Annotated in this window: 90 protein-coding genes and 1 pseudogene (2 of these 91 running past the window's edge); 62 read left to right on the top strand and 29 right to left on the bottom strand. The window is 63.3% G+C overall.

The genetic code is table 11. The features are described 5' to 3' along the window. The 4 genes from msuE to GV818_RS17685 form a co-directional block, all read left to right on the top strand. Positions 1-141 carry the end of an FMN reductase gene (gene msuE / locus GV818_RS17700; protein WP_161759807.1) on the top strand. 423 nt of this gene lie to the left of the window's left edge, so the window shows 141 of its 564 coding nt (coding positions 424-564); the start codon falls outside the window, past its left edge; the stop codon is at positions 139-141. Positions 142-150: 9 nt separating this feature from the next. Next, positions 151-1,290 (top strand): FMNH2-dependent alkanesulfonate monooxygenase, encoded by a 1,140-nt coding sequence (gene ssuD, locus GV818_RS17695; protein WP_161759808.1) that lies wholly within the window; start codon positions 151-153, stop codon positions 1,288-1,290. Positions 1,291-1,427: 137 nt separating this feature from the next. Continuing rightward, complete coding sequence (locus GV818_RS17690) at positions 1,428-2,615, top strand: acyl-CoA dehydrogenase family protein (protein ID WP_161759809.1); 1,188 nt, start codon at positions 1,428-1,430, stop codon at positions 2,613-2,615. Positions 2,616-2,638: 23 nt separating this feature from the next. Beyond that, positions 2,639-3,739 (top strand): sigma-54 interaction domain-containing protein, encoded by a 1,101-nt coding sequence (locus GV818_RS17685; protein ID WP_161759810.1) that lies wholly within the window; start codon positions 2,639-2,641, stop codon positions 3,737-3,739. On the opposite strand, the gene GV818_RS17680 is transcribed toward GV818_RS17685, so the two are convergent. Continuing rightward, the gene (locus GV818_RS17680; RefSeq protein ID WP_161759811.1) at positions 3,736-4,101 is read right to left on the bottom strand and encodes an antibiotic biosynthesis monooxygenase; all 366 of its coding nucleotides are present in this window, start codon (positions 4,099-4,101) and stop codon (positions 3,736-3,738) included. The two genes, GV818_RS17685 and GV818_RS17680, sit on opposite strands and share 4 nt — an antisense overlap. 109 nt (positions 4,102-4,210) lie before the next feature. On the opposite strand from GV818_RS17680, the gene soxR reads away from it, so the two are divergent. The 5 genes from soxR to GV818_RS17655 all read left to right on the top strand — a co-directional run bounded on the left by soxR (position 4,211) and on the right by GV818_RS17655 (position 14,932). After that, positions 4,211-4,690 carry a redox-sensitive transcriptional activator SoxR gene (gene soxR, locus GV818_RS17675; RefSeq protein WP_161777105.1) on the top strand — a complete coding sequence of 160 codons (480 nt, stop codon included), beginning with the start codon at positions 4,211-4,213 and terminating at the stop codon, positions 4,688-4,690. A gap of 86 nt (positions 4,691-4,776) precedes the next feature. After that, positions 4,777-6,615, top strand: coding sequence for an AAA family ATPase (locus tag GV818_RS17670; RefSeq protein WP_161777104.1), 1,839 nt, complete (start codon positions 4,777-4,779; stop codon positions 6,613-6,615). Further along, entirely contained in the window at positions 6,612-7,256 is a 645-nt protein-coding gene (locus tag GV818_RS17665) for a 4Fe-4S single cluster domain-containing protein (protein WP_161759814.1), read from the top strand. Before GV818_RS17670 ends, GV818_RS17665 begins: the two co-directional genes overlap by 4 nt. 15 nt (positions 7,257-7,271) lie before the next feature. Then, positions 7,272-13,601: an AAA domain-containing protein gene (locus GV818_RS17660; protein ID WP_161777103.1), complete on the top strand. Its 6,330-nt coding sequence runs from the start codon at positions 7,272-7,274 to the stop codon at positions 13,599-13,601. Then, the gene (locus GV818_RS17655; RefSeq protein WP_161777102.1) at positions 13,598-14,932 is read left to right on the top strand and encodes a hypothetical protein; all 1,335 of its coding nucleotides are present in this window, start codon (positions 13,598-13,600) and stop codon (positions 14,930-14,932) included. The genes GV818_RS17660 and GV818_RS17655 overlap by 4 nt, the downstream gene beginning before the upstream one ends. A gap of 175 nt (positions 14,933-15,107) precedes the next feature. Here the strand turns inward: GV818_RS17655 and GV818_RS17650 are convergent, their stop codons facing one another. Then, on the bottom strand, positions 15,108-15,911 hold the full coding sequence (locus GV818_RS17650) for a transporter substrate-binding domain-containing protein (protein WP_161777101.1): 804 nt from the start codon (positions 15,909-15,911) through the stop codon (positions 15,108-15,110). Positions 15,912-16,252: 341 nt separating this feature from the next. Between GV818_RS17650 and GV818_RS17645 the strand changes: the two genes are divergently transcribed. From GV818_RS17645 to GV818_RS17600, 10 genes are all read left to right on the top strand, one after another. Further along, positions 16,253-17,371 carry a succinylglutamate desuccinylase/aspartoacylase family protein gene (locus tag GV818_RS17645; RefSeq protein ID WP_161777100.1) on the top strand — a complete coding sequence of 373 codons (1,119 nt, stop codon included), beginning with the start codon at positions 16,253-16,255 and terminating at the stop codon, positions 17,369-17,371. A 349-nt stretch (positions 17,372-17,720) separates the two neighbouring features. Continuing rightward, the gene (locus GV818_RS17640; RefSeq protein WP_161759819.1) at positions 17,721-18,944 is read left to right on the top strand and encodes a PepSY-associated TM helix domain-containing protein; all 1,224 of its coding nucleotides are present in this window, start codon (positions 17,721-17,723) and stop codon (positions 18,942-18,944) included. Then, positions 18,941-19,480 carry a thiamine pyrophosphate-binding protein gene (locus tag GV818_RS17635; protein WP_161759820.1) on the top strand — a complete coding sequence of 180 codons (540 nt, stop codon included), beginning with the start codon at positions 18,941-18,943 and terminating at the stop codon, positions 19,478-19,480. The genes GV818_RS17640 and GV818_RS17635 overlap by 4 nt, the downstream gene beginning before the upstream one ends. Then, positions 19,480-19,827: a hypothetical protein gene (locus GV818_RS17630; protein ID WP_161777099.1), complete on the top strand. Its 348-nt coding sequence runs from the start codon at positions 19,480-19,482 to the stop codon at positions 19,825-19,827. The genes GV818_RS17635 and GV818_RS17630 overlap by 1 nt, the downstream gene beginning before the upstream one ends. Continuing rightward, a complete protein-coding gene (locus tag GV818_RS17625; protein ID WP_161759822.1) occupies positions 19,824-20,396 on the top strand; it encodes a DUF6162 family protein in 573 nt (190 codons plus the stop codon). The genes GV818_RS17630 and GV818_RS17625 overlap by 4 nt, the downstream gene beginning before the upstream one ends. Before the next feature lie 35 nt (positions 20,397-20,431). After that, positions 20,432-21,361: a metal ABC transporter substrate-binding protein gene (locus GV818_RS17620; RefSeq protein ID WP_161777098.1), complete on the top strand. Its 930-nt coding sequence runs from the start codon at positions 20,432-20,434 to the stop codon at positions 21,359-21,361. After that, positions 21,358-22,113 carry a metal ABC transporter ATP-binding protein gene (locus GV818_RS17615; protein ID WP_161777097.1) on the top strand — a complete coding sequence of 252 codons (756 nt, stop codon included), beginning with the start codon at positions 21,358-21,360 and terminating at the stop codon, positions 22,111-22,113. The genes GV818_RS17620 and GV818_RS17615 overlap by 4 nt, the downstream gene beginning before the upstream one ends. Beyond that, positions 22,113-23,012, top strand: a complete 900-nt coding sequence (locus GV818_RS17610) for a metal ABC transporter permease (RefSeq protein ID WP_161759825.1) — start codon at positions 22,113-22,115, stop codon at positions 23,010-23,012. Before GV818_RS17615 ends, GV818_RS17610 begins: the two co-directional genes overlap by 1 nt. After that, positions 23,013-24,017, top strand: coding sequence for a metal ABC transporter solute-binding protein, Zn/Mn family (locus tag GV818_RS17605; RefSeq protein WP_161777096.1), 1,005 nt, complete (start codon positions 23,013-23,015; stop codon positions 24,015-24,017). Between the two features lie 125 nt (positions 24,018-24,142). Continuing rightward, complete coding sequence (locus GV818_RS17600) at positions 24,143-24,970, top strand: class I SAM-dependent methyltransferase (protein WP_161759827.1); 828 nt, start codon at positions 24,143-24,145, stop codon at positions 24,968-24,970. A gap of 172 nt (positions 24,971-25,142) precedes the next feature. Here the strand turns inward: GV818_RS17600 and GV818_RS17595 are convergent, their stop codons facing one another. The 4 genes from GV818_RS17595 to GV818_RS17580 all read right to left on the bottom strand — a co-directional run bounded on the left by GV818_RS17595 (position 25,143) and on the right by GV818_RS17580 (position 29,100). Continuing rightward, on the bottom strand, positions 25,143-25,367 hold the full coding sequence (locus GV818_RS17595; protein ID WP_161759828.1) for an MbtH family protein: 225 nt from the start codon (positions 25,365-25,367) through the stop codon (positions 25,143-25,145). An 82-nt stretch (positions 25,368-25,449) separates the two neighbouring features. Then, on the bottom strand, positions 25,450-26,862 hold the full coding sequence (locus GV818_RS17590) for an aspartate aminotransferase family protein (RefSeq protein WP_161759829.1): 1,413 nt from the start codon (positions 26,860-26,862) through the stop codon (positions 25,450-25,452). Between the two features lie 234 nt (positions 26,863-27,096). Next, positions 27,097-28,422 carry an ATP-binding protein gene (locus GV818_RS17585; protein ID WP_161759830.1) on the bottom strand — a complete coding sequence of 442 codons (1,326 nt, stop codon included), beginning with the start codon at positions 28,420-28,422 and terminating at the stop codon, positions 27,097-27,099. After that, positions 28,423-29,100 (bottom strand): response regulator, encoded by a 678-nt coding sequence (locus tag GV818_RS17580; RefSeq protein WP_161759831.1) that lies wholly within the window; start codon positions 29,098-29,100, stop codon positions 28,423-28,425. A 154-nt stretch (positions 29,101-29,254) separates the two neighbouring features. Here GV818_RS17580 and dsbD point away from each other — a divergent pair, with 154 nt between their 5' ends. Genes dsbD through dsbG form a run of 3 tightly spaced genes read left to right on the top strand, consistent with a single transcriptional unit; the run spans position 29,255 to position 32,609 of the window. Further along, positions 29,255-31,003: a protein-disulfide reductase DsbD gene (gene dsbD / locus GV818_RS17575; RefSeq protein WP_161759832.1), complete on the top strand. Its 1,749-nt coding sequence runs from the start codon at positions 29,255-29,257 to the stop codon at positions 31,001-31,003. Next, positions 31,003-31,866, top strand: coding sequence for a TlpA disulfide reductase family protein (locus GV818_RS17570; RefSeq protein ID WP_161759833.1), 864 nt, complete (start codon positions 31,003-31,005; stop codon positions 31,864-31,866). Before dsbD ends, GV818_RS17570 begins: the two co-directional genes overlap by 1 nt. Next, complete coding sequence (gene dsbG / locus GV818_RS17565; protein WP_161759834.1) at positions 31,842-32,609, top strand: thiol:disulfide interchange protein DsbG; 768 nt, start codon at positions 31,842-31,844, stop codon at positions 32,607-32,609. Before GV818_RS17570 ends, dsbG begins: the two co-directional genes overlap by 25 nt. A gap of 49 nt (positions 32,610-32,658) precedes the next feature. Here dsbG and GV818_RS17560 read toward each other — a convergent pair whose 3' ends face one another. After that, positions 32,659-33,477, bottom strand: a complete 819-nt coding sequence (locus GV818_RS17560; protein ID WP_161759835.1) for an alpha/beta fold hydrolase — start codon at positions 33,475-33,477, stop codon at positions 32,659-32,661. A gap of 670 nt (positions 33,478-34,147) precedes the next feature. Here GV818_RS17560 and GV818_RS17555 point away from each other — a divergent pair. From GV818_RS17555 to GV818_RS17535, 5 genes are all read left to right on the top strand, one after another. Further along, positions 34,148-34,678, top strand: a complete 531-nt coding sequence (locus GV818_RS17555; protein ID WP_161777095.1) for a fimbrial protein — start codon at positions 34,148-34,150, stop codon at positions 34,676-34,678. Positions 34,679-34,916: 238 nt separating this feature from the next. Continuing rightward, complete coding sequence (locus GV818_RS17550) at positions 34,917-35,678, top strand: fimbrial biogenesis chaperone (RefSeq protein WP_161777094.1); 762 nt, start codon at positions 34,917-34,919, stop codon at positions 35,676-35,678. 34 nt (positions 35,679-35,712) lie between these two features. Then, positions 35,713-38,307 carry a fimbria/pilus outer membrane usher protein gene (locus tag GV818_RS17545; protein ID WP_256679482.1) on the top strand — a complete coding sequence of 865 codons (2,595 nt, stop codon included), beginning with the start codon at positions 35,713-35,715 and terminating at the stop codon, positions 38,305-38,307. A gap of 74 nt (positions 38,308-38,381) precedes the next feature. Continuing rightward, positions 38,382-39,668, top strand: coding sequence for a fimbrial protein (locus GV818_RS17540; RefSeq protein WP_161777106.1), 1,287 nt, complete (start codon positions 38,382-38,384; stop codon positions 39,666-39,668). Then, the gene (locus tag GV818_RS17535; protein ID WP_161777092.1) at positions 39,658-40,404 is read left to right on the top strand and encodes a fimbrial biogenesis chaperone; all 747 of its coding nucleotides are present in this window, start codon (positions 39,658-39,660) and stop codon (positions 40,402-40,404) included. Before GV818_RS17540 ends, GV818_RS17535 begins: the two co-directional genes overlap by 11 nt. A gap of 249 nt (positions 40,405-40,653) precedes the next feature. Here GV818_RS17535 and GV818_RS17530 read toward each other — a convergent pair whose 3' ends face one another. The 7 genes from GV818_RS17530 to GV818_RS17500 form a co-directional block, all read right to left on the bottom strand. Then, positions 40,654-41,019, bottom strand: a complete 366-nt coding sequence (locus tag GV818_RS17530; RefSeq protein WP_161777091.1) for a DUF6124 family protein — start codon at positions 41,017-41,019, stop codon at positions 40,654-40,656. 407 nt (positions 41,020-41,426) lie between these two features. Further along, a complete protein-coding gene (locus GV818_RS17525; RefSeq protein WP_161777090.1) occupies positions 41,427-43,874 on the bottom strand; it encodes a TonB-dependent siderophore receptor in 2,448 nt (815 codons plus the stop codon). 89 nt (positions 43,875-43,963) lie between these two features. Next, positions 43,964-44,923, bottom strand: coding sequence for a FecR family protein (locus tag GV818_RS17520; protein WP_161777089.1), 960 nt, complete (start codon positions 44,921-44,923; stop codon positions 43,964-43,966). Then, a complete protein-coding gene (locus GV818_RS17515) occupies positions 44,920-45,426 on the bottom strand; it encodes a sigma-70 family RNA polymerase sigma factor (protein ID WP_161756910.1) in 507 nt (168 codons plus the stop codon). Before GV818_RS17515 ends, GV818_RS17520 begins: the two co-directional genes overlap by 4 nt. Before the next feature lie 113 nt (positions 45,427-45,539). Continuing rightward, the gene (locus tag GV818_RS17510) at positions 45,540-46,589 is read right to left on the bottom strand and encodes a hypothetical protein (RefSeq protein WP_161777088.1); all 1,050 of its coding nucleotides are present in this window, start codon (positions 46,587-46,589) and stop codon (positions 45,540-45,542) included. A gap of 119 nt (positions 46,590-46,708) precedes the next feature. Then, on the bottom strand, positions 46,709-47,575 hold the full coding sequence (locus tag GV818_RS17505) for a hypothetical protein (RefSeq protein ID WP_256679481.1): 867 nt from the start codon (positions 47,573-47,575) through the stop codon (positions 46,709-46,711). Between the two features lie 656 nt (positions 47,576-48,231). Then, on the bottom strand, positions 48,232-61,251 hold the full coding sequence (locus GV818_RS17500) for a non-ribosomal peptide synthetase (protein WP_161777087.1): 13,020 nt from the start codon (positions 61,249-61,251) through the stop codon (positions 48,232-48,234). Between the two features lie 373 nt (positions 61,252-61,624). On the opposite strand from GV818_RS17500, the gene GV818_RS17495 reads away from it, so the two are divergent. Next, positions 61,625-62,173, top strand: a complete 549-nt coding sequence (locus GV818_RS17495) for an RNA polymerase factor sigma-70 (protein ID WP_025127259.1) — start codon at positions 61,625-61,627, stop codon at positions 62,171-62,173. Between the two features lie 53 nt (positions 62,174-62,226). Here the strand turns inward: GV818_RS17495 and GV818_RS17490 are convergent, their stop codons facing one another. The 3 genes from GV818_RS17490 to GV818_RS17480 all read right to left on the bottom strand — a co-directional run bounded on the left by GV818_RS17490 (position 62,227) and on the right by GV818_RS17480 (position 64,195). Next, positions 62,227-62,586 carry a pyoverdine biosynthesis protein gene (locus tag GV818_RS17490; RefSeq protein ID WP_161756915.1) on the bottom strand — a complete coding sequence of 120 codons (360 nt, stop codon included), beginning with the start codon at positions 62,584-62,586 and terminating at the stop codon, positions 62,227-62,229. A 94-nt stretch (positions 62,587-62,680) separates the two neighbouring features. Next, on the bottom strand, positions 62,681-63,475 hold the full coding sequence (locus tag GV818_RS17485) for a substrate-binding periplasmic protein (protein WP_161756916.1): 795 nt from the start codon (positions 63,473-63,475) through the stop codon (positions 62,681-62,683). 96 nt (positions 63,476-63,571) lie between these two features. After that, complete coding sequence (locus tag GV818_RS17480) at positions 63,572-64,195, bottom strand: TetR/AcrR family transcriptional regulator (protein WP_161777086.1); 624 nt, start codon at positions 64,193-64,195, stop codon at positions 63,572-63,574. A 185-nt stretch (positions 64,196-64,380) separates the two neighbouring features. Here GV818_RS17480 and GV818_RS17475 point away from each other — a divergent pair, with 185 nt between their 5' ends. The 9 genes from GV818_RS17475 to GV818_RS17435 all read left to right on the top strand — a co-directional run bounded on the left by GV818_RS17475 (position 64,381) and on the right by GV818_RS17435 (position 74,751). Next, complete coding sequence (locus tag GV818_RS17475) at positions 64,381-66,171, top strand: acyclic terpene utilization AtuA family protein (RefSeq protein ID WP_161777085.1); 1,791 nt, start codon at positions 64,381-64,383, stop codon at positions 66,169-66,171. Between the two features lie 9 nt (positions 66,172-66,180). Then, positions 66,181-67,050, top strand: a complete 870-nt coding sequence (locus tag GV818_RS17470; protein ID WP_161777084.1) for an SDR family oxidoreductase — start codon at positions 66,181-66,183, stop codon at positions 67,048-67,050. 3 nt (positions 67,051-67,053) lie between these two features. Then, positions 67,054-68,670, top strand: a complete 1,617-nt coding sequence (gene atuC / locus GV818_RS17465; protein ID WP_161777083.1) for a geranyl-CoA carboxylase subunit beta — start codon at positions 67,054-67,056, stop codon at positions 68,668-68,670. Positions 68,671-68,795: 125 nt separating this feature from the next. Beyond that, the gene (gene atuD / locus GV818_RS17460; protein WP_161756921.1) at positions 68,796-69,953 is read left to right on the top strand and encodes a citronellyl-CoA dehydrogenase; all 1,158 of its coding nucleotides are present in this window, start codon (positions 68,796-68,798) and stop codon (positions 69,951-69,953) included. Then, positions 69,953-70,747, top strand: a complete 795-nt coding sequence (locus tag GV818_RS17455; protein WP_372242100.1) for an enoyl-CoA hydratase/isomerase family protein — start codon at positions 69,953-69,955, stop codon at positions 70,745-70,747. Before atuD ends, GV818_RS17455 begins: the two co-directional genes overlap by 1 nt. A 56-nt stretch (positions 70,748-70,803) precedes the next feature. Beyond that, complete coding sequence (locus GV818_RS17450) at positions 70,804-72,759, top strand: acetyl/propionyl/methylcrotonyl-CoA carboxylase subunit alpha (protein WP_161777081.1); 1,956 nt, start codon at positions 70,804-70,806, stop codon at positions 72,757-72,759. A gap of 74 nt (positions 72,760-72,833) precedes the next feature. Continuing rightward, positions 72,834-73,790 carry an Ldh family oxidoreductase gene (locus tag GV818_RS17445; protein WP_161756924.1) on the top strand — a complete coding sequence of 319 codons (957 nt, stop codon included), beginning with the start codon at positions 72,834-72,836 and terminating at the stop codon, positions 73,788-73,790. A 62-nt stretch (positions 73,791-73,852) separates the two neighbouring features. Then, a complete protein-coding gene (locus tag GV818_RS17440) occupies positions 73,853-74,392 on the top strand; it encodes an exonuclease domain-containing protein (RefSeq protein WP_161756925.1) in 540 nt (179 codons plus the stop codon). Between the two features lie 74 nt (positions 74,393-74,466). Next, positions 74,467-74,751 (top strand): pyrimidine/purine nucleoside phosphorylase, encoded by a 285-nt coding sequence (locus GV818_RS17435; RefSeq protein ID WP_161756926.1) that lies wholly within the window; start codon positions 74,467-74,469, stop codon positions 74,749-74,751. A gap of 93 nt (positions 74,752-74,844) precedes the next feature. Here GV818_RS17435 and GV818_RS17430 read toward each other — a convergent pair whose 3' ends face one another. Both GV818_RS17430 and GV818_RS17425 read right to left on the bottom strand, forming a co-directional pair. Next, positions 74,845-75,648 (bottom strand): MOSC domain-containing protein, encoded by an 804-nt coding sequence (locus GV818_RS17430; protein ID WP_161756927.1) that lies wholly within the window; start codon positions 75,646-75,648, stop codon positions 74,845-74,847. A 91-nt stretch (positions 75,649-75,739) separates the two neighbouring features. Beyond that, the gene (locus GV818_RS17425; RefSeq protein WP_161756928.1) at positions 75,740-76,675 is read right to left on the bottom strand and encodes a chemotaxis protein CheV; all 936 of its coding nucleotides are present in this window, start codon (positions 76,673-76,675) and stop codon (positions 75,740-75,742) included. A gap of 562 nt (positions 76,676-77,237) precedes the next feature. On the opposite strand from GV818_RS17425, the gene GV818_RS17420 reads away from it, so the two are divergent. The 3 genes from GV818_RS17420 to GV818_RS17410 all read left to right on the top strand — a co-directional run bounded on the left by GV818_RS17420 (position 77,238) and on the right by GV818_RS17410 (position 79,731). Beyond that, positions 77,238-77,675 (top strand): hypothetical protein, encoded by a 438-nt coding sequence (locus GV818_RS17420; protein WP_161756929.1) that lies wholly within the window; start codon positions 77,238-77,240, stop codon positions 77,673-77,675. A 506-nt stretch (positions 77,676-78,181) separates the two neighbouring features. Beyond that, positions 78,182-79,075, top strand: coding sequence for a sensor histidine kinase (locus tag GV818_RS17415; protein WP_161757114.1), 894 nt, complete (start codon positions 78,182-78,184; stop codon positions 79,073-79,075). Beyond that, positions 79,072-79,731, top strand: coding sequence for a response regulator (locus GV818_RS17410; RefSeq protein WP_161756930.1), 660 nt, complete (start codon positions 79,072-79,074; stop codon positions 79,729-79,731). Before GV818_RS17415 ends, GV818_RS17410 begins: the two co-directional genes overlap by 4 nt. A 2-nt stretch (positions 79,732-79,733) precedes the next feature. Here the strand turns inward: GV818_RS17410 and yegS are convergent, their stop codons facing one another. Further along, positions 79,734-80,633: a lipid kinase YegS gene (gene yegS / locus GV818_RS17405; RefSeq protein WP_161756931.1), complete on the bottom strand. Its 900-nt coding sequence runs from the start codon at positions 80,631-80,633 to the stop codon at positions 79,734-79,736. A 433-nt stretch (positions 80,634-81,066) separates the two neighbouring features. On the opposite strand from yegS, the gene GV818_RS17400 reads away from it, so the two are divergent. The 13 genes from GV818_RS17400 (at position 81,067) to GV818_RS17340 (ending at position 96,610) form a co-directional block, all read left to right on the top strand. Beyond that, a complete protein-coding gene (locus GV818_RS17400) occupies positions 81,067-82,503 on the top strand; it encodes an undecaprenyl-phosphate glucose phosphotransferase (protein WP_161756932.1) in 1,437 nt (478 codons plus the stop codon). Then, a complete protein-coding gene (locus GV818_RS17395) occupies positions 82,504-83,961 on the top strand; it encodes a mannose-1-phosphate guanylyltransferase/mannose-6-phosphate isomerase (protein ID WP_161756933.1) in 1,458 nt (485 codons plus the stop codon). It abuts the gene before it with no gap. Positions 83,962-84,028: 67 nt separating this feature from the next. After that, a complete protein-coding gene (locus GV818_RS17390; protein WP_161756934.1) occupies positions 84,029-84,805 on the top strand; it encodes a polysaccharide biosynthesis/export family protein in 777 nt (258 codons plus the stop codon). An 18-nt stretch (positions 84,806-84,823) separates the two neighbouring features. Then, entirely contained in the window at positions 84,824-86,818 is a 1,995-nt protein-coding gene (locus tag GV818_RS17385) for a GumC family protein (RefSeq protein ID WP_161777080.1), read from the top strand. After that, positions 86,818-88,008: a glycosyltransferase gene (locus GV818_RS17380; protein ID WP_161777079.1), complete on the top strand. Its 1,191-nt coding sequence runs from the start codon at positions 86,818-86,820 to the stop codon at positions 88,006-88,008. The genes GV818_RS17385 and GV818_RS17380 overlap by 1 nt, the downstream gene beginning before the upstream one ends. Then, entirely contained in the window at positions 87,998-89,302 is a 1,305-nt protein-coding gene (locus GV818_RS17375; protein WP_161777078.1) for a cellulase family glycosylhydrolase, read from the top strand. Before GV818_RS17380 ends, GV818_RS17375 begins: the two co-directional genes overlap by 11 nt. A 2-nt stretch (positions 89,303-89,304) precedes the next feature. Further along, positions 89,305-90,522 (top strand): glycosyltransferase family 4 protein, encoded by a 1,218-nt coding sequence (locus GV818_RS17370; protein WP_161756938.1) that lies wholly within the window; start codon positions 89,305-89,307, stop codon positions 90,520-90,522. After that, complete coding sequence (locus GV818_RS17365; protein WP_161756939.1) at positions 90,513-91,613, top strand: glycosyltransferase family 4 protein; 1,101 nt, start codon at positions 90,513-90,515, stop codon at positions 91,611-91,613. Before GV818_RS17370 ends, GV818_RS17365 begins: the two co-directional genes overlap by 10 nt. Continuing rightward, complete coding sequence (locus tag GV818_RS17360; RefSeq protein WP_161777077.1) at positions 91,613-93,031, top strand: O-antigen ligase family protein; 1,419 nt, start codon at positions 91,613-91,615, stop codon at positions 93,029-93,031. Before GV818_RS17365 ends, GV818_RS17360 begins: the two co-directional genes overlap by 1 nt. After that, positions 93,028-93,849: an acyltransferase gene (locus GV818_RS17355; RefSeq protein ID WP_161777076.1), complete on the top strand. Its 822-nt coding sequence runs from the start codon at positions 93,028-93,030 to the stop codon at positions 93,847-93,849. Before GV818_RS17360 ends, GV818_RS17355 begins: the two co-directional genes overlap by 4 nt. 9 nt (positions 93,850-93,858) lie before the next feature. Beyond that, positions 93,859-95,274: a lipid II flippase MurJ gene (locus GV818_RS17350; protein WP_161756942.1), complete on the top strand. Its 1,416-nt coding sequence runs from the start codon at positions 93,859-93,861 to the stop codon at positions 95,272-95,274. A 27-nt stretch (positions 95,275-95,301) separates the two neighbouring features. Continuing rightward, positions 95,302-96,228, top strand: coding sequence for a glycosyltransferase family 2 protein (locus tag GV818_RS17345; protein ID WP_161777075.1), 927 nt, complete (start codon positions 95,302-95,304; stop codon positions 96,226-96,228). Positions 96,229-96,355: 127 nt separating this feature from the next. After that, complete coding sequence (locus GV818_RS17340) at positions 96,356-96,610, top strand: hypothetical protein (RefSeq protein WP_161756944.1); 255 nt, start codon at positions 96,356-96,358, stop codon at positions 96,608-96,610. Between the two features lie 46 nt (positions 96,611-96,656). Here the strand turns inward: GV818_RS17340 and GV818_RS17335 are convergent, their stop codons facing one another. Continuing rightward, positions 96,657-97,844, bottom strand: coding sequence for a molybdopterin molybdotransferase MoeA (locus GV818_RS17335; RefSeq protein ID WP_178124968.1), 1,188 nt, complete (start codon positions 97,842-97,844; stop codon positions 96,657-96,659). Between the two features lie 22 nt (positions 97,845-97,866). After that, the gene (moaB, locus tag GV818_RS17330; RefSeq protein WP_161777073.1) at positions 97,867-98,406 is read right to left on the bottom strand and encodes a molybdenum cofactor biosynthesis protein B; all 540 of its coding nucleotides are present in this window, start codon (positions 98,404-98,406) and stop codon (positions 97,867-97,869) included. A gap of 275 nt (positions 98,407-98,681) precedes the next feature. Here moaB and GV818_RS17325 point away from each other — a divergent pair, with 275 nt between their 5' ends. After that, on the top strand, positions 98,682-98,903 hold the full coding sequence (locus GV818_RS17325; protein ID WP_161756947.1) for a YgdI/YgdR family lipoprotein: 222 nt from the start codon (positions 98,682-98,684) through the stop codon (positions 98,901-98,903). A 73-nt stretch (positions 98,904-98,976) separates the two neighbouring features. On the opposite strand, the gene GV818_RS17320 is transcribed toward GV818_RS17325, so the two are convergent. The 6 genes from GV818_RS17320 to GV818_RS17295 form a co-directional block, all read right to left on the bottom strand. Further along, positions 98,977-99,867 (bottom strand): pseudouridine synthase, encoded by an 891-nt coding sequence (locus GV818_RS17320; protein WP_161756948.1) that lies wholly within the window; start codon positions 99,865-99,867, stop codon positions 98,977-98,979. A gap of 79 nt (positions 99,868-99,946) precedes the next feature. After that, positions 99,947-100,267, bottom strand: coding sequence for a transcriptional regulator (locus tag GV818_RS17315; RefSeq protein ID WP_161756949.1), 321 nt, complete (start codon positions 100,265-100,267; stop codon positions 99,947-99,949). Positions 100,268-100,306: 39 nt separating this feature from the next. Next, positions 100,307-100,753 (bottom strand): S24 family peptidase, encoded by a 447-nt coding sequence (locus GV818_RS17310; protein WP_161756950.1) that lies wholly within the window; start codon positions 100,751-100,753, stop codon positions 100,307-100,309. 111 nt (positions 100,754-100,864) lie between these two features. Further along, complete coding sequence (locus GV818_RS17305) at positions 100,865-101,101, bottom strand: glutaredoxin family protein (protein ID WP_161756951.1); 237 nt, start codon at positions 101,099-101,101, stop codon at positions 100,865-100,867. A gap of 70 nt (positions 101,102-101,171) precedes the next feature. Then, complete coding sequence (locus tag GV818_RS17300) at positions 101,172-102,143, bottom strand: acyltransferase family protein (RefSeq protein WP_161777072.1); 972 nt, start codon at positions 102,141-102,143, stop codon at positions 101,172-101,174. Positions 102,144-102,180: 37 nt separating this feature from the next. After that, positions 102,181-103,275, bottom strand: a complete 1,095-nt coding sequence (locus GV818_RS17295; protein WP_161756953.1) for an acyltransferase family protein — start codon at positions 103,273-103,275, stop codon at positions 102,181-102,183. Positions 103,276-103,494: 219 nt separating this feature from the next. Between GV818_RS17295 and GV818_RS17290 the strand changes: the two genes are divergently transcribed. After that, a complete protein-coding gene (locus GV818_RS17290) occupies positions 103,495-105,450 on the top strand; it encodes a cation:proton antiporter (RefSeq protein ID WP_161756954.1) in 1,956 nt (651 codons plus the stop codon). Positions 105,451-105,512: 62 nt separating this feature from the next. On the opposite strand, the pseudogene GV818_RS17285 reads toward GV818_RS17290, so the two are convergent. Next, a pseudogene (locus tag GV818_RS17285) lies at positions 105,513-106,720 on the bottom strand (ammonium transporter). A gap of 337 nt (positions 106,721-107,057) precedes the next feature. Here GV818_RS17285 and GV818_RS17280 point away from each other — a divergent pair. From GV818_RS17280 to GV818_RS17250, 7 genes are all read left to right on the top strand, one after another. Next, positions 107,058-107,372 carry a DUF883 family protein gene (locus GV818_RS17280; protein WP_161756956.1) on the top strand — a complete coding sequence of 105 codons (315 nt, stop codon included), beginning with the start codon at positions 107,058-107,060 and terminating at the stop codon, positions 107,370-107,372. A gap of 1 nt (position 107,373) precedes the next feature. Then, positions 107,374-107,763: a phage holin family protein gene (locus tag GV818_RS17275; protein WP_161756957.1), complete on the top strand. Its 390-nt coding sequence runs from the start codon at positions 107,374-107,376 to the stop codon at positions 107,761-107,763. Then, a complete protein-coding gene (locus GV818_RS17270; RefSeq protein WP_161756958.1) occupies positions 107,760-108,101 on the top strand; it encodes a hypothetical protein in 342 nt (113 codons plus the stop codon). The genes GV818_RS17275 and GV818_RS17270 overlap by 4 nt, the downstream gene beginning before the upstream one ends. Positions 108,102-108,313: 212 nt before the next feature. After that, positions 108,314-109,477 (top strand): EAL domain-containing protein, encoded by a 1,164-nt coding sequence (locus GV818_RS17265; RefSeq protein WP_161777071.1) that lies wholly within the window; start codon positions 108,314-108,316, stop codon positions 109,475-109,477. A 1,126-nt stretch (positions 109,478-110,603) separates the two neighbouring features. Then, a complete protein-coding gene (locus GV818_RS17260) occupies positions 110,604-111,935 on the top strand; it encodes a deoxyguanosinetriphosphate triphosphohydrolase (RefSeq protein ID WP_161756960.1) in 1,332 nt (443 codons plus the stop codon). A 766-nt stretch (positions 111,936-112,701) separates the two neighbouring features. After that, on the top strand, positions 112,702-114,426 hold the full coding sequence (locus tag GV818_RS17255; protein WP_161777070.1) for a ShlB/FhaC/HecB family hemolysin secretion/activation protein: 1,725 nt from the start codon (positions 112,702-112,704) through the stop codon (positions 114,424-114,426). A gap of 101 nt (positions 114,427-114,527) precedes the next feature. Next, positions 114,528-115,343, top strand: partial view of a hemagglutinin repeat-containing protein gene (locus tag GV818_RS17250; protein ID WP_161777069.1) — the start only. It continues 4,143 nt past the right edge of the window; the window shows 816 of its 4,959 coding nt (coding positions 1-816); its start codon is at positions 114,528-114,530; the stop codon falls past the right edge of the window.

The raw sequence follows: 115,343 nt of genomic DNA, 5'->3' as shown, positions 1-115,343 counted from the left end.
ATTGGCGTGTACGCCACCGAAGCTGACTTCAACAACTACCAGATCACCAGTGAACTGCTGCGAGCCCGCATCCAGCTGGCCGCTGAACGGGCCGCGCCGCTGCTCGGTGCCCAGCCGAAAAACCTGCTGAAAATCGCCTAAGGACCTGTCATGGATGTGTTCTGGTTTCTTCCGACCCACGGCGACGGCCACTTCCTGGGCACCACCCAGGGTGCCCGTCCAGTCACCCTCAACTACCTCAAGCAAGTAGCCCAGGCTGCAGACAGCCTGGGCTACCACGGTGTGCTGATTCCCACCGGGCGCTCCTGCGAAGACTCCTGGGTCATCGCTTCGGCCCTGGTGCCGTTGACGGAACGCCTGCGCTATCTGGTGGCGATTCGTCCAGGCATCATCTCGCCCACCGTCTCGGCACGCATGGCCGCGACCCTGGACCGACTGTCCAACGGCCGCCTCCTGATCAACGTGGTCACCGGTGGCGACCCGGACGAAAACCGTGGCGACGGCAGCTTCCTCAGCCACAGCGAGCGCTACGAAGTCACCGACGAGTTCCTGCAGATCTGGCGCCGCGTGCTGCAAGGCGAAGCCGTGGACTTCGAGGGCAAGCACCTGCACGTACAGAATGCCAAGGCCCTGTACCCACCGGTGCAGAAGCCCTATCCACCGCTGTACTTCGGCGGCTCTTCCGAGGCGGCGCATGAACTGGCCGCCGACCAGGTGGACGTCTACCTGACCTGGGGCGAACCGCCGGCTGCAGTGGCACACAAACTGGCCGACGTCCGCGAGCGCGCCGCACGCAAGGGACGCACAGTGAAGTTCGGCATTCGCCTGCATGTGATCGTCCGCGAGACCGAGGACGAAGCCTGGAAAGCCGCGGACAAGCTGATCGAACACATCAGCGACGAAACCATCGCCGCGGCCCAGCAATCCTTCTCGCGCTTCGACTCCGAAGGCCAGCGGCGCATGGCCGCGTTGCATGACGGTCGCCGTGACAACCTGCAGATCGCCCCCAACCTCTGGGCCGGAGTCGGCCTGGTACGCGGAGGTGCCGGCACTGCGCTGGTAGGCAACCCGCAACAAGTGGCCGAGCGGATCAAGGAGTACGCGGACCTGGGGATCGAGAGCTTCATCTTCTCCGGCTACCCACACCTGGAAGAGGCCTATCGCTTCGCCGAACTGGTGTTCCCGTTGCTGCCGGAACCCTATGCCAGCCTCGCCGGCCGCGGCGTCACCAACCTGACCGGGCCGTTCGGCGAAATGATCGCCAACGACGTACTGCCCAACCGGCCTTGAGGCTTGCACCGCCCCAGGCAAGAGCCGGTTTGCCGGCGAAGACCATCTGCACCCTCTTCGCTGGCAAGCCAACCCCTGCAACGGCGCACATCCACCCTTCCCCGGCCACCTGCATGGCCCCGAACGAGGAACACCGCGTGACTGCCAAACCGCAAAGCGCCCTATTGACCCCTTTGCAAACCGCCCGGCAACTGGCCGCCGAGTTTGCCCTGAGCGCTGTCGAGCGCGATGAACGCGGCGGCACCCCCAAGGCCGAACGCGACGCCCTGCGCCACAGTGGCCTGCTGGCCCTGAGCATCCCCAGCCAGTTCGGCGGCCTCGGCGCGCCCTGGAGCGAAACCCTGAACATCGTCCGCGAGTTCGCCAGGGTCGACAGCTCTATCGCTCACGTCTTCGGTTTTCACCACCTGATGCTGGCCACCGTGCGCCTGTTCGCCAAACCCGAGCAATGGCAACCCTGGTTCGAACAGACCGCACGCAAGAACTGGTTCTGGGGCAACGCCCTCAACCCGCTGGATACTCGTACCGTGGTGAAGAACCTCGGCAGCTGGCGCGAGTTTTCCGGCAAGAAGAGCTTCTGCTCCGGCGCCACCGACTCACAAATGCTCATCGCCTCGGCAGTGGATGAACACAACGGCGGCAAGCTGCTGATCGCCGCCATCCCCAGCGGCCGCAGCGGCATCACCCTGCATAACGACTGGAACAACATCGGCCAGCGCCAGACCGACAGCGGCAGCGCAACCTTCGAACGAGTACGGGTCGAAGAATCGGAGCTGCTGCTGGACCCGGGTCCGCTGAGCACACCGTTCGCCTGCCTGCGGCCGCTGATCGCCCAGTTGACCTTCAGCCACATGTTCCTCGGGATCGCCGAAGGCGCCTTTGAGGAAGCCCGGCACTACACCCTCACGGAAACCCGGGCCTGGCATAAGTCCAGCGCCGAGGATGTGCGCCAGGACCCTTACGTACTCAGCCACTACGGTGAATTCTGGGTCGCCCTGGAAGGCATCCGCCTGCTGGTGGAGCGGGCCGCCAGGCTGCTGGACCAGGCTTGGGCCAAGGGCCCCAACCTCAGCGCCGAAGAACGCGGGCACCTGGCCACAGCCATCGCCACCGCCAAGGTCGCCGCCAGTCGCCAGGGCCTGGAGCTGTGCAGCCGCCTGTTCGAAGTCACCGGTGCGCGTTCGACCCACGCCTCGCTGCGCCTGGATCGCCACTGGCGCAACCTGCGGACCCAGACCCTGCACGACCCCTTGGACTACAAGCTCCATGAACTGGGCGACTGGGCACTGAACCAGAGCCTGCCGACGCCGACCTTTTATTCCTAGCCTTGTGTTCCCGGAGAGTGCCGATGCAGCTTCTGACCCTACCCGCCTCGCCTGCCCTGGCGACCTCGATCCGCGCCACCGCGCAGGTCTTCGAGGACCCGAAATCCCAGGCCCTGCTGGCGCACCTGCAGCAGGTCGCGCCGAGCGAAGCCAGCGTGCTGATCATCGGTGAAACCGGGACCGGCAAAGAGCTGGTGGCCCGCCACATCCACAACCTCAGCGCCCGACGTAACCGGCCGTTTGTGGCGGTGAACTGCGGCGCCTTCTCTGAATCCCTGGTGGAAGCCGAACTCTTCGGCCATGAAAAAGGCGCCTTCACCGGTGCCCTCAGCGCCAAGGCTGGCTGGTTCGAAGAAGCCGATGGCGGCACCCTGTTTCTCGATGAGATCGGCGATCTGCCCATGCCCATCCAGGTCAAGCTGTTGCGGGTCCTGCAAGAGCGGGAAGTGGTGCGCCTGGGCTCGCGCAAGAGCATTGCCATCGACGTACGGGTCTTGGCCGCCACCAACGTGCAGCTGGAAAAAGCCATCAACGCCGGGCACTTTCGCGAGGACCTGTATTACCGCCTGGATGTGGTCAGCCTGGAACTGAGCCCGCTGCGCGAACGCCCCGGCGACATCCTGCCACTGACCCGGCACTTCATCGAGGCCTACAGCCAACGCCTGGGCTACGGCAGCATCAGCATCAGCCAGGAGGCCGAATTCAAACTCAAGAACTACAGCTGGCCGGGCAACATTCGCGAGCTGGAGAACGTCATCCATCACACCCTGCTGATCTGCCGCAACGGCGTCATTGAACGGGACGACCTGCGCCTCTCGAACATGCGCATCGAGCGCAGCGACGACAGCCATCCAAGCCCCGACGACTCTGCTGAAGCGCTGCTGGAGCGGGCCTTTCAGAAACTCTTCGCGGAACAAGCCGGGGCCCTGCATGAAAAGGTCGAGGACGCCCTGCTGCGCGCGGCCTATCGCTTCAGCCACTACAACCAGGTGCACACCGCCAACCTGTTGGGCCTGAGCCGCAACGTCACCCGCACCCGGCTGATCAAGATCGGCGAACTGGCGGTGAACAAACGACGCCCGGCAGCGCTGCCAAACGAGCGCACCCTGCAACTGTCGATCTAGCCCAGCAGGTTGCAGTGCAAGGCATTGTCGTGACTGCGGGCAATGCTGCGCAGCACCTGGAACGAACCGAAGGTCACGGTCTTCGCCTGGTGGGCCAGGATCAGCTGCCAGAAATCCTGCTCACCGCTCTCAAAACTCTGGAAGGCCGCCTCGCCGGCCTCCCGAGATTGCCATTGCAGGTAGTTGAGCACCCGCCGGCCGTCATCGCTGGCCTGCACGCTGGCACTGAGAAAGCCGCCGTAGCCTTGGGCCAGGCGCTCGGTCTGCTCGGACAGCGCCGATACCAAGGCTTCCTGCTGGTGAGGTTCGATCTCGAATTCGATCAATTGGGTGAAGCTGCGGTTTTTCTCAAACGTTGCCATGGATAACTCCCCGCTGTCGTCAAACAGAATCTTGCGATTGAATGCGCTGCAGGGTAAAACCTCTAGTTAAGTCAAGGTCAAGTCTGTTTTTCACTTTGGGTAGCTGCTGATGATCGAACACGACGCTGTGTGCAAAGAACTCACCGTTGGCCAACTGTCGGCCCGCAGCGGCGTAGCCGTCACCGCACTGCACTTCTATGAAACCAAGGGGCTGATCAAGAGCAATCGCAATCAAGGCAATCAGCGGCGCTATCCGCGCTCGGTGCTGCGCCAAGTGGCCTTGATCAAAGTGGCCCAGCGCCTGGGCATTCCTCTGGCGGAAATTGGCCAGGCCCTGGCGACCCTGCCCGCAGGCCGGGTGCCCAGTGCTGCGGACTGGCGGCGCCTGTCGGAACAATGGAGCCGCGAACTGGACGAGCGCATCCGCCAACTGACCCTGCTGCGCGAGCGTCTGAACCTATGCATTGGCTGCGGCTGCCTGTCGATGGAGGGCTGCCCGTTGCGCAATCAGGACGACATCCTCGGAGAAGCCGGCCCAGGCGCGCGCTTGCTGGAGCCCGGTGAGTCCACTGTTACAGAAGAGTTCTAGCGGGTAAGAAAGCTCGCGGAGGATCGTAAGTAAAAACTTCCCTATGTTAATGTCGCGCCCTGCTTCCTACGACGAGCTCCGCTTCCATGCCAAGGACTGCCTCCTACGAAAAGCCCCGCTGGCTTCGCGACCTGCTGCGCTTTCTGCCCCTGAAAAGTCAGTTTGTTCTCTGCGGTAATGTCCGCGACCTGCAAGCCAGTGAAGTCGCCCCCGGGGTGATTACGCCCCAGCCTTTCAACCTCAATCTGCGTGACGAGCTACTGGCCGCCGGTTACAGCCACGTACTCAGTTGGGACCCACTCAAAGGTCTGTCCGTGCTCCAGCCCCCGGGCAGCGATCCGGCCCAGGCCGACAGCCTGCTGCGGGAGCTGGGCCTGACCCCGGTGGAAGGCGCCGCACCAGCAGGCCTCGACCTGCTGTCGGCGACCTTGCCGCGGCTGGTGGAGCGCCAGGGCGAACCGCTGGCGCTGATGGTCGATTTTGCCTCACGGCTGGTGGTCCGCAACGATGCCCTGAGCGCCGCCGAACACCAGCTGTTCACCCAGGCGCTGGTACTCTCCCATCAAGCTCGCAGCCGCCCCGCCGGAGAACAGCGAGCGCCCTTCTTCAACAGCATCCTCTGGGTGGTGGAAAAGGAAGGCGACCTGCCCGACTGGATGCTCATCGACAATCCACGGCTACGTCCCATCCCGGTGTCCAAGCCGGATCAGCAGGCCCGCCAGGCCCTGGCTCCGGCATTGCTACGGGGCTTGCCCGGCGCCCAGGAAGCCAGCGAGGAAGTGCGCGACAAGGCACTGCGCGCGTTCGTCGAAAACACCGAAGGCCTGCTCCTGCTCGACCTCAATGCCATCGTCCAACTGGCCCGGGTCGAAGGCCTGACCCTGGAGCGCATCGCCGACGCCGTGCGCCGCTATAAAGTCGGGGTCACCGAAGACCCGTGGCTGAAGATCGACCGCCAGCGTATCCGTCAGGCCGACGACTTCATCCGCCAGCGGGTCAAGGGCCAGGGCCATGCCGTGACCCATATGCTGGACATCGTCAAACGGGCGATGACCGGGGTCGGCGCCAGCCGCAAGGGCAACCGTCCCAGAGGCGTGGCGTTTCTCGCCGGCCCCACCGGCGTCGGCAAGACCGAACTGGCGAAAACCATCACCAGCTTGCTGTTTGGCGACGAAAGCGCGTACATCCGTTTCGATATGTCGGAGTTCAGCGCCGAACATGCCGACCAGCGTCTGGTCGGCGCCCCGCCTGGCTACGTTGGTTACGACGTCGGCGGCGAGCTGACCAACGCGATCCGCGAGAAGCCCTTCAGCGTGGTGCTGTTCGACGAAATCGAAAAGGCCCACCCGCGCATCCTCGACAAGTTCCTGCAGATCCTCGATGACGGCGTGCTCACCTCCGGCCGTGGCGACCGGGTGTATTTCTCCGAGGCGCTGATCGTCTTCACTTCCAACCTGGGCATCTACCGCCAGGGCGACAACGGCGAGCGAGTGGCCAACGTGCAGCCCGGCGAAGCCTTCGAAGCAGTGCAAGGCAAGGTCCAGGGGGAAATCGAACGCTACTTCAAGCTGGTGCTCAACCGTCCGGAAATCCTCAACCGGATCGGCGAGAACATCATCGTCTTCGACTTCATCCGCCCGGACATCGCCGAGCAGATCTTCCAGCAGATGGTCGGCAACATCCTCGCCGACCTCGCGGCCCAGTCGCTGCACATCCAACTGGATGACGACTCCCGGCACAACCTGCGGCAGCTGTGCCTGGACGACCTGTCCAATGGCGGCCGGGGCATTCGCAACCAGCTCGAAGCGCACCTGCTCAACCCGCTGGCCCGCGCCCTGTTCGACCAGGACGCACAGCCAGGCCAACATTTCGAAATCCGCCAACTGCAGGCCGGTGGCCTGTCACTGTTGGTTCGCACGCCTTGAACATCAGTCTTTCACGGGTGCACTTCCCGATTACCACCCTGGGGCCGGGACAGCGACTGGGTATTTGGTTCCAGGGGTGCAGCATCCGCTGCGACGGCTGCATTTCCGCCGACACTTGGGGACCGGGCAAGCAATCGCTGCCGCTGGAGCAGGTGCTGCACGACCTGCAACCCTGGCTGGAGCAAGCGCAAGGCATCACCTTGTCCGGTGGCGAGCCCTTCGACCAGCCCGACGCCCTGCTGGCACTGCTCCAGGGACTGCGCCAGCGGACCCAGGTCGACATCCTGGTCTACAGCGGCCATACCCTGGAGACCCTGCAACCGTTGTTGCACACCGCCGAAGGGCTACTGGATGCGCTGATCTGTGACCCGTTCGAGCAACAACAGGCGCAAACGCTGGTCCTACGAGGCAGCGACAATCAGCGCCTGATCCTGTTGACCGAACTGGGCCGCCAACGCCTGTCCACCTACCAGCGCCCGCTGCAGCCCGACGACCAGGCCCTGGACCTGATGTTCGACGACGATGGCAGCGTCTGGATGGCTGGAATCCCTCGACGTGACGACCTGCTGCGCCTGCGCGACCTGTTGCATGGCCAGGGCCACCAATTGCAGATCAGCGCCCACACTTCACGCCGCCGTTAACCGGAACCGTTACCGATGATTCGTTTTTGCCCCAACTGCCAGACTGAACGCTCACTGGCCGAAATCTTCTGCGAAGGCCAGGTGGACAACCGCACCTGCGGCTGGGAACTGTCCGCGGAAGCGATCCATCCAGTGGGCTGGCGGCCACAGCCCGTGGTCACCCAGGAAGGTTTGGGACAACAACCCGCGACGCCCGCAACCGCAACACTGCTCTGCGACAACGGTCACGCCATGGCCAGCGGCGACTTGATGTGCCTGGTCTGCGGCGCAGATCCGGCGGCCTCCGAGCCTGCCCCGACACTGGCACCGGCACCGGCCGCCGTCGAACCGGCGGTGGCAGACAGCGAAACCGTGATCGAAGGCTGGCGCTTGCTGCGACAGATCAGCAGCACCGGGGTACGCGAGCGTTTTGTCGCTGAGCACACTACCAGCGGACTCCAGGCAGTACTGACCCTGTACCTGGCCGGCGCCGAACCCGACACCTCGGTATATGAAGCCCTCAAGCGCCTGCCTCGGGAGCATGTGCCGGAGATCATCGACACCGGCCGCTGGCACGAACGGGCCTTCGAGGTTGCCGAGGAACTCACCGGCGGCACCCTGGCGGACCTCGGCATGGTGGTCAATGACGTGGCCGCGGTGCAGCACATCGTCCGCGAACTGGGCCAGGCCCTGCACGCCTTCAGCGAGGCCGGGCTGCGCCACCGCGACCTGCGCCCCGCGACCTTGCTGGTGCGCAGTCGCGAGCCCCTGGATCTGGTGATCAGCGGCTTCGGCTCGGCACGCTTGTCGGAGTTCGACCTGGACATCGTCGCCCCCCTGGAAACCAGCCGCTACATGGCCCCCGAAGCCATCGCCGGAGGCGTCGCCGCGGCCTCCGACTGGTGGAGCTTGGGGATGATCCTGCTGGAGCAGTTGACCCAGGGCGCCTGTTTTGCCGGGATCAACGCCAACGCCTACCTGATTCACGTGCTGGCCAACGGCGTGCTGCTGCCGGACGACCTCGACCCACGCCTGGAACTGTTGCTACGCGGCCTGCTCGCCCGGGACCGGCACCAACGCTGGCAATGGCCCCAGGTGCAGGCCTGGCTCCAGGGGGAAAGCCCCAGCGCCGCAGCGCCTGCGAGCGTCGAGGAGGACCTCGAAGAAGGTGCGACCATTGCCTTGGGCAGTCGACGTTTCCGCCGGCCGGGGCCATTCGCCCTGGCCGCCGCCGAGGCCGAGCATTGGCCCCAGGCACTGGATCATCTGCTGCGCGGGGTGATCGTCACCTGGGCCGAACAGACCGGACTGGCGCCCCGACTGCTGGCCGGCCTGCGGCAAGTGGCCCAGCACGAAGGGCTGGAAGACGACACCCGGCTGATGCTCGCGCTGAAGCTGCTGAACCCGCAGATGCCGCTGATCCAGCGGGGCGAGATCGTCACTCCCGGTTGGCTGCTGGAGCATCCCCTGGACGGCTATCGGTTGATCAGCGGCCCCGCTCCGGACCTGCTGGCCCGCGTGGAAACCGGACACTGGCTGTCACGCCTCAAGCTGCGGGCGGAGCAGGTACGCCAGCGCGCCCAGCACCAGGCCATCGAACTGGACGAGGCGCAACTGCGCATCTATCTGCTGTCCAGTTCCCGGGCTCGCCTGGCAGCCCAGTGGGAGGAGCGCCAGCGCCTGCTGCCTGACAGCGAGCACAACGGTGTGTTGTCCCTGGCCGATCGTCGCGTCATCAGCGAAGAAGACCTGATCGTGCTGCTCAGTGCCGCCATCGGCCAGTTCCGCTCGGTGGACGCGATCCTCGAAGAAGCCGCGAGCCTGGCTCGCGAAGCCGTGGTCCTGAGCTTCGATGCCGGCAGCGCCCGCACCCTCCTCGGCCTGCCACGCCCGGCCTTGTACCGTGAAGTCGATGAACGCATCAGCGGTTTCGCCCGCTGCGGCGTCCCCAGTATCGATGACTGGGCCGAGCAGTTCCGCCTGGAACGGCGCATGCCGCTGGCCAAGGCCCTGGTGCTGCTGGCGATCGGCGCCGAGCAGTGGCTGGAGCCACAAAAGCAGCAGTACGTTTCGCAGATCCTCGATTTCTTCGAGAAGAAGGTCGCCAGCGTGGTGCTGCGCGGCCCGCTGGTGCGCATGAGCATCGGCAAGACCACTGCCCGGGTCGACCTCAAAGAGTTGCACAGCAAGCGCACCCCGGCCCCGGCCTTGCTGGACCACCTGGTGGCGCGCAACGCCCAGCCCATCAGCCTCGATCCGGCCTGCTTCGCCAAGGACCCGCTGCGAGAGGCTCGGCTCAACAGCCTGCACCGGCAAAGTTCGCTGTACAAGCGCGACACCGGGATCGATGGCCTGTACCTGGGCTTTCCCTTCCTCTTGACCCGTGACCCGCGCGGCACCACCCGCACGCGGATCGCGCCGCTGCTGTTATGGCCGGTCAAGCTGCTGCTGGAAGTCGGCAGCCGCGGCCAGGTCGCCCTGGTGTTCGACAGCGAACGCGAGGAAGTACGCCTCAACCCGGGGCTCGACACCCTGCTCGGCATCGACGCCGCCAAGCTCTGGCGCCAGGCTGCCGACGAGCTGCTGGGGCGTTCGGCGCTCAAGGCCGCGGACGTCATGGATGCCTTCGGCATGCTGGCCACCGCGCGCTCCCGGGTGCTCGGCAGCCTGCCGCCGGCGACCACCGAAGTACTGCCCTACCAGGATCAGTTGGCCTGTGCCGGGGTGCTGTTCCATGTCGCCTTCATGGGCCAGGCTATCGGCGAGGACCTGCGCCAGCTCAAGGCCCTGCCGCCAGGCGGCACCGGCCTGGAAACCGCCCTGCGCCTGCAACAGGACAACGCCACTGCCCCCGGCGATGAGGCCCAGGGCGTGTCGGAGCTGCAACGGTTCTTCACCGTGGCCAGCGACCCCTCCCAGGAAGCCGCGGTACTCCAGGCCCGGCAAGCCCCCGGCCTGCTGGTGGAAGGTCCGCCCGGCACCGGCAAGAGCCAGACCATCGTCAACATGGTGGCCGATGCCATCGGCCGCCAGCGCAGCCTGCTGATCGTCTGCCAGAAACACGCAGCCCTGGAAGTGGTGCACAAGCGCCTGGTGGCTGAAGGCCTGGGCAACCGGGTGGTGATGCTCAACGACATCAACCGCGACCGTGAGCCGGTGATCCGTAGTGTCCGCGAACAGCTCGAAGCCTTGTTCAAGGACCCTGCCCCCGAGCAACCGTGGCTACGTCAGCGCGAACGCCTGGCGGCGCGCATCGAAGCCCTGGAAGGCGAACTCGATCGTTTCCACCAGGGCCTGCATCGCGTCGATGAACACTGTGGCCTGAGCTACCGCCAGTTGATCGGCGAACTGATCGGCCTGGAACAAGGAGCGCCGGCACTGGATGTGCCGATCTTGCGCCAGCACCTGGCAGCCCTGGACATCGCTGACCTGACGCGCCTGGAAGAAGCCTGCGCGCCGCTGATCCGCCTGTGGCTGCCGGCACGCTACGAGCAAAGCGCCCTGGCCCTGCTCCAGGCCTTCCCCACCGACCCGGCCACCCTGCAAGCCTTCACCGAGGGCTTCCAGCGCCTGCGGCACTGCGAAGAGCAGCGCCTGGACACCCTGCAAGCACACCCCGCGAGTTTCGAAGTGGACGACCCGGCGCCCTATCGCCGCTGGCTCGAACGTCACGTGCACAGCCTGCTGGAGCTGGACGATAGCCAGCGCCAACGGCTGGCTCGCTGGCTGCCACTGTTTCGCCGCAACAACGGCCAAGAGCCTGCGGGCGACGGCTTGCTCCTGACCCTGCAAGCGCTCCGGCAACAGTTGCAACAGTGCGACGTCACAGCGCATCAGGCCAGCCTGACTGCGGGCCTGAGCGCCTTGTCCAGCGCGCAACTGCGCGCCCTGCAACAGCGCGCCCGCCGAGTTATCCAGGGGCGTTCCTGGCTCGCCCGCCTCAACCCGCTGCGCCTGATCAGCCAGCGCCAAGTGCTGGGTTTCCTCGCCGACCAGGGTCAGCCCGGCGAACTGCAGCGCGTGCCTGAACTGCTCGCGGCGGCCCTGCTGGAAAGCCAGTGGCGGCCGTTGCGCAGCCAGTTGCAGCAGCTGCATCAGCAACTGGCGCTTGGCGATGTCGCCGACGACTGTGGCCCAGGCTTGCTGGCGCAGGTACAGCAAGACCTCGGCCAACTCGAGAACATTCGCGACCTGGCCATGGCCCTGGCCGAGGCGCCACAAGTGGCGCAAGTGGATGCCGTGGTGCTGACCGGTGAGCGGCAATCCTTCGACGGCCTGCTGGCCGGCTATGACGCCGCGTTTATCCGCCACAGCGTGCGCCAGGACAGCCTGAACGCCTTGCAGCGCCTCAACCATTGGCTGCAACCCGAGTTACTGGAGCCACTGCGACAGCGCATGGACCTCAACCAGGGCAATCAGGCCGTCCTCAACCGCCTGCACGAGGCCTTGCCGACCCTGCCGGCCTACCAGGCTTTCCGCGCCCGGGCCGGGCAACTGTCGGCGCCGGACCTGGAACTGCTGAGCGTGCTGCGCGACTACCAGACCAGCCTCGACACGATCCCTGCTGAGCAGTTGGAAGCCGTAGTCCGACACATGCTCAACCGTGAAGCCCGGCTGGGCTGGAAACGGCAGATGGAACAGCAGCATCCGGAACTGCTGCTGGAGCAGAACGAAACCGCGGCGAAGATCGCCAGCCTGGGTGAAGCCGATACCCAGATGCGCGCCCTCAACCGCCAACTGCTCAGCGAAGGCATCGACCTCACGCGCCTGGGCACCCGCAAGCAATGGGAAGACGTCACCCGCCTCACCGGGCGCCGTTCGCGCCGGCTGCGGGAATTCATGGAAATGGGCGCCGGCCTGGGGCTGATGAGCCTGCGGCCGGTGTGGCTGATGAACCCGGACGTGGCCAGCCGCGTGTTGCCGCTCAAGCCCGGGCTGTTCGACATCGTGATCTACGACGAAGCCTCGCAGATGCCGGTGGAGTTCGCCTTGCCGACCCTGTACCGGGGCCGGGTCACGGTGGTCAGCGGCGACGAGAAACAGATGCCGCCCACCGCATTCTTCTCCAGCCGGGTGGAAAGCGACGAGGCCGAACTGTTCGACGGCGACCAGCCGGATGCCGAGGCTGATGAAGAGCAACGGGAAGCCTTTGAAGACACCTGGAACCGTCGCGAAATCAAGGACTGTCCGGACCTGCTGCAACTGGCCCGCAGCGCGTTGCCCACGACCACGTTGCAGATCCACTATCGCTCGGCGTACCGCGAACTGATCGGTTTCTCCAACGCCTCGTTCTATGGCAACCGCCTGAGCATCCCGGTGCGCCATCCCCAGGCCAATATCCTCGCCATCAAGCCACTGGAGCTGATCCGCGTGGACGGTATCTACCAGCAACAGAGCAACCCCGAGGAAGCCGAGCGGGTAGTCGACTACCTGGCCGAACTCTGGCTGACGCCGTATGCCGAACGGCCGTCGGTGGGGGTGGTGACCTTCAACCGCAAGCAGGCTGACCTGATCGAGGAGCGCCTGGAGCTGCGGGCCGAACAAGAGCCGCTGTTTCGCGCCGCCTACAGCCAGGAGCGCGAACGCAGCGAGGACGGCGAAGACATGTCGGTGTTCGTCAAGAACGTCGAGAACGTCCAGGGCGACGAACGCGACATCATCGTGTTTTCCTCGACCTTCGGCCGCAATAGCCAGGGCAGTTTCCGCCGCAACTTCGGGGTGCTGGGGCAAACCGGCGGCGAACGCCGGCTCAATGTCGCGGTGACCCGGGCCCGGCGCAAAGTGGTGATGATCACCTCGATGCCGATTGCCGACATCTCCGACATGCTCACCACCCAACGGCCACCCGCCACCCCGCGAGACTACCTGCAGGGTTACCTGGAGTACGCCCGCGCCCTGTCGGCCGGGGAATTCGCCAGCGGCCAGCAGTTGCTTGGGCGCCTGGTCACCGAACGCCAAGACACCCGGATCCAGCACAGCGCCCACAGCGATGGCTTCACCCAAGCGGTGGCGGCCTTCATCCGGACCCTGGGCTGGAACCCGGTCAGCGCCAACGAAGGCGACGCCTTCGGCCTGGACTTCGCCATCGAACACCCCGACACCGGGCTCTATGCCCTGGGCATCGAATGCGACACCCCGCGCCACGGCCTGCTGGCCCGTGCTCGTGCTCGGGAAATCTGGCGACCGTCGGTGCTGCGCCGGGCCATTCCCCATCTGCATCGGGTCTCGTCACAGGGCTGGTACCACGATGCGCAAGCCGAGCGCGGACGCTTGCGAGCGGCCATCGAACAGGCCTTGATCCCGATGGCCGACCTCGCCACGGCAACCCAATCCCAAGCGCTGCTGGACACGGAGAACACCCCATGAGCGGCCCAAAAGTGGTGCGGATCGTCACCCGCGAAGAAATCCTCGAAATCTGCGCCGGCCACCTGCGTCGCCTGGAACAGGCGATTGCCCACTGGGAACGCCAGGCCCAACGCCTGGGACAACTGACTGAACAGGAACGGGCGGCGACCCACGCGCGCTTCGAGCAATTGCGCCAGCTGATCGAAGAGGATCGCCTGCGGCGCCTGCAGAATCAGGTGCCGATCGAAATCGAGTTCCTCAAGAACGACCTGCAACAGCGGGAGATCCGGGCGGTCCAGCTGGCCACAGAACAGCGCCAGCGGGAGCGCCGCCAGCGGGAAAACGCCGCGACCCTGCTGAACGCCCTGCAAGACCGAGCGGCCAGCGCCGAACTGCTGCAACAGTTGCAGGCGATTGCCGACGGGCAGGCCGTCGAAGGCGTCGAATCACTGCTCGCCCAAGGCTTCGCCAGCCTCAGTACCGCGCCGGTGGAGCCGGGCCTGAGCGAGGCCCAACAGCAACTGGCGCGGAGCCTGCAAAGCGAGGCTGCACCGCAGACCCTGGCGCAATGGCGGGCCGCCCATGAACAGCCTGAGCCGCGACTGGCACGCATCGAGCAGCACATCGCGCAACTGCTGACCCTCGACCAACAGGCCTGTGCCGAGCCTTACCTGGCCAAGTTGCGCCAGATCGACAGCGAAACCCGCCCCCAGCAGCGCAACCTGCTGCTGGACAGCCTGGTACTGGAACTGGCCCAGGCCACCCGCGACAGCCTGCAACGTCGCGCGCGCCTGACCCGTCTGCAAGAGCTGGCGAGCGAAGCCGCGACCTTGCTCGGCAGCGCCGCCGCTGAAGCGGTGGCCCAGGCCGAGCAATGCAGCCTGGCCAATATGGCGCCAGTGGAGGAGTTGATTGCCCGCTTTACCGCGCTGATCGACGCCGAACTGCAGCAACGGGCCGCCCTGTCCCGGCGCCAGGCGCTGCTCGAAGGCTTGAGCAGCCTGGGCTACGAAGTCCGTGAAGGCATGGCCACCGCCTGGGCCAAGGATGGTCGGGTAGTCCTGCGCAAGAGCGCAACACCGGGATACGGCGTGGAAGTCGGAGGCAATGCCGAAAACGCTCGTTTACAAGTACGGGCCGTGGCCCTCAGTGCCCAGCACGACCCACAGCGCGATAAGGACATCGAGACCATCTGGTGTGGCGAGTTCCAGCGCCTGCAAGCCCTGCTGGCCTCCCAAGGAGATGACCTGAGCATTGAAAAAGCCCTGGACATAGGCGCGGTGCCCCTCAAGGAAGTGCTGCTGGATGCAACGCCGGAGGCACATCGGCAGACACTGCAACAGCGCAGTTGAGCGACCGCCAAGCCTGCCAGCAAAGGTGATCTCAGCGCTCCCTTCGCCGGCAGACCAGTGCCTGCGAAGGGGCGGCAGTCAGCCGCCGGGGGCGATCTGAGCGCTATGGCGGATCAATATGAACTGGCACACGGCGGCAATACTCCGCGCCGAGGCCGGTTTCTGAACTCGCGGATCAGTGTCCAACATCAGCGGTTGGTTCTGCAGAAGACGTTGCGATACCGCTCTTGAAGTAGCGCTCACGAATCTTTTCGTAGCTGCCGTCGGCACGCAGCGATTGCAGAGCGACGTTCAAGCGTTCACGCAGCGCGTCGTTACCCTTGCGTACACCGGCGCCCACGCCCTCTCCGAACAACGGATCGAGCGGTGCCACCCCCTTGCTGCCCAGGATTGCGTTGTCGGGCATATCCAGCAGCGGCTCGAGCACCAACTGATCCGCCAGGATGATGTCGATACGACCGCTACGCAGGTCGGAGAGCAAGTCGTCCTGGGTGGTGTAATAACGAATCGTCGATATCTCGCCGTAGTATTTCTTGACGAAGGCCGCGTGAGTGGTCGATCCCTGCACGCCGATGATCTTGCCCTTGAGGCCGGCCGGCGTCGGCTCGAGTTCGAGGCTGCGGTCTTCCACCCACAAGGCCCGGGTATAGAAATACGGCTGAGTGAAATCGATCACCTGCTGACGCTCGGGGGTGATCGTCACGGAGTTGAGCACCACATCCACTTGCTGCGATTTAAGCGCCGGGATCAGACCGTCCCAGGACATTTCACTGAGGCTGCAGTCGGCCTGCATGCGTGCACAAACGGCGGTGATGATCTCTGGTTCAAAACCACTCCAGTCGCCCTTGCCACTCTTGAACGAGAAGGGCGGATAGGGTTCCAGCGCGATACCGAATACCAGTTTTTCAGCCGCCAACGCTGAGCTTGCAAGCGTCGCCAGCACGCAGGCCTGGAGCACCAGCAGAAAGGTTTTTTTCATCGTGTGACGCCTCTTTCAGATTGTTGTTATCGAGGGTGAACACTTCGCGGAGGGTCGTCCGCAGTTGTCCTGCATCAGCAGCCACTGCCGGGACTGTTGCACAGGGCATGCCGAAACCGAGGCCTCAGTATTGGTGAGCACACGATTAGATCAATCGATTTAAATTTGCATCAATAGCAAATTTTATTGCGCCTTCAGCTTCCTTTCCCTGGGCAGGGATGAGGGCTACTGAATCATTTTTTTCAACAGCGACAGGGGAATTATTCAATAGTCGGCGTCGGCTATTTTCATAAAGATGGGGCCATCCAGGACTCGCCTCATACTCCCACAAGGACGACTCAATGCGCGTCGAACACCATCCCCTGCTCACTCGCAGTCCTTGCACCCAGCGCCAGCTGATCAGCCTGCATTACGGCCAGCCTGCCGCTGCCGGCAAGGTGTACCTGCAAGCCAGCCTGCACGCCGACGAGCTGCCCGGCATGCTGGCACTGCATCACTTGCGGCACTTGCTGGACGGCGCCGAGGCGCGCAATGAAGTGCTAGGGGAGATCGTGCTGGTGCCCATCGCCAATCCGATCGGCCTGGAACAGACGTTGATGCACGATGCCATGGGCCGTTTTGACTTCAACAGCGGCGAGAACTTCAACCGGCGCTACCCCGATCTGGCCGAGCTGATCCAGGAGCGGCTCGCCGACGAACTGGGCGACGACCGTCAGGCGAATCGACAAATCATCCGCCATGCCATGTCCCACGCGTTGCAGCAGATGCAACCCACCAGTGAAATCGAGTCCTTGCGACGCACCCAGCTGTTGCTCGCCCACGACGCCGACGTTGTCCTCGATCTGCATTGCGATGCCCAGGCAGTGGTTCACCTGTACGGCGAAACACCCGGCTGGCCGCAGATCGAGCCGCTGGCGCGCTACATCGGCGCACGCGCCACCTTGCTGGCCACCGGTACCGGTGCCGGCTCGTTTGACGAAGCCTGTGGCCAGCCGTGGTGGCGATTGGCAGAACAGTTCGCTGGGCGCTTTGCCATCCCCACCGGCTGTATCGCGGCCACCGTCGAATTACGGGGTGAAGCAGATGTCGAGCATGCTCTAGCGGCCAGCGATGCCACAGCCCTCTACGCGTTCCTGCAACACCGAGGCATCCTCGCCGGCACACCACCTCCCCTACCTGCCTTGCTCCAGCCAGCCACCCCTTTCAGTGGCTCACTGACCCTGCATGCTCCTTGCGCCGGCCTGGTGGTGTTCCTGCACCCGCCCGGCACCTGGATCAACTGCAACGATCCAGTGGTGCATCTCATCGATCCGATCTCCGGAACCACACAGGTCGTATGCAGCGCCACCAGCGGAGTCATGTACATGCGCAGTGCGATTCGCTTCGCCGCGGCGGGGGTTGAGTTGTGCAAGGTGGCGGGAGCGGCGCCGTTGGCAGGCGCGGGAGTGGTTTCCGCATAATCGAAGCTGGAACATCGCCAACGAGCAGCGAAAACCTCCTCCAGCGTCAGTGATCTCGGCGATCCCTTCTCTAGCAAGCCAGCCCCTACGAGGTGCAGCGACGGTCAGCCGCCGCGAATGATCCGTGCCTTTTTTCGGGTTGGAGAAATGCACGAAAAGCCCGATCCAGAAGGGCTCCGGCAGCTTGGTAACATTTACTTTCATATCGCCCTTCAGGATTTACGATTCTCATTCGTCTTAATTAGATGCAGCAGGCCGCGTTGGCCATGGCTATGCCCGGGGGGTTGTGCTCCGGGACCGGCCCAGGGTTCCAGTGCCGCTCCATTCCTCGAATCAAGACGCCCATTCAATGTCGAAGAAGTCCCGTTCAAAAATCTGGTTTCTGGTGCACAGCTGGCTGGCATTGCCCATCTGGTTCTTTGTGCTGATCGTCTGCGTGACGGGCACCCTAGCGGTGGTCAGCCAGGAAATCGTGTGGCTGGCCAACCCGGATATCCGCGCCAGCAAACCCTCCGATGATGCCCAACCGCTGAACTACGACCAGATCGTCCAGGCCATCAAGCGCGCCGAACCCCAGACCCAGGTGGATACCATCGTCACCCCGGACGAAAGCCACTTCGCCCTGAATGTCAGCGTCAGCTACCCCGACGGCCGCACCCCGACGCTGTACGTCAACCCCTACACCGGGGCGATCCAGGGCACCAGCCCGAACTTCGACTTCCAGGGCTTCACCCGCGCCCTGCACGGCTGGTGGCTGGTGCCCTTCACCAATGGTTTCAGCTGGGGCTGGTACCTGGTGTCGTTCCTCGGCCTGCCCATGCTGATCTCACTGATCACGGGACTGGTGGTCTACAAGAAATTCTGGAAGGGCTTTCTCAAGCCGACCCTGCGGGTGCGCCACGGTGCACGGATCTTCTGGGGCGACTTCCACCGCCTGAGCGGCATCTGGTCGATCTGGTTCATCGCGGTGATATCCATCACCGGCATCTGGTTCCTGATTCGCGCGATCCTCGCGGACTACAACATCAGCATCTCCAGCGAACCCATAGTTCCGGTGATCGCCCGCGAGCAGGTGCCACGCTCCGCTGACGGCAGCCCGGCCCCCATGATTGGCCTGGAACAGGCGATCGGCACCGCCACGGAAAAAATCCCCGGTTTCGACATCAGTTTCGTCAGCCTGCCCGGCAACGCCTACAGCCACCTGGTGATCGGCGGCCGTGGCTGGTACCCGCTGATGTACCAGACCGCCAATATCAACCCCTATACCGGCTCCCTGGACACCTCCTACCTGCTGGGCGACCGCAACCCTTTGGAGTTCGTCACCGAGTCGATGCGTCCGTTGCATACCGGTGACTTCGGCGGCATCTGGATCAAGCTGATCTGGTTCTTCTTCGGCCTGGTGCTGAGCATGATGGTCCTCAGCGGGCTGTTGATCTGGACCAAACGCACCGCCCTGGCCACCGCCAACGCCCTGAAGCGCGAGGAAAAGGCCGCCCGTGCCCGCCCTGCCAGCCAACCCGTAGCAACGCCCACCCCGGCAATGAGCATCGAAACTTCGGAGAGCCACTCGTGAGCCAGACCAGCACCGCAACCTCGGGCTCGACACTGAGCCGGTTTTGGCACAAGTGGCGTTTCCACCTGAACATCCTGCTGTTGCTGATTCCCCTGGGCTTCATGCCCAAGTACTTCGCCGACCGGGCGCTGTTTCGCGGTGACAGCGGCCTCGGCGAACGGGAAGTGGGTGAAGTCCAGGTAGGACCCTGGAGCCTGCGCCTGGCGGAAATGCGCAACGCCCCCCCCCGCTTCGAAAACCCCGTCGGCTACATGAAAAGCTTCAACGCCGCCCTGTGCCAGGCCTGTATCGACCCGGTCAAGGCCACCTACTTGCGCATCGGCAAGCCCCGCAGCTTGCGGGCCGCCGGGGTGATCTTTTTCGGCAGCCCGTACCGCATGGGCGCCAGCCTGCCGATCCCGGAAAAAACCCGGGCCGACGCCGAACTGTGGATCACCATGGAAGGCTGGGACGGCAGCATGCACCAGGCAGCCATTCCCCTGAGCCAGGCCTCTCCGGCAACCGTAGCCTGGCTCGAAAAACAAGGAGGCAAATGATGACCCGTGCAGTATCCACGTTTCGCCTGCGGCGACTGGGCGCCAGCGTCCTGCTGGTGCTGGGCGCCGGTCTCAGCACCAGCGCCCAGGCCCACAACCCGATGTGCGAATGCAAGGCCATTGACGCCGAGCAGATCCGCTGCACCGGCGGTTTTTCCGACGGCAGCGGCGCGCCTGGGGTGACCCTGGACGTGATCGGCTACGACGAAACCATCCTGGTGCCGGGCAAGCTCGGCGCCGACTCGACCCTGACCTTCAACAAACCCTCCTCCGAGTTCTACGTGCTGTTCGACGCTGGCCCCGGCCACGTGGTGGAAATCGACCAAGCGGATATCGAGGCCCCATGAACCCAGCCACCACCCAGGTCGTACGCCCCGCCGGCGCTGGCCACGAAACCCTCTATGTGTTGCTGCTGTGCCTGCTGATCCTCAGCGTGGCGGCCAGCGTGGTGCTGTGGCGCGGTGAGAAAACCGTCACCAGCAGTGTTGCCAGCCACCAGTTGGACGCCCGCCGCGACCTCAGCGCCGGCGAACAGGGGATCTACGCCGACCTGCGGGTGACGCTCGACGAGATTCACCTGCTGCAGGCCGAAAACCAGGCCCTGCCCAGCCCGGAGCAATTGGCCGAGGAAGGCTTCGCGCCCTTCGCCCAGGACGCCAGTTCGGTGAGCCGTGGCGGCCATGTCTGGCACTTGCAGGAGCAGGCCTACCTGGGCCAGAGCCAGAACCCGCAAGTGGCCGGCTCGTTCCTGATGCGCATCGATGCCAAAGATCGGGCCAAGGTCGATATCTGGCTCAGCCGCAACCCGTCGGTGGTGCTGCCCAGCGATCTTGACGAGCAGAAACTGGCCGCTGCCGGCTGGCAACAGATAGTCGCGCAATTCGATGCCGGAGTGACCCGTCAGCATCGCCACTGAACCTACGCACTCATCCGAGAGAAGACCGCTTGCCCATGCCTATTTCATCTCAACCCCGCCCCTTCCTGCGGGTGCTGCTGATCAGCCTGCTGGCCCTGATGCTCAGCCCCCTGGCCAGCGCCGAACAGGCCAAGCGCCTGCGCATCGGCATCACCCTGCACCCTTACTACAGCTACGTGGCGAACATCGTCGGCGACAAGGCCGAAGTGGTGCCGCTGATTCCTGCCGGCTTCAACCCTCATGCCTACGAACCCCGGGCCGAAGACATCAAGCGCATCGGCACCCTGGATGTAATCGTGCTCAACGGTGTGGGCCATGATGACTTCGCCGACCGCATGATCGCCGCCAGCGAGCGCCCGGACATCCCGGTGATCGAAGCCAACGAAAACGTACCGCTGCTGGCCGCCACCGGGGTCGCCGCCCGTGGCGCCGGCAAGGTGGTCAACCCGCACACCTTCCTGTCCATCAGTGCCTCCATCGCCCAGGTCAACAACATCGCCCGCGAGCTCGGCAAGATGGACCCGGCCAACGCCAAGACCTATACCCAGAACGCCCGCGCCTATGGCAAGCGCCTGCGGCAGATGCGCGCCGATGCCCTGGCCAAGCTGACCCAGGCACCCAACGCCGACCTGCGGGTGGCCACGGTGCACGCGGCCTATGACTACCTGCTGCGCGAGTTCGGCCTGCAGGTCACTGCCGTGGTGGAGCCGGCCCACGGTATCGAGCCGAGCCCCAGCCAGTTGAAGAAGACCATCGACCAACTGCGGGAACTGGACGTCAAGGTGATCTTCTCGGAGATGGACTTCCCCTCCACCTACGTTGAAACCATCCAGCGTGAATCCGGGGTCAAGCTCTACCCGCTGTCGCACATTTCCTACGGCGAATACACCGCCGACAAGTACGAGAAGGAAATGACAGGCAACCTCGACACCGTGGTCCGAGCGATCCAGGAGGCGGGCGCATGACCGCCCTGGAAACCCTGCTGCAAGGCCCGGCCATCGAGTTCGAGCAGGTCAGCCTGACCCTGGGCCGTACCACCATCCTCGATCGGGTCGAGTTCCAAGTGCAGCCCGGCAGCGTGCACGCACTGGTAGGGCCCAACGGCGGCGGCAAGAGTTCGCTGATCAAGACCCTGCTCGGGCAGATGCCTCACCAGGGTCAGTTGCGCCTGCAATGGCCCGGCACACCCGGCACCATCGGCTATGTGCCCCAGGCCCTGGAGTTCGACCGGGGCCTGCCGATGACCGTGGACGACTTCATGGCCGCCATGTGCCAGCGCCGCCCGGCCTTTCTCGGCCTCAGCCGGCATTACGCCAAGGCGATTGGCGAGGCCCTGGAACGGGTCGGCATGCAAGACAAGCGCAAGCGGCGCATGGGCGCCCTGTCCGGCGGTGAGCGCCAGCGGGTACTGCTGGCCCAGGGGCTGATTCCGGCCCCGCAATTGCTGGTGCTGGACGAACCGATGTCGGCCCTCGACGAAGCCGGGATCCAGGTCTTCGAACGCCTGCTCCACGACTGGCGTCAGAGCGGTATCACCCTGCTGTGGATCGAGCACGATCTGGAGGCCGTGGGGCGCCTGGCCGATCGGGTCACCGGGCTCAATCGGCGCGTGCTGTTCGACGGCCCGGCGCAGCAGACCCTGACCCCGGAACGCCTGCTGAGCCTGTTCTCCACTCACCCGCGAGCAGCGGACCGAGCCAGTGGGAGTACTGCCTGATGAGTTATGAAGCTTTCCGATTGATGATCCAGGGCTGGGCCTCGTCCGGTTACCTGCCGGAAGCCCTGGCCTACGGTTTCGTGGTCAACGCCCTGCTGGCCGGCCTGCTGATCGGCCCGGTGCTCGGCGGCCTGGGCACCCTGGTGGTGGTCAAACGCTTCGCCTTCTTCTCCGAAGCCGTGGGCCACGCCGCCCTCACGGGGGTCGCCATCGGCATCCTCCTCGGCGAACCCTACACCGGCCCCTACGGCAGCCTGTTCGGCTACTGCCTGCTGTTCGGCATCCTGCTCAACTACCTGCGCAACCGCACCGGCCTGGCCCCGGACACCCTGATCGGGGTGTTCCTCTCGGTATCCCTGGCCCTGGGCGCGAGCCTGCTGCTGATCCTCGCCGGCAAGATCAACGTGCATATCCTGGAGAACGTGCTGTTCGGCTCGGTGCTCACGGTCAATGGCAGTGACCTGCTGGTGCTGCTGGTTGTCGGCGCCCTGGTGCTGGGCCTGAGCCTGCCGCTGTACAACCGCATCATGCTGGCCAGCTTCAACCCACAGCTGGCGGCGGTGCGCGGGGTGGCCGTGAAAACCCTGGACTACCTGTTCGTGATCCTGGTGACCCTGATCACCGTGGCCGCGGTCAAGGTCATCGGCGCGATCCTGGTGGGCGCACTGTTGGTGATTCCAGCGGCCGCGGCACGCCTGCTCAGCCAGTCGCTCAAGGGGTTCTTCTGGATCTCGGTGAGCATCGCCACCGTCAGCACCCTGTGCGGCATCCTGTTGCCCATCGTTTTCGACCTGCCGGTGCCCTCCGGCGCCGCGATCATCCTGGTGGCCGGTGTCGCCTTCGCCCTGGCCGCCATCGCTCGCGGCACGGTCCCCAGCCTGAAAGGGAATATCGGATAAATGCACAGTTCATTGCCTCACCTGTCGCTGCGTCGCCTGCCCCTGCGTCGCCTAAGCCTGGCCCTGGCCCTCGGCGGCCTGATCAGCACCCCGGCCCTGGCCGAGCGCGACCACTTCGAACCGATGCGCGTGGTGGCCAGCCACGGCATGGGCAATACCGCGCTGCACAGCGCCACCGCAAGCAAACCGCTGACGGTGCTGGCTTCCTTGCCGGTGACCTTCGGCCTGGGGCAGATCCTGCTGCAGGGCACCGACGCCAAGCTGGAACGGGCGGCCCCGGCCAACCTGCCAGGCTCGCGGCAGACCGCCTACTTCACCGGGCGCGGCGCCCCGGCGCTGCACAAGCTGGCGCTCAATGCCGACGCGGTGATCGGCCTGCGCTCGATCTGGCCGGACGACCCGCTGTACCCCAATGCCCGGCGCAGCAATATCCGTATCGTCGAGATCGACGCTGCGCGCCCGGTGGATGGCGCCCTGCCCGGGGTGGCCCTGCAGCCGGGCAAGAGCGACGGGCTGAACGCCCAGCCCTGGCTGTCGAGCAACAACCTGGGGCGCATGGCCGACGTGCTGGCGGCGGACCTGGTGCGCCTGGCCCCCGAGGCCAAGCCCAGGATCGAGAGCAACCTGGCGGGGCTCAAGCAGCGCCTGCTGAAACTCAGCGCCGACAGCGAGGCGCGCCTGGCCGAGGCGGACAACCTCAGTGTGCTGAGCCTCTCCGAGCACTTTGGCTATCTGGTCAGCGGCCTGAACCTGGAGCTGCTGGAGGTGGATGCCCGGGCCGACAATGAATGGACCCCCGAGGCGCTCAAGAAACTGCAGGCCCAGCTCAAGGACAACGACGTGGCCATTGTCCTGCATCATCGCCAGCCGTCCGAGGCGCTGAAGGCCGCCATCAGCGCCGGCGGCAGCCAGTTGCTGGTCCTGGAAACCGACAGCGCCGACCCGTTGAGCGAACTGGAAGGCAACCTGCAGAAAGTCACCCAGGCCCTGGCCCCGAAAAGCTAAGCCCGCCCCTATCGCCGCTGCCGGCTGTTCGGCAGCGGCGCCGCTTACATATTCCCTCAAGATTGTGGCCATTTCCCGGTGCTAGTCTGCGCTTCGCAAAAATGCCCAGACAGGAAACCCACGCCATGAGCGAATACCTGAAACTCAACAAGACCAATTGGGACGAACGCGCGCCCTTGCACGCCGCCTCTGCGGATTACGCGGTGCAGCGCTTTGTCGACGACCCGCAGTTTCTCTCCGAAGTCGTGCAGTTCGACCGCCCCCTGCTGGGCGACATCCAGGGCCTGCGTGGCGTGCATCTGCAATGCCATATCGGTACCGACACCCTGTCGCTGTCGCGCCTCGGCGCACAGATGAGCGGGTTGGATTTTTCCTCGGCGTCCCTGGCTGAAGCGCAGGCCCTGGCCCAGCGCTGCAACACCGCCATCGACTACCACGAGTCGGACGTGTTCGCGGCCACCGAAGCACTGCCCTGCGGCGAGTTCGACCTGGTCTACACCGGCATCGGCGCGCTGTGCTGGCTGCCGAGCATCGAGCGCTGGGCGCACACCGTCGGCGCCCTGCTCAAGCCCGGTGGCCGGCTGTTTATCCGCGAAGGGCATCCGATGCTCTGGGCTCTCGATGAAGGTCACAGCGACTCGCTGCAGGTGGCGTTTCCCTACTTCGAACGCAGCGAGCCGCTGGTCTGGGACGATGCTGCCACCTACGTGGAAACCGACAGCAGCCTCAAGGCCACGGTGACCCACGAGTGGAACCACGGCCTGGGGGAAATCATCAGCGCCCTGCTGGCCCAGGGCCTGGAAATCACCGGGTTGGTGGAGCACCAGAGCATTCCCTGGGAAGCCCTGCCCGGGCAGATGGAGGTGGATGAGCGTGGCGAATGGCGGCTCAAGGAAGCCCCGTGGCGCCTACCGCTGAGCTACACCCTGCAAGCCGTCAAGCGCAGGGCCTGATCGCCGGGCATAAAAAGCCCGCTGAACCTTGGCGTTCAGCGGGCTTTTTGTGCTCGGGATCGAGGCGGCGAACGACTGCGCAGGAAGCGCCGTCGCTAGGATTGCTGAAGGTCCTGCCGCCCTTTTCGCAGCCTCGCGGGCTCGGCAGCGGCCACCGACCTTGTGCCGAGGCTCAGCCGGCCAGCGCCTGCTGGTCCATCTTCTGGCGCAGGCTCAGTGGACGCATGTCGGTCCAGACTTCTTCGATGTAGGCCAGGCAGTCCTTTTTCAAACCGCTCTTGCCCACGGTACGCCAGCCTTGCGGCACAGCCTTGTAGTCGGGCCAGATCGAGTATTGCTCTTCATGGTTGACCACCACCTGGAAGAGGATGTCCTCACGGTCGAATACTGAAGTCATTGCTTGTCTCCATCACTGATAAGGATCGCCGCGCCCAGGACGCGGCGATTGTGTAGAAGGAACGAATCAACCGCGCAGAAAATTAAACGCTGGCCACCGCCGCAGCCACGGCCTTGCTGAATATTTCCGCCACCTGGTCGATCTGGGCCGCGGTGATCACCAGCGGCGGCAGGAAACGCACCACGCTGCCGTGACGCCCGCCCAACTCCAGGATCAAGCCGCGCTTGAGGCATTCACGCTGCACCAGCGGCGCCAGGCGCGCGTGCTGCGGCGGATGGCCCTGGGCATCCGCCGCGCCGGCCGGGTCCACCAGTTCGACGCCAAGCATCAGCCCACGGCCGCGGATGTCCCCCAGTTGTGGATAATCCCGCTGCAGGATCAACAGATGCTCACGCAGGCGTTCGCCCATGGCCGCTGCGTGTTCAGGCACCTGGTGTTCCTTGAGGTAGCGCATCACCGCAGAACCGGTGGCCATGGCCATCTGATTGCCGCGGAAAGTGCCGGCATGAGCGCCTGGCTGCCAGGTGTCGAGCCAGTCGCGATAGACCATCACCGCCAGCGGCAGGCTGCCGCCGATGGCCTTGGACATCACCACCACATCGGGAATGATCCCGGCGTGTTCAAAGGCGAACATCTTGCCGGTACGGCCGAAACCACTCTGGATTTCATCGACGATCAACGCCACGCCGGCCTGTTCGGTGATGCGCCGCACACCTCGCAGCCAATCCAGGTCCGCCGGGATCACCCCGCCCTCGCCTTGCACCGCCTCGACGATCACCGCCGCCGGCAGGGCCACCCCCGCTTCCGGGTCGGTGAGCAGGTTTTCCAGGTAGTGCAGGTTGACCTTGACCCCTTCCGCACCACCCAGCCCGAACGGGCAACGGTAGTCATAAGGAAAGGGCAGGAACTGCACAGCGTTATTCAACAGACCGGCCAACGGACGCTTGGGCCCAAGGCTGCCCATCAGGCTCAGGGCACCCTGGCTCATGCCGTGGTAACCGCCCTGAAACGACAGCACAGTGCTGCGTCCGGTGGCCGTGCGCACCAGTTTCAACGCCGCTTCCACCGCGTCGGTGCCGGTGGGGCCGCAGAACTGGATCTTGGCTTCGGCGGCCAGGGCCTCGGGCAACAGGCCGAACAGGTCCTGGACGAACTGATCCTTGACCGGGGTAGTCAGGTCCAGAGTCAACAGCGGCAACTCATCGGCCAGCACTTGCTGGATCGCGGCGATCACCACCGGGTGGTTGTGGCCCAGGGCCAGAGTCCCGGCACCGGCCAGGCAATCGATGAAACGCCGGCCTTCAACGTCCTCGACATGAATCCCGCTGGCCCGCTTGAGGGCCAGGGGAATCCGCCGTGGATAGCTGCGGGCATTGGATTCCTGACGGTTCTGACGGGCCAGCAGAGGCGACTCGTCGAACTGGTAAAGGGTCTCCGCCGATGTAGGGGCAAGGCCCACCGGCTGATCTTCCATAAGGCTGGTAACGGCTGACATGTCTCGAACCCTCACGCTGCAATTTAAGCAAAACGGCCACCGGCCGGATGCGCAGCCGAAGGAGGGTGCGCACTGACAGGCTTTCCTGTTCTGGAAACGCATCAGCGAGGTCAGGATTTACACCCCGGGACGATGAAATTGCACATATCGCCCCGTAGGAGCCCGCTTGCTGGCGAAGGCGATCTTTCCGGCTCCTTCGCTGGCAAGCCCGCTCCTACAGGGGGCGGTGATGGGTCAGGCGCGGTGGGCAGGCAGGGTCAACTCGACCCGCAGGCCGTCGGGGTGGCTGTCGAAGTTCAGGTCGCAATCGCAACGCTGGACTATTGCCTGGACAATCGCCAGGCCCAGCCCGCAGCCACTGCTCTGGCTGTCACGCCAAAAGCGCTGGGTCAGGTGTTGCAGGTCTTGCGGGGGAATCCCCGTGCCATGGTCGCGCACCTGGAAACGCACACGGCCGCCGACAATCTCCAGGTTCAACTCCACCGGACATTCATCCGGGGTATGCCGCAGAGCGTTGTCCAGCAAGTTGCGCAGGGCCGCAATGGCCAGGGTCGAAGGCATTTCCACCGGGGCTTCGCCAGCCTTGTCCCCCAGGTGCAGCTTGACCCGCTGGCGGGCACCGACGGCCGCGTCCTGGATCGCCAGACGCGCGACCTGCTCGGCGTTGCAGTGCACACCGTCATCGAACGACAGGCTGCCCTCGACCCGCGCCAGCAACAATAACTGCTCCAGAGTCCGGTGCATGCGGTCGGCGCCCTCCTCGGCCCGGGCCAGGGACTGATCCCGGGCCGCGCCTTCGGTCATGCGCGCCACTTGCAGGTGGGTCTTGATTGCCGTCAGCGGGCTGCGCAGTTCGTGGGCCGCGTCGCCGGTCAGCCGGCGCTCGCGCTCGATGGTCTTGGCGATGCGCTGGAACAGCTGGTTCTGGGTCTCCAACAGCGGCCGCAACTCGCTGGGCATCGGCTGGATCTGCAGCGGCTCCAGGGAATCAGCACTGCGGCGCATCAGCGCATCGCGAATCCGGTTCAACGGCGCCAGGCTCTGGCCGATGCCCAGCCACAGCAACCACAGGCAACCCAGCAGGGCCACACCCACCGGCACCGAGGCCGCCAGCAGCACCGACAGGTTCAGGGCCTCGCGCTCGACCTGTCGATCGGCGGTGGTGATGCGCACGTCACCGCGCGCCAGGGTAAAGGTGCGCCAGGGCGCACCGTCGATCATCTGGTCGTGAAAACCCAGCTTCTCGGCTTCCAGTGGATGCTCCGGGGAGCTGTGGCTACGAGCCAGGATCTGCCCGCGCAGGGAGCTGACCTGGCAAGCCATGCCCCCGGGAATGGTCAGGGCCGCACTGTTGATCTGGTTGCCCGGGCCGTGGGACGGCAGTGCCGGCATCTGTTCCAGCAGCCCGGCAACCATGCGCGCCGAAGCCACCAGGCGCTGGTCCAGGGAAAACATCATCTGGTTACGCAGGTCACTGAGCATCCAGGCCGCAGCCAGGGCCCAGATCAGGATGAAGGCGGCGCCGAGGGTCATGCTCAGGCGCAGGCGCAGGCTCCTCACTTACGGGTTCTCCTCGCCATCTGCCGGGCCCAGGCGATAGCCCAGGCCACGCACGGTTTCGACGATGCCGTTGCCGAGTTTGCGGCGCAGGTGGTGGATGTGCACATTCAAGGCGTTGCTTTCCAGTTCATCGTTGAAACCGTAGACGCTGTCTTTCAATTGCTCGCTGGACAGTACCCGGCCACGGTTGTGCAGCAGCGCCTGGAGCAGTGACTGCTCGCGCCGCGACAGGTCCACCGGCTGGCCGCCCAGCATCGTTTCCCGGGTGCTCGGATCGTAGGTCAGGCGTCCGTGTTCGATGAGGTTGACGCTGCGCCCGGCCACGCGACGCAACAGGGTGTGCAGGCGCGCGGCCAGTTCCCGCAGGTCGAAGGGCTTGAGCAGGTAATCGTCGGCACCGGCTTGCAAGCCATCGACCCGGTCGGTCACCGAGTCGCGGGCGGTGAGGATCAGCACCGGAATCTCCAGGCCTTGCTGGCGCTGCTGCTTGAGCAACTTCAAACCGTCTTCATCCGGCAGGCCAAGATCCAGTACCATCACGTCGAATTCGGCCACGCCGAGCATGGCCCGCGCCGCTGAAGCGGTGGCCACATGTTCGACCGTCAGGCCCTGGGCCGTGAGGCCGGCGACTATCCCGCTGGCAATCAGCTCATCATCTTCACAGACAAGTACGTGCATGGTCGGTCCTGTAACAAAGGCGTTGATTAAGCAGGCTGCGGATTAAGCGGACATTATGCCCGCCCTGGCCTGGCCACAAGCCAAGTAGGGTTAATCATCGGTTAATCAGGACCCGCCATTGTGCTCGCTACTTGCACCGGTTTAAGGCTTGGCCATGCGTCGATTGTTGATTTTGCTGTTCATGCTGTTCACCTCCCTGGCACACGCCGGCAACAACCCGTTCGAGGTCAAGCCTGACTTCCTGCCGGTGGGCAAGGCCTTCGCCTTTACCTCCGAACGCCTGGCCTCGGGGGAAACCCAGCTGTTCTGGCAGATCGCCGACGGCTACTACCTGTACCAGAAACGCCTGAAATTCGACGGCCTGCCCCAGGAGCAGCATCCAGTCCTGCCCGCCGGTGAAGACCACAGCGACGAATTCTTCGGCGACCAGACGGTGTATCGCCAGGGCCTGGAACTGAAGCTGCCGGCCGGTGCCAGCGGTAAGATCAAAGTCGGTTGGCAGGGCTGTGCCGATGCCGGCCTGTGCTATCCGCCACAAACCTTGGAAGTGGACCTGGGCGGCGTAGCGGCGACTGCGGCCAGCACCGGCGACAACGCCACTGGCGCGGCCCAGGACCAGCTCCTGGCCAGTGGCCTGGAACATCAATCCTGGGGCTTGAGCCTGCTGGCGTTCTTCGGCTTCGGCCTGCTGCTGGCCTTCGCTCCGTGCTCGCTGCCGATGCTGCCGATCCTTGCCGGCATGGTCGTCGGCAGCGGCGCCAGCCCACGCCGCGGCCTGGCCCTGGCCAGCAGCTATGTGCTGTGCATGGCCCTGGTGTACGCCGGCATGGGTGTGATCGCCGCCCTGCTCGGCAGCAACTTGCAGGCCTGGCTGCAACAGCCCTGGGTACTGGGCAGCTTCGCCAGCCTGTTCGTCCTGCTGTCGCTGCCGATGTTCGGCTTCTTCGAGCTGCAGATGCCCGCGCTGCTGCGCGACCGCCTGGAGGGCGCCAGCCGCCAGCGCCAGGGCGGCAGCCTGATCGGCTGCGGTGTTCTTGGCGCCCTGTCGGCCTTGCTGGTAGGCCCGTGCATGACCGCGCCCCTGGCCGGAGGGCTGCTGTATATCGCCCAGACCGGCAACGCGCTGCTCGGTGGCCTGGCGCTGTTCGTCCTGGGCCTGGGCATCGGCCTGCCGCTGCTGTTGCTGGTGACAGTGGGCAACCGCTTCCTGCCTAAACCCGGGCCATGGATGAACCTGCTCAAGGGCGTGTTCGGCTTCCTGTTCCTCGGCACTGCCATCTACATGCTGCGCCCGGTACTGAGCGCCGGCCTGTGGATCGGTTTGTGGGGCGCACTGACCCTGGTGCTGGCCTACTGCACCTGGCAGCAACGAGCGATTGCCGGCCGCTTCCTGCACCTGTTCGGTGCCGGCGCGCTGCTTTTCGGTGTCTGGGGCGGCATGCTGCTGCTGGGCGCCGCCGGGGGCAGCGACGACCCCTGGCAGCCGCTCAAGGTCTACAGCGGTGGCGGGGTTGCCAGTAACGTCACCGCCCACGATGCATTCACTACGGTCAAATCGCCTGCCGAGCTGCAGAGTGCCCTGGACAGCGCCAAGGCCCAGGGCCAGTGGGTGCTGCTGGACTACTACGCAGACTGGTGCGTGTCCTGCAAGATCATGGAAAAAACCGTGTTCGGTCAGCCTCAAGTGCTCGATGCCTTGAAGGATGTGCGCCTGCTGCGCCTGGACGTGACCCTGGACAACGCCGACGGCCGCGGACTGCTGAGTCGCTACCAAGTGCCGGGGCCTCCGAGCATGCTGTGGATCGGCCCTGATGGCAGTGAGCGCCGTAGCCAACGCATCACCGGTGAAGTGAATGCCGCGCAATTCCTGCAACGCTGGACCCAGACCCGGGAAGCTCGTTGATGCTGACGTTTACCATCGGCACCTTTGCCATTGCCCTCAACCACCTGCTGCTGATCAGTGCACTGGCACTCGCCACCCTGGTCGGCTGGCGGGTGGCCAAGCGCGGTGGCGACAACCCCGAGTCGGTACTGTTTTCGCTGTTCCTGCTGGGCATGCTCACCGCCCGCATCTGTTTCGTCATCGCCTACTGGCGCCACTACCAGCACGACCCGTGGATGATCATCGACCTGCGCGACGGCGGTTTCCTCGCTTGGCCGGGGGTCATCGTGATGCTGCTGGCAGCCCTGGCCTGGGGCTGGAAGCGCCCGGCGCTGCGGCGTCCATTGGCAGCCGGAGTCGGCACCGGGCTGGCCTTCTGGCTGCTGGCGACCCTGTCGCTGACCCTCTACGACCAGGGCACCCGCCTGCCGGAAGTGGCCCTGCGCAATGCCGCCGGGGAAACCGTGCAACTCACCGACTACCAGGGCGGGCCCCTGGTGATCAACCTCTGGGCCACTTGGTGCCCGCCCTGCCGACGCGAGATGCCGGTGCTGGAAAAGGCCCAACAGCAACGCCCGGACCTGACCTTCCTGTTCGTCAACCAGGCTGAAAGCATGCAAAGCGTCAGCACCTTTCTCGCCACCCAGGACCTGAACCTGAACAACGTGCTGTTTGATGGCAGCGGCCGCCTGGGCAAAGCCGTGGGCTCCATGGCCTTGCCGACTACGCTGTTCTACAGCGCCGATGGCCGCCTATTGGGCAGCCACCTGGGAGAGTTGTCCGAGGCCAGCCTGGCCCGGGCCCTGGAAAACTTCGACGGCGCACACCCGACCTCGGTCGCCCCTTCAAGGAAACTGCCATGCCCTTCATCCGCCACCTGCTGAGCCTGTCCCTGGGCGCGGCGCTGCTCAACGCCCCACTGCTGCAGGCCGAAGAACTGCCTGCACCGATCCGCAAGATCGAGGAAAAAGGCGCCAAGATCATCGGCAGCTTCGACGCCCCCGATGGCCTCAAGGGCTACGCCGCGCAATACCAGAATCGCGGCATGACCCTGTACCTGACCGCCGATGGCAAGCACGTGCTGCTGGGCAACCTGTACGACGCCAACGGCAAGGACCTGAGCGCCGAACCACTGCAGAAACTGGTCTACGCACCGATGGCCAAGGAAGTCTGGGGCAATCTGGACAAGAGCAACTGGATCGCCGACGGCAAGGCCGATGCGCCACGCATCGTCTACCTATTCAGCGACCCCAACTGCCCCTACTGCAACATGTTCTGGGAACAGGCACGGCCCTGGGTGAAAGCCGGCAAAGTGCAGTTGCGGCACATCATGGTGGGCATCATTCGCGAAGACAGCCCGGGCAAATCCGCCGCCCTGCTGGCCGCCAAGGACCCGCAGCAAGCCCTGGAAGAACATGAAAAGGCTGGCAAGGGCAGCAGCCTCAAGGCCCTGGATAGCATTCCGAAGGCCGTGCAAACCAAGCTCGACGCCAACATGAAACTGATGGAGGAGCTGGAGCTGTCAGCGACCCCGGCAATCTTCTACCTCGACGACAAGGGTGAACTGCAACAGCAGCAAGGCGCCCCGGCGCCGGGCAAGTTGACGCAGATCCTCGGCGCCAAATAGCCCCGCCGGCAATGCCTAAAGACGCCCGTGCTCCACGGGCGCCCTGCCCTCAGCGCGAATGCCGCGCCGCCAGAAAGTCCAGCAGCGCCTGGGTGACAAACTCGGGGTTCTCCCGGCTGGAAATATGCCCCGCTTCGGGGATCAATTGATAAGCGCAGCCAATGCGCTCGGCCATCTCGACGGTTTCCGCCACAGGCCGAGGTTTGTCCTGCTCGCCGCAGAGCAGCAACGTGTTCTGCGCATCCAGTTGGGCAAGCTCAGGCAACAGGTCGCCCCGGCTGAACGTGATGCGCCCCATGGGAATCACACTCTGGCGCAAACGCTCGGTGGGCAACGCCGCCAGGCTCGCACGAAAATCCTGGAACAGTGCCGACTGCGGATCGATGCCCGGCCGGAAGAAGATCGGCACCACGATATCCAGCAGCGGTTCGGCGATCACGCCGCTGTCTTCGATCTGCTGGAACAGCGAGAAATAGTACTGCCGGGTCGGCTCCGGCTCGGCCCCCAGATAAGTGTCCATCAGCACCAACCCGGCGATCCGCTGCGGCGCCGCCAAGGCCAGCCGCGCGCCCCACATGCCGCCCACCGACAGCCCCACCAGGGTCACCCGCTCGATGTGCAAATGATCCAGCAACGCCAGCATCTGCCGCGCCACATCATCCAGGGACGTCGTGCCTTGCGGCATCGGCCCGGACTGGCCATGGCCCCACAGGTCCACGGCAATCACTCGGTACTGCGCCGATAATGCCTCGATCTGCGGCGCCCACATGCCGGTGTCCCACAAATAGCTGCCGGCCAGGAGCACCACGGGCCCCTGCCCCTGATCGAGGTAGTGCAGCGTTTGTCCATCGAGGGTGGCGAAAGGCATTAGGGGATTCCTGTACAGGGATGACAAAAAAGGTCCGACAGACTGTGCCGTGCAACACGGCTCAGTCAATCGGACCCGACCGACAAAAACGTTTCAGGAAGTACCCGGAAGCAGTATCCACATCCCCGTACAACTGGGAGTCCAGCGCAGTCCGCCACTGTCCATGGCATGCAACATGAAGCAAATCAGGCCGCACTCAATGTCGTCGCCCGGCTGCAGGAAAGGGGCTGAACAGTCCGGCAAGATACTGTGCAAGGGCTGTTTCACGGAACATAGACTGGAACACCACAGAGATAAAAACTTGCAACGTAGTTGAAAAAAGTTACTCCGGATTTTTCTAGACAGTGTTTATTTGAACTTTAGGAAAACTCTCAAACCCACACCAACGACTGCTTGTTAACATCTAAACACTACAGCAACCCCCACCAAACACAGAAACAATCAAGTCGACAAGCACGAAACCCACCGCCTATCCATCACATGTAAAAGCCCTGAATAAACTCCAACGCAGCGCTTCTCAAGAGATAGGCCGCGCCATTGCTCAAGACATGTAAATGGCATGAACTTCAATTAATCAGCAACAAGTTTTCACATCAACGCCATGACCGCCCAGCTTTACATAGCCACTTAGCAGCAACACCGAAATCTCTCATAAAGGACTAAATACACTATGCAATTCAAGACAGCTTTACTTGCCCTTGGCATCATCGGCATGCCGGGTCTGGCCATGGCATCCAACACCATCAAGTTTCAGGGGCTGGTCAACACTTCGACCTGTTCGGTTACCGTAAACAACAGTGCCACCGCTCTGGTAGTGCTGCCCACGGTTGCTGCTGCCGATCTGGCCACCCTCGGGACTACCGCCGGTGAGACCAACTTCACCGTCGGTGTTTCAGGTTGCCCTAGCGATGCCAACGACAAAGTACTGACGGTCGGCTTCGTCGGTAACAACGTCAACGCCACAGGCCACCTGGTTAACTCCGGCACCGCTGCCAACGTCGAACTGGTGGTATCGAACCTGTCCAACGGCACCATCCTGAACCTGAACAACTGGACCTCGCAATCTGCGGTGGATGGCATCACATTGCCTGCCAATACCACCAGTGCCGAGCGTGACTACTTCGTACGCTACTACGCCACGGGTGTTGCCAGTGTGGGCAGCGTGACAGGGTCGATGCAGTACTCCATTAGTTATCCGTAACCAGCAATGGCAACTCACCGCCAAGCATTGCACCGGGACAAGTAAAGTAACAAGCGCCATCAGTAGGATCGTTATCTTATTGATGGCCAGCAACTCCCCACCCCAAGAGCTGAAAATTTCATTTCGAAGTTCAGCGCACTCGCTACGACTGTGAATACCTTGCCGTGCACTTTCTCAATCGACGTGCCTGTGTCGGGCCCGACAACATTGTTTCCGCAACCCAGATGAGGTCAATGTCATGACATCACGACACAGCCTTTCAAATAGAGCAATAAGAGTACTCCTCCGGGGTACGCTCCTTAGTTATTGCGCCCTGATACTTCCTGCATCGGCCAGCGTGATCGTGCAGGCAACCCGAATCATCTATCCGGCCGATGCCAGGGAAGTCAGCCTGCAACTGAGCAATTCGGATGCGCATCCCAACCTCATCCAAGTCTGGGCGGACATCAACAACCCGCAGTCCGATCCAGAAAACGCCGATGCGCCCTTTATCGTCACGCCGCCTATTTTTCGTATGGAAGCAAAATCCGGGCAGACCGTGCGCATCATGCTGACCGCTGACCATTTGCCCCAGGATCGCGAATCGGTGTTTTACCTGAACACCCTGCAGATACCGCCAAAGGCCCCCGAGTACAGTGATCAGAATCGCATTCAACTGACCCTGCGCAACCGCTTGAAGCTGTTTTATCGCCCTAACCAGATCACCGGAAAGCCCAGCGACATAGAATCCCAGCTGAGCTTTCACATCGCCCAGCAAGGTCAGGATTGGCTGATAACCGCGCACAACCCTACCGGTTACTTCGCCACGCTGACGGCAGGACAAGTACTGGCCGAAAAACGTGCGGTACCGTTCAAAACCGAAATGCTGGCCCCGTTCAGTCAGGCCGAATGGCGCCTGGTCAATGCCGGAACCCTGCCAAGTGGCCCGTTGCGCATCAGCGCAGCCCTGGTCAACGACTTCGGCGGACAGGTCCTGCGCGAGTACGGGATTGCACGCTGAGATGAACCTGCTTTTGTGCTTCAGGTACGGGCACATGGCGGCATTGCTGACGGCCTGTTGCCTTTCCCCCACGGCGTGGTCCGATGAACAGCAGCCGCCATCGAGCTATAGCTTCGACGACGAACTGACCCTCGGCCAGCGGGCAAAAGCCAGCCTCTCGCGCTTCAACCGGGCCAAGGCCATCGAGCCTGGGCGCTATCAAGTCGACATCTACTTGAACAACAACTTCGTGACGCGCTCCGTGGTGGACTTTCAATCGGTCAACGACGCCGATGTCGCGCCGTGCCTGAGCGATCAGTTTCTCCTCGATGCAGGGGTCAAGCCCAACCGCCTGAATGACCACGCCAGCGCAAAGACGCCCCCAGGAGCGCTGCCGCCGGAAGCGACGCTACAGGCCGCGCAACCCAACTGCGCGCCGCTGTCCCAGCGCCTGGGCGGTGTCGCCAGCAGCCGTTTCGATCTTTCGCGCTTGCGCCTGGATATCTCGATCGCCCAAAGCCTGATGACCCAAGTGCCACGCGACCACGTCGCCCCCAGCGATTGGGACGCCGGCGACAGCATGGCGTTCTTCAACTACAACACCAACTACTACCACTCCGCCTACTCCAGCGGCCGCACCGGCAACAGCGACAACGCCTATCTTGGCCTCAACTCCGGGATCAACCTGGGGTTGTGGCGCCTGCGTCAACAGTCCAGCGCGCGCTACACCAGCAGCGGCGAGTCGCGAACGGACTGGAGCAACCTGCGCACCTACGCGCAACGCGCCCTGCCGGCCCTTGACAGCGAAATGACCCTGGGCGAAAGCTTCACTGCCGGTGACCTGTTCGCCAGCATGGCCTTTCGCGGGGTGCAATTGGGCACCGACGACCGCATGCAAGCCGAGTCCCTGCGCGGTTACGCCCCCCAAGTACGGGGCATAGCTGCCACTAATGCGCGCGTACTGGTCAAGCAGAATGGCCGCACCATTTACGAAACCAACGTAGCCCCAGGCGCCTTCATCATCGATGACCTCTATGGCACCAGCTACCAAGGTGACCTGGAAGTCGAGGTGATCGAAGCGGACGGTCGCCTCTCGAGCTTTACCGTACCCTTTACCGCCGTACCGGACTCCATGCGCCCCGGTGCCTCGCGCTACAACGCAACCCTGGGTCAGGCTCGCGACATCGGCGCCAACGACCTGTTTGCGGACCTCACCTATCAACACGGCCTGAACAACAACCTGACGCTGAACAGTGGCGTGCGGATTGCGGACGACTACCTGGCCCTGTTGGCGGGTGGGGTACTGGCTACCGCCTACGGTGCCTTCGGCCTCAACAGCACTTTCTCCACCGCTCGCATCGAGAACGATCAACGCAGTTCCGGATGGCGCCTGCAAAGCACTTACAGCAAAACCTTCCAGCCCACCTCGACCACCGTATCACTGGCCGGTTACCGCTACTCCACCGAGGGCTATCGTGATCTCAGCGATGTCTTCGGGGTGCGCAAAAGTTTCAAGAACAACCAAACCTGGAGCTCCGGCAGCTACCAGCAACGTACCCAGCTGACCGCCAACATCAACCAGTCGCTGGGGGACTTCGGCCAGTTCTACCTGTCCGCTTCCACCAGCGACTACTACAGCGACAACAGCCGGGATACCCAGTTGCAACTGGGCTACTCCAACAACTGGCGACAGCTCAACTACAACCTTTCAGTCAGCCGCCAGGAATCCCGGCAGACTCAGTTGAGCGACGATGGCCAGCAACCGCAGTACGTTTACTCCCGCAACACCAACAACCGGACCAATCTGCTGATGCTCAGCCTGTCGATGCCGCTGGGCTCAAGCCCACGCTCGCCGTACCTGTTCAGCTCGGTCACCCGCAACTCCGCGGGGGGCAACACCTATCAGTCCAGTATCAGCGGCACCCTGGACGAGGCCCAGAACCTCAGCTACGGCGTGGATGCCTCGCGCAACGATCAGGACAAGGTCACCAGTTGGGGCGGCAGCCTGCAGCAACGCCGCCCACTGGCCACCATTGGTGGCAACTTTTCCAAGGGCAAGAACTACTGGCAGGCCAGCGCCAACGCCCGAGGTTCGGCGGTCCTGCACAGCGACGGCCTGACCCTGGGCCCCTACCTCAGCGACACCTTCGGCCTGATCGAAGCCAAGGGCGCCAGCGGCGCCGAGGTGCGCAACGGCCAGGGAGCGACAATCAACCCGGACGGCTACGCCTTGATTCCGTCGTTAAGCGCCTACCGCTACAACGACATCGGCCTCAACTCCACCGGCATCAACCGCAACGCCGAACTGCAAGACAATCAACGCCGCGTGGCGCCCTATGCCGGCGCCGCGGTCAAGGTGCAGTTCCGCACCCTGGTCGGCCATGCCCTGTTGATCAAGGCGACGCACGCCGACGGCGAACCTTTGCCGCTGGGCGCCAACGTCATGGACGACCAAGGCAACGTCATCGGCATGGTGGGTCAGGCCAGCCAGATCTATGCCCGTGTTGCAGACCGCCAGGGCGCGCTGCACATCAAGTGGGGCGATGACCCGGACCATGGCTGCGACCTGCGTTATGAGTTCACCGACAGTGTCGCCGAACAAGCCTTGATCCGCCTCAACGCCACCTGCCAGCAAGGCCCCGCCATATGAAAGGTACGACTGCCATGCCCCCCGTTCACACACGCCGAGTCCGTCGGCACACCCTGGCCTGGATACTCGGCTCGATGCTCATGCTGGCGTTGAGTGAAAGCGCCCGGGCCCAGTGTTACTGGGTCGCCAGGGTGGGTACCGCCACCACCACCAACCTCTACGAGATCCGTCCAGGCGAGGGCTCCGCACGGCGGATCTACGCCTGTGACACCTGCAATGGCTCGCTGGGGCTGCCCAACGTGATCAACGTCACCAGCCCCGAGTTCCAGCCACCCGGGACCCTGCTGGCCTCGGGAGTGGCCACGTTCATGGAGTACGGAAACAACGTACAGGACAATCCGGACATGGTGTTTTACCGCTGCGCCCCCGAAGACGCCGGCAAACTCTTCGAGATGTACTCGACCAACGGCGATAACGCCTACAGCGGCCACCAGAACTACGAATACGGCACCAGCATCGGCGTATCCGGCGGCTTCGCCACCGTCTGGAAAGACGTGATCAGCCGCCTGACCAACCTGGAAACCGGCGAGGTGTTCACCAATATCTGGAAAGCCCGCAGCCTCACCGGCCTGGATGTCGACTCGCGAGGCTTCCTGCTGGTCAAGGCCAAGAATCTGAGCCGGATACGCACCGAGCTCTATCGTGTCGCCGTCCCCAACGGCATCGGTGTCACCGACCCCGGGATGTATGGCTACACCCAACCCAATGCCTACATCGCGTTCACCGGACCTGGCATCAGTGGTCCGATCGTCGGAACCAACCACCTCAACAACTGGCCGGGCTGGCCCGACTACTGGCCAGGTACCATCGGCTTGTACGGCAAGGTGAGCATTCGCCGCTCTGCCACTTGCTCGGTGAACAACGTCACCCCGGTGGTGACTTTCGGCACCATCTCCATTCCCGAACTGAACGCCGGCAGCAGCCGAAAACTGCCTTTCGACATCGAATTCAAGTGCGAAGCAACCGCGGTCTCCGGCGTGGCAACCAATGCCACGGCCATGGGCATCCTGGTATCTGCCGGCAGCCTGGCAGCGGCCGAGCGCCTGGGGCTGGTCAGTGGCGGCGGCGCGTCCTACCTGCTGTCCGACCGCTACGGCAGCGCGGGCATCGCCTCAGGCGTGGGCATCCGCATCCAGCGCAACAATCAGAATGTAAAGCTGCTGACCAGCCTGAATACCGGCAGCAACAACAGCGGTGGCTGGTATCCCGCCCAAGGGCCGGCCTCGGTGCTGCTCGATACCCAGGGCGGAATCAGGCGCTACCGGGAAACCTTCAGCGCCACCCTGGAAAAACTGGCGGGCCAGACGGTAACGGCCGGGCGCATAGAAGCCACCGCGCAGGTGATCATTCGTGTCCAGTAAACCCTTGTTGGCCCCATTACTCCTTGCCCTTGGCCTGCTGGCGCCCATCGGCGTCGCCCTCGCCGGGGTCACGGCGGAAAAAACCCGGGTGGTGTTTGCCGCCAACACCACCGAAACCTCCCTGCAGGTGATGAACCAGAACCCCTACCCGGTGGTGGTGCAAACCTGGGTCGATGACGGCGAGCCGGGTTCGACACCGGACACGACCCAAGCGCCGATCCTCCCACTGCCGGCGATTTTTCGCATGGAGCCGGGCGAGCAGCGCAACCTGCGGTTGATCTACACCGGCGAAGCGCTACCCAAGGATCGCGAGTCGCTGTTCTGGCTCAATCTCTACGAGATCCCTCCCCGCCCCAACACGCCCCTGCCACCGGACACCACACGCCTGACCGTGACCCTGCGCACGCAGATGAAAGTGCTGGTGCGCCCGGAGCACCTGCCCGGCAGCCCGGACAGCCTCAATCAGCAGCTGCGGTTCACCCTGGATAACAGCGCGGACAGCCCCCTGCTGCGCATCGAGAACCCGACGCCGTACTTCGCCACCCTCAGCGAGATCCAGCTGAAACACGGCGCCACCCGCCAGGCCGTGCCAGGCACCATGATTGCGCCTTTTGCCGAGCTCGCCTTGCCGCTCTCGCAACCTGAGCGCTTCACCCGCGGCGCCACCACGGTTGAATTCAGCCGTGTCGACGACGATGGCAACCTGCGACCCGGCAGCGCCCCACTGAAGCCCTGAGTCGAACGCAGCGCCCAGACGCCCGTCGAGCAATACCGCCGTTCGGAACCCGGCGGACTCGAAAGCCTGCCATGCACCGCTGCCATGACGCAGAAACAACGATGCGCCGACATGACCGGGCTTGCACAGCCGAGCCATCGATCAGGCCAAGCCTGCAACACACGGGTGCGCCCTTCAGGCGCACTCGCGCAGTCCGCTGCTTCGCGGATGTTCCTTGCAACGGATGACCCTGCGTGCGGTCGATGGCGGTTAGCGATCGACCGGCGCGTGCTGGCCGTCGAGCAAGGCTTCCACCACCGCCCGGGCCATCTCTACGGAATGCACCATGGACCAGATCAGCCCGCGCTCCAGGCCACTGCCCTGCTGGGTGATCTCATCGCAGACCTCTTCGGCGCATTTGAGCAGCAGCGCCACATGCACCAATGCCTCTTCGGCGCTGACGCCTTCGCGCACGCTGAACAGGGAGTCAGGAGAAACCGCTTTGGATTGGGTATTGCGCTGGAACAGCCCGGGGTCCAGCGGTTGCTGGGCCAGGGCCACGCGCAAGGTGGCGTTGGCAGCCTTGAGTTCGGGGTCGCGATAGGAAGTGGGTGGATCGGGGACAAGCTTTTTCATGGTCAAACTCCTGGTAATGAAAAGGAGCTGACACCGTTCGCTTGCACACGAATAAAGGTGGCAGCCGTACGCGGGTGTGCAAGACCGAGTTACCAGAACCCCGGCAGATCCGAAGATCTCCCGCGCACGGTCGCCATAACACGGCGAACATGAAAACGCTCAGGCATGACTGAGCGTTTATGCGTCTGGTAACAGTCCGGACTTGCACATCCGAGCCATCGATTTGACGATGGCTCCAGCACCCTAGCCCGCCCACCAGACGCATTCAAGCGGCCAGCAGTTTCTCGGATTTGCCTTACAAAAGAAAGCGAACTGCCTTACTTTCAGACGCTGTTCCACGGCCTTCAGATCCACTCCATGCCAGGGAAGCAGGCGCAGGCAACACCAGCCACTGCCCCTGCCCGGCGTTACCAGTCGTAGCTCATTTCCACCGAGGCCACCCGCTCCTGGCCGTAATAGCAGCCGAAGTTGTAGTTGCAGTCCGAGACGTATTCCCGGTCAAACAGGTTCTGCACGTTGAGGCTGCTTTTCAGCCCGCGCAGGCTCGGGTCGAGCTTGCCCAGGTCGTAGCTGACCGTGGTGTCGTACACCACATAGGCCGGCGTGCTGAAGCTGTTGCCCGAATCCCCCGGCTTCTTGCCGGTGTAGCGCGCGCCGACGCCGAAGGTCAGGCCGTTGAGCGCCGCCTGGGTGAAGTGGTAGTCGACCCAGGCACTGGCCGAGACCGGCGCCTGGGCTTCATTGCGGTTGCCCTTGGTGGCGTCATTGGCCTTGGTATAGAAGGAGTCGATGTAGGTGGCGGCGGCCATCAGATCGATGTTGTCCAGGCTGGATTTGATTTCCAGTTCGATGCCCCGGGAACGCACCTCGCCCTGCTGCGCGCTGTATTCGGGGTACTGGATGTCGCTGGTCAGGGCGTTCTTCTGCTTGACCTGGAACACCGACGCGGTCATCAGGGTCTTGTCCAGGGGCTGGTATTTCACCCCCACTTCATACTGCTCGCCCTCGGTCGGCTTGAAGGCCTTGGCGCCACGCTCCGGCGCACCGGTGCCCACGGTCGGCAGGAAGGACTGGGAATAGCTCACATAGGGCGCCAGACCGAAATCGGTCAGGTAGGTCAGGCCCACCCGGCCGGTGAACTTGTGGTCCCGCTGTTCAACAATGCTGCGCGCCAGCAGGTCCTTGTTTTCCACTTCGGCCCAGTCCTGGCGGCCGCCGATGGTCAGTAGCCATTGGTCGAGCTTGATCTGGTCCTGGGCGTAGAGGCCGGTCTGGCTGACGGTGTTGTCCCAGCGGGTGGTCAGTTGGGGAGTGACGCTGCGGGTGTCGTAGTTGTTCTTGCCGTACAGCTCCACCGGCAAGACCCCGTAGGCGTTGTAGCCGGTGTACTTGCGGTTGAAGTGGCGATAGTCCACACCCGCCAGGGCAGTGTGCTCAAGGGCGCCGGTGTTGAAGCGGTACTCCAGGTTGTTGTCCAGGGTGTAGGCCGTGTTGTGCTGCTGCCAGTCGAGCTTGGTGCGGGTGGCCCGGGTGTAGTCGGTCGCGCCGCCAGCTTCGGTGACGAAGCCGCGCAGGTAGAAGCCCGTGTAGCGGTCGCGCACGTCGATGTAGCGGGCGCTGGAGCGCCACTTCAGGTCGTCGTTCAAGGCCTGGCTCAGCTCGTAGCCGAGGATGTACTGGTCGCGCTTGTAATTGTTGTAGTGCGAATCGCCGTTGAAGAAATCGCGGTCGATCTTGCGCCCGTCGGGGCTGCGTTCGAGGGTGCCGATCTTTGGCAACGCCTGGTAGTCGGCCAGGCCATCGTCGCGCTGGATCTGCGCGAACAGCGTCAGGCGGGTGGCGTCGCTCGGGCTCCAGGTCAGGCTCGGCGCCAGCAGGGTGCGCTGGCTGTTGGTGTGGGCGACCTGCTCGTTGCCCTTCTTCGCCACGCCGATCAGGCGGTAGGAGAACTCCCCCTGGTCATCCAGCGGGCCACTGCTGTCCAGGGCGCCGTTGACCCGGTTGTAGCTGCCCAGGCCGAACTTGACCTGATGTTGCGGCGTGCTGCTGGGGCGCTTGGACACCAGGTTGACCAGGCCGCCGGGCTGGTTCTGCCCGTAGAGCACCGACGACGGGCCCTTGAGCACCTCGATGCGTTCCAGGGTGTAGGGATCGATCTGCGGCGCCCCGCCCAGGCTGCCGGCATAGGGCAGGTAGGCGCCGTCCAGGTACAGCGGGGTCGGGGTGAAACCGCGGCTGGTGATCTCGTCGGCAATGGTGTTGCGGTCGGTGTAGCCGTTGACGCTCAGCCCCGGCGTGTAGCGCAGCACCTGGGTCAGGTTGCGCGCACCCTGGGTCTGCACCTGGTCGGCGGTGACCACGTTGATGGTCTGGGGAATTTCCAGGATCGGTGTGTCGGTCTTGGTCGCGGTGGCGCTGCGGGTGGCCACGTAGCCATCCACCGGGCCCCAGGCCTGCTCCTGGACTTGGCCCTGGCCCTGGATATGGGTCGGTTGCAATTGCAACGCCGAACCTTCGGGTAACGGGTAGAGACTCCAGGTGCCGCTGGGGGTCGTGGTCAAGCCCAGACCGCTGCCCGCCAGGGCCTGCTGCACGGCCTGCTCGGGGGTCAGTTGGCCGCTGACCCGGCTGGCGCGCTTACCGACGAGCAGCTCCGGGGCCACCGACAGCACCCGGCCGCTGTCCCGGGCGATGCGGCTCAAGGTCTCGCCCAGGTCACCGGCGGGAAGATTGAACGACCGGCTGGCCTCAGCCTGTTGCGCGGTGGCCGTGGCGTGGGCGACAGCGGGCAGAGCGGCGTAACTCAGAACGACAGCCATCGCCAGCAGGCTGGGACGGAAAATAATCTGGGGCATGGAAAGGGCTCGTTGTAGGTTGGCTTTCCATAACCAGGACACGGGAAAAGCCCAACCCCCTCACCGTCCCGGCTTTTTTTTGAAAAGAATCAGCGCAGCTCGATGCGGGTCAGCCAGAAGCCATAGCGGGTCACCTGGATCGGCAGGGTTTCGCCCAGAGACAGCAGCACCTGATCGCTGTCATCCAGGGGGAACACCCCGTAGACCCGCACCCGCGCCGCTTGCGGGCTGATGCGCAACAGGCCGCTGCGGTAGGGCCGCAACAGCTCGATCAATTCGCCCAGGGGCTCGTTGCGCACATCGATGCGGCCGTCGAGCCAGTCCACCCGGGTGCGCAGCGACGGCGCCTGGCGCTCGATGCCTTGCGCGTTGAAGGCAAAGGCTTCACCGGCCTCGACACGCTGCTGGCGGCCCTGGGGCGTGCTCAGCAGTACGCTGTGCTGCTGCACCGAAACCAGACTGCCAAGGTCGTTGCGACTGACCATGAAACGAGTGCCCAGGGCCTGCACCCGACCCTCGCGGCTTTCGACGATAAACGGCCGCGCCGGGTCGGCGGCGACCTCGACCTGCACCGTGCCTTCACGCAGGACAATGCGCCGCTGCCCGGCATCGAAGCGGATATCCACCGCGCTGCGGGCATTCAAGTGGATGCGGCTGCCATCGGCCAGGGTCATGGACTTGCGCTGGCCGGTGGCGGTATCCAGGTCGGCCAGCACCTGGCCCAGGGGCAGCACGCGGTTGACCAGCCCGGCAGCACCGCCCCCCAGCACCAGCAACGCCAGGCCGCCGCCCAGCACCTTGCGCCGCGCCGGCGAAGGCAGCGAACGCAAGGCCCGGCTGGCCGCCTGCAACTGCCCGGCGCCCTGCAGTTGCTGCAAGGGCTGGCTGAGCACGGCATTGACCCGCTGCCAGGCAGCGGCGTGCTCGCCGCTCTGCGCCAGCCAGTGGGCAAACGCTTGCTGCACGGCATCCCCCGGCGTGCTGGATTCCAGCTTCAGCAGCCAATCCACAGCGGCGCGATTGGCCTGGTCGATGGCGCTACGGCTCATGGGGCGCCCTCGCTGAGGCAATGCAGGAAGGCCCGCCGCAGGTCACGCTCGACGGTCGCCAGGGACACCCCCAGGCGCTCGCCAATCTGTGGCTGCGACAAGCCCTCAAGGCGATGCAGGATAAAAGCCTGGCGCGCCCGTTGCGGCAAACCTTCCAGCAGCCGATCGATCAGCTCCAGCGCTTCGCGCACCAGTGCCAGGTCCTCTTCGGAGGGGCTGAAGGCCTGGGGCAGCCGGCCCAGCTCCAGCAGGTACTGCTGCTCCAGGGCACGGCGCCGGAACAGGTTGCTCAACAAGCGCCTGGCCACGGTGGCGAGAAAGGCCCGTGGCTCGTTGAGATCGGCCAGTTGGCCGGCGGTCAGGGTGCGCACGAAGGTGTCCTGGGTCAGGTCCGCGGCATCCTGCGGGCACTGCAATCGGCGATACAGCCAGGCCCGCAACCAGCGGTAATTCTCACTGTAGAGGTTGGCGACTATGGCTTTGGTGTCTACGGGACTGTGCATCGAGATCGGCACGCTAATGGTAATTGTTATCATTATCCAGTTGGCCGGTCACGGAAATCAATGTTCGTCGCGGCAAAACTCCAAGTTGCCACGGCGAACCTGTGAGCTAGCGCTCAGTAGTACTCCGCCGGCCCCTCGCGTTCGAGGACTTCCTCCAGATCGCTGAGGTCGCCGCGCGCCTTGAGAATGCCGCTGACTTGATCGATCCACACCTGCTCCGAAGCAATCCCGGCCCAGGACTGGCTGCCAAAGCCGTGATACGGCCGGTCATCGAAGGTGCTGATCAGCAGCTGGTTGAAGCGCCCGATGTCCAGGTTCTTGCGCTGGATCTGCACTTGCAGCGCCCCCAGCACCTTCTGCTGCTCTTGCGGGTTGGGACGATAGCGACGCAGCCGCGGCGAGCTGAGCACCAGAAACTCCGGCGGCAGGTTTTCATCGATGGCCGCCTGCAGGCGGTAATGACCATCGAGGATCAGATAGCAGCTCAGGCCGCTGACGTACCACAGCAGAATCGGCGGCAAGCTGCCTTCGCGGGCTTTCTTGCGCCACCATTTCAAGCGCCCGGAATGCGGGTCCACGGCATGCAGGCCGACCACCGCCCCGCCGCCCTCGTGCAACTCGACCCAGCGCGCCGCGCCGGGCTGCTGGTTGTCGAGGATGTTGCGGCCGTAGATCGCCCACTGCGGCATATGGCTCTGGGCGTCTGCGCCGCCCTTGAAGTACCAGGCGTCAACGCCTTTGAGCATGGGTCGCAGCGGCTTCTGGGATTCCGGACGCAGCGCCCGCACCAGCCAGTAACCGGGGTAGAAGAAATCCGCTTGGTGCTGCATCAGCTGCTGGACGAAGAAGCGGCTCCAGGCCTTGAGGCGCAGGGCCGGATCAAGGCGCGCCTGTTGTTCCACCAGGGGCGAATCGATGGGGTCGACCAGGGTCTGCGGCAGTTGCTGCAGCAGGTCATTGCGCACCAGCCACACACCATAGAGGCAGCGCGACATGGTGCCCCAGAGCAGGGTCTGGTCCCCCAACACCAGCTGCATGCGCTCATTGTTGCCACTGAGCAGGCGCAGGTTCGGCTTGCCGCTGGCCGGACCTTTGACGTCCAGCCCCAGGCCGTTCCAGTGGCCGGCCAAATCCTCGATATCACGCCAGAAAATCTGTTCCACGATTGTCCCTAATCCTTCAACAATGACCGGCCCTGCGGCGGCCGGGCGCGAATATAGCAGATGGCCGGAACACGCATTCGCTTGTAGGAGCTGGCTTGCCAGCGAAGGCGGCCAACGCCCTACCCCCGCCGGGCGATGACCGCGTCCACCTCATCCGCAAGCCCCTGCCCGCTCAGGCACTGGCGCACCTCATCACACCACTGCGACTCCGGCTCGGTGCCGGCCCAGGCCGGGGTAGCGCTACGGTAGTGGGGCCGGTCATCGAAAGCCTGGATCAGCACCCGGTTGAGGTGCTCGGTGCTCAGGGCCTTGTTGCGCGGCACCGCGTCGCCGCGCTTGCGCAATGAATCCATGACCCGCTGCTGGTGCTCGGTGCTCGGCGTGAAATCCAGCTCGCGGGTAGCGCTGAGGACGATAAACGACGGCGCAAGATTTTCCGCAAGGGCTGCCTGCAAGCGGTAATGGCCATCGATCACCACATAGGACGCCAGCCCGCCGACATACCACAGCAGCACCGGCGGCAGGCTGCCCTCCCGGGCTTTCTTGCGCCACCACTTCAGACGCCCGGCCAGGGGATCGACGCGATGCAGGCCGATAAGCTTGCCGCCGCCGTGCCACCAGTCGATCCACTCCAGGGCCTGGGGTTGCAGGTTGTCGAGAAAGTCCTCGCCGTACAGGTGCCAATTGGGCACGTGGGTCAGGGGATCGCTCACCGAGCTGAAGCGCCAGTTGTCCAGGCCGTTCGCGGTGCTGGAGGGTTCCGGCAACAGGCTCTGGGCCAGCCAGAAACCGGGGGTGAGGAAGTGCCGGGCGCTGTCGCTGAGACGGCTGACGAAGTAGCGGCTCCAGGCCTTGATCCGCTGCTCGGGGGCCAGGGCGGCGTGCTGTTCGACCGTGGGTGAATCGATGGGCGCCAGCAGCCGGCATTCGGCGCCCTCGGCCAGCGGGTTGCGCACCAGCCAGACACCGCCGTGGTCCCGGGCCATCGTGGCCCAGAACAGTGGCGTGTCGTGGTGGCATTGCTGCCGGTGCGCAGGTACAGCGGCGGTTTGTCGGTGGCGCCCGGTTCCACTTCAACGCCGAGGCCACTCCAGTTGCCCAGGGAGTCTTCGATGTCGTGCCAGTAAAGCGGTTCTGCCATGGTTCCGGTCCTTGAATGAAAACGCCCGGCGCAGGTCGGTTGGACCTGGGCCGGGCGCGATCATAGCAGAGGACCTGCGGGCCTCTTCACCCGTAGGAGCTGGCTTGCCAGCGAAGACGGCGGCCAGGGCGATGCAGGGCTTGCGGACCTCTTCGCCGGCAAGCCGGCTCCTACGAAAGCGCGGAAAACGCGCTTGGGCTTTGGCTTTTGATCTTGCTGCCCCTTCAGGAGGCCGAGCGCAGGCCTTGGCTATTGAGCCTCCGGCTCCGTAGGAGCTGGCTTGCCAGCGAAGACGGCGGCCAGGGCGATGCAAGGCTTGCGGACCTCTTCGCCGGCAAGCCGGCTCCTACGAAAGCGCGGAAAACGCGCTTGGGCTTTGGCTTTTGATCTTGCTGCCCCTTCTGGAGGCCGAGCGCAGGCCTTGGCTATTGATCCTCCGGCTCCTACGCCAGATGTCGATCCTCCTGCTGCGCGAACAACGCCCCACCGCTCATCCGTCGATCACAGCCCCTCCAGCTCGGCCATCAGGTCACTCAGCCGATCGACCTTCTCCTCGTTGATTTCATTGGCACCCAGGCCGTCGATGTAGGCGGCCAGTTCTTGCACCGTGCTGCATTCGAACATGGCCCGCAGCGGCACGTTGCGTTGCAGGGTCTTCTGCACCCGCGAGGCGATCTGCGTGGCTAGCAGGGAATGCCCGCCCAACTCGAAGAAGTTGTCGCGCACCCCCACTCGCTCGACCTTGAGCACCTCGGCCCAGATCTCCACCAGGGTCTGCTCCAGCTCGCTGCCCGGGGCTTGATAGTCCTCGCTCTGCAGTTGGCCGATCTCCAGCGCCGGCAGGGCCTTGCGGTCGAGCTTGCCGTTGGCGTTGAGCGGCAGGCGCTCCAGCCACAGCCAGTGCAGCGGCACCATGTACTCCGGCAGCTCGGCGCGCAGGCGCGGTTTGATCCGCTCCAGGCGCTCGCTCGGGCTCAGGCCCGAATCGCTGGCCACCAGGTAGCCGACCAAGTGCTTGCCGTTGGCACCTTCCTGCACACCGACGGCGGCATCGCGGATTTCCGGCTGTTCGTGCAGGCGCGCTTCGATCTCCCCCAGTTCGATGCGGTAGCCGCGGATCTTCACCTGATGGTCGATGCGGCCGACGTATTCCAGCACGCCATCGCTGCGCCGGCGTGCCAGGTCGCCGGTGCGGTACAGGCGTTCGCCCGCAGCACCGAACGGATGGGGCACGAAGGCAAGCGCGGTGCGCAATGGGTCGCTGACGTAGCCACGGCCGACACCGGTGCCGGCCACGCACAGCTCGCCGACGGCGCCCAGGGGCACCAGCTCCAGGGCCTCGTCCATCAGGTACAGCTGGTTGTTGTCGGTGGGCGTGCCGATCGGCAGGTAGGCGCCCCGGGTCGAGGCCATGTCCACCCGGAAGAAGGCCACGTCATCGGAACATTCGGCAGGGCCGTAAGCGTTGACCAGGCCGATCTGTGGATAACGCAGCAGCCACTGGTGCGCCAACTCCGGCGGCATGGCCTCGCCGGTGGGCAGCATCCAGCGCAGGCCATCGAGGGCAATCGCATCCTGGGCGAGCATGCCCTGGATCAGCGACGGCACGCTTTCCAGCACCGTGATGCCCTGCTCCTCGACGTGGGCCAGGAGGCCCTGGGGATCGTGAGCAATGGTGTTGGGCACGATGTCGACCCGGGCGCCGAACAGCGGCGCGGCAAGGAACTGCCAGACCGAAATGTCGAAGCTCTGGGAGGCGGTCTGGGCGATCACGTCGGTCTCGCTCAGTTGCAGGTACGGCACTTTGCTCAATTGGTTGTTGAGCATGCCACGCTGCTCCACCATCACGCCCTTGGGCAAGCCGGTGGAACCGGAGGTGTAGATCACGTAGGCGAGGTTGTCCGGGCTGCTGTAGCGGCCCGGGTTGCTCTCGGCATGCCCGGCGGCTTGCAGTTCTTCCCAGACCAGCAGTCGCGGCCGACCGGCGCAGCCGAATTCGTCCAGCAGGGCCTGGGCCTGTTCGCGACAGGCCGCGGTGCACACCAGCAGCGGCGTGCGGCTGAGCTCGATGATCCGGCCCAGGCGCTGGCCCGGCAGGCCCGGGTCCAGGGGCAGGTAGCCGGCCCCGGCCTTGAAGCTGCCGATGATCATGCCCAGCAGTTCCAGGCCGCGCTCGGCCAACAAGGCCACCGGCTGGTCGAAGCCCACGCCATTGGCGATCAAGGCATGCCCCAGGCGGTTGCTGCAGCGGTTCAATTCAGCGTAGCTGTAGCGCTGATCCAGGCAACTGGCGGCGATGCGTTGCGGGTGGGCCGCCACCTGGGCCTCGAACAGCTCCACGTAGCTGCGCTCCAGCGGGTACTCGTGCTCACTCTGGTTGCAGCCGGCCAGCAGGAAGTCCTGCTCTTCTTCACCCAGCAACGGCAGCTCGGCCATGTCGCCATGCAAACCTTGCATCAGCGCCAGCAACAGGCGCTTGAACTCGCCGAGCATGCGCTCGATGGTCGCCTGCTCGAAGTAGCGCTGGTCGTAGGACAGGTGCAGGCCCAGGTCATCCCCCGGGTAGCACACCGCGGTGATCGGGAAGTTGGTGTGGGTACGGCCGGAATCCGACGTGGCATTCAGGCTTTGCGCACGGTCCAGCACCGAGACTTCCACCGGCGCGTTCTCGAACACGAACAGGCTGTCGAACAGCGGCTGGCCCTTGGGCAGTTCGCTGGTTTCCTGGATCGCCACCAGCGGCAGGTACTCGTATTCACGCAGTTGCATGTTGCTGTCGAGCAAGCCGCTGAGCCACTGGCGCACGCTGCAGCGCTCACCGTCCTGGGGCAGTTTGACCCGCAGGGCGATGCTGTTGATGAACAGGCCGACGGTGCGTTGCATCTCCGGCATTGCCACCGGGCGCCCGGCCACAGTGACCCCGAACAATACGTCGCGATCACCGCTCAGGCGCCGCAGCACCAAGGCCCAGGCCGCCTGGGCGAAGGTGTTGATGGTCAGTTGATGCTGCTGCGCCAGCTCGCGCAGTTGCGCGCCATCCCGGGCATCGAGGCGGGTGTAGCAGTCACCGACGATCATCCCGCCGCTGTCACCGGCGTGTTCCCGCAGGAAAGGTCGGTCGCTGGGGATCGGCGTAGTGCGTTCAAAACCTTGAAGGTTCTGCCGCCACCACTGCCGCGCCTCCGACAGGCTCTGGTGCTGCAGCCAGCCGATGTAGTCGCGGTAACGCGGTGGCACCGACAGCTGGGCCTCACGGCCTTCGCCGAGGGCGGTGTAGATCTCGAAGAAGTCATTCATCAGCAGCGAACGGCACCAGGCATCGATGAGGATGTGGTGGTTGCTCATCATGAACCAGTAGCGCGCGGCGCCGACGCGGATCAAGCGCAGGTGGAACGGCGCCTGGTTGAGCAGATCGAAACCGGCTTCGCGCTCCTGCTGGTGCAGGGCTTGCAGTTTAGGTTCCTGCTCGGCCTCGGGCAGCGCGCTCCAGTCGAGGAACTCGATCGGGGTGCTGCCTGGTTTGTGGATAACTTGCAGCATGTCTTCGCCGATGTTCCAGCAGAAGGACGCGCGCAGTGCTTCATGACGGGCGACCACCGCTTGCCAGGCCTGAGCGAAACGCTGCGGGTCCAGCTCGCTGTTGATGCGGTAGCGGTCCTGCATGTAGTACAGGCCGGTGCCCGGTTCCAGCAGGGTGTGCAGCAGCATGCCCTCCTGCATCGGCGTCAGCGGGTAGACGTCCTCGATCTGCGCCGCCGGTACCGGCAGGCTGTCCAGCTGGGCCTGGGTCAGGGAGGCCAGAGGGAAGTCCGACGGCGTCAGGCCACCGGCATCGTCCTTCAGGCAATGGCCGATCAGGCTCTGCAGCTCGCCTAGGTAGGCCTCGGCCAGGTCGCCGATCAGCTCGGCGTCGAAACGCTCGGCGCTGTAGGTCCAGCGCAGCACCAGCTCGCCGCCATAGACCTGGCTGTCGATGCTCAGTTCGTTGGGCAATGGTGCTTCAGGTGCATGAGCCGGGCCGACGGATTCATCCAGCGGCCGCAGCAGTGCATCGGCGCCGAAGCTCTGGTCGAACTGCCCCAGGTAGTTGAAAGTCACCGGCGCCGGCGGCAGGGCCGCCAGGGCCTCGCGGCAGCTTTCATCCGCCAGGTAGCGCAGCACGCCATAACCCAGGCCTTTGTGCGGCACGGCGCGCAATTGTTCCTTGATGGCCTTGATCGAGGCGCCCTGCCCGGCCGCTTCTTCTACTTGCAACGGGGTCAGGCGCAACGGATAGGCGCTGGTGAACCAGCCCACGGTGCGGGTCAGGTCGATCTCGTCGAACAGCGCTTCGCGGCCGTGGCCTTCCAGTTGCACCAGCGCCGAAGGCTGCCCGCTCCAGCGGCACAGCACGCGGGCCAGGGCGGTCAGCAGCAGGTCGTTGACCTGGGTGCGATAAGCCACTGGCGCCTGTTGCAGCAGCTGTCGGGTGCGCTCGGCATCCAAGGTCACGCTGTGGGTTTTCGCATGCTGGTGTTGCTGGCCGCCGCTGGCGTTCAACCCCGGCAGTTGCGCGACCGGACCCGCCAGTTGCTGCTGCCACCAGTCCAGCTCCTCGCGCAGGGATTCGCTGCCGGCATAGGCTTGCAGGCGGCTCGACCAATCGCGCAGGGCGCTGGTCTTGGCCGGCAGACGCAGGGCCTGTGCCGACTCCAGTTGGCGGTAAGCGTTCTGCAGATCTTCCAGCAGCACCCGCCAGGACACCCCATCCACCACCAGGTGGTGAATGGCAATCAGCAAGCGTTGCTGGCCCTCCGGACCGTCCACCAGCACCGCGCGCAGCAGCGGGCCGTGTTCCAAGTCGAGGCTGCGCTGGGCATCGGCGAACAGCGATGCGCAGGTGTCCATGGACGGCACCCGCACTTGCCACAGCAACGGTGCGTCGGACAGCGGCAGGTATTCGGCGTGCCACTGGCCTTGAACCTGATTGAAGCGCAGGCGCAGGGCGTCGTGCTGCTCCACCACTGCCAACAGCGCCTGCTCCAGGCGTTGGGCATCCAGCACGCCCACCGGCTCCAGCAGCAACGCCTGGTTCCAATGTTGCGGCTGGGGAATGGCGCTGTCGAAGAACCAATGCTGGATCGGCGTCAGCGGCGCTTCGCCACTGAGCAGGCCCTGCTCGGCAGTGATGCGCTGGCTATGGCTGGCCACCCGAGCCAGGCTCTGCACGGTCTGGTGCTGGAACAGGTCGCGCGGGGTGAAGTGAATCCCCAGCTGACGGGCGCGGCTGACCACCTGGATCGACAGGATCGAGTCGCCGCCCAGTTCAAAGAAGTTGTCGTTGAGGCCCACCTGCTGCACGTTCAGCACTTCGCCCCAGACCCTAGCCAGGGTCTGCTCCAGTTCGTTACTCGGGGCCACGTACTGCTGGCGATTGAGCTCCGGATCTGGCAGCGGCAAGGCGCGGCGGTCGAGCTTGCCGTTGGCGGTCAGCGGCATGCTGCCGAGCAGTATCAGGTGAGTCGGCACCATGTAGTCCGGCAGCTGGGTTTTCAGCTGCTGCTTGAGGGCTTCACGCAGGTTGGCCTGCTGCACCTCATTCTGCTCGGCGACATCACTGACCAGGTAAGCGGCCAGCTGTTTGCCGGCCGGCGTGTCCAAGGCCAGCACTACGGCTTCACGCACCGATGGATGATCCAGCAGGCGGGTTTCGATTTCCCCCAGCTCGATGCGGAAACCGCGGATCTTCACCTGATGGTCGACCCGGCCGATGTACTCCACCTGGCCGTCGGCGCACTGGCGCACCAGGTCGCCGGTGCGGTACAGGCGCCCGCCATTGGTGGCGAACGGGTCGGCGACGAAACGTTCGGCGCTCATCCCCGGACGACGGTGGTAACCCTGGGCCAGGCCGGCACCGCCGACATACAGCTCACCCGTCGCGCCTTGCGGCACCAGGGCCAGATCGGCGTCGAGAATGTAAGCCACACGTGCGCCGACGATGCTGCCGATCGGCACGCTGGCCACGCCTTCAGCCAGTTGCTCCGGCGCCAGGCTGGCCAAGGGCATGACCACGGTTTCGGTGGGGCCGTAGGCGTTGAAGAACAGGCTCGGCTGGAAGGCCGCGCGGATGCGTTGCAGGTGTTCACCGGTCAGGGCTTCACCACCGGTGATGCACATGCGCACCGGCAGGGTCTGCTGTTGCGTTGCCAAGTGCTGGGCCAGTTGGCTGCCGTAGCTGGGGGTGAAACCGAGAATGCTGATGCGGTGCTGACGGATCAGCTGGCAGATTTCCTCGGCATCCCACTGGCCTTGGGCCCGCAGTACCACTTGCGCACCGCTGAGCAGCGGCACCAGCAAGCGCTCGGTGGCGGCGTCGAAGTTGATCGAATAGAAGTGCAGTTCGCAATCGTCCGGGCGCATGCCGAAACGGCGGATCACCGCCTGGCAGTGCATGGCGATTTCACCGTGGGACACCACCACGCCCTTGGGCTGGCCGGTGGAACCGGAGGTGTAGATCAGGTACGCCTGATGCTGGGGCAGGCTGATGAACGGCAGCTCGCTGGCCGGGTAGTCGGCCAGCAACGCGCCGTCCTCTTCCAGGCACCAACGACCGACACCGGCCGGCAGCTCGCCGAGGGCTTCGAACATCCGCGTATCGCTGAGCAGCAGGCCGATGCCGCTGTCTTCGATCATGTAGTGCAGGCGGTCCAGGGGGTATTCCGGGTCCAGCGGCACGTAGGCACCACCGGCCTTGAGGATCGCCAGCAGGCCGACGACCATTTCCAGGGAACGCTCCAGGGCCAGGCCGACCCGCACCTGCGGGCCCACGCCGCGCTCGCGGAGCATCCAGGCCAGGCGATTGGCACGGCTGTCCAGCTCGCTGTAGCTCAGGGTCTGCCCGGCGAAGGTCAGGGCCGGCGCGTCCTGGCGCGCCAGGGCCTGCTCGCTGAACAGGTGGTGGATGCACTGGTCCAGGCGTTGCTCGCCGGGCTCGACACTCAAGCTGTCCAGCAGGTGCTGCTGTTCCTCGGCCTGCAGCAGCGGCAACTCGCACAGGCGCCGTTGCGGATCGCTGAGCAAGGCTTGCAGCAGGTTGCGCCAATGGACAGCCATGCGCGCAATGCGTGGCTCGTCGAACAGGTCGGTGCTGTAGGTCAGGCAGCAACCCAGGCGATGGTCCAGGTCGGTGACTTCCAGGTTGAGGTCGAACTTGGTGGCCCGGGCATCGTTGACCAGGTATTCCACGGTCATCCCAGCCAGCTGCCGGCTTTGCTGGAACTCCCAGCGCTGGACGTTGCACATCACCTGGAACAGCGGGTTGTAGGCGGCGCTACGCGGTGGTTGCAACGCTTCCACCAGGTGGTCGAACGGCAGGTCCTGGTGCGACTGGCCCTCGATCACCGTGTGGCGCACCTGCTCCAGCAACTGGCCGACGCTCATCTGCCCGTCGAGCTGGCAACGCAGCACCTGGGTGTTGAGGAAGGCGCCGATCAGCCCTTCGCTTTCCGGACGGATACGGTTGGCCACCGGCGCGCCGATGCGCAGGTCGGTCTGGCCGCTGTAGCGGTACAGCAGCACCGACAGCGCGGCGGTCATGGTCATGAACAGGGTCAAGCCATGCTCGGCGTTGAACGCGCGCACCCGAGCCGCCAGTTCATCGCTCAGATCGAAACGGTACAGCTCGCCCTGGTGGCTTTGCACCGGCGGCCGTGGCCGGTCGCTGGGCAGTTCCAGCAACGGGTGCTCGCGGCCCAGTTGCCCGGTCCAGTAATCCAGCTGGCGCTGGCGCTCGCCGGACTCCAGCCACTGGCGCTGCCAGACGCTGTAGTCCAGGTACTGCACCGGCAGCGGTTGCAGGGGCGATTCGCGGTCGTCGAGGAAGGCTTCATACAACGCGCCCAACTCGCGGGCGAAGATGTCCATGGCCCAGCCTTCGGTAACGATGTGGTGCAGGGTCAGGACGAAGTAGTGTTCCTGCTCGCCGGCCTTGACCAGGCAGGCACGCAGCAGCGGGCCGGTCTCCAGGTCGAAGGGCTGGTGCGCCTCGCTGTCCGCCAGTTGTTGCAGGCGGGTCTGGCGGGCCTCTGGCGACAGCGCCGAGAAGTCTTTCCAGGCCATGCGCAGCCCGGTGTCGGGATGCACCCGCTGCTGGGCCACGCCATTGACGCTGGGGAAGGTGCTGCGCAGGGTTTCATGGCGCATGATCAACGCCTGCAACGCCGCTTCGAAACGGCCCACATCCAGCACGCCGCTCAAACGCGCCATGCCGCCGACGTTGTAGGCCGGGCTGTCCGGCTCCATCTGCCAGAGGAACCACATGCGCTGCTGGGAATAGGACAACGGCACCGGTTGGCTGCGGTCGACCAGGGCAATCGGTGGCTGTTGGTTACGCTCACCGGACGCCTGGATCAGCCGCACCTGTTCGGCGAAGGCCCCCAGTTCGCTGGCCTCGAACAACGCCCGCAGCGGCAGCTCGACATCACAGGCCTGGCGGGTACGGGAAATGATCTGGGTGGCCAGCAGCGAGTGGCCGCCGAGGGCGAAGAAATCATCCTTGAGGCCGATCCGTGGCTGGCCCAGCACCTCGCGCCAGATGGCCGCGATCTGCTGCTCCAGCTCGGTGCTCGGCTCGATGTGCTCGCGCACCTGCCATTGCGGCTCGGGCAGTGCCCGGCGATCCAGCTTGCCACTGGGGCTCAGGGGCATGGCATCCAGGCGCACCAGTTGCGCCGGAACCATGTATTCCGGCAACTCGGCAGCCAGGGCGGTTTTCAGGCGCTGGTTCTGTGCCTCTTGATCCTCGTCATCGGCACTCGGCGTGTAGTAGCCGATCAGTTGCGCGCCGGCCACGGTCTGCCGTACCTGGACCGCAGCCTGGGCCACACCGTCCTGGGCCAGCAAGCGTGCTTCGATTTCCTGCGGCTCGACACGAAAGCCCCGCAGCTTGACCTGTTGGTCTAGACGCCCGAGGTACTCCAGGGCGCCATCGACGCACCAGCGCACACGGTCGCCGGTGCGGTACAGGCGGGCGCCCTCCGCGCTCAGCGGGTCAACGACAAAACGCTCGGCGGTCATGCCTGGGCGGCCCAGGTAACCCCGGGCCAGGCCCAGGCCGCTGATGCACAGCTCGCCGGGAACGCCGGCCGGCAGCGGGTTGAGCTCGGCGTCGAGCACCCGGCACACCACGTTGCCCAATGGCCGGCCGATAGGCGAACGCTCGCCGTCCTCCGTGGCGCACTGCCAGTGGGTGACGTTGATCGCGGTTTCGGTCGGGCCATAGCGGTTGTGCAACCGGGCGTTGGGCAACTGTTCCAGCACCCGGTTGCGCAGCTCGGCGGGCAAGGCTTCGCCACCGGAGAATACCCGGCGCAGGCTGTGGCACTCGGCGCTCAATGGCTCATCAACGAACAGCTGCAACAGCGGCGGCACGAAGTGCAGCGTGGTCACGCCGTATTCCTGTACCAGTTGCGCGATGCGATGAGGATCGCGGTGCTCACCGGGGGCCGCGATCAGCAAGCGGCAGCCGGTGATCAGGGGCCAGAAGCACTCCCACACCGATACGTCGAAACTGATCGGAGCCTTCTGCATCAGCACATCATCGGCTTGCAACTGGTAGCTGCCTTGCATCCACTGCAAACGTTCCACCAGGGCGCTGTGGGTGTTGCCCACGCCCTTGGGCTGGCCGGTGGAACCGGAGGTGTAGATCACATAGGCCAGGTTGTCGCCATGCAGGTGCAGGCCCGGCGCGTGGCTTGGCCAGCTGTCGAGGTTGAGGCTGTCCATGGCGATGGCGCTGACGCCTTCGGCCTGGGGCATCTGCTGCAGCAAGTGGGTCTGGGTCAACAGCAGTTGCACGCCGCTGTCGCTGAGCATGTAGGCCAGGCGTTCGGCCGGGTAATCCGGGTCCAGCGGCACGTAGGCGCCGCCGGCCTTGATGATCGCCAGCAGGCCGATCAGCAATTGCGGCGAGCGCTCGGCAGCGATGGCTACGCACACGTCCGGGCCGACGCCCTTGTCCCGCAGGTAATGGGCCAGGCGGTTGGCCTCGGCATGCAGTTGGGCAAAGCTCAACTGGCCGCCGTCCCAGATCAGCGCGGTGCGCTCCGGGGTCTGGCGCAGTTGTTCGTGGAGCAACTCCGGCAGCCAGTGTTCGGCAACCGCGCACGGCGCCACGCCCCACTGCTGCAGTTGTGCGGTTTCGGCCTTGGCCAGCAACGGCAGATCGCCCAGGGCGCTGTCCGGCTGTTGGCTGACATGCTCCAGCAGGCTGACAAAGTGCTGGGCCAGACGCTCGATGGTGCTGGCGTCGAACAATTCATTGGCGTAGTCGAAAGCCAGGCTCAAGCGGCCATTGCGGTCTTCGTCGCTGTGCAGTTGCAGATCGAACTTGGCTTCGCGGCTGTGCCACGGCAACTCTTCGGCCAACAGCCCGGGCAGGCGGCGCAAGGCGCTCAGGTCGCGCTGCTGGTGGTTGAACATGACCTGGAACAGGCCCTGCTCCCGAGCCTCGGGGAAGGCTTCGAGCAGTTGTTCGAACGGCAGGTCCTGATGGGCCTGGGCCTCCAGCGCGCAACGCCGGGTCTGTTGCAGCAGGTCGGCGAACGACTGGCGCGAGTCCAGTTGGCCGCGCAGTACCTGGGTGTTGATGAAAAAACCCAGCAAGCCCTGGGTTTCCAGGCGCGGACGGTTGGCGTTGGGCACACCGATGCGGATATCGGTCTGCCCGCTGTAGCGGTGCAACAGGGTCTGGAAGGCCGCCAGCAACAGCATGAACGGCGTCGCCTGCTGGGCCTGGGCCGCCTGGCAGATCGCCGCGCTGAGGGTCGCGCTCAAACGCAGGCTGTGGCGCGCAGCGCTGTGCTGGGTCTGCGCGGAACGTGGGTGATCGGTGGCCAGGCTCAATACCGGCGCTTCGTCAGCCAGTTGCTGCTTCCAGTAGTCCAGCTGGCGCGCACCTTCACCCTGGGCCAGCCACTGGCGCTGCCAACTGCCGTAGTCGGCGTATTGCAGGGTCAGCGGCGCCAGCTGCAGAGGCTGGCCCTGGGCAGCTGCGGCGTACAGGCGTGAGAACTCGTCGATCAGCACATTCAGCGACCAGCCGTCGGCGATGATGTGGTGCAAGGTCAGCAGCAGTTGATGCTCTTCGTCGTCCAGGCGCACCAGGGTCGCCCAATACAGCGGGCCTTGCTCCAGGTCGAACACAGTGCGGGCTTCATCCTCGCGGATCTGCCGCGCCCGGGCTTCGCGCTCGGCCGCTGGCAGGTCGCCGAGGTCGATCACTTGCAGATTGAATTCGGCGGCCGGCTCAACCTGTTGCAGGGCCTGCCCATCGCGCTCGAAGAAGCGCGTGCGCAGCGCCTCATGGCGCTGGAGCAGTTGCTGGAAGCTCGCACGCAAGGCCTCTTCATCCAGCTCGCCGCGCAGGCGCAGGCCGCCGGGAATGTTGTAGGCGCTGCTGTGTGGATCCAGTTGCCAGGTGATCCACAGGCGGTTCTGCGCCAGGGATTGCGGCAGCGGCTGCTGGCGCGACAAGGCCTGGATACTGCCTTGGGCCACGCCGCCATCTTGCTGCTGGCGCGCCACTTCGGCGGCAAAGGCCGCCAGGGTCGGCGCTTCGAACAACAGGCGCAGGCCCAGCTCCAGGCCCAATTCTTCGCGCAAGCGCGCCATCACCTGGGTCGCGGCGATGGAGTTGCCGCCCAGGAGGAAGAAGTGATCGTCGGCCACCACCGCAGCGCATTGCAGTTGTTCCTGCCAGATGCGGGCGATCAGGGCCTGGAGTTCGTCGCCGGAGGCTTCATCGGTGCCGGCGGTTTCGCTGGCCGATGCATCCGGGAACAGTGCGTAGTAATCCAGGCTGCCATCCGCCAGGCGCGTACGGCAGGCTGAACGCTGCAACTTGCCGCTGGAGGTTTTCGGCAGCGCGCCGGGGTTGAGCAAGACCACCACGCTCGGCGCTTCCTGGCAGGCTTCGGCCACGGCTTGGCGGATCGCCTTGATCAGCGCTTCGGGGGGCAGGATCTTCTGCACGCTGCGGCTGATTTCCGCGGCGATGCCAATGCCTTCCTGGCCCTGGTCGCTGACCGCGAAGGCTGCTACGCGCCCCTTGCGCACCACTTCCACTTCGCGCTCGATGGTCTTTTCGATGTCCTGGGGATACAGGTTGTGCCCGCGCACGATCAGCAGGTCTTTCAGGCGGCCAGTGATGAACAGCTCACCATCGCGCAAGAAGCCCAGATCGCCGGTGCGCAGCCAGGTGCGGCCGGCGTGCTGGACGAAGGTCTTGGCCGTGGCTTCGGGGTTGCGCCAGTAGCCGTGGGCGATACTCGGCCCAGTGGCCCAGACTTCGCCGATGTGGTTGTCAGGCAATTCGCTCAGTTGCTGCGGGTCCATCAGCAGCACTGCGTGTTCCGGCTGGCTGAAGCCGCAGCTCATCATGGCACTGCCCGCCCCCGGCTCGGCACGGTGCTGCGCCAGGGCCTGGTCGTCCAGGTGCAGGGCCGCAATGCCCTGGCCACGCACGCCACCGGCAACGAACAAGGTGGCTTCCGCCAAGCCATAGGAGGCCAGGAAATTGTCGGCACTGAAACCGCAGGCGCCGAACTTCTCGGCAAAGCGTTGCAAGGTATCGAGGCGGATCGGCTCGGAACCGGAATAGGCCACGCGCCAGCGGCTCAGGTCGAGACGCTCCAGGGCCGACTCGCTGACCCGCTCGCTGCACAGGCGGTAGGCGAAGTCCGGGCCGCCGCTGATGGTGCCGCCGTATTCGCTGATAGCTTCCAGCCAGCGCAGTGGCCGGGCGAGGAAGTAGGCCGGCGACATCAGCACGCAGGGCACGCCACTGAAGATCGGTTGCAGCAGGCCGCCAATCAGGCCCATGTCGTGGTACAGCGGTAGCCAGCTGACGATCACGTCGTCCGGATTGAGATCGATGCCGAAGCCGCGGCGGATCAGCAGTTCGTTGGCCACCAGGTTGCCGTGGCTGACCTGCACGCCCTTGGGCAAGGCAGTGGAGCCGGAGGTGTACTGCAGGAAGGCAATGTCGTCGGCTTGCAGGTCAACGGCTTTCCAGCCTTCGGCCAGCCCGGCCTCCAGAGTATCCACGCACAGCAGTTGCGGCGCGCCCTCGGCCTTGAGTTCGTCCATCTGCAACAGCGAGTCCCGCAACCCGGCGCTGGTCAGCAGCAAGCGCGGCTCGGCGTCGGCCATGATCGAGATCAACCGCTCCTGGTGATGGCGCCGAGTCGATTCCGGCGGATAGGCCGGCACCGCGATCACCCCGGCGTACAGGCAGCCAAAAAACGCCGCGACGTAATCCGGGCCACTGGGGAACAGCAGTACCGCGCGATCGCCCAATGCGGCATTGGCCTGCAAGGCGGCGGCAATGCTCTGCGCGCGAAGGTCCAGGTCCCGATAACTCAGCACCACGCTCTGATCCTGCTCTTCGGCAAGAAAGCGCAAGGCCACTTGATCGGGGGTCTGGGCCGCCCGGCGTTGCAGGGCTTGGGCCAGGGTGCTGGGGAGTTCGAACGCGTCCGTCATGGGGTTTCCTGCCAGGAGAGTGCATGCAATGGAGATCGGGCCCTGCTCTGCCATAACTTTTATAACTATCGATAAATCAAATAGTTATAAGAAAATCATGGGCATCCGGAAGGCGCCGCGGCCGGGGCTGCTGCCCGGAATCTTTCTCCAATGAGAACGGATGACGTCTTGAAATAATTAGTCCGCATCCTGCCTGGGAGGCCCTGATCCAGCCCCTGAACGAGCAGCCGTTCTCAATCTTCATCAACCGAGAGGATTAGTTCTTTTTCTCAATTGACAATCATTATCATTCAGCCTAATTTGTCGCTCGATGTGTAGGACCGGTCGGATTTTTCTGACGTCCCACTTACCTCTTTGCTACAAGGTGATTTCCATGACGGAACAAGTATCCACAAGCAGGTGCGATTCACCGTTACTCCAGGCTTTTGTCGACAACCGCCTGATCCTGGTCAAGATCGCAGCCCGTATTACCGGCTGCCGATCCCGGGCTGAAGATGTGGTTCAAGATGCGTTTTTCCGCCTGCAATCGGCGCCGCAAATCACCTCCTCGTTCAAGGCCCAGCTCAGCTATCTGTTCCAGATCGTGCGCAACCTGGCCATCGACCACTATCGCAAGCAGGCGCTGGAGCAGAAGTATTCAGGCACTGAAGAGGAAGGCTTGAATGTGGTCATTCATGGCGCGTCACCTGAAACCTCGCACATGAACTTCTCCACCCTGGAAAACATCGCCGACGCGCTGACCGAATTGCCCAGCCGCACGCGCTATGCCTTCGAGATGTATCGCCTGCATGGCGTCCCGCAAAAGGACATTGCCAAGGAGCTCGGAGTCTCGCCGACCCTGGTGAACTTCATGATTCGCGATGCCCTGGTGCACTGCCGCAAAGTCTCGGGCAACCGCCCCGATACCTTCGCCCGTCGCTGACCCGCGACCGGCGCCGAGCCAAGGCGCCGTGCAACACCCGGCTTGGGCAGTGTTCACACCTCAAGCAGGCCACTCTGGCCAAGTACCAGCAACGCCGCACGCTTGTGCAACAGATCGAATTCCTGCTGACAGTACCGACAACGGTCATGTGCAGCACAGACCGGTGTGTGGGCGAACGCCGGGGGCCGTTCAGCTCCCGGTTGATCCAGGTACAGCGCATGCACCTGTGCCGATAACCAGAACGCCAACCGGTCCTGCCGGGCCGTTTCAGCCGCCTGGGGATCGCTCGCCGCTGGCCCCAGGCCCCCGGCGCGCAATGCCTCGAACAGCACCTGCCGGGCGGCGATCGCATCGATCCCCGCAGCCGCGCCCTTAGGCATGGCGTCAACACTCAGCGGATTCACAAGGGACATGGCAGGGCTCACTGTCAGTTGGGCATTCAACCAAGTGACGTGGGCCGCCGAAGGAAATTTAGCCCGGCGCGAACCGGGCTCGGTGAACAGGCGCTCAGGCGCGGGGGACGGGCATCACGGTAATCCGGTAGGGATCGAAGATCTTCTGCATCTGGCCGTTGTCCCGCAGCTTTTGCAAAATCCCGGCAAAGTCCGCCGCCGTGATGGGCGCCTTGGGCCGGATCAGCGTGTAGTGGTGATAGACCTGATCGATACGTTCAGACACCAGCAGTTGGTCGGTGTTCTCGACGTTGCGGGCGAGGAAGTCGCTGAGGTAGGAGCGGGTCACCAGGGCAATGTCCGCCCTGCCCCGCAGGACCATCAGCAGGTTGCTGTCGTGGGAGTAGGTCAGCGTGGCGTTGTAGGTGTCGGCGAGGTATTTGGGGTCGGCATTGAACTGGGCGAAGGCGTAGTGGTAACCGCTGAACAGCGCCAGGCGCTTGCCCGTCAGCTCGGCGAAGTACTCCTGGCCGCGTTCAGGCTCGCGCTGGGCGACGAAAATCTCTGCATCCTCCAGCCCCATGTCAACGCTGGTGTGGGCAATATCCTGCCACCCCCAGGCGGGGTTTTCGAAGATCGCCAGGTCCACCCGGCCTTGCTCGAAATCACGGAAACGCCGGGGAATCGAAGTCGGCACCAGGACGAACTGGTAATCGCTCTGGGACTGGTTGAGGGCTTCCACCAGTTGCGGCAGCAAACCGGTGTCGGCGCCGGTTTCCGGGCGTACGGTATAAGGCGGAAAATGCGCCGCCGCGACCCGCACCAACTGCGCCGATGAAGCCGGACAAAGCCACAGTGTTGCCAGAGTCAGCAAGAGCATTCGCAAGGCCGACCGCAGCGGCAAGGACATCAAGGCAACACACCTCGGATAAAAGAAAAGTAATGCCATAACGCTAGGCGCATTCCGCCACTTCGACAATGTTGCGGCACAGAATTAGTCGGTGTCTCAATGATCCTTGAGCACCAACAACAAAGCCTCTTGCGCCAACTGCTCCAGGGTCAGGCTACCCTGCGCACGGAACCAGGTGGTGGTCCAGGACAGGGCACCGGTCAGAAAACGCCGCGTGATGAACACATCGCCCTTGATGAACCCGGCATCCTTGGCCTCTCCCAGCACCTGCAGCCAGATCTGCTCGTAGATATCGCGCAGCGCCAGCACTGCGGCCTGCCCTTCCGCGGACAGCGAGCGCCACTCATAGACCAGTACCGCCATGGCTTCGCCGCTGCCGCCCATGATCGATTGCAGTTCGCAGCGGATCAGCGCCAGCACCCGCTCGCGCACGCTGCCGGCCTCGGCCAGCTCGGCGCGCATCAAGGCGGTGTTGTAGTGGATGGTTTCCTGCATCACCGCCCGCAGGATGTCGTCCTTGCTCTTGAAGTGATGAAAGATGCTGCCGGATTGAATGCCCACCGCACCGGCCAGGTCACGCACCGTGGTGCGCTCGTAACCCTTGTTGCGAAACAGGTGCGCCGCCGTCTGCAGCAGCTTGCCCCGGGCGCTCTCGGGATCGGTCACTTGCCCGCTGGCGATCAGCTCGCGTACTACCTGCAAGGCTTTTTGCTCGTCCACCGGTGTTCTCCTACATTCACTTCATCAAGAGCCAGCGTACTCCGGCAACACCGGCCGTGGCGCGCGCAATTTAAGCCCCTCGGGATCACCAAGCAAGCGCTTGACTAGAAGAATCCATCCGCCCATTTACAAACCAAGCGCTTGCTTGGTAGCCTCCTCGCAGTTCTTTCTTCGAGAGCCCTGTCATGACCAAGACTGTACGAATCGGCTGCGCCAGCGCCTTCTGGGGCGACACCAGCAGCGCCGCCGGGCAACTGGTGGAAGGTGGCCGCCTGGATTACCTGGTGTTCGACTACCTCGCCGAGATCACCCTGTCGATCATGGCCGGGGCCCGTATGAAAGACCCGGCGGCGGGCTACGCCACGGATTTCGTCGAGGTGCTCAAACCACTGCTGGCCTCGATTCATCAACAGGGCATCCGGGTTATCAGCAACGCCGGCGGGGTCAATCCGCAGGCCTGTGCCAGTGCGCTGCGGGCCGCCTGCGAGCAGGCCGGGGTACCACTGAAGATCGCCGTGTTGCTGGGGGACGACCTGCAACCGCAGTTCAAGCAACTGGGCAGCGCCGGAATCAAGGAAATGTTCAGCGGCGCGCCGCTGCCGCCGATGTGCGTCTCCACCAACGCCTACCTCGGCGCTCCCGGTATCGTCGAGGCCCTGCGCCTGGGCGCGGACATCGTGATCACCGGACGCGGCGTCGACAGCGCGGTGGTCAGCGCCGCCCTGGTGCACGAGTTCGCCTGGTCCTGGCAGGACTACGATCGCCTGGCCCAGGCCGCCTTGGCCGGGCACATCATCGAGTGCGGGGCCCAATGCACCGGCGGCAACTTCACCGACTGGCGCGAAGTGCCGGACTACGAACACATCGGCTTTCCCATCGTGGAAGTCGACAGCGATGGCCAGTTCGTGGTCAGCAAGACCCCCGGCACCGGCGGGCTGGTGAGCACGCTGACGGTTGGCGAACAACTGCTGTACGAAATAGGCAATCCAAGGGCTTACCTGCTTCCAGATGTTGTGTGCGATTTTTCCCAGGTGCAGCTGCATCAGCGGGCACCGGATGCAGTCAGCGTCCGCGGTGCCAAAGGCCTGCCTCCCAGCCACCAGTACAAGGTCAGCGCCACCTACCCGGACGGCTTTCGCTGCACCGCCAGTTGCCTGATGGCCGGGATCGATGCGGTGGCCAAGGCGCGCCGGGTCAGCCAGGCGATCATCGACAAGACCAGCGAGATGTTTGCCCAACGCGGTTGGGGGCCCTACAGCGAAGTGAATATCGAGCTGTTGGGCAGCGAGGCCACCTACGGCCCTCACGGCCAGCGCCAGGACAGCCGCGAAGTGGTGATCAAACTGGCGGTGCGCCATCCGAACAAGTCCGCCCTGGTGCTGTTTTCCCGGGAGATCGCCCAAGCTGCCACCGGTATGGCCCCAGGGCTGACCGGGATCGTCGGCGGACGGCCGACGGTGTATCCGGTGATACGACTGTTCTCCTTCCTGCTGGATAAAGACGCTTGCCAACTGGCGATCGATTTTGCCGGCCAGCGCCATCCTTGCGCTCTGCCCGAGGTGGACCGCCTGGACTCCAGCGCCCTGCCCGCCCCGCATCCGCTGCCCACGCCCCAAGGCCGCGCCGATGCCAGCGTGCCCCTGGTCAAGCTGGCGGTGGCACGCTCCGGGGACAAGGGCAATCACAGCAATATCGGTGTGCTCGCGCGCCATCCCGACTACCTGCCATGGATCGCCGAAGCCCTGACCCCTGAGGTGCTGGTGGACTGGATGGGCCATGTGCTCGACCCGGTCCAGGGCCGGGTACAGCGCTGGTACCTGCCAGGCACCCACAGCCTCAACTTCCTGCTGGAAAACGCCCTGGGCGGTGGCGGTGTCGCCAGCCTGCGCATCGACCCGCAAGGCAAAGCCTTCGCCCAGCAGTTGCTGGAAATCCAGATTCCGGTGCCCCAGCGCATCGCCGACGCCTTCAATTAAGGAGCTGCCGTGGTGTACGAGTCGATTTTCAAAGCCCAACTGTTCGTCGGCCAGACCATCATCGTCACCGGCGGCGGCAGCGGCATTGGCCGTTGCACCGCCCACGAACTGGCGGCGCTGGGGGCTCACGTGCTGCTGGTGGGCCGCAAGGCGGAAAAACTGCAGAAGGTCGCCGACGAGATCACCGAGGACGGCGGCAAGGCCGACTGGCAGGCCTGTGACATTCGCGACGAGGAGGCGGTCAAGGCCCTGGTAGGCCAGTTGATCGCCAGCCACGGAGCGATTCACGGCTTGGTGAACAATGCCGGCGGCCAGTATCCGGCAGCGCTGGCCTCGATCAATCAGAAAGGCTTTGAAACCGTGTTGCGCACCAACCTGGTGGGTGGCTTCCTGATGGCCCGGGAAGTGTTCAACCAGTCCATGAGCAAGCATGGCGGGAGCATCGTCAACATGCTCGCCGACATGTGGGGCGGCATGCCCGGCATGGGCCACTCCGGCGCGGCGCGTTCAGGCATGGACAACTTCACCAAGACCGCCGCCTATGAATGGGGCCACGCCGGGGTCCGGGTGAATGCCGTGGCGCCGGGCTGGATCGCCTCCAGCGGCATGGACACCTACGAAGGCGCATTCAAGGCGGTGATTCCAACCTTGCGCGAGCACGTGCCGCTCAAGCGCATTGGCACCGAGTCGGAAGTCAGCGCAGCGATTGTCTTTCTGCTCAGCCCTGGCGCCGCCTTTGTCAGCGGCAGCACCTTGCGCATCGACGGCGCCGCCAGCCTTGGCAGTCGTGCCTGGCCCCTGGGCAAGGCGCGCAACAGTGAGTCGTACAACGGCTTTCACCGTGCCTATCTGCCAGACGTACTCAAGGGCGAGGACTAAGCCATGCCGCTGATTCACTCCCAACTCGACCCCCACAGCCCGCAGTTCGCACAGAACCGCGCGGCCATGCTGGTGGGCCTGCAACAGTTGCAAGGCCTGCAGCAGAACCTGCTGGACAAGGCCGCCGAGGCCAAGGCCAAGTTCGACCAGCGCGGCCAGTTGCTGCCCCGGGAACGCCTCAACCTGCTGCTGGACCCGGGTGCGCCGTTTCTTGAACTGGCCAGCCTTGCCGGCTACAAGCTGCATGACGACAAGGACGGCAGCCAGGCCGGCGGTGGCCTGATCGCCGGCATCGGCTACGTCTGCGGGGTGCGCATGCTGGTGGTGGCCAACAACAGTGCGATCAAGGGCGGGACCATTTCCCCCAGCGGCTTGAAGAAGTCCCTGCGCCTGCAACAGATCGCCATGGAGAACAAACTGCCGGTGGTGACCCTGGCGGAAAGCGGTGGCGCCAACCTCAACTACGCGGCAGAGATCTTCGTCGAAGGCGCACGCAGCTTCGCCAATCAGGCGCGGATGTCGGCCATGGGCTTGCCGCAGATCACTGTGGTCCATGGCTCGGCCACTGCCGGTGGCGCCTACCAGCCCGGCCTGTCGGACTACGTGGTGGTGGTGCGCGGCAAGGCCAAGCTGTTTCTCGCCGGGCCGCCGCTGCTCAAGGCTGCCACCGGTGAGGTGGCCACCGACGAAGAGCTGGGGGGTGCCGAGATGCACGCCCAGATCGCCGGCACCGCCGAGTACCTGGCGGAAAATGACGCCGACGGCATCCGCATTGTTCGCGAAATCGTTGGCCTGCTGCCGTGGAACGCCCTGCTGCCGGTGCCACCTTCCAGAACCTGGAATGAGCCGCTGTACCCCATCGAAGAACTGCTGGGGCTGATTCCCGAAGATCCGAAAAAACCCTATGACGCCCGGGAAATCGTCGCCCGCCTGGCGGATGGCTCGCAGTTCCTGGAGTTCAAGGGCGAGTTCGACTCACAGACCCTCTGCGGCCAGCTGCAGATCCAGGGTCGGCCCTGCGGCTTCATCGGCAACAACGGACCGATCACGCCCCAGGGTGCGAGCAAGGCGGCGCAGTTCATCCAGCTGTGTGACCAGAGCCGCACGCCGCTGCTGTTCTTCCACAACACCACCGGTTTCATGGTCGGCACCGAGTCCGAGCAGCAAGGGGTGATCAAGCACGGGGCGAAGCTGATCCAGGCGGTGGCCAATGCCCGAGTGCCCAAGCTGACCATCGTCGTCGGCGGCTCCTATGGCGCCGGCAACTATGCAATGTGCGGCCGCGGCCTGGACCCGCGCTTCATCTTCGCCTGGCCCAACAGCCGCACCGCAGTGATGGGCGGCGCCCAGGCCGGCAAGGTGCTGCGTATTGTCACCGAGGCCAAGCATGCGAAGAACGGCCAAGAAGCCGACCCGAAGATGCTCGACATGCTCGAGCAGGTCACCGCGCAGAAACTCGACAGCCAGTCCACCGCCTTGTACGGCAGCGCCAACCTGTGGGACGACGGCCTGATCGATCCGCGGGATACCCGGACCCTGCTCGGCTATCTGCTGGATATCTGCCATGAGGCAGAGGTGCGGACCTTGCAACCCAACAGTTTCGGCGTGGCACGCTTTTAACCGCGCGATCAAGCGCAGGTGCCCTTCCGGTCGCCGCAGGACCTTGTCGTGCAAACGCAGCCCAAGCCTTCGGCAGCGGCTAGCAATGGAATTTCGCGGTGTGAGCCAACTTGAGGAGAACAACAATGATCTTCACCCAGGAACACGAAGAACTGCGGCGCACAGTGCGCAATTTTGTCGACCGCGAGATCAACCCCCACGTCGATGAGTGGGAAAAGGCCGGGCGTTTCCCCATTCACGACATCTTCCGCAAGGCCGGCGAGCTGGGGCTGCTGGGCATCTCCAAACCGGAAAAATTCGGTGGCATGGGCCTGGATTACAGCTACTCCATCGTTGCTGCCGAAGAGTTCGGCACCATCCATTGCGGCGGCATCCCGATGTCCATCGGCGTGCAGACCGACATGTGCACCCCGGCCCTGGCGCGCTTCGGCTCCGATGAGCTGCGCGACGAGTTCCTGCGCCCGGCCATCAGCGGCGAGCAGGTGGGCTGCATCGGCGTCTCCGAGGTCGGTGCCGGTTCCGATGTCGCCGGGCTCAAGACCCATGCGCGCAAGGACGGCGACGACTACGTGATCAACGGCAGCAAGATGTGGATCACCAACTCCCCCAGCGCCGACTTCATCTGCCTGCTGGCCAACACCTCGGAGGACAAGCCCCACGTCAACAAGTCGTTGATCATGGTGCCGATGAATAGCCCCGGGATCAGCCTCAGCTCGCACCTGGACAAGCTCGGCATGCGCAGCTCGGAAACCGCCCAGGTGTTTTTCGACAACGTGCGGGTGCCCCAGCGCAACCGCATCGGCCATGAAGGCGCCGGTTTCATGATGCAGATGCTGCAGTTCCAGGAAGAGCGGCTGTTTGGCGCGGCGAACATGCTCAAGGGCCTGGAATACTGCGTCGACAGCACCATCGAATACTGCAAGGAACGCCGGACCTTCGGCAGCCCGCTGATCGACAACCAGGTGATCCATTTTCGCCTGGCCGAACTGTCCACCGAGATCGAATGCCTGCGGGCTCTGGTCTATCAAGCCACCGAGCAGTACGTGCGCGGCCAGGACGTGACCCGCCTGGCGTCCATGGCCAAGCTCAAGGCTGGGCGCCTGGGCCGCGAGGTCAGCGACAGCTGCCTGCAATACTGGGGCGGCATGGGCTTCATGTGGGACAACCCGGTGGCCCGCGCCTACCGCGACGTGCGCCTGGTGTCGATTGGCGGCGGTGCCGACGAGATCATGCTGGGGATCATCTGCAAACTCATGGGCATCCTGCCGGGGAAGAAAAAATGATCAGCCTGCCCTCCTGCGAAACTCTGCTGCTGAAACCGGCTGGCGGCGTCCTGCATATCACCCTCAACCGCCCTGAAAGCCGCAACGCCATGAGCTTGCAGATGGTCGCCGAACTGCGTGCAGTGCTCGCCGCGGTGCGCGACCAGCAGCACCTGCGCGTGCTGGTGATCAGTGGCAGCGACGGGCACTTCTGCGCAGGCGGCGATATCAAGGACATGGCCGGTGCCCGGGCCCATGGCAGCAGCGCCTTTCGCCAGTTGAACCGGGCTTTCGGCACGCTGCTGGAAGAAGCACAACGGATACCCCAGACACTGATCTGTGTGCTTCAGGGCGCGGTCCTGGGCGGCGGTTTCGGCTTGGCCTGCGTCAGCGATATCGCGATTGCCGAGGCCCAGGCGCAGTTCGGCCTGCCGGAAACCAGCCTCGGCCTGCTGCCGGCGCAGATCGCTCCGTTCGTGGTCCGGCGCATCGGCCTGACCCAGGCCCGGCGCCTGGCCCTGACCGCCGCGCGCTTCGACGGCAGCGAGGCCGAGCGCCTGGGTCTGGTGCACTTTGTCGAGCATGGCACGCAGGCTCTGGAACAACGTTTGCAGCAACAAGTCGCCTTGGTGCTGCGCTGCGCGCCGGGAGCCAACGCCGCCACCAAGGCCATGCTTCTGGCCAGTGTCGACCAGCCCCTGGGGCCCTTGCTCGATCAGGCGGCAGAAGACTTTGCCAATGCCGTCAGCAGTGAGGAAGGCATCGAGGGGACCCTGGCATTCGTGCAAAAACGCAAACCGGCCTGGGCCAACTGAAGCCTGTCAGCTGCGAATACGCGAGCCGCTATCACACCGCTTTCTGGGAGCCACCGATGCCCGCCTTCAACAAGATCCTCATCGCCAACCGTGGCGAAATCGCCTGTCGGATCCAGCGCACCGCCCAGGCCCTGGGTTATCGCACCGTCGCAGTGTTCAGTGACGCCGACACCGCTGCCCTGCATGTGCAAATGGCTGACGAAGCCGTGCATATCGGCCCCTCGGCGGTGCAGCAGTCCTACCTCAACAGTGCGGCAATCCTTGAGGCGGCCCGGCGCAGCGGTGCCGATGCGATCCACCCGGGTTATGGCTTTCTTTCAGAAAACGCCGAGTTCGCCGCAGCCTGTGAAAACGCCGGCTTGGTGTTCATCGGCCCTAGCGCCGCCGCCATCGAGTTGATGGGCAGCAAGCGCCGTTCGAAAATCGCCATGCTCGAAGCCGGCGTGCCCTGCATCCAGGGCTATCAGGGCGAAGCACAGGACGACCTCACCCTGCAACGCGAAGCCCTGCGCATCGGCTATCCGCTGATGATCAAGGCCAGCGCCGGTGGCGGTGGACGCGGCATGCGTCTGGTGCAGCAGCCAGAGCAGTTGCTGGAGCAGATCCGTACCGCGCGCTCCGAAGCCCTGCATGCGTTCGGCAGCGACGAGCTGATTCTGGAGCAGGCTCTGATCGAGCCACGGCACGTGGAAATGCAGGTGTTCGGCGACCAGCAGGGTCAGTTGATCTACCTGGGTGAGCGGGATTGCTCGATCCAGCGCCGGCATCAGAAGGTCATCGAGGAAGCACCCTGCCCAGTGATGACCGAGGCGCTGCGTCGAGCCATGGGCGAAGCCGCCCTGAAGGCCGGGCGCGCGGTGAACTATGTCGGCGCCGGCACCGTGGAATTTCTGCTGGACGCCCGCGGGCAGTTCTATTTCCTGGAGATGAACACCCGCTTGCAGGTGGAGCACCCAGTCACCGAGTTGATCACCGGCCTGGACCTGGTTGCCCTGCAACTGCAAGTGGCTGCCGGCGAGCCTCTGCCCCTGACCCAGGAGCAGGTGGTGCTCAACGGCCACGCCATCGAGGTGCGACTCTACGCCGAAGACCCGGCGCAGAACTTCCTGCCGCAGACCGGCCAGGTCCTGCGCTGGGAGCCTGCACCGGGGATACGCGTCGATCATGGCCTGCTGGAAGGCCAGTGGATCAGCCCCTTCTACGACCCGATGCTGGGCAAGTTGATTGCCTACGGTGCGACTCGCGAAGAGGCGCGGCGCAAGCTGTTGCGGGGGGTCGAGGATTGCGTGCTGCTGGGGCTCGAAAGCAATCGCCGGTTGCTGGCCAATCTGCTCCGGCACCCGCTGTTCGCCAGCGGCCAATTCAGCACGGCCTTCATCACCGAGCATTTTGCCCAGGACCCAAGCCTGCAGCCCCAAGTGCCCAGCAGTGAAGAACTGGCGATTGCCACTGCGCTGTTCTATCACCACAGTGCAAGCGCACACAGCTCTGCGCTGAGTACCTGGCGCAACCACGCCAGCGTGCCCTTGGGCTACCGCCTCGGACTGCATGACAGCCAATGGGCGCTGGAACTGACGGCGCTGGCATCGGGCGTGGTACAGGTGCGACAGGCGCAGGAACAGTTCGAGCTCAAGGTACACAGTGCCGATGGTCGCCGGGCAACCTTGGAGATCGACGGTATTCGCCGTCATTACCCCTATCATCTGCAGGACGGGGAACTCTGGCTGAGCTGCGCCGGCGGCAGCCTGCACCTGCAGGATCGCACCCATGCACCGGTCAAGAGTCAGTTGGGAGCTCACTCGGGCACCCTCAAGGCGCCCATGGATGGGGCTATCGTCGATGTGCTGGTGAGTGAAGGCATGAGCGTCAGCAAAGGCCAACTGTTGCTGGTGCTGGAGGCGATGAAGATGGAGCACCCACTCAAGGCCGGGATCGACGGGGTGATCACCCGGGTCCAGGTCAACCTTGGTGACCAGGTGAAAAACCGGCAGATTCTCGTGGAAGTGGAATAAGTCGGCGGCGCCTTCTATACAGACAGACGGCGATCCGACCTGCCGGGGTTGGAGCCAGGTCGCGGAGCACGAGAATGCGCTATACCCCGCAACAGGCCCATCAGTTGGCAAAACGCTTGGCAATCCGTGTGGGCGCCAGTGAGGCAGTAGCCGATGCCTTGGCCGCCGCCACCGTGGCCGCCGAGCTTGCGGGCCGTCCCGCAGTGGGTTTCAGCCATCTGCAGGATTATCTGGGGGCCATGCGGGCCGGGCGGATAGCCCCTGGCGCCGAGCCGCTGCTGGAGTTCCCGGCGCCGGCACTGATTCGCGTGGACGCCCAGGGCGGCATTGCCCAGCTGGGTTTCGATCGAGCCTTCGACGAGCTGTGCCAGCGCGCCGGCCACTACGGCATCAGCCTGCTGGCCCAGCACAACAGCTACACCTGCGGCGAGCTGGGTTATTACACTCGGCGCCTGGCCGATGCCGGGCTGGTATGTTTCGCCGCCACCAATGGCCCGGCCCTGATGGGTGCCGGCCACTGCCGAGAGGCGGTGTACTGCACCAACCCGCTGTCCTTTGCCGCTCCGGTCGTCGATGGTTCGCCCCTGGTGATCGACCAGGCCTCCAGCGCCACTGCCTTCGTCAACCTGCGCCAGGCCGCCGAAAACGGCACGCCGATTCCCCCCGACTGGGCCCTGGACCGCCACGGGCGCCCCACCACTGACGCTCGGGAAGCAATCAACGGCCTGCTGCTGGCCTTCGGTGGCGCGCGCGGGGCGAACATCGCGCTGATGGTGGAGGTACTCGCCGCGGGGTTGAGCGGTGCCCACTGGTCCCTGGATGCCCCGTCCTTCATCGAAGGTTCGCAGTGCCCAGGCGCGGGGTTGCTGATCATCGCCTTGCAACCTGAGTTGCTGGCTGCGGATTTTGCAACGCGACTGAGCCAGCAACTGCTGCGCCTGAAGGAAAAAGGCATTCATATTCCCGGCAGGCAGACGGCGAGACTGAGTATCGAACTGAGTGCCGCCCTGCTTCATGAACTCGAGCACTAGGCGGATGCCTCGGCTTTGGCTACGCTCAAGCCTCATCAGGATGTTGAAGGCTGGAGTTTGTGATGCCCCACTGGCTGGTAATAGATTTGGAAGCCACGACGGATGAAGGGGGCTGGCCGGTGAGCGAGATGGAGATTATTGAAATCGGCGCCACCCTGGTTAACCGCCAAGGCCGGGAACAGGACCACTTCCAGCGTTTCGTCCGACCATTGCGACGCCCCCGGCTAACGCCGTTCTGCCGTGAGCTGACCCGCATCACCCAGGCCAACATCGACAGCGCCGCGCCCCTGAGCGAGGTCTGGAGCCTGTTCGAGCGCTGGCTCGGCCAGCATCAACCGCGCCTCGAAGGCTGGGCCAGTTGGGGGGACTACGATCGCAAGCAGCTGCAACTGGAGTGGCACAACCAGCAATTGCACAGCCTGTTGAATGACGTCCCACACATGAACCTCAAGCAGCGCTTCGCCAAGGCTCGACGCCTGGAGCGCCCGCTGGGCCTCAACGCAGCCTTGCAATTGGCCGGCATGCAGTTCAATGGCCAGCAACATCGAGCCCTGGAAGATGCACGCAATACAGCGCGTTTATTACCGCTGATTCTTCCTTGATGGCGACAGGTGACGGCCCTGAAGGCCTTGTGCATACTGGCCGACCTTTTTGACCCTTTCTTGAGGAATCGCCCATGTTTAAAGTCAACGAGTACTTCGACGGCACCGTCAAGTCGATTGCCTTCGGCACGGCCGAAGGTCCCGCCACCATTGGCGTCATGGCCCCGGGCGAATACGAGTTTGGTACTGCACAGCGGGAAATCATGCACGTGGTTTCCGGCGCCCTGAGCGTCAAGCTGCCCGACAGCGCCAACTGGGAAACCTTTCCCGCCGGCAGCCAGTTCAACGTACCGGCCAACAGCAAGTTCCAGCTGAAAGTCGCGGTGGACACCGCTTACCTGTGCGAATACCGCGGCTGATCGATCCGCTGCAGTTTTATCGCTGACAAAAAATGCCCGTCTCCCAGGAGACGGGCATTTTTCATAGTGCAGCCAGGATCGGTTCCCGGCGGGCTATTCGAGGACCGTCACCGACATCCCTACTTGCAGTCGCCCGTTGCTGTCGTTGACCAGGTTCTGGCCGAACATGGCCCCCTCTTCCCGGGCACGGTATTTCTGCAAGGTGGCCAGGGGCTCGCGATCAGCACTGCGTTCGCCGGTTTGCGGATCGATGGTCGTGAGGATGCAGCGGGCACAGGGCTTGACCACGCGAAACTCGACATCGCCGATACGCACACGCTTCCAGTTATCCTCGGCAAAGGCCTCGCTGCCCTCGATCACCAGGTTGGGACGAAAACGCAGCATCTCCAGGGGCCGTCCGACGCGGTACGACAAGTCTTCAAGCGATGCCTGGCCAATCAGCAGCAGGGGAAAGCCATCGGCAAACGCCACTTGGTCATCGTCCTTGCCATAACCGGCGGCAGTGGTCCGTGCGCGCTCCTGGGGGACCTGTACCAGGCGGGTCGGCTTGCCGATGAACTCACTGACCCAAGCACCCGCCTCGTCCCCGGCATCGGGCACGCGCAAGGTGTCCTGCCAGATGGTCACGCCGCGCAACGGCGAATCGACATCCGGCAGCGGCACTTCAAGGGTGGCATATCCGGGAGCACTCAGGGTCAGGCCACCCTGATCATTCCACAACGCTGACAGCTGACTCATCCGCGCCACGGCACGCTGGGTCAGGAAACGTCCACTGGCCTCATCCACCAGCATCCAGCGGCGATCCCCCTCAAGGCCCAGTTTATCCAGGCCGATCTGTTGCAGGGTTTCGCCCATGGCGGATTTCAACGGGTATCGATATAGCGCGCTAAGACGCATGTCCAGCTCCCTGTATGGGCAAAACCCTCACCCTATACCAGCGCCCCGATGAAACAAAGGAGCGCGTCAGTGCCGGATACACCCCTGTCACTCAGGCGCTGACTTCATCCAGCAGCAGACGCTGACGGACCACATCCACCAGTTTGTCCGGCTGGAATTTGGAGAGGAAGTTGTCGCAACCGACCTTCTTCACCATGGATTCGTTGAAGCTACCGGACAAGGACGTGTGCAATACCACGTAGAGCCCACGCAGCCGCGGGTCATTGCGGATCTCGGTGGTCAGGCGATAACCGTCCATCTCTGGCATTTCCGCATCGGTGAACACCATCAATAGCTTCTCGGTCATATTGACCCCGGTATCCGCCCAGGCCTTGAGCATGTTCAGCGCCTTGAGGCCATCACTGGCAATGTGCATCTTCACCCCCAACTGGCCAAGGGTGTCGCGCAGTTGCGACAGGGCCACATTGGAGTCGTCCACCAGCAGCACTTCACGATCACGGGCACGAGCCAGGATCGGATCATCGAGTTTGTCGCGGGATACCTTGGCGTTGTACGGCACGATTTCCGCCAGGACTTTTTCGACATCGATGATTTCCACCAGCTGGTCGTCGACCTTGCTGATGGCTGTCAGATAGTGCTGGCGCCCGGCACTGGCTGGCGGCGGCATGATGGCCTCCCAGTTCATGTTGACGATGCGATCCACTCCGCCCACCAGGAACGCCTGCACCGAACGGTTGTATTCGGTAACGATGATGGTGCTGTTGGGCCCCGGAATCAGCGGCCGCATGCCGATCGCCTGGGACAGGTCGATGACCGGGAGAGTCTGGCCACGCAGATTGACCACACCACAGACAAACGGATGGCGCTGGGGCATCAGGGTCAACTTCGGCAGTTGCAGCACCTCCTGCACCTTGAACACGTTGATCGCGAACAGCTGTCGACCGGCCAGCCGGAACATGAGGATTTCCAGGCGATTCTCACCCACCAGCTGCGTGCGTTGATCTACCGTGTCGAGAATGCCGGCCATTAAAGACTCCTGGGCTTGTTCTGATGAATTCACTAAAGACTGATATCGGCCGGATACGCCGTATCTTGACCCGCATGCAAATTGGCATACAAAGCCATTGATGTCACATTAACATCATGCTTTACTGAGACGGTCAATTCAGCACCGCAACTCTGCGACGGCGAGACCTCTATCTCGGCGGTAGGTTCCCATATCTAGGGGAATCCCCTAGCAACAATCAGGATCAGCCTGATATTCGCGATATCCAATAGCCATTAATGTGACGCCATTCTCATTGCATGAATGGAGTCAGGCTTTTGTTTTTGATCGCAGAAAGGTGGCCTAGCAGCCTTTCAAGCCTAAATACCCTCGCCCATCAAACCCCTGCGTCCGCGCGCAGCATGGCTGTGGCCGGCATTTGGGCAGCGTCAGAAAGTGATGAAAGCCCACTCTCGCGGCCGACTGTGATCGCCGATAAAAAATCAGATTTATCTGATATACAACTGCAAAAATCACGTTCTACCTTGAAACCGTTTAGCCAACGCCCTATCCCACCATCGGACACGAAGTCATGGAGATAAGCATGCTAAAGGACGGCCATGAGTGCACGACCCCACTGCCCGAATTCCTGTTTGAAGCCCATGCCCTACTGGCGAAGTCGGAAGACTGCCTGAATCATCTGCTCCTGATCAGAAATGACGAAGAGGCCATCAATTGCCTGCTCGTCAGCCTGCAGCGCCTGGCACAGATTGCAATGCGTCATGCCATCAGCCCACTATCAGAGTTTTCCCTGCATATCCATGGCCTGCTGAAACGCACAGCTCACCCGCTGGACCTCAATGAATCGACCCTTGATGCCTTGAAGAGCTGCCTGACACTGATGGCCTGGCAACTGGAGCTGATCGACCCGAACAACGGCCAGCTAAACCTGGATGACAGCGAACAAGTGATGCTGATTGAGGAGTTGGCTGAGCAAGTGGCGCAGAACTGCACCTGTACATATCCATCTTGCCGGCATTGAAGTTGCGTTTATCCCGCAGGAAGCCGGGTAGAACATCAATAAACATCCGCTCAACTGTCCAGCGCACCGTCGTTATTGAGTATTTCATACCCGAGAACGACATCGTCGACTAAATAACTCCAACTTGTATCCATCCTGGGACTTTATGTTCCAAGACTTGCACCTGCTCGCAAGACCTCCTTTCCCCTAGTATTTGCTGTGCCTCGCCACTGACAGCAAAAATCGGACAGGTGTACCGAAACGCTCCTATTCCTGACTCCAAAGACATATATAACTGAGCGTATAACCGCGACCAACGGTATCTTCGGTGGTATTATGTCGCGCATTAATAGACACCATTAATGGCACTTTGACTCCAATGTCAGCGGTCACTACCTGGCCTGCACATGACAAACAGACAGTGTTGATTACAACCTGATATTCAAAGAGCACCGCTTTTCACACAAGCCCCGTCATCCACCCTTGACCAGGCTCTTCGCAGCGAACATTCATTGGCTCCATCCGCTATGTACGCCAGCCTCAAGTCACTCCTCTCATGGCCCCTTTCCCGAGATCATCTGCGCTGGCTCAGCCTGCTGCTGTTCTCCGGCTCGGCCTTGGGCAATGTGTTGATCTATTGCCTGGACCAGCCCTTGCCTCTGCCCCTGCTGATCCTCAGTATCGCGGCCCTGGCCTGCATCTGGGTGCAGTATGGCTATTCGCGCAACTCCATCCGCTTCCAGCCTCAGGAACTGGCCGAGCGCTTGCTGGAGGTCAAGGAGAATGAGCGGCATCGCCTCAGCCGCGAACTGCACGATGACATCGGCCAGTTGCTGACAGCAGCAAAACTGCAGACCGACTGGCTCAAGCGCCGCCTGCCGGACGATTTGCAGGAACACTGCACGGCGCTCGGCACCACGCTCGAAGAAACCCTGGCCAAGGTCCGTGACGTATCGGCCATCCTCAATCCCCGGCAACTGGCCAGCCTCGGGCTCGAAGCCAGCCTGCGCGCCCACTTGCTCAAGACCCTGGAAAACACCTCGGTGCACTGGAGCCTGGAATGCCACCAGCGCCTGGCAGGGATTTCCGAGGAAATGGCCGTTGCGGCGTTTCGCATTACCCAGGAGGCCGTGACCAATATCCTGCGTCACGCCCAGGCGAAAAACCTGCTGGTGCGCCTGCAACGATTGCCGGAAGGTCTTTCGCTGTTCATCAGCGACGATGGCCAGGGTTTTGCACCGGCTGCCGATCCTGGCGCCCAGGGCCAGCGTGGCATGGCCGGGATGCAGGAACGCATCAGCCAACTGGGTGGCCTGTTGAAGGTCACCAGCGAGACCGACCAAGGCACTCAGATCGAAGCACTCTTTCCCTGGGCCCCTCGCACTCTGGAGCGGGCCAGTACGAATAAGGTTTTACATTGACCTGTAATTTACTTTTGGTGGATGACCACTCGCTCATCAGGGCTGGCGTGCGCGCCCTGGTCATGGACATTCCCGGCTACGCGGTGATCGGTGAAGCCGATGATGGCGCGCACCTGTTGGAAATGGTCGAGAAACTACGCCCGGATATCGTCCTGCTGGATCTGTCGATGAAGCGCACCAGTGGCCTCGATGCCCTGCGAAGGCTCAAGGCGATGCACCCCCAGAGCAAAGTATTGATCCTGTCGATGCATACCGATCCCGGCCTGATCATGCAGGCCCTGGAGTCTGGCGCTCACGGTTACCTGCTCAAGGACACCACCGCCGTCGAGCTTGAGCATGCCCTTGAAGCCCTGCGCAACAACGAGCGCTACTTGAGTCCGGCCATCGCCCACACGGTGATCAACCAGGCACTGACCCGAGCCCAGAAAAGCCAGCCGCTGCCGATTGAGAACCACAACCTGACAGCCCGCCAACTGGAAATCCTGCGGCTGATCGTCCGCGGCAAATCGACCCGCGAGATTGCCCTGGGGCTGGGTTTGAGCATCAAGACCGTGGAAACCCACCGCTCGCAAATCATGAAGCGCCTGCAAATCTTCGACGTCGCCGGGCTGGTGCTGTTCGCCGTGCGCGAGCGCATCATCAGCCTCGACGACTGAACTCAGCCGCCGCTGCCGAGCAACGGCGAGTCGGCCGACAGATGCACCCGCAAGGCTGCGCGACGAGCGGTAAAACGCAAGGTGTCGCCTTGCAATGGCTCGCCGTCGAGATTGATGTCCAGACCTTGTGAAGCCTTGATTTCCACCCAGGGCAACCGTGCCCGGACAAACAGATTATCGATTCCCAGCCCACCGGACAGCAGGCTCTTGAGGGTGCCTAGCAGCTCCTGGGGCGCCGGCAGGATGCTGATATCCAGCAACCCGTCATCGACCAGGGCATCCGGGCACAACTCATGACCACCACCGGCTTGCCGGCCGTTGCCTATTCCCAAGGCCAGCAGTTCACCACGCCAATGGAAGTCCGGCCCCTGCAACTCGCCATAAGCCGCGCTCAATTCGGCAAAGCGCGAGAGGCCGGTAAACAGATAGGCAGCACCGCCAAGGACCTTCTTGAGCTCCTCAGAGGTGTTGGCGGTGACCTGGCTGCCAAAACCACCGGTGGCCATATTGAGGAAAACCTGCCCACCGACTTCGCCAAGATCGATCGCCTGCGCCGGAACATCCAGCAAACCCAATGCCGCCGCAGGCTCCAGCGGCACACCGGCAGCCCGGGCAAAATCATTGGCCGTGCCCAGGGGCAGCAGTACCAGGCTGGCCTCACTGGAGGCATTGGCCATGGCCTCGGCGATATCGCGCAAGGTGCCATCGCCGCCTCCGGCAATCAGCCGGGTGTACCCGGCGGCCAGCGCTTCGCCCACCAGCCGTTGGGCATCCCCGGCCTCCCAGGTCAGGCGCACCGCCAGCTCCCAGCCGGCGTCGCGTTTGGCCTGGACCGCAGCACGCACCTCCTCGTTGAGGGCCTGCTTGCCGTGCAGTATCAACAGTGCCTTGCGTTCACTCATCAGCCCTGACTCCTGCTGTTGCAGATTGGTGAAACGTATTGACCCCGGACAGACAGGAAAAAGTCTGTCGCTGTGATTTATTTTTTCCCGGGAGCGGGCCTAACCCGCGCTCCGCCAGTAATCAGGCGGCTTGAAGGGGCGCTGGAAAAATCTTCCATCCCAGGCCTGCTTTCGATTCGCCAGCCTGTGTTTCATGAGCTTTACTGACCCTTGTCGAGTAGATGAGGGGGTGTCAGCAGCAAGCTTGTCGGGCGCGGGGGGAACCCACCTGAAAGCATCAACTGCCCACCTTCCGGCTATCCGCCAGTCACCCGAGGGATCATTCGACGTGGCTTTTTCATGTCATGGACAGGTCGTTACAGGGGGCCTTCTCCAACGTCCTGACTGATTGTATTTCCAGTCAACATAGCCTTGGGTCGAGGGAATTGATCTTATGCGGTTGCAACCTGTAGACAGCCTGCTACTGACTCGACCCAGCATGGTCGAGTACTTTCTCTTCGGAATCCGAGTGGTACATGGCGTGACCGCCATCGTTCCGGGGCTGTTGCTGCTTCTGCTGCTCACGGACCAGAACCTGGCCGTGCTCAAGAGCGACCTGACCATCCTCGTGTTCTTTGGCGTCATCAGCGTGCTGATCTTCCAGGCGCTGGGGGTCTACGCCGAGTCCATCTTCAGCAACCAACTGCGTTTTCAGCTGACCCTGTTTGCCTGGGCATCTTCCTTTTGCGTATTGCTGTTCATGCATCATTCGATGCAGATGTTCGACAGTATCGGCAACACCGAATTGTTCGCCTGGTTTTTCGGCAGTTTCGTATTGTTCGGCATCGAGCGCCTGATTCTCCTGACCCTATTCCAGCAATTGATGCAACGCGGGGTTTTCCTGCAGAACGCGGTGATCCTCGGCGCCACGGAAAACGGCCAGCGCCTGGCGGAATACCTGGCCCAGCATCAGGACATCCGCTCCGGAGTCATAGGCTTCATCGACGACCGCATCGGCCGCCTGCCCAAGACCCTGTGCAACCTGCCGCTGCTGGGCAACTCCAGCGACCTGGAACGGCTGATCCGCGAGGAGAAAGTCACCCAGGTCCTGGTGGCGCTGCCCTGGTCGGCGGAAAACCGCATGGCCTACGTGATTCGCGAGCTGCGCCGGCTGCCGGTGAACGTGCTGCTGGTGCCCGACATGGTGGCGTTCCGACATGCTCACAACCGCATCACTGAAGTCGCCAACCTGCCGATGTTCAACGCTTCGGAAGTGCCCTTGCGCGGTTGGTCGCCGTTCTTCAAACGCCTGGAGGACATGATCCTCTCCAGCATTGCCCTGGTGCTGCTATCACCGGTGATGCTGCTGGTGGCCCTGGCGATCAAGCTGGACTCCAAAGGCCCGGTACTGTTCAAGCAGAAGCGCTATGGCTACAACAACCGACTGATCGAGGTCTACAAGTTCCGCTCGATGCACCAGCATCTGAGCGACGCCAATGCCGAAAACCAAACCACCCGCGGCGACCCGCGCATTACCCGGGTCGGGCGCTTCATCCGCAAGACCAGCCTCGACGAGCTGCCACAATTGTTCAACGTGCTCGGCGGCAGTATGTCCATGGTCGGACCGCGCCCCCACGCCACCGCGACCAAGGCCGCTGGTATCCTGTTCGAAGAGGCGGTCAAGGAGTACACCTCGCGCCACCGGGTCAAGCCGGGGATTACCGGCCTGGCGCAGATCAACGGTTATCGAGGCGAAACCGACACCCTGGAAAAAATCGAGAAACGTGTCGAGTTCGACCTGGAATACATCGAAAACTGGTCAGTCTGGTTTGATCTGTACATCCTGTTCCGCACTATTCCGTCCGTCATCATGACCCGCGAGGCCTTCTGAATGAGCACACTCATTCCCTGCATCATTGCTGGCGGCGCCGGCACCCGGCTATGGCCAGTATCCCGCGAAGCGATGCCCAAGCCCTTCATGCGCCTGCCGGACGGCGAAAGCCTGCTGCAGAAGACCTTCGTCCGCGCCACCGCCCTGAAAGACGTCGGTCGCCTGTTGACGGTGACCAACCGCGAGGTGTTCTTTCGCACCCTGGACGACTACCGCCAGCTGAACAAGACCCACATCGACCTGGACTTCATCCTCGAACCTTTTGGCCGTAACACGGCGCCGGCAATCGCCGCAGCCGCCCTGCACGTCAGCCGCTTGTACGGTGAAGACGCGCAACTGCTGGTCCTGCCCGCCGACCACTTGATCAAGGATGTGCAAGCTTTCGCCGCCGCGGTGGACAGCGCCCGGCAACTGGCCGAGCAGGGCTGGCTGGTAACCTTCGGCATAGTACCGACACACGCAGAAACCGGCTTCGGCTACATCGAAAAGGGCCAGGCCCTGAACACCGAGAGCTTCCAGGTCAGCCGCTTCGTTGAAAAACCCGACGCCGCTACTGCCCAGGCTTATGTCGAGGGCGGCCAGCATCTGTGGAACGGCGGTATGTTCTGCATGCGCGCCGACGCCATCCTGCAGGAAATGCGCGAACTCGTGCCCGACGTAGTGACCGCCGTCCAGCAGTGCCTGGAACTGAGCCATCGCAAAGAAGGCAAGCATGAATTGCAGGTGGAACTGGACGGCGGCAGCTTCGCCCAGGCTGAGGACATCTCCATCGACTACGCGGTGATGGAACGCTCGAACAAAGTCGCCGTGGTGCCCTGCCAACTAGGCTGGAGCGATATCGGCTCATGGCAGGCAGTTCGCGAACTAGCCCCCGCCGACGAGCACGGCAACCAGTGCAACGGTGAAACCGTGCTGCACGATGTCAGCAACTGCTACATCGACTCACGCAGGCGCCTGGTGGGCGGCGTCGGCCTGAACAACCTGATCATCATCGACACCCCGGACGCACTGCTGGTGGCCGATGGCAATCGCAGCCAGGACGTCAAGCTGATCGCCCAGGAGCTCAAGCGCCTGGGCCACGACGCCTACAAGCTGCACCGCACCGTGACCCGGCCCTGGGGTACCTACACCGTGCTCGAAGAAGGGCCACGCTTCAAGATCAAACGCATCATGGTCAAGCCCGACGCGTCGCTGTCGCTGCAGATGCACCACCACCGCAGTGAGCACTGGATCGTGGTCAGCGGCATGGCCCGAGTGACTAACGGCGAGGACGAGTTCCTGCTCAACACCAACGAATCGACCTTTATCAAACCCGGCCGCACCCATCGACTGGTCAATCCCGGGGTGATTGATCTGGTGATGATCGAAGTGCAGAGCGGGGAGTACCTCGGTGAAGACGACATCGTGCGCTTCAACGACATTTATGGGCGGGTTCCCGCCGACACCAGCAAGACCTGAGTTAGACCTCACGCAGTAATGTGGCCCGACAGGGAGTTGTGACTATGCACGCCAGGAAGACCGCTCGATGAAAAAACTCCTGCTGATATCCAGTGTTCTCATGCTCTGCGCCTGTTCCATACCGGCGAAAGTCGAGCTGCCTCCAAGCCAGGACCTTGAGGCCGCTCATCGCGCCGGTGATGCCCTGGCGGGCCAGCCGCTGCCAGCCCAGAAAATTCGTCCGGGAGACACCCTGCGCATCGTCCGCAATACCGGCGAGGCACCATCGATCTCGGCCTTCACCGCCAACTCGATCTATGAACTGACGCTGTTCACCGTGCTCAACGACGGCACCTTCGCCTACCCCTATGCCGGGCAGGTCAAGGCCGCGGGGCTGACCCCGCAACAACTGACCCAGGTCCTGGAAAACCGCCTGAAGAACATCTATCAGGATTCGGCGCTGACCGTGAACATCAACCAGGCACCAGGCAACACCGTGTTCGTCGGCGGCTCGGTGCGCAACCCGGCGCCCCAATCGGTGACGGTGATTACCACCCTGGAGCAAGCCATTGTCAGCGCCGGGGGGCTGCTATCGGTGGGCGACAGTCGCAACATCGCCCTGCTGCGCGAGGGCGAGGACGGCCGCTACAAGACCTACTTCTTCGACTACCGCAAATTCATGATCGCCGGCAACGCCGGAGCGGCGCCGGTGCTGTTGCAGCGAGGCGACGTGGTATTCGTACCCAAGTCCAGCGTCGGCAACGGCATTGAGTGGGTGGACCTGTACCTTAACCAGTTGATCCCGTTCACCAAGTCGATCGGTATCGGGGCGAGCTACGAAATCAATCGCCAATCCACCAATTGATCGCCAAGGACAGCCCATATGATCAATATCCGTTCCTTTCGCGATTTGCTGCGGTTGTTTTTCATCTTCAAGCGCGAAGTCAAAATCACCGTGCTGGTGACCTTCATCATCATTGTGCTGGGGGCCTTCCTGCTGCCCAACCGCTTCGAATCCACGGCGTTGCTGCTGGTCAAGCCGGGGCGTGACACCAGCACCCTGCCGATCGAGATTGCCGATCGCCAGGCGGTGGTGATTCCAAGCGCCCAGCGTGACCCGATCATCGATGAGGAACGCATCCTCGGCGGCGAACCCATTGCTCGCAAAGTAGCGGAAAAGTACCTCGACGACCTCTCCCGCCAACCCCAGCCTGGCGGTGTTCTGAGTACGGTAAAAAACGCCCTGAAAAGCGCCCTGGAAGGCATCGTCGATCTACTGCGCGGGGCCTTGCAACTGGTGGGCCTGCTGGAGAAGCAGACAGCGGTCGAGCGCTTGACCGAACGCATGCTGAAAAACTTCAGCGTGACCCACACGCCAGGCTCTTCGGTGATGGAGGTGAGCTTCACCTGGAACGACCCGCAAGTGGCCCAGACAGTGGTCAAGAGCTGGATCGAACAATACCAGCAGGAGCGCGCGCAAACCCTCGGACGCAAAAGCCTGTATGCCTTCTATGAAAGCGAAAGCGCCAACACCAACCAGCGCATACTCGGCTACAAGCAACAGATCGCCGACTACCTCAACCAACTGGGTGCGGTGAGCATCGAAGAGCGCCTCAACGACATCTCGCGCAACCTCAACAACCTCAAGGGTGAACACCTCAATACCACCCGTGCAGTGGCGTCCACCAAGAGCGGCCTGGAAACCATCCAGAAGCAGCTCAACAGCATGAAGAAAGAGATCAGCATCGGCCGCCAGATGAGCCTCAATCCTGATCGGCAGGACCTGCAGCAGCGGATCAACGCCAAGCAGATCGAACGCCAGGAAATGCTCCGCACCTTCAAGGAAAGCGCTCCACCGGTGCGGGCCATGGACAGTGCGATCGCCAATTTGCAAGCGTTGCTCAAGTCGGAAAACAGCACGGTGCAGCGCAGTGAGAACCTGGCCCCGAACCCGGTCTATACCCGCCTGCAAAACAGTTTCGCCGACCAGCAGGCGAGCCTCAGCCGCCTGCAAACCCAGGCCGCCCAGCAACAAGCCCAATTGCTCAAGCTGGAGCAGGACCGGCGCCAGGCGCTGGCAATGGAACCCGAACTGGCGCGCCTGCAGCGCGAGCTCAACGCGGCGGAGAAAAGCTTTGCGCTGTATAGCGACAGCACCGAGAAAGCCCGAATCGACCGCGAGCTGGATCAGAGCCAGATCAGCAACATCGCAGTGATCGAGGAAGCCACCTTCAAGCCCAGCCGAGTCTTTCCAAAAAGCCTGACTATGCTGTTGGCGGCCATTCCCCTGAGCCTGGCCGTGGGCTTGCTGGCCCTGTATTTCTTCTACCTGCTGGATCAACGCATCCATGATGGCGACCAGATCGAAGAGCGCTTCGGGGTCAAGGTCTGGAGCAGCCTGCAGGACCTCGACAGCCACCTGCCGCAACGCAACAGTGCCTTCACTGCCAGCCTCTATCGCCTGTACGGCGTCTTGCCCCTGGAACAGGTGGCGGAACAAGGGCTGGTGATCGGCCTGACTTCGGCGCGCCATGGCGAAGGAGTGAGTTTCGTCACCAGCCATCTGCGCGACCTGCTGCAGGAGCGCGGCCATAACGTGCGGATCAACGGCGCGCCCAAGGCCGCTGCCGGTGAAATCGTGCTGCTGGAGGCCTCGGGTTTCTTCTCCAATCAGGAGGCGTTTGTCAGCCTGCGCGAGGCCAACCTGATCGCCCTGATCGTCGAGGCCGAAACCACCACCGTACCGGTTCTGCAAAATGCCCTGTCGATCCTCAATACCGCATTCAAGCGGGTCGATGGCATCATCATTAACCGTCGGCGCTTTGGGATTCCGGAGAACGTGCTGAGCTTCATGGCGCGGGTCAGGGGCAACAGCTGATGCATATCGCGCTGCTGGCCCCCATGGCCCCCGAGCAGAACGGTATTGCCGACTATGCAGGGCATCTGCGGGCCGCACTGGAGAGTCTGGGGCTGCGGATCAGCACGCCTCTGGCCGGGATTGGCAACGATCCCGATCGGGCCATCGAACGCGTAGCGCAAACCGACTGGCAGGGCATCGACCTGGTCCATGCCGAACTGGGCGGTGGACGACTCGCGGAATTTCACGCGCTCAAAGCCCTGCGCCAACGCTTTCCCCAGCTGCCGCTAAGCGCCACGGTGCACGATCCGGAGCGCCTGGTCTGGCGCCGGGCCAAACTGCCCTGGCCACTGTCGTGGGCCGCGCGACTGCCCTCGCCTTTGCCACAAATCGCCACGGTGCTGAGCGATCCGATCTGCTTGTACGAGGAGCAGCAACTGGCTCGCAGCCTTACCCGGCTGATCACCCTGACCCAAGCCGGTAGCGCCTGCCTGCGCCAGCGCATGGGGTTGCGGGCCGAGCAGATGATGGTGATCCCCCACGGCAACCTGGCGATCCCCGCCCAACCCCTGCCACCTTTGTTGCCTCTGAGGCTGCTGTATTTCGGCTTCATCTATCGCGGCAAGGGCATCGAAGACCTGCTGGATGCACTGGCCATGGCCTTTGCCCAGCAGCCCGAAATGCGCCAACGCATGCGCCTGACCCTGGCTGGCGGCAGCGAGCCGGAGATGGCCTTCGGCACCGCCGGCAGCTACCTCGATCAATTGCGCCAGCACATCCAGCGCTTGAATCTGCAAGACAGCATCGACTGGCAGCTGGACCTGCCAGCCAACGATATCCCCAAGCTGATCCAGGCCCACCATGTGATGGTGCTGCCCTACCGCGAATCGAGCAAACTCAAGCTCCTGGGCAAACTGCGGGGTACCAGCGGCGCCTTGTCATGGGCCGTGGCCTGCGGTCGTGGGGCTATCACTTCCGATGCCCGCTCATTCGCCGAGGAAGTGGCCCAAGACAACGGCGTGATCTTTCCTCAAGGTAATGTCGCGGCCCTGGCAGCTGAACTCAGCCATTTGTGCGCCAGTCCCGAACGAGTGGAGCGCTGGGCCGAGCACGCTGGCGTGATCGGTTCCCGCAGGGTCTGGAGCCATACCGCCGAACGCTTTGCCCAGGTCTTCGCACAAGCGTGTGGAGGGGCGGCACATGTGGCGTAAAGCGAACATCCTGCTGGCCTTGCTGCTAGGGCTGGGCAGCCTCTGCGGGCCGGTTCTGGCGGACAACAGCCTGCGCGGCTCGCACCCGGTGGTGTGGAAGGATTTCCTCGGGGTCAACGCGCAGTTCCAGTACTTCGATCCGGGCGTCTATCAAAAGCAGATGAACCGGCTCGACGCCCTCGGCCTGAACTGGGTCCGCCTGGCCATTCACTGGGCGATGATCGAGCCAAGCGAAAATAACCTGCAACTCGACGCCCTGGATGGCGCGATGAATGCCATGCACAGCCACCAGTACAACATCCTGGCCTACATGGTCGGCTCGGCCCCCTTTGCCGCCAACGTTCCGAACGGTGCGACGCCCTCCGATCAGTACCCGCCCAAGGACTTCAACGTTTTCGCCCAACGCATGCAGATGCTCGCCCTGCGCTATCCCCAGGTGAACACCTGGCAGGTGTGGAACGAACCGAATATCGTCTGGCTGCCCAAAGAAGACCCCAACGCCTACGACCGGTTGCTCAACACCACCACCAGCGCCATTCGTACAGCCATTCCCGACAAACCCGTGGCCACCGCTGGCATGGCCTATTACAGCCAGATGCGCAGCACTCAGGGACTGATGCTCAAAGACCTGCTGGAACAGGGCCTGGGCTCCGAGAACCTGATCGCTGCCTACCACCCTTATTCAGAGTTCCCGGAAGGCGATGATGCCGCGGCAAAAGACTTCCTGGTTCGCGGCAATTTCCTCAACAACGCCCTGCACAGCCGCGGCGTGCAGCAGGTGTGGGCCACCGAGTGGGGCTGGTCGAGCTACACCACCGGCGCCCGCGAGATGCAGGCGATGATCGGCCTCAATGGCCAGGCCGATTACACCTTGCGGCGCCTGGCACTGATGGCAACCATGGATTACCAGCGGATCTTCCTGTTCAACTTGAGCGACCTCGATGCCCGTGCCAGCAACCGTGATCAGTCCTATGGCCTGGTGGACCTGAGCGGCGAACCCAAGCCGGTGTACAACGCCCTCAAGTACTTTCTCGACACCACCGGTCCCAGCCTGATTCCAGATGATCCACCGACGTTGAGCAACGCCCCCAATGACCTGTACAGCATCGCCTGGACCCGCCCCAACGGTTCCCATGTGTGGATGTTCTGGAGTGCCAGTGGCAGCAGCCTGCAAGTTCCCGGGCTCAATGCCGCAGTGTTGCACGACCCGTTGGCCGGCACCCAAACCAACTTGAGCGGGCCGCAGGGCCTCAGCGTCCCGCTGAAAACCAGCCTGCAACTTCTGGAGTGGTGAGTTTGAAAATCCTCTGGACCCTGCCCTACCTGCCCTGGCCCGCCACCAGCGGTGGCAAGACCCGGCAATACCATCTGCTGCGGGCGCTGGCGGCCCGGGGCCATCGAATCACCTTGCTGGTGCAGTCGAAGACCCCGCTGGACGAAGCCACTCGCGCCGCCCTGGAGCCTTGGCTGGAGCGCCTGATCGTGCTGCCACGACGGCCTTTGCGCAGCCTCAAGACCCTTCTTTCGGTGCTGTTCGCGCCCTATCCGATGCTGGCCGACATCAACGGCCTGGCGGGGCCGCTGCAGCAACGCTTTCGTGAGTTGCTGCACGAGCCCTGGGATGTGATCCAGATCGAACACAGCTACAGCTTCCAGCCCTTCGAGCAGCCTCTGCAGCAACTGCAGCGGGATTTCATTCTTACCGAACACAATGTCGAATCAGCCCTGGGCGCCGCGAGCTACGACCGCCTGCCGACCTGGTCGAAACCCTTCACCCGCTATGATCAATGGCGCTACCGACGCTGGGAGCGCCGTGTGTTCCAGCAAGCCGCAAGAGTCATTGCGGTGACCGAGCAGGATGCCCTGACCCTGGCCCGGCTGAGCGGAAAACCTGCGGCAGTGGTGGTCAACGGCGTGGATTGCAAACACTACGCGGCGGTGCAGCCGGATCTCACCAGCCAGCGCCTGCTGTTTATCGGCAACTACGAATACAGCCCCAATCTGGACGCTGTGGAATGGGCCCTCGAGGAAATCCTGCCGCGCCTGTGGGCCCTCAATCCCGAAGTGCGCTTCGCCATCTGCGGCTACGCCCTGCCGGACAGTTTCCGCCAGCGCTGGCCGGACCCGCGCATCGAGTGGCAGGGTTTTGTCCCTGACCTGCGGGACCTGCAACGGCGCTCGGCGCTGTTCTTCGCCCCGCTACGCCAGGGCGGCGGCTCCAAGCTCAAAGTCCTGGAGGCCATGGCCGCCGGCTTGCCGGTGGTCACCACTGCCCAGGGCACCTCGGGCCTGCAGGTGGAGAACGGCCGGCACTACCTGGGCAGCGAGACCCCCGGCGCCCTGGCGCAGATTCTTGCCGAAGCCCTGGCCGACCCTGCGCGCCTGCAGCGCATTGGCGCGGCCGGACGCGATTACGTGTTGGCCGAACATGACTGGACCGCCGCCGCCGCCCAGCTGGAAGCGGTCTACCACCAACTCCCCTCTGTCAAAGAAGAAGTGTCCGTATGCGCATAGGTCTGGATTACCGCCCCGCCGCGGGCTACAGCAACACTGGAATCGGCCGGCAGAACCTGGCACTGGAAGACGCCCTGCGTGCCCACCCGGATGTCAGCCTGCAATTGTTCGGCGTGGCCCCGGAGGACCATCCCCTGCGCCGGCACGTGCATTGTCCACGCTGGGGCGCGCCCTTGCAGGCAATCCACCGTTTGCCGAGTCGCTTGCGCTTCGAGGGCGGTTTTCTACCTGGCGCCCTGCGCGAGGCAGGGGTCGAGCTGTACATTTGCAACTTCAACATGGGTCTGCCGCTGGGCAAGAAACCCCAGGACTTGCGATATGTGCTGCAACTGCATGACCTGTTCCAACTGACCCTGACCAACAGCCACGGCTCCAGGCTCAAGGAGCGGGTCTATGGCCTCAGTGACAAGCTGTCCATCGGCCACTCGGTGAAACAGGCGGACCGGATCTGGACCCCCTCGCAGTACACCGCCGATGAACTGGTGAAGCTCTTCCCCGCGGCCCGGGACAAGGTCCGGGTGCTGCCCAACCTGGTCAACGGCTTTCACGGCGAGCCCGCCGATATCGCCGATCTACAACTGCCCGAGCGCTACTGGCTGGCGGTGGGCACCCGCGAACCACGCAAGAACATTCCCTGGTTCGTCGCTGCCTGGCAGGCCGCGCGCCAGCAATCCTCCGAGGTGCCGGAACTGGTGCTGGTCGGTGCACCCGAGCACTTGCCCAGCGAGTTGCGGGTGCTGCATGGCCTGCATTTTCTCAGTGATCTCAGCGAGAGCCAATTACATGCCGTGTACCTCCAGGCCCAGCGTTTGTGGCAGCCGTCCTACGCCGAGGGCTTCGGCCTGCCGGTGATCGAGGCCCTGAGTGTTGGCACCCCGGTGGCGGTGGCCAGCGGCTCGGCCCTGGATGAGATCACCCCAACCGACAGCCCGCGCTTCTCACCCAGCGACAGCGGCGCGCTGAGCCAACTGATGGTGCAGTTGGCCAGTGCTGCCAAGGACAACACAGAGGCGCTCAAGGCCTGGGCCACCGGCTACGCCGAAAACGCCTATCGCCAACGCTTCAATGAATTGCTCGAGGAGCTCAAGTAATGCCCATCGCTCTGCCGTTGGCGCTGATCTTCAGCCTGGTGTTCGGCGTGCTGATCTGGCTGCTGCCGCCGCTCACGGTGCTGGTGCTGATGGTCGGCCTCGCGGCCGCGGTGACGGTGGTCCGCCAGCCCTTGCGCGGGCTGTTGCTGTTCGCCGTGCTGGCGACTTTCCTGCCTTATTCAACGGTGCAGATCGGCATCCGCACCACGGTCTCGGAAGCACTGCTGCTGTTGGTCTGGGTCAGCATTCTGGCGCAAAGCCTGTTCTCCAACCTGCCGCGCCCGCCCAAGCTGTTGCGCACCGAAAAACTGCTGCTGGCACTGATGGCCTTCAGTGCCCTGCCTTTCATCATTGGCCAGTTGACGGTGAACGCCGAGGGCAACGGGCCGGTGAACTGGGTACGTTGGCTGCTCAATCTGTCGGCGTTATTCCTGGTACCGCGCCTACTGCAGGAACAGAAGGCCCGGGAGCAACTGGTCTGCGGCCTGTTGCTGGGGACCCTGCTGCTCCTGCTGCTGTCGATTCCGGTGTTCCTGAAAAACGGCAGTGCCACCGCCATGACGCCGATCCTGGAGAAACTTGGATACGGCGGTATCGCGACCCTAGGTGATAGCCTCAGCGCCCTGGCCGATCGCATGGGCTCGCCCTGGATGCACCCGAACGTCACTGGTGGGGCCATGGCGCTGATCCTGCCCCTGGCCTTCTGCTTTGGCCTGACCCGCAGTGGCTGGGAACGCAAGCTGGGGCTGTGTGTGGCGCTGCTGGGAGCGGTCGGGCTGTTGCTTTCCGGGTCCCGCGGGGCATTGCTGAGCCTGTTGCTGGTACTGATCTGGATGGCTCGTCAGCGGGTGCCCTATACCGGGCGCATGCTCATGGGCGGGTTTGTTCTCGGAGCCTTGTTGCTGATGTCCTACCCACCGCTGCAGGATCGTCTGCTGACCTTGTTCAGCTCCAACGACGCCAGTACCAGCGTACGGGTCGACGAGTATTCACACTTCCCCGCGGCCATGGCGATGTTTCCCTTCGGCATCGGCTTCAAGGTTGATCCCCCGGTACCGGGCACAGGCCTGTGGGGGATCTCCAACCTGTGGTTGAACTACATCTACAAGATCGGCCTACCCGGCATGTTGCTGTTCATCGCCGTGATCTGGAGCTGGTGGCGGGAAACCCGGGGCCCCGGTCTACAGGTCAAGTTGACCCGTGACAACGCCCTCTGGCTCGGCAGCAGCGCAGGCCTCAGCGCCGCCCTGATCAGCGGCTTGTTCGACCACTACTTCAGTTTTACCCAAGTATTGATTGCCCTGTTCTGGCTGCTGCTGGGCCTCAACCTGCATGAGGCCAGGCGCCTGCGGCTCAAGGCCAAACCTTCGCCATCAAGGGTTATTTCAGACTCACTTCCCTCAGGAATCCGCTCATGAAACATCGCATCTTTCACTCGCAGAACCTGAAACAGGCATTGCCTGAATATGCGCAAAAAATGGGCGTGAGCCTCGAGGAGCTGGAGGCGGCCTATCAGTGGATGCTGGAAAACGACGTGCTGTTCGAGCAGCCGCTCAAGGACAATGTGCTGACCTATATCAGCTACCTGAATATCGAATCGAAGATCGAGCCGCCCTTGCCCCGACGCTTTTATGCATTGCTCGGCCGTGAAGTCAAAGGTGCGCTGATTCCCATGTATGGCATCAACTGGCCAACCCTGCGCGACCGCATGCTGCGGACCTGGGAGCAGATCTACAACATCCTGATCTGCAAGATCCCCAGCCACACTCTGCGGCTGCTCTGGTTGCGCATGGGCGGGGCGAAGATCGGCAAGGGCTCCACGGTCTGGCGCAATACCGAAGTGCTTGGCATCGACAGCCTGCGCATCGGCCAGGACAGCACCATCGCCTGGCACTGCCAGCTGGATGCCCGCGGCGGGCTGATCATCGGCGACCATGTGACCATTGCCTCCCACGTGCTGATCATCGCCGGCGGCCACGACCTGAAGGCGCCGGAGTTCTGGGCGGTGGGCGGGCCGATCTATATCCATGACTACGCCTGGATCGCCAGTCGCGCACTGCTGTCCTTTGGCGCCGACATTGGCGAAGGCGCAGTGGTCGGCGGACAGTCGGTAGTATCCAAGCCGGTCCCCCCTTACGCCATCGTCAGCGGGCCGGACGCGGCGATCAAAGGCGAACGCTGCCGCAACCTCAACTACAAAGTGGGCGGCAAAGGCCTGTTCACTTTATTCCACTGAACCGCGCCCATGTTCGGTGCAACGCTGTGGCTGACCCTGGCCACCCTGACCGGGCTGGCCGCAGGCTTTGCCCGTGAATGGCTGCTGGTGGCGGCCTGGGGGGCCGGGGGGCAGAGCGACGGTTTCCTGGTGGCGATGTTCCTGCCCGAGGCCCTGCGCATGGCCCTGGCCGCCGGGCTGCTCAGTGCTGCCGCGCTGCCGCTGTACCAGCAACGCTCGGCCCCTGAGCAACAGGCCTGGTTGAGTGCCCTGGCACCGCGCCTGCTGCTGTGTGGCCTGGTACTGGGCGGTGTACTCAGCCTTGGCGCCCCCTTATGGGTGCGCTTGATCGGGCCTGGCCTGGGCAACGATGGTTACACCCTGGCCAGCGGCGGCCTGCACTGGCTGGCTTGGTGCGCGCCAGGGTTCATCCTCCACAGCCTGTTCTGCGTTCCTCTGCAGGCTCGCGCACGCTTTGTCCTGGCGGGCCTGGGTTCACTGCTATTCAACCTGCCGCCGGTGATCTACCTGGCCAGTTTTCATCATGACGCCACGCCCGGCGGACTGGCGGCCGCCTGTGTACTAGGCAGCCTGCTGATGCCGACCGTGTTGCTGCCAAGCCTGCTGCGGGACGGCTGGCGCCCATGGCGCTTCCAGGCAGCACCCGGGGCCGGGCGCGAGCTGCTGCAGCGTATCGGCCCATTGCTGAGCAGCAACCTGGCCAGCCAGGGCCTGGCACTGTTGGAGCGTATGGCCGCATCGCTGCTGGGGGAAGGGGCCGTCACCTGGATCAACCTGGCACGCAAGTTGATCAATCTGCCGTTGATTGCCCTGATGAGCCTCAATCAAGTGTTGCTCGGGCTGATGAGCGGCAGCTCCGGCGAACAACGCCTGGGCTTGCTGCGTAAAGGCTTGAGTACCACCACCCTGCTGACGATTCCGGCAGTGGTCGGCCTGATCGGTGCGGCGGCGGCGCTGGTGCACCTGCTGCTGCCCAATCAGGCCGCCGACAGCCCTCTACCAACACTGCTGGCGTGGTTCTCCGTACCGTTGATGTTCGGCGCCTGGAACGCCCTGCTGGCGCGCTATGCCTACGCCGCAGGGGACACCCGCATGCCGCTCAACTGCGAGTTGGCCGGCAGTCTGCTGAATGCATTGCTGCTGGCCCTGCTGCCGTACGTCTTTGGCCTGATCGGGATAGCCCTGGCAGCCATCTGCGGCGTTGTCCTCACCGGCCTGCTGTTGATGCGACGCCAGCAACTGCTGGGCCTGGTGCCATGGCGCAGTCATTGGCTGATCGGTATCGGCGGCATGGTACTGGCGGCGCTGTTCCTGCACCCGCTGACTTCTATCTGGTGGCAACTGGGACTGAGCAGTGCCTGCGGTCTGCTGCTGTTGCTGATCCTCGCAGCCTGGCTGCGACCCTGGCGCCAAAACCTGACCTGAACCTGACTGGAACCGGAGATATCGAACATGGCGACACTACGCGTAGCGTGTGTGATCCCAACCTACAACGGCTGCCAGGATCTGGCCCGGCTGCTGGATTCCCTGGCGATCCAGAGCACCCCATTCGATACCCTGATCGTCGACTCCAGCTCCAGCGATGGCACCTACGAGCTGGCCCTGTCCCGCTGCCCCAATGTGCTGCGCATCGACAGCCGGGATTTCAATCACGGTGGTACCCGGCAACTGATGGTAGAGCGCCATGCCGACTACGATGTCTATGTGTTCATGACCCAGGATGCCTACCTGGATGACGCCGATGGCATCGCCCACATCATTGCCCCCTTCGCCGACTCGCAAGTGGGGGCCGTGTGTGGGCGCCAACTGCCACACCTGAATGCCAGTCCCCTGGCCAGCCATGCACGGCGGTTCAACTACCCGCCGACCTCCCAGGTGAAAAGCCTGGCCGATGTGCCGGCACTGGGGATCAAGACCGCCTTCATGTCCAACTCCTTCTCTGCCTATCGACGCGAGGCGCTGATGCAGGTTGGCGGCTTTCCCAGCCACGTGATTCTGTCCGAAGACATGTACGTCGGCGCCAAGATGCTCCTGGCGGGCTGGAAGGTCGCCTACGAAGGCAGCGCCTGTTGCCGCCATTCGCACAACTACAGCCTCAAGGAAGAGTTTCGCCGCTACTTCGACATCGGCGTGTTCCATGCCCGGGAACCCTGGATTCGCCAGGCTTTTGGTGGCGCCGGCGGTGAGGGGTTGCGCTACGTCAAATCCGAGTTGAAGTTCCTCGGCCTCGGACGAATGATGGAATGGCCCGGATCGTTGCTGCGTAATGCGCTGAAATTGCTCGCCTACAAACTCAGCCAGCAGGAGCGTTACCTGCCTTTGGCCTTGAAGAAAAACCTGGGGATGCACAAACGCTATTGGGACAGCCCCTACGCCTGAACAGCCGCGCCCGACTTAAAGTGATTTTTCTGACTGAAGAAAGAGAATTGCCTGAATTGACCCTACGGAGCCAATCAGTGACTGTGCATGTCAGGCGCTGACGCCTCATACAGGGAAGTGCACCGTCATGAACGACAAGGGGCTTTATCCGCGAGCGTACTCTTCGCTCAACCGCATGACAGGCAACTCATGGCTGACCGGCAACCCGGCTCGACAACTCGATCGACCACTCTCGTCCGAACCGTCCCTACGCCACTCCAGGCTGTTGCCGACACTCAAGCGCCTGGCCTGGCTGGTATTGGCGGCGACCATGCTGGCTGGCCTGGTGACCTGGGGTTTCCACAGCCGTTTCGGCCTGCTGCTGTTACTGCTGCTGCGCTGAACGGCGACCTGTGAGCCCGGTCCCGACCGGGCTCACCACACCGGGGTCAATCCAGCACTTCACTCAAGGGAATGAAACTGACCCAATCGCCTTCGACCAGGGTCCGCCCTTCCAGTACCTCCACCAGGCCTTCCGCCCAGGCTGCACTGCGCAAGACACCGGAACTCTGGTTGCGGTAGATGATTGCCCGCCCACCTTCAAGGCGGCCGCGCAGGTACTCGCGGCGGTTGCCGGGATGTGGCCAGACAAAACCCGCCGGCACCTGGAAGCGCAATGGCTGTACCTGCTGCACACCCTGGCGCCGCAGCAGATAAGGCCGCGCCAACAAGGCAAAGGTGACCAGCGTCGATGCCGGGTTGCCCGGTAGGCCGATCACCGGCACACCGCGAAAATGTCCGAAGGTCAGAGGCTTGCCTGGCTTGATTGCCAGCTTCCACAAGCCCAGCTCGCCGGCTTCGCGCAATGCGACACCAAGAAAGTCCGCCTCGCCGACCGACACACCGCCAGTGGACAAGATCAGGTCGACCCCCTCCAGCTCCGCCAGACGCTGGCGAGTTGCCGGCAAATCGTCAGGCAGAATCCCGGCATCCAGTACTTCACAACCCAGGCGCTGCAACCAGCTGCACAACAACACCCGATTGCTGTTGTAGATCTGTCCCGGTCCCAGAGGCTGACCCGGCTCCAGCAATTCGTCACCGGTTGACAACACGGCGACCCGAACCCGACGCACTACCTCCAGTTCCGCACACCCCAAAGAAGCGGCCAAGCCTTGCTCGATCGGCCCCAGACGCGTGCCGGGCGCCAGCACTTGCTCGCCCACAGTGGTCTCCTGTCCCTGGGGCCGGATGTTTTGCCCGACCTTCAAGGGCTCGGTAAAGAGCACCCGCTGATCGTCCTGGACCTGGGCGTTTTCCTGCATCTCGACGCAGTCCGCGCCCGCCGGTACCGGAGCGCCGGTAAAAATCCGCGCACAGGTTCCCGCCTGCAATGGTTCGGGGACCTGTCCGGCAAAGATCCGCTGGCTGACTGGCAGTGGTTCACCCTTCCAGTCCTCCAGGCGCAAGGCGTATCCATCCATGGCACTGTTGGGCCAGGGTGGCAGGTCCAGGTTGGAGATCAGCGCCTCGGCCAACACCCGGCCGTCAGTGGCCGCCAACGGCAATCGCTCACACTCGACAATAGGCGCCGCTGCAGCCATCGCCAGCAAACGCTCCAGAGCCTCCTCCACCGGCATCAAGGCGCCATGCTTGCCCGGCTTACCCACGGGATTCACAGGGTGCCGCCTGTTTCAGATGAGGCACAAAGTTGCACGGGCGATGCCGCGAATCCAGTTGCTCGGCGAGGATTCCGTCCCAGCCGGTGCGCACCGCATTGGTGGAGCCTGGCAGGCAGCACACCAGGGTGCCGTTGGCCAACCCTGCCAAAGCACGGGACTGCACAGTGGAGGTGCCAATGTCCGCGACTGAAATCTGCCGGAATAGCTCGCCGAAGCCGTCGACCTGTTTATCCAGCAGGCAAGTCACCGCTTCCGGAGTACTGTCACGCCCCGTGAAACCGGTGCCACCGGTGATCAACACCACCTGCACCACGTCATCAGCAATCCAGGTGGCAACCTGGGCGCGGATCTTGTACAGATCGTCCTTGAGCAGGACTCGTGCTGCCAGACGGTGACCTGCGGCGCTCAGGCGCTCGACGAAGACTTGTCCAGAAGTGTCGGTTTCCAGAGTGCGGGTATCGCTGACAGTCAACACCGCGATGTTCAGTGGGGCAAAAGGCACATCAGCCTTGGCTTTCATAGGCTCGGTCCGTGGTAGGAGGAACAGCCCGGTGTTATATCACAGCGCTCTCATCCGCCGCCGCTGCGGAGCCGGCCATCCCCGACACGGCTTGTGATAGCACCTCACACGCCAACGAATGCAGACTGAGGCCATGCTGCACGAAGATTCCATCTGCCGTCTCGAACGCCTGCGATCTGTCTGGCAACGTGGCAGAATGTCCCTGGCCAAGGAACTTGCAGACGTTGTATACGTCTGAAGACCAGCACTCAAAGTACTCATTTCGGAGACACACAATGACTCAACGGACCCTCGCCACTCTCATGCTCGCACTGGGCCTGGCCACTCTCGCCGGTTGCGCCTCGCCAACAGTGATCACCTTGAATGACGGTCGCGAAATCCAGGCCGTCGACACCCCTAAATACGACAAGGACTCCGGCTTCTACGAGTTTGAGCAGTTGGACGGCAAGCAGACTCGCATCAACAAGGATCAGATCCGTACCGTCAAAGAGCTGTAAGCCTGACGGTTGTCGATCTGAAAGCAATAAAACCCGCCTGGTGCGGGTTTTATCGTTTCTGCCCCGTGGAACTTCACCATTGCAAACTGATGCCGCTTTCGAACTCGCGCTCCTCCCCGGTCAGCGGATCGATGAAACGCAGGCCCTGAGCCAGTAATTTCAGCGGGTTGGCATAATCGTCCTCAGCGTCTTTGAGTACCTCGGGGTAGAACGGGTCATTGCAGATTGCCGCTCCCAGAGCACTCATGTGCACCCGCAATTGATGCTTCTTGCCCGTTACCGGATACAAGGCGTAGCGCCACAGGTCAGCGTGTTTTTCCCTGACCTCGATGGCAGTTTCGGTATTGCTCGGCCCCTCCCCCTCTTGCATGCGAAAGAAGGGTTCACCGTCCACCAGCCTGCTCTTGTGGACCCGAGGAAAGTCCAGGTTCGGCAAGGCCCGGGCAATGGCCTCGTAGCGTTTTTCTATCTTCCGGGTAGGGAACAACGCCTGATAGGCCGAGCGGCTACCGGGATCAGCGGAAAACAGCACCAGCCCCGCTGTATGCCGGTCGATACGATGCAAGGGCACCAGATGTGGGTTATCCAGGCGGCGGATCAGCCGTCGTAGCAAGGTCTGCTCGACATACTCGCCGGCCGGAGTGACGGGAAGAAAGTGCGGTTTGTCTGCGACCACTAGATGCTCGTCGGCATACAGGATCGTCTCCTGCACCGGGATCACTTTCTCGTCCGGCACCTCGCGAAAGTAATGAATCCGCAGGCCTTCGCGGTAGGCCAACTCCAGGCTGATGGGCTGGCCCTGCCCGTCCAGCACCCGGCCACGGGCAATACGGTCCAGCCATTGCTCACGGCTGATGGCCTTGAAGTGATCACACAGACATTCCAGTACCGTCGACCAGGAACCGGGGGGCAGGTACAAGGTGCTGGCCTGATGCTGTGCAGCTGAAAAACTCGCAGAAGACATACAGAAACTCGAGGGATCAATGCAAGGCGGCATTATCCAACAGCAATCTCCAGGAGCCTAGGGAACAGTTTCCTCGACATCAAGCGCAAGACTGCTTGGCCTGGGCCGCCGCCTCGGTGAACTCCTTGAGCCAGCGCAGCACATCCACCGCCTCCCAGCGCCCCGGGTCATAAAGTGCATAAAGCAACCCCTGGTAACCCACCACATCCAGTTGCCGGTGGTAACCCGCGCGCTGGAACAGAGCCTCGATCTCGGCGAAGCAGGTATTGAAGTGCAGCTTGTTGAAGGGTGTCTTGCCCTCGGTGACCAATCCATCCAGGCGCAACTCAAGCACCGCCTCACGGACTACATCACTGGACATGTTGTTCACGCTGTTTTTCAGTTGTTCGACATTGACCATCTCTATTCCTTTATCGGTTTGAAGCGTCCGCCACATCCATCAGGGTTGCTTGCGCCCCACATAACTGACCACCCACAACACCACGCCCCAGATCTCCATAGACCCCAGGTCATCCAGAACGATGGAAGAGATTGAAGGGCGCGCCGCCTTGAGCAGCAAGCCGCCACGGGGGTCGGGCGCCAGCAGGCGCAGCGAGTATTCCAGGCTGCCTTGAGGGCGTACTACAAGGTACTGGTCAACCACCGGCGTGGCCGAGCGATCGACAATCAGGCGGTCTCCAGGGTAGATGCCAAACCCCAGCAGGTTGTCATCATCGACCAGCAAACCGTGGATCTGTGGAGCACCAAGCCCCAGGGTCCGATCGAGGGAAAACCCGCTGCCGCTGGGCTCGTTGGCCCAGGAGGCGCAGTCACTGTCTCCCAGCCCCAGGAAACGGGCTGGCGACGGCTTGGAGCGTTCGGTACCGGTGAGGAAAGTGAGAGACATGGCGAGACTCCTCGATAGCTGTATATGCATACAGTAACCGAATCGACGGATCTCGCCAATGAATTCCAACCGCGAGCGACAGGCGGAAGTAATCCTGTATCGGACCAGGCGTCAGCGCAGAAACGCCACCACCTGCTCGGCGTCGAAGGGCCAGTCCAGTTCGGCGCCATTGTCTGCGCGGCGCAACACCGGGATGCGCAGACCATAGGTTTCGAACAATTCCGGTGTGTCGGCGATGTCCACCAGCTCGACCATCAGGCCGTGCTCCACCAGCGGCATCAACTCGGCCTCGGCCAGTTCGCACAGGTGGCAACCAAGGGTGCCGAACAATTGGCATTCAGGGGGCATGACGAAGTAACCATTGAGGAACAGGTGGTTATTCTAGGCCCAGGAGAAAAAGCCGTCGACCAAGGCACGATCAAAGAATGAACCGGACCCGGCGACTGGCCAGAATCAACAACGGTGCCACTCCAAAGGCCAGCGCTAGCACCAGCCCCGCCATCGAATTGCCGTAGGACATCCCCAGAGACAAGGCGCCAAGAATGAACCAGGGGTGCACGTAATACACCGCCGAAGACAGCTTCGCCGCAAAATTACTCTCGGATGCCCGGGGGTAAACCATCGGCAACAGGAACAGCGCAGGTGTGATCACCAGCAACGACGCGAGGAAATCGAAATTCTGCTCGACGTCAGCGCGCAAGGCGAAATTCAGCCCGGCCTCGGCCAGGGTCAACCCCAGCCCGAGCAACAACCAGCACCAGATACCGCGCCGACCGACGCGCTGCGCGATTTGATGCCGGGCACAGAGGAAACCAATGGCCATGAACGGAAAGCCCATGAACAGGAAATTGCGCGCCGTATAGTCGTTCTGATTGAAATGCTGGAGAAACCCATTGGGCAACTCGAAATAGACCCGTGCGTATTGCAGGCCCAGGCCGATCAGAAACGCCACCAGGGCTAGACCGATCAGGACGCTCGAGCGCCAGTGACGCAGCACCAGCAACATCACCCCGCCGCCGAGCATGCCCATCAGGTACCACAGGTGGAAATAACCGATCAGCAGACTCTTCAACACCCCCAGCACCCCGCCAATGCTGGCAATGGTCGCCGGATCAACATACTGCGGGCTGTAGACCAGCATCCAGAACAAGTAGATCAGCAGGACCCGCTTGAACCACTGGGCAAAGGAGTGGCCGCCGCTCAGGGTCTGGTACAGGTAATAACCATTGATGATGAAAAACGTCGGCACAGCCACCCGGAACAGGCCGTTGCACAACAAGTAACCCGCCCAGGTGTAGTTGCCGCCCAGCAGCTTGCAGTGCAGCGCCACCACCATCACCGCCAGCAGGACTTTCATGGCGTCAAGGTTTCCGTTGAGGACTTTCGACATCGATGACTACCCGAATAAGCAGTAAGGACACAGGCAACTACGCCGGATCGCAATGTTTGTGGCTGGGGGCAGAACGGAAACGGCGCTTGCAGTAGGCCGTGGCGCGATCGAGGATCGGCTTCTCGTAAAAGTGATACCCCACCCAGCCATAGCAGACTACCGCGGCCATCATCAGAACGATGAACACCAGGTTATCCACATAACTTGAGGGCCAGGCACCGATCACCAGCCAGGCCCGCCCCACCACCCCCAGCACCAGCAGATGAGACAGGTAGATGGTGTAGGACATATCACCAGTAGCAGTAAGAAAGGCCGGCATCCGGATCAGTTGCCGACGCTCCAACAAGGCCAGGGACAAGGTCAGGGTACCGAATGTCAGCCCCACCGCCAGCATCCTCGGCAAGCCTTCGGTAAAGAACAATTGATAGGTATAGATCAGCGGAAAGCCTACCAACAGCGACGCCGCCAGAGCCCCCCAGACCAGTACGGTGGGCACCTTGGCGCTATAGGGCCCATAGAAGAACAGCGCCAGGGCGCTGCCGGCGATGAACTCTAGAGCATAGGGATGGAGGATGATCTTCAGGGCCGGGGAATAGTCCTGCCAGTCCTGCAACAGGTTGAAAACCACCAGCGCCAACGCCCACAGCAGCAAAATCAGCGGCAGGCGCTTCTCCTTGAAAAACAGGAACAGCGTGAACATCAGGTAGAACCACAACTCGAACAGCAGCGACCAGGCCACCATCACCAGCAATACCCGATCATTGGGCAACAGCAGGAACGACATCCACAGGTTCGAGCCGCCATGGGAGGTGTTCACCAGTCCCGGCTGCCACAGGTACACCCCGAGGGTGATGAAGAAATACAACCAGTAAGTCGGATAGATCCGCGACAACCGATTGAACAGGAAGCGCTGGGTCTCGACGCTTTTCTGAAAGCGTCCACGACTGACAATGACCATCACAAAGCCGCTGATGACAAAGAACAGGTCGACCCCGAGCTGGAAGAAATTGAGGAAAATCGGCAATAGGATGTCGCCACCGGAGTATTTGATTTCCACCGACATCATGTGGAACAGCACCACCCCCAACACCGCGGCCCCACGCAACCCTTGCAGTGAATACAGACGCTCCATATACCTCTCCGGCTACTCACTGGCTGGGTCCTGTGGATAACCCCACAACCCGGGCAACGCGTTTATCGACAGTTTCTGAGCATAGCGAAGGCTCGTGAATATGAGACATTCTCGACAAAGAATGACATGAGTCAGGAAGGTTCTCAGCCGCGCGGGTGATCCTCGCGGCCTTTTTGCCTCCAGGCTTTACCCAGCCTGCCCCTTGTCCGGAGATGCCCGTTGTTTGCCAATCTACTGATCATTCTCGCCTCGTCACTGGTGGTCATCGCGCTGTTCCGGCGCCTGAGCCTGCCGCCGGTGCTGGGCTACCTGTCCGTCGGGCTGATGGTGGGCCCCACCGCCCTGGACTGGGTCAACGACAGTGAGGATCTGCCGGATCTGGCTGAGCTGGGGGTGGTTTTCTTGCTGTTCTCCCTGGGCCTGGAGTTTTCCCTGTCGAAGATGCTGGCCCTGCGCCGCGTGGTGTTTGGCCTGGGCAGCCTGCAGGTTCTCTGTAGCGGCCTGATCCTCGGCGCACTCCTGGCCTTGTTCGGCATGCCGCTGATTCCTGCGCTGATGCTCGGTACGGGCCTGGCCCTGTCGTCCACCGCTATCGTCAGCAAGGAGCTGACCAGCCTCGGCGAGATCTTCAGCAGCCATGGGCAGAACGCCATCGGCGTGCTGCTGTTCCAGGACATCGTGGCGGTGCTGTTGCTGACCCTGGTCCCGGTCTTCGCCGGCAGCAGCGACCAGGCCTGGTACTGGGCCCTGCCCGTGACCCTGGGCAAGACCCTGGTGTTGTTCTTCGGCCTGCTGCTGGCCAGTCGCTGGCTGCTACCCCGGCTGTTCCATGAAGTTGCCGCCTCGCACTCCGCGGAACTGTTCGTGCTGCTGGCCCTGGTGATTGTCTTGCTGACCGCCTGGCTCACCCACCTGCTGGGCCTGTCACCGGCTCTGGGCGCCTTCCTCGCCGGCATGCTGCTGGGAGAAAGTCATTACCGGCACCAGATCGAGGCCGATATACGTCCGTTCCGCGACATCCTCCTCGGGCTGTTCTTCGTCAGCATCGGCATGCTCATCGACCTGCAGTTGTTCATCGATCATGCCCCGCTGATTCTCGGCCTGACCCTGGCCCTGCTGCTGATCAAGGGCTCGGTGGTGGCTGTCTTGCTCAAACTGCGCGGCAGCGACGGCGAGACGGCCTGGCGCAGCGGCCTGGCCCTGGCCCAGGGCGGTGAATTCTGCTTCGCCCTGATGGCGCAGATGCAGCTCAGCCAAATGATCCCGCCAGAGATCAGCAGCCTGCTGCTGGCCGCCACCTTCTGTTCCATGCTGTTGACCCCGCTATTGCTGCGCGCCGCGCCACTGATTACCGCCAGGCTGCACCGCAAGCCCAACCAAGCCGCGCAACTGGAGGAGATCAGCGCACAGAACGCCACCCTGCAGGGCCATGTGCTGATCTGCGGTTATGGCCGGGTCGGCCAGTCCATCGGGCGTTTTCTGCGCCACGAGCAATTGCGCTACATAGCTCTGGATGATGATCCAGTGCGGGTCGAGGAAGCCTCGGCAGCAGAAAGTTGCGTGCACTACGGTGATTGCCGGCGCGCTGATCTGCTGACGGCGGTGGGCATCGGGCGGGCGCGGCTGCTGGTGATTGCCGTGGATAAAACCGACATTGCCCTGAGTGTGCTCAAGGCAGCGCGCAGCCTGGACAAGACAGTGCCGATCCTGGTCCGCACCCGGGATGACAGCCAACTGACCGAGCTCAAGGCCGCCGGGGCCAATGAAGTCGTGCCGGAGCTGCTGGAGTCGAGCCTGATGCTGGCGTCCCACGCGCTGATCATGCTCGGCCTGCCGGAGCAGCGGGTACAGCGCACGGTGGATGAAGTGCGCCACAGCCGCTATCGCCTGCTGCACGGTTTCTACCACGGCACCCAAAGCAGCACCCAGGACAATCACGAACCGCCTGCCGTGCAGATGCACGCGGTGAAACTCGACGCCGATGCCCACGCCTGCAACCTGTTGCTGCAAGAGCTGGGACTGGAAGAGCTAGGAGTCGATGTCCGTGGGGTGCAGCGTGACGGCAACGACCTGCCGCTCAATCCAGGCCCACGCCTGCAGCCTGGCGACCGGGTGCTGGTCTGTGGCCAGCAAGCGGCGATCGAAGCCTGCGAAGCGCGTCTGCAAGGCGGTTGAACGCGCTCCGCAGAGGCCCTGAACAACCAACTGTCAGGGCCTTGAAACCGGTCGGAGTGGTGTCAGTCCTGGCTCACCGCGCCGATCTTGTGCAGCGACAGATCGGCGCCGTAATACTCCTGTTCCTGAGTCAGGCGCAGCCCGCAAGTGGCCTTGATCGCGCCATACACGGCAAAGCCCCCCAACAGCGCCACCGCTACCCCAAGCCCGGTGCCGAGCAGTTGACTGATCAGGCTGATACCGCCCAACCCACCCAGGGCGCTCTGGCCGAAAATCCCGCAGGCAATGCCCCCCACACGCCACACAGGCCATGCAGTGGCCAGACCCCCAGTACATCATCGATCTTCCATTGGCTCTGAGCAGCGATGAAGCACCAGACGAACAAGGCCCCGGCAATCGCCCCGGTCAGCAGGGCGCCCACCGGATGCATCAGGTCCGAGCCAGCGCACACCGCCACCAACCCGGCCAGCGGCCCGTTATGCAAGAAACCCGGGTCATTGCGACCGACGATCAGCGCCGCCACCGTGCCCCCGACCATGGCCATCAAGGAGTTCACCGCCACCAACCCACTCACGCCTTGCAGGGTCTGGGCGCTCATTACGTTGAAACCGAACCAGCCGACAATCAGGATCCACGAACCCAGGGCCAGGAACGGAATGCTCGACGGCGCAAAGGCCACCAGCTTGCCGTCGCGATAACGACCGTTGCGCGGCCCCAGCAACAGCACTGCCGCCAGCGCCAGCCAGCCGCCCATGGCATGCACCACCACGGACCCGGCGAAATCATGGAAGCCGGCGCCAAAGCGCTGCTGCAACCAGGCCTGCACACCGAAGTTGCCGTTCCATACCAGGCCCTCGAAGAACGGGTAGATGAAGGCCACGATCAGCACCGTGGCACACAACTGCGGAACAAAACGCGCGCGTTCGGCGATACCACCGGAGATAATCGCCGGGATGGCCGCGGCGAAGGTCAGCAGAAAGAAGAACTTCACCAAGCCGTAGCCGTGATCGGCACTGATCACCGCCGCCGGCTGCAGGAAGCTCACACCGTAGGAGATCCAATAGCCTATAAAGAAATAGGCCAGGGTCGAGACCGCGAAGTCGCTGAGGATTTTCGACAGCGCGTTGACCTGATTCTTCTGCCGGACCGTGCCCACTTCGAGGAAGGCAAAACCGGCGTGCATGGCCAGGACCATGACCGCACCGATCAGGATGAACAAGGTGTTGGAGCCGTGGACCAGGGTGTCCACAGCGCTTTGCAGATTTTCCATGAGGCTGGCAGATCCGGCATTGGCCATCTGTTTCAATGCGTGATGCACCGCAAGCCCTGCACCAAGTTGGCTCCGAGGCGCTCCATCGAGCGCAATCGGTGAACCGTTTTGGCGCGCCAGGCCTCGGGCGCGAAACAGCACAGAAGTGAATAACCTGAGGTGGTGATTTATTTGGCCAGGGTTTACGCGGTTCGCACCGCCTCCCTCGCTCGTTTTCGGCGCAGGCGTCAAGCCCGGCGCACCAGGACAAAGCAAAAGCTGTACCAGGCAATTACAGTGAACCTTCACTGGGGCCTCACACTCATAGCTCACACAAGCAACCAACGGAGAAACAAGCATGGCCAGCAAAACGGCAAAGACGGCTCAAGAAGTACTGATGGCGGATTTTCAGGCACTGGTCAGTGACACGGAGCGTCTGCTGGAACACACCGCGACCCTGGCCGGCGACCAGGCCGACGAGCTGCGCGAACAGATCCACGACAGCCTGCTCAAGGCCCGGGAAACCCTGCAACTGACCGAGGAATCCCTGCGCCAGCGTGGCCAGGCGGCGGTCACCGCAGCTGAAGACTATGTGCAGACCAACCCCTGGCAATCGGTCGGGATCGCTGCCGGGGTCGGCTTCCTGATCGGCCTGCTGGCGACGCGGCGCTGATATGGCTATCGGCGAATCCGCTGCGTCCGGCAACGGCCCGAGCGCTTCCTCACGGCGCCTTGGGGCTGCGGTCCTGGGGCTATTGCACAGCCACGTCGAACTGTTCGGCATCGAGTTGCAGGAGCAAAAGGCGCGCACCGTGAGCCTGCTGTTGTTTGCCGGGCTGGCCCTGGTGTTTGCCCTGCTGTTGCTGGTGGGGCTGTCGACACTGGTGCTGATCCTGCTGTGGGACAGCTATCGCCTGGCCGGGATCATTGGCCTGTGCCTGTTCTACACCCTGGCTGCGATTTTCTGCGGCCTGCGCCTCAAGGCCGCGATCTTCGATGAGTCCTCACCCTTCCACGCCACTCTCGAAGAGTTGGCCAATGATCGGGAGCGCCTGCTGCCATGAAGCTGCCCGAGATTCCGCAGAACACTTCACGCCGGGAAATGCGCAAGGTACTGATCCGCCTGCGCATGGAAATGCACCGCCAGGAAATCCGCCACGAATCCCAGCAATTGCTGCAGCCCCTGCAACGGGTCCGCGGCCTGGGGCAAAGCTGGCAGGAAGGGTTTGGCATCAAGCACGCCCCACTCTGGGGCGTGGCGGTGGTGACCCTGTTGGGGTTCCTCACCGGTAAGGGCGCCAAGAGCGGTGGCGTCAGCAGCCTCACGCGCCTGGTTCGCCTGGGCACCAGCCTGCTGCCACTGATCAAGCTGGCGCTGCAAGGCGCCTCGCGCAAACCCTGAGCGAGCGGCCGCAACCGGCCTGCAACCGGCATCTGCTGATCTGGCTGCATTCTTGCTAAGCAACCCGGATCGGCCCCTTTACCAAGGGGCCGACCAAGGGTGTGTGAAAACGCCGTATTGCCGAACGCCGCAGTGTTCACACAGCCTGGACTCCTGTCTGTCCAACCGACAGCCACAGCTCCCTACCAACAAGACTCTGATAAGGAGGCCCTGTGATCGACGGGCAACCGCTCGCCTGCTTCCAGCCATTCATCGATACCGCCACCGGGCGGATCGCCGGGGTCGAAGCTCTGGGCCGCCTGCGCCAGGGCAATGGGCAACTGGCGTCGGTGGGGCCACTGTTCGCCGATCCCCGTACCCCGTCCAGCGCCTTGCGCCGTCTTGATCGCCTGGTCCGTGACGATGCTTTGCGCCGCCTCCACGAAGCCCCGGCGGACTGGTTCCTGAGCCTGAACATTTCCCCACGCTGGATCAGTCGGTTGCGGCCCGGGCAGCCTTTGCCCAGCCTCAGGCAGTTGCAGCAAAACGATGTCGATCCTCGACACATCGTCTTCGAGATCACCGAGCTGGGGGGCAACAGCCAGCGCCTAACGGAGGTGGTGGCGCGCTACCGCCAGGCCGGGGCACGAATCGCCATCGACGACTTCGGTGCCGGCTACTCGCAACTGGACCGGGTACTGGCGCTGCAACCGGACATCCTCAAGCTCGACATGCGCCTGTTCCAGGCCGCCGCCCGCGGCGGACCCAGCAGCGATGTGGTCAAGGCCCTGGCGCAGATGGCGGAAAAAACCGGCTGCTGGATCATCGCCGAGGGCGTGGAGACCGAGGCCGAACTGGATTTTGCCCTGGAGTGCGGCTCCCGCTACGTGCAGGGCTTCCTGTTTGCCCGGGCCGAGGAACAGCTGTTTGCCAGCGATGCCTTTGTCCAGCCCTTCGCCCGCCTGCGGGAGCGCTATGTGCGCCACAAGCTGGCCGAACGCAACTGCCTGATGCGCATGCGCCAGCAACTGGCAGAGCTGATGAACCTGCTGCAGGCCTGGGCGCAAGCCCGGGCTCCCATCAGCCAACTGCCCGCAGTGGAGGCCTTTCCCTGGCTGCTGCGCTTCTACCAGTGCGACCGCCATGGCACCCAACTGACGCCCAACCTGGAATGGCGCCACAACCACTGGCAGGCCGACAGTAGCTATGTGGGCCACAACTGGTCCTGGCGCCCGTACTTCTATCACCTGCTGGCCGAAGGCTGGGAAGAGCGCCGCCTGACCCTGTCCAACACCTACCGCGACGCCACCAGCAACCAGTACTGCCTGACGGCTGGCCAGTTTTTCGACAACGGCCAGCGCCTGCTGCTGATCGATATCGACGCTGCCGGCCTGTAACCCCACCCCATCTGCCGGCGAACGCGGCGACGTGAAGGATGCACGACCATCGGGCCCTTTCGCCGGCAAGCCGGCTCCTACCGGTGAGGCGCGGGCCAGGCCATTTCCGTGTAGGAGCTGGCTTGCCAGCGAAGGTGTTCGCCAGATGGATGCACGACCATCAGGTCCTTTCGCCGGCAAGCCGGCTCCTACCGGTGAGGCGCGGGCCAGGCCATTTCCGTGTAGGAGCTGGCTTGCCAGCGAAGGTGTTCGCCAGATGGATGCACGACCATCAGGTCCTTTCGCCGGCAAGCCGGCTCCTACAGGTGAGGCGCAGGCCAGGCCATTTCCGTGTAGGAGCTGACTTGCCAGCGAAGGCGTTCGCCAGATGGATGCACGACCATCGGGTCTTTTCGCCGGCAAGCCGGCTCCTGCAGGTGAGGCGCAGGCCAGGCCATTTCCGTGTAGGAGCTGGCTTGCCAGCGAAGGCGTTCGCCAGATGGATGCACGACCATCGGGCCCTTTCGCCGGCAAGCCGGCTCCTACAGGTGAGGCGCGGGCCAGGCCATTTCCATGTAGGAGCTGGCTTGCCAGCGAAGGCGTTCGCCAGATGGATGCACGACCATCGGGTCTTTTCGCCGGCAAGCCGGCTCCTGCAGGTGAGGCGCAGGCCAGGCCATTTCCGTGTAGGAGCTGGCTTGCCAGCGAAGGCGTTCGCCAGATGGATGCACGACCATCGGGCCCTTTCGCCGGCAAGCCGGCTCCTACAGGTGAGGCGCGGGCCAGGCCATTTCCATGTAGGAGCTGGCTTGCCAGCGAAGGCGTTCGCCAGATGGATGCACGACCATCGGGTCTTTTCGCCGGCAAGCCGGCTCCTGCAGGTGAGGCGCAGGCCAGGCCATTTCCGTGTAGGAGCTGGCTTGCCAGCGAAGGCGTTCGCCAGATGGATGCACGACCATCGGGTCTTTTCGCCGGCAAGCCGGCTCCTACCGGTGAGGCGCAGGCCAGGCCATTTCCATGTAGGAGCTGGCTTGCCAGCGAAGGCGCCGGCCAAGTGGATGCACCAGCGCGGGCAACGCCCCTCTTGCGGCCACGCCCGGGAACCCGGAAGCTGGGCGCCTCAGTTTTTTTTCGGAGAGACCCCGCCTTGGATTGGCAGACCCTGCTCAACCGCGAACGCCTCGGAAAGCCAGTGCACAGCCCGGAAGAACTTGGCCGTAGCCCTTTCCACAAAGACCATGACCGCATCATATTTTCCGGCGCCTTCCGCCGCCTGGGGCGCAAGACCCAGGTGCACCCGGTGTCCAGCAACGACCATATCCACACCCGCCTGACCCACTCCCTGGAAGTCAGCTGCGTCGGTCGCTCACTGGGCATGCGCGTCGGCGAGACCCTGCGCGGCGCCCTGCCCGACTGGTGCGAGCCCAGCGATCTGGGGATGGTGGTGCAATCTGCCTGCCTGGCCCACGACATTGGCAACCCGCCTTTCGGTCACTCCGGTGAGGACGCCATCCGACACTGGTTCCAGCAGGCCGCCGGGCGTGGCTGGCTGGATGCAATGAGCGAGGCAGAACGCCAGGACTTCCTCAATTTCGAAGGCAATGCCCAGGGTTTCCGGGTCTTGACCCAGCTTGAATATCATCAGTTCGACGGCGGTACCCGGCTGACCTACGCCACTCTGGGTACCTACCTGAAATACCCCTGGACCGCGCGCCATGCCGACTCCCTGGGCTACAAGAAGCACAAGTTCGGCTGCTACCAGAGCGAACTGCCACTGCTGGAACAGATCGCCCACAAGCTGGGCCTGCCACAACTGGAGGAACAGCGCTGGGCGCGGCACCCGCTGGTGTACCTGATGGAGGCTGCGGACGACATCTGCTACGCCCTGATCGACCTTGAAGACGGCCTGGAAATGGAGCTGCTGGAGTACGCCGAAGTCGAGGCGCTGCTGCTGGGACTGGTGGGCGACGACCTGCCGGAAACCTATCGCCAGCTGGGCCCGGGGGATTCTCGCCGGCGACGCTTGGCGATCCTCCGGGGCAAGGCCATCGAACACCTGACCAACGCCGCCGCCCGGGCCTTCGTCGAACAGCAGGACGCCCTGCTGGCCGGCACCCTGCATGGCGACCTGGTGGAGCATATGCACGGCCCGGCCAAGCGTTGCGTGCTCAACGCCAAGGACATTGCGCGCAAGAAAATCTTCCAGGACAAACGCAAGACCCTGCACGAGATCGGCGCCTACACCACCCTGGAGATCCTGCTGAACTCCTTCTGCGGCGCAGCGCTGGAACAGCATGGCGGCAAAACCCCGTCGTTCAAGAACCGACGGATTCTCGATCTGCTGGGCAACAACGCACCGGATCCACACTGGCCGCTGCACACCTCGTTCCTGCGGATGATCGACTTCATCGCCGGCATGACCGACAGCTACGCCAGCGAAATGGCCCGGGAAATGACCGGGCGCTCAAGCCCGCAGTAACCCTTGGAACTCAAGCGCCTGGCCACTGCGCCAGGTGCTTGATATGTCCTGCGACATCCAATCCAGCACTAAGGGATTCCCCTACCCCCAGCAGTCGACGCACCCGCCTTCAAACTAATGACGAGTGGGCCTTCACTGGGAAAACACTGAGAAAAACATAGAAATAGTTCGGCATTACGTATCTAAGGAAAACCCTTATCAACAATGATCAAACTAGAGAATCAAGAAATAGAGCAACAACTCAGTTAATGAAACCAACTAGCAAAAATCAAAATAACTCTGGTTCGAAATAACTGCATGCAATCACAGAATTAAACACCTCATTGATCATTCAACCAAACATCCTACCTTTCAAAAACCCACACTCCTCGCTACACCCCTTGCCAATCAAGGACACCGCTCAAACTTTGTTAGCCTTCTATGCATTTACAATTTACGTACAAATTGAGTTTTTAGTTTCAGATAGTCTCGATTTCAACAGGATATTTCCCCGCTAGCCGCCCCCTCCGGAAATTAATTTTGCTCTGCGCTGTAACGTTTCCAACTCAACCCACTCAACCCTTTTGTCATACCTGAATTTGCACTGACTTACCCGGCACTTACTCAGGAACTGTCACTCTCGCGCACTTGAACACTGACCCACCGATATACATATCGACGGCATCTCATGTTCACAGAGCAGAACTAAAAGCGACGTACTACTTGAGCCCCATGACCGGCCTCCTGGTTGTTCGTCACTTGGTCTTTTTTACAGTAAGGATGCCAAGTGCCCTATTCATTACGCACTGACCGCTCCCTTCTCACCCACACCAGCGGCTGGTGCCTGGGACTGCTGCTTGGCCTGACCTACTTGCCGTCAGCCTTGGGCGACGACCTGCAACCAGGACAGGAAGCCCTGCGCCTGCAGCAGCAACAGCAACGAGACCTGCAACAACTGCAACTGGAACAGCGCCAGCGGCAGATGCAGCGTGGCAGTTTCAGCAGCACCCCCGCCACCCCGAGCCTGCCGGAACAAACCACTAGCGATACGCGTTGCTGGCCCTTCAGCGGCACCCGCATTGGCGGCGTCAGCCTGTTCAGCAAAACCCGGCTCAACGACTACATCAAGCCATACGTGGCACCCTGCATGGGGATCAATCAGATCAACCAACTGCTGGCGGCCATCACCCGTTTCTATGTCGAAGCCGGCTACATCGCCAGCCGCCCGTACCTGGCCAGCACCCCGGTGGCCGGACACAGCCTGGATATCCTGATAGAGGAAGGCTACGTCGAAGCCATCGAGCTGGCTGACCAGAGCCTGCCAGTCTCCTTGCGCGGAGCGTTCCCGGGCATGCTCGGCGAGCCCCTGAACCTGCGGGACCTGGAACAGGGCCTGGACCAGTTGAACCGCCTGCGCTCCCTGGACCTGACCGCCGACATCGCTCCCGGCAGCGAACCTGGAGCCTCGCGGATCATTCTGCGTTCGCGCAGCAGCGCTGCCCGTTGGGGGCTTGGGCTCGGCGTGGATAACCTCGGCAGCGCCGGCACCGGCCGTGATCGGCAATCGGTCAACCTCAACTTCGACAGCCCACTGCAAATCAACGACGCGCTGAACCTGAACTACAGCGACACCCTCAACCACGGCCCGCGCTACAGCCGCAGCAGCAGCCTGTTCTATTCGGTGCCCTACGGTTACTGGACCTACAGCCTGTTCGCCAGCCACGCCGAATACCGCGCGCCGCTCAAGCTGGCTCGCACCACCCTGTACAACAGCGGCCGTACCGACATGGTCAGCGGCCGCGCCGACCGGGTGCTGTGGCGCGATCAGAGCCACCAGCTCAGCGCCAACCTGCAACTGGCCTACAAGGACGTCGACAGCTACCTGCAAAAAGCCCACCTGCAGATCCAGAGCCCTACCCTGACCGTGGCCGAGGCCGGGCTCAACCTGTTCTGGCTCAACAGCGCGGTATGGAACCTGGATGTCAATTACGCCCAGGGCCTGACCTGGTTCGGTGCCGACCGTGATTCGCAGCAGGTGCAGCGCAACCTGCCCCAGGCGCAATTTCGCAAGTACCGCGCGGGTCTCAGCCAGTGGCGCAATGGCCAGTGGGGCGCACAACGCTGGCAGTGGCAGAGCCAGTTGTCCCTGCAGTACAGCCCGGACCCGTTGCCGGCTATCGAACAGCTGTTGGGCACCGACGATTCGGCGGTTCGCGGCTACCGCGTAAACAGTGCCTCCGGCGCCATCGGCGGGGTCTGGCGCAACACCCTGCGCCTGCCGCTGAGCAACGATCTGCCAGTGAAGATCACCCCACGCCTGGGCCTGGACAACGGCTGGATCAAGGCCAAGCACGGAGCCCAAAGCCAACACCTGAGCGGCGCCAGCGCCGGAATCAACCTGGCCTGGAAAAACCTCCAGCTCGACCTCGACTACCAACGCAGCCTGAACACCCCGGAACACTTTCGCCCGGAACCGGAAGTCTGGCTGGCCAGGATCAGCCTGCAGATTTGACCCACCGCTGCTTAGCCTGAATCAACCGACGAACCTGAGCACCACGCGCCGTTGCACCCGATAAAGCAACGCTCGGCTCACCCACTTAGAACGAGGTTCTCATGCCTGACAACACTCATAGGTTTCACCTTTCACCCCAGGGTACATTGCGCTGGACCATCGCCGGCCTGCTGCTGGCGTCCCATCTGCCCCTGGCGCTTGCCGGCGGGATCACCGTGGTGGGAGGCCCCGGCGGCACCCCGATCCTGCAAAACCAGGGCGGCGTGCCCATCGTCAATATCGTCGCGCCCAATGCCGGCGGCCTGTCCCATAACCAATTCATCGACTACAACGTCGGGCAGCAGGGTGTGGTACTGAACAATGCCTTGCAGGCCGGGCAGTCGCAATTGGCCGGGCAACTGGCGGCCAACGCGCAGTTCCAGGGCCAGGCGGCCAGCGTGATTCTCAACGAGGTGATCAGCCAAAACGCCTCGCAACTCAACGGCGCCCAGGAAATCTTCGGCCGTGCCGCCGACTTCGTGCTGGCCAACCCCAACGGTATCTCGGTCAACGGCGGCAGCTTCATCAACACCCCGAACGCCAGCCTGGTGGTCGGTCGCCCGGAACTCCAGGACGGCAAGTTGCAAGGACTCAACACCCAGGGCGCCCAGGGCCAGTTGAATATCCACGCCGGCGGACTGCGTAATGCCGAAGGTTCAATCAACCTGATCGCGCCACGTATCGACAGCAAGGGCGAGCTCAAGGCCCGCGACCAGTTGAATGTGACCGTTGGCCGTAACCAGCTGGACTACCCCAGCGGCAAGGTCCTGAATGTCGATCCGAGCAGTCGCGCCCAGGAGCAACGCATCGACGCCAGTCTGTTCGGCGCAATGCAAGCCGGACGGATCAACATCGTCAGCACCGCCGAAGGCGCCGGA

The organism is Pseudomonas sp. Fl4BN1 (genome assembly GCF_009908285.1).
Lineage (GTDB): Bacteria > Pseudomonadota > Gammaproteobacteria > Pseudomonadales > Pseudomonadaceae > Aquipseudomonas.
Note: the sequence above shows the minus strand (reverse complement) of the source record. Positions and strands in the feature narration are given on the sequence as shown.

Bases quoted from the DNA above. Each gene is read 5' to 3' on its own strand.
- ssuD (WP_161759808.1), top strand. From the start codon at position 151: ATGGATGTGTTCTGGTTTCTTCCGACCCACGGCGACGGCCACTTCCTG.
- GV818_RS17685 (WP_161759810.1), top strand. From the start codon at position 2,639: ATGCAGCTTCTGACCCTACCCGCCTCGCCTGCCCTGGCGACCTCGATC.
- GV818_RS17680 (WP_161759811.1), bottom strand. From the start codon at position 4,101: ATGGCAACGTTTGAGAAAAACCGCAGCTTCACCCAATTGATCGAATTC.
- soxR (WP_161777105.1), top strand. From the start codon at position 4,211: ATGATCGAACACGACGCTGTGTGCAAAGAACTCACCGTTGGCCAACTG.
- GV818_RS17670 (WP_161777104.1), top strand. From the start codon at position 4,777: ATGCCAAGGACTGCCTCCTACGAAAAGCCCCGCTGGCTTCGCGACCTG.
- GV818_RS17660 (WP_161777103.1), top strand. From the start codon at position 7,272: ATGATTCGTTTTTGCCCCAACTGCCAGACTGAACGCTCACTGGCCGAA.
- GV818_RS17655 (WP_161777102.1), top strand. From the start codon at position 13,598: ATGAGCGGCCCAAAAGTGGTGCGGATCGTCACCCGCGAAGAAATCCTC.
- GV818_RS17650 (WP_161777101.1), bottom strand. From the start codon at position 15,911: ATGAAAAAAACCTTTCTGCTGGTGCTCCAGGCCTGCGTGCTGGCGACG.
- GV818_RS17645 (WP_161777100.1), top strand. From the start codon at position 16,253: ATGCGCGTCGAACACCATCCCCTGCTCACTCGCAGTCCTTGCACCCAG.
- GV818_RS17640 (WP_161759819.1), top strand. From the start codon at position 17,721: ATGTCGAAGAAGTCCCGTTCAAAAATCTGGTTTCTGGTGCACAGCTGG.
- GV818_RS17630 (WP_161777099.1), top strand. From the start codon at position 19,480: ATGACCCGTGCAGTATCCACGTTTCGCCTGCGGCGACTGGGCGCCAGC.
- GV818_RS17625 (WP_161759822.1), top strand. From the start codon at position 19,824: ATGAACCCAGCCACCACCCAGGTCGTACGCCCCGCCGGCGCTGGCCAC.
- GV818_RS17620 (WP_161777098.1), top strand. From the start codon at position 20,432: ATGCCTATTTCATCTCAACCCCGCCCCTTCCTGCGGGTGCTGCTGATC.
- GV818_RS17615 (WP_161777097.1), top strand. From the start codon at position 21,358: ATGACCGCCCTGGAAACCCTGCTGCAAGGCCCGGCCATCGAGTTCGAG.
- GV818_RS17610 (WP_161759825.1), top strand. From the start codon at position 22,113: ATGAGTTATGAAGCTTTCCGATTGATGATCCAGGGCTGGGCCTCGTCC.
- GV818_RS17605 (WP_161777096.1), top strand. From the start codon at position 23,013: ATGCACAGTTCATTGCCTCACCTGTCGCTGCGTCGCCTGCCCCTGCGT.
- GV818_RS17600 (WP_161759827.1), top strand. From the start codon at position 24,143: ATGAGCGAATACCTGAAACTCAACAAGACCAATTGGGACGAACGCGCG.
- GV818_RS17595 (WP_161759828.1), bottom strand. From the start codon at position 25,367: ATGACTTCAGTATTCGACCGTGAGGACATCCTCTTCCAGGTGGTGGTC.
- GV818_RS17590 (WP_161759829.1), bottom strand. From the start codon at position 26,862: ATGTCAGCCGTTACCAGCCTTATGGAAGATCAGCCGGTGGGCCTTGCC.
- GV818_RS17580 (WP_161759831.1), bottom strand. From the start codon at position 29,100: ATGCACGTACTTGTCTGTGAAGATGATGAGCTGATTGCCAGCGGGATA.
- dsbD (WP_161759832.1), top strand. From the start codon at position 29,255: ATGCGTCGATTGTTGATTTTGCTGTTCATGCTGTTCACCTCCCTGGCA.
- GV818_RS17570 (WP_161759833.1), top strand. From the start codon at position 31,003: ATGCTGACGTTTACCATCGGCACCTTTGCCATTGCCCTCAACCACCTG.
- dsbG (WP_161759834.1), top strand. From the start codon at position 31,842: ATGCCCTTCATCCGCCACCTGCTGAGCCTGTCCCTGGGCGCGGCGCTG.
- GV818_RS17560 (WP_161759835.1), bottom strand. From the start codon at position 33,477: ATGCCTTTCGCCACCCTCGATGGACAAACGCTGCACTACCTCGATCAG.
- GV818_RS17555 (WP_161777095.1), top strand. From the start codon at position 34,148: ATGCAATTCAAGACAGCTTTACTTGCCCTTGGCATCATCGGCATGCCG.
- GV818_RS17550 (WP_161777094.1), top strand. From the start codon at position 34,917: ATGACATCACGACACAGCCTTTCAAATAGAGCAATAAGAGTACTCCTC.
- GV818_RS17545 (WP_256679482.1), top strand. From the start codon at position 35,713: ATGGCGGCATTGCTGACGGCCTGTTGCCTTTCCCCCACGGCGTGGTCC.
- GV818_RS17540 (WP_161777106.1), top strand. From the start codon at position 38,382: ATGCTCATGCTGGCGTTGAGTGAAAGCGCCCGGGCCCAGTGTTACTGG.
- GV818_RS17530 (WP_161777091.1), bottom strand. From the start codon at position 41,019: ATGAAAAAGCTTGTCCCCGATCCACCCACTTCCTATCGCGACCCCGAA.
- GV818_RS17525 (WP_161777090.1), bottom strand. From the start codon at position 43,874: ATGCCCCAGATTATTTTCCGTCCCAGCCTGCTGGCGATGGCTGTCGTT.
- GV818_RS17520 (WP_161777089.1), bottom strand. From the start codon at position 44,923: ATGAGCCGTAGCGCCATCGACCAGGCCAATCGCGCCGCTGTGGATTGG.
- GV818_RS17515 (WP_161756910.1), bottom strand. From the start codon at position 45,426: ATGCACAGTCCCGTAGACACCAAAGCCATAGTCGCCAACCTCTACAGT.
- GV818_RS17505 (WP_256679481.1), bottom strand. From the start codon at position 47,575: ATGGCCCGGGACCACGGCGGTGTCTGGCTGGTGCGCAACCCGCTGGCC.
- GV818_RS17500 (WP_161777087.1), bottom strand. From the start codon at position 61,251: ATGACGGACGCGTTCGAACTCCCCAGCACCCTGGCCCAAGCCCTGCAA.
- GV818_RS17495 (WP_025127259.1), top strand. From the start codon at position 61,625: ATGACGGAACAAGTATCCACAAGCAGGTGCGATTCACCGTTACTCCAG.
- GV818_RS17490 (WP_161756915.1), bottom strand. From the start codon at position 62,586: ATGTCCCTTGTGAATCCGCTGAGTGTTGACGCCATGCCTAAGGGCGCG.
- GV818_RS17485 (WP_161756916.1), bottom strand. From the start codon at position 63,475: ATGTCCTTGCCGCTGCGGTCGGCCTTGCGAATGCTCTTGCTGACTCTG.
- GV818_RS17475 (WP_161777085.1), top strand. From the start codon at position 64,381: ATGACCAAGACTGTACGAATCGGCTGCGCCAGCGCCTTCTGGGGCGAC.
- atuC (WP_161777083.1), top strand. From the start codon at position 67,054: ATGCCGCTGATTCACTCCCAACTCGACCCCCACAGCCCGCAGTTCGCA.
- atuD (WP_161756921.1), top strand. From the start codon at position 68,796: ATGATCTTCACCCAGGAACACGAAGAACTGCGGCGCACAGTGCGCAAT.
- GV818_RS17450 (WP_161777081.1), top strand. From the start codon at position 70,804: ATGCCCGCCTTCAACAAGATCCTCATCGCCAACCGTGGCGAAATCGCC.
- GV818_RS17445 (WP_161756924.1), top strand. From the start codon at position 72,834: ATGCGCTATACCCCGCAACAGGCCCATCAGTTGGCAAAACGCTTGGCA.
- GV818_RS17440 (WP_161756925.1), top strand. From the start codon at position 73,853: ATGCCCCACTGGCTGGTAATAGATTTGGAAGCCACGACGGATGAAGGG.
- GV818_RS17435 (WP_161756926.1), top strand. From the start codon at position 74,467: ATGTTTAAAGTCAACGAGTACTTCGACGGCACCGTCAAGTCGATTGCC.
- GV818_RS17430 (WP_161756927.1), bottom strand. From the start codon at position 75,648: ATGCGTCTTAGCGCGCTATATCGATACCCGTTGAAATCCGCCATGGGC.
- GV818_RS17425 (WP_161756928.1), bottom strand. From the start codon at position 76,675: ATGGCCGGCATTCTCGACACGGTAGATCAACGCACGCAGCTGGTGGGT.
- GV818_RS17420 (WP_161756929.1), top strand. From the start codon at position 77,238: ATGCTAAAGGACGGCCATGAGTGCACGACCCCACTGCCCGAATTCCTG.
- GV818_RS17415 (WP_161757114.1), top strand. From the start codon at position 78,182: ATGTACGCCAGCCTCAAGTCACTCCTCTCATGGCCCCTTTCCCGAGAT.
- yegS (WP_161756931.1), bottom strand. From the start codon at position 80,633: ATGAGTGAACGCAAGGCACTGTTGATACTGCACGGCAAGCAGGCCCTC.
- GV818_RS17400 (WP_161756932.1), top strand. From the start codon at position 81,067: ATGCGGTTGCAACCTGTAGACAGCCTGCTACTGACTCGACCCAGCATG.
- GV818_RS17395 (WP_161756933.1), top strand. From the start codon at position 82,504: ATGAGCACACTCATTCCCTGCATCATTGCTGGCGGCGCCGGCACCCGG.
- GV818_RS17390 (WP_161756934.1), top strand. From the start codon at position 84,029: ATGAAAAAACTCCTGCTGATATCCAGTGTTCTCATGCTCTGCGCCTGT.
- GV818_RS17385 (WP_161777080.1), top strand. From the start codon at position 84,824: ATGATCAATATCCGTTCCTTTCGCGATTTGCTGCGGTTGTTTTTCATC.
- GV818_RS17380 (WP_161777079.1), top strand. From the start codon at position 86,818: ATGCATATCGCGCTGCTGGCCCCCATGGCCCCCGAGCAGAACGGTATT.
- GV818_RS17375 (WP_161777078.1), top strand. From the start codon at position 87,998: ATGTGGCGTAAAGCGAACATCCTGCTGGCCTTGCTGCTAGGGCTGGGC.
- GV818_RS17365 (WP_161756939.1), top strand. From the start codon at position 90,513: ATGCGCATAGGTCTGGATTACCGCCCCGCCGCGGGCTACAGCAACACT.
- GV818_RS17360 (WP_161777077.1), top strand. From the start codon at position 91,613: ATGCCCATCGCTCTGCCGTTGGCGCTGATCTTCAGCCTGGTGTTCGGC.
- GV818_RS17355 (WP_161777076.1), top strand. From the start codon at position 93,028: ATGAAACATCGCATCTTTCACTCGCAGAACCTGAAACAGGCATTGCCT.
- GV818_RS17350 (WP_161756942.1), top strand. From the start codon at position 93,859: ATGTTCGGTGCAACGCTGTGGCTGACCCTGGCCACCCTGACCGGGCTG.
- GV818_RS17345 (WP_161777075.1), top strand. From the start codon at position 95,302: ATGGCGACACTACGCGTAGCGTGTGTGATCCCAACCTACAACGGCTGC.
- GV818_RS17340 (WP_161756944.1), top strand. From the start codon at position 96,356: ATGAACGACAAGGGGCTTTATCCGCGAGCGTACTCTTCGCTCAACCGC.
- GV818_RS17335 (WP_178124968.1), bottom strand. From the start codon at position 97,844: ATGCCGGTGGAGGAGGCTCTGGAGCGTTTGCTGGCGATGGCTGCAGCG.
- moaB (WP_161777073.1), bottom strand. From the start codon at position 98,406: ATGAAAGCCAAGGCTGATGTGCCTTTTGCCCCACTGAACATCGCGGTG.
- GV818_RS17325 (WP_161756947.1), top strand. From the start codon at position 98,682: ATGACTCAACGGACCCTCGCCACTCTCATGCTCGCACTGGGCCTGGCC.
- GV818_RS17320 (WP_161756948.1), bottom strand. From the start codon at position 99,867: ATGTCTTCTGCGAGTTTTTCAGCTGCACAGCATCAGGCCAGCACCTTG.
- GV818_RS17315 (WP_161756949.1), bottom strand. From the start codon at position 100,267: ATGGTCAATGTCGAACAACTGAAAAACAGCGTGAACAACATGTCCAGT.
- GV818_RS17310 (WP_161756950.1), bottom strand. From the start codon at position 100,753: ATGTCTCTCACTTTCCTCACCGGTACCGAACGCTCCAAGCCGTCGCCA.
- GV818_RS17305 (WP_161756951.1), bottom strand. From the start codon at position 101,101: ATGCCCCCTGAATGCCAATTGTTCGGCACCCTTGGTTGCCACCTGTGC.
- GV818_RS17300 (WP_161777072.1), bottom strand. From the start codon at position 102,143: ATGTCGAAAGTCCTCAACGGAAACCTTGACGCCATGAAAGTCCTGCTG.
- GV818_RS17295 (WP_161756953.1), bottom strand. From the start codon at position 103,275: ATGGAGCGTCTGTATTCACTGCAAGGGTTGCGTGGGGCCGCGGTGTTG.
- GV818_RS17280 (WP_161756956.1), top strand. From the start codon at position 107,058: ATGGCCAGCAAAACGGCAAAGACGGCTCAAGAAGTACTGATGGCGGAT.
- GV818_RS17275 (WP_161756957.1), top strand. From the start codon at position 107,374: ATGGCTATCGGCGAATCCGCTGCGTCCGGCAACGGCCCGAGCGCTTCC.
- GV818_RS17270 (WP_161756958.1), top strand. From the start codon at position 107,760: ATGAAGCTGCCCGAGATTCCGCAGAACACTTCACGCCGGGAAATGCGC.